At 42.4% G+C, this 112,190-nt stretch carries 102 protein-coding genes and 1 other annotated feature (1 of these 103 only partly in view); of the genes, 56 read left to right on the plus strand and 46 right to left on the minus strand.

The genetic code is table 11. The features are described from left to right. Together ACGF63_RS02885 and ACGF63_RS02890 are read left to right on the plus strand one after the other, a co-directional pair. Positions 1-53, plus strand: partial view of a nucleotidyl transferase AbiEii/AbiGii toxin family protein gene (locus ACGF63_RS02885; RefSeq protein WP_051477447.1) — the end only. Its footprint begins 667 nt before the window's first position; the window shows 53 of its 720 coding nt (coding positions 668-720); the start codon falls outside the window, past its left edge; its stop codon occupies positions 51-53. Between the two features lie 106 nt (positions 54-159). Further along, positions 160-1,383, plus strand: a complete 1,224-nt coding sequence (locus ACGF63_RS02890; protein WP_036849364.1) for an alpha/beta hydrolase — start codon at positions 160-162, stop codon at positions 1,381-1,383. A 2-nt stretch (positions 1,384-1,385) separates the two neighbouring features. Here the strand turns inward: ACGF63_RS02890 and ACGF63_RS02895 are convergent, their stop codons facing one another. From ACGF63_RS02895 to ACGF63_RS02930, 8 genes are all read right to left on the minus strand, one after another. After that, positions 1,386-1,613: a phosphopantetheine-binding protein gene (locus tag ACGF63_RS02895; RefSeq protein WP_036849366.1), complete on the minus strand. Its 228-nt coding sequence runs from the start codon at positions 1,611-1,613 to the stop codon at positions 1,386-1,388. A gap of 32 nt (positions 1,614-1,645) precedes the next feature. Continuing rightward, positions 1,646-2,878, minus strand: coding sequence for an ABC transporter permease (locus ACGF63_RS02900; protein WP_152961796.1), 1,233 nt, complete (start codon positions 2,876-2,878; stop codon positions 1,646-1,648). Then, positions 2,875-3,546 (minus strand): ABC transporter ATP-binding protein, encoded by a 672-nt coding sequence (locus ACGF63_RS02905; RefSeq protein WP_036849368.1) that lies wholly within the window; start codon positions 3,544-3,546, stop codon positions 2,875-2,877. The genes ACGF63_RS02900 and ACGF63_RS02905 overlap by 4 nt, the downstream gene beginning before the upstream one ends. Then, on the minus strand, positions 3,530-4,684 hold the full coding sequence (locus ACGF63_RS02910) for an efflux RND transporter periplasmic adaptor subunit (RefSeq protein WP_162524067.1): 1,155 nt from the start codon (positions 4,682-4,684) through the stop codon (positions 3,530-3,532). The genes ACGF63_RS02905 and ACGF63_RS02910 overlap by 17 nt, the downstream gene beginning before the upstream one ends. Positions 4,685-4,708: 24 nt before the next feature. Further along, complete coding sequence (locus tag ACGF63_RS02915) at positions 4,709-9,100, minus strand: condensation domain-containing protein (RefSeq protein WP_152961798.1); 4,392 nt, start codon at positions 9,098-9,100, stop codon at positions 4,709-4,711. A 17-nt stretch (positions 9,101-9,117) separates the two neighbouring features. Then, on the minus strand, positions 9,118-9,612 hold the full coding sequence (locus ACGF63_RS02920; RefSeq protein WP_036849372.1) for a hypothetical protein: 495 nt from the start codon (positions 9,610-9,612) through the stop codon (positions 9,118-9,120). Beyond that, complete coding sequence (locus ACGF63_RS02925) at positions 9,609-10,619, minus strand: hypothetical protein (protein ID WP_036849374.1); 1,011 nt, start codon at positions 10,617-10,619, stop codon at positions 9,609-9,611. The genes ACGF63_RS02920 and ACGF63_RS02925 overlap by 4 nt, the downstream gene beginning before the upstream one ends. Before the next feature lie 591 nt (positions 10,620-11,210). Next, positions 11,211-12,275, minus strand: a complete 1,065-nt coding sequence (locus ACGF63_RS02930) for a radical SAM protein (protein WP_387628687.1) — start codon at positions 12,273-12,275, stop codon at positions 11,211-11,213. A gap of 516 nt (positions 12,276-12,791) precedes the next feature. On the opposite strand from ACGF63_RS02930, the gene ACGF63_RS02935 reads away from it, so the two are divergent. Together ACGF63_RS02935 and ACGF63_RS02940 are read left to right on the plus strand one after the other, a co-directional pair. Further along, positions 12,792-13,244 (plus strand): DUF441 domain-containing protein, encoded by a 453-nt coding sequence (locus ACGF63_RS02935; RefSeq protein ID WP_036849376.1) that lies wholly within the window; start codon positions 12,792-12,794, stop codon positions 13,242-13,244. 5 nt (positions 13,245-13,249) lie between these two features. After that, positions 13,250-15,301 carry a tRNA(Met) cytidine acetyltransferase TmcA gene (locus ACGF63_RS02940; protein WP_387628690.1) on the plus strand — a complete coding sequence of 684 codons (2,052 nt, stop codon included), beginning with the start codon at positions 13,250-13,252 and terminating at the stop codon, positions 15,299-15,301. Here ACGF63_RS02940 and ACGF63_RS02945 read toward each other — a convergent pair. From ACGF63_RS02945 to ACGF63_RS02965, 5 genes are all read right to left on the minus strand, one after another. After that, entirely contained in the window at positions 15,252-15,440 is a 189-nt protein-coding gene (locus tag ACGF63_RS02945) for a YpfN family protein (protein ID WP_036849379.1), read from the minus strand. The genes ACGF63_RS02940 and ACGF63_RS02945 overlap by 50 nt on opposite strands. Continuing rightward, on the minus strand, positions 15,428-16,117 hold the full coding sequence (locus ACGF63_RS02950; protein WP_162524068.1) for a M15 family metallopeptidase: 690 nt from the start codon (positions 16,115-16,117) through the stop codon (positions 15,428-15,430). The genes ACGF63_RS02945 and ACGF63_RS02950 overlap by 13 nt, the downstream gene beginning before the upstream one ends. Beyond that, a complete protein-coding gene (gene dapE, locus ACGF63_RS02955) occupies positions 16,117-17,241 on the minus strand; it encodes a succinyl-diaminopimelate desuccinylase (protein ID WP_152961803.1) in 1,125 nt (374 codons plus the stop codon). Before dapE ends, ACGF63_RS02950 begins: the two co-directional genes overlap by 1 nt. 1 nt (position 17,242) lies before the next feature. Beyond that, positions 17,243-17,626, minus strand: coding sequence for an ArsC family reductase (locus ACGF63_RS02960; RefSeq protein ID WP_036849386.1), 384 nt, complete (start codon positions 17,624-17,626; stop codon positions 17,243-17,245). Between the two features lie 194 nt (positions 17,627-17,820). After that, a complete protein-coding gene (locus ACGF63_RS02965) occupies positions 17,821-18,456 on the minus strand; it encodes a response regulator (RefSeq protein ID WP_011146941.1) in 636 nt (211 codons plus the stop codon). 576 nt (positions 18,457-19,032) lie between these two features. On the opposite strand from ACGF63_RS02965, the gene maeB reads away from it, so the two are divergent. The 5 genes from maeB (at position 19,033) to ACGF63_RS02990 (ending at position 27,852) form a co-directional block, all read left to right on the plus strand. Next, the gene (gene maeB, locus ACGF63_RS02970) at positions 19,033-21,312 is read left to right on the plus strand and encodes an NADP-dependent oxaloacetate-decarboxylating malate dehydrogenase (RefSeq protein WP_036849387.1); all 2,280 of its coding nucleotides are present in this window, start codon (positions 19,033-19,035) and stop codon (positions 21,310-21,312) included. Between the two features lie 112 nt (positions 21,313-21,424). Further along, the gene (locus ACGF63_RS02975) at positions 21,425-22,300 is read left to right on the plus strand and encodes a ChaN family lipoprotein (RefSeq protein ID WP_387628696.1); all 876 of its coding nucleotides are present in this window, start codon (positions 21,425-21,427) and stop codon (positions 22,298-22,300) included. Between the two features lie 153 nt (positions 22,301-22,453). Continuing rightward, the gene (locus ACGF63_RS02980) at positions 22,454-23,257 is read left to right on the plus strand and encodes an energy transducer TonB (protein ID WP_152961805.1); all 804 of its coding nucleotides are present in this window, start codon (positions 22,454-22,456) and stop codon (positions 23,255-23,257) included. A 120-nt stretch (positions 23,258-23,377) separates the two neighbouring features. After that, complete coding sequence (locus ACGF63_RS02985) at positions 23,378-25,435, plus strand: S9 family peptidase (protein WP_387628777.1); 2,058 nt, start codon at positions 23,378-23,380, stop codon at positions 25,433-25,435. Between the two features lie 128 nt (positions 25,436-25,563). Continuing rightward, on the plus strand, positions 25,564-27,852 hold the full coding sequence (locus tag ACGF63_RS02990) for a TonB-dependent receptor domain-containing protein (RefSeq protein ID WP_036849604.1): 2,289 nt from the start codon (positions 25,564-25,566) through the stop codon (positions 27,850-27,852). Between the two features lie 26 nt (positions 27,853-27,878). Here the strand turns inward: ACGF63_RS02990 and xseA are convergent, their stop codons facing one another. After that, positions 27,879-29,252, minus strand: coding sequence for an exodeoxyribonuclease VII large subunit (gene xseA, locus ACGF63_RS02995; RefSeq protein ID WP_152961806.1), 1,374 nt, complete (start codon positions 29,250-29,252; stop codon positions 27,879-27,881). A gap of 172 nt (positions 29,253-29,424) precedes the next feature. On the opposite strand from xseA, the gene guaB reads away from it, so the two are divergent. Together guaB and guaA are read left to right on the plus strand one after the other, a co-directional pair. Beyond that, positions 29,425-30,891 carry an IMP dehydrogenase gene (guaB, locus tag ACGF63_RS03000; RefSeq protein ID WP_036849605.1) on the plus strand — a complete coding sequence of 489 codons (1,467 nt, stop codon included), beginning with the start codon at positions 29,425-29,427 and terminating at the stop codon, positions 30,889-30,891. Between the two features lie 78 nt (positions 30,892-30,969). Next, entirely contained in the window at positions 30,970-32,547 is a 1,578-nt protein-coding gene (guaA, locus tag ACGF63_RS03005; RefSeq protein ID WP_152961807.1) for a glutamine-hydrolyzing GMP synthase, read from the plus strand. Positions 32,548-32,694: 147 nt separating this feature from the next. Here the strand turns inward: guaA and ACGF63_RS03010 are convergent, their stop codons facing one another. Next, a complete protein-coding gene (locus tag ACGF63_RS03010; protein ID WP_387628703.1) occupies positions 32,695-32,973 on the minus strand; it encodes a helix-turn-helix domain-containing protein in 279 nt (92 codons plus the stop codon). Positions 32,974-33,171: 198 nt separating this feature from the next. Between ACGF63_RS03010 and ACGF63_RS03015 the strand changes: the two genes are divergently transcribed. The 3 genes from ACGF63_RS03015 to ACGF63_RS03025 all read left to right on the plus strand — a co-directional run bounded on the left by ACGF63_RS03015 (position 33,172) and on the right by ACGF63_RS03025 (position 34,277). Continuing rightward, positions 33,172-33,402 carry an addiction module antidote protein gene (locus ACGF63_RS03015; protein WP_152962268.1) on the plus strand — a complete coding sequence of 77 codons (231 nt, stop codon included), beginning with the start codon at positions 33,172-33,174 and terminating at the stop codon, positions 33,400-33,402. Between the two features lie 303 nt (positions 33,403-33,705). Further along, positions 33,706-33,954, plus strand: coding sequence for a type II toxin-antitoxin system CcdA family antitoxin (locus ACGF63_RS03020; RefSeq protein WP_132351939.1), 249 nt, complete (start codon positions 33,706-33,708; stop codon positions 33,952-33,954). Next, entirely contained in the window at positions 33,954-34,277 is a 324-nt protein-coding gene (locus tag ACGF63_RS03025; RefSeq protein WP_132351750.1) for a CcdB family protein, read from the plus strand. Before ACGF63_RS03020 ends, ACGF63_RS03025 begins: the two co-directional genes overlap by 1 nt. 78 nt (positions 34,278-34,355) lie before the next feature. Here ACGF63_RS03025 and ACGF63_RS03030 read toward each other — a convergent pair whose 3' ends face one another. Both ACGF63_RS03030 and ACGF63_RS03035 read right to left on the minus strand, forming a co-directional pair. Further along, positions 34,356-34,748: a DUF2335 domain-containing protein gene (locus tag ACGF63_RS03030; RefSeq protein ID WP_162524069.1), complete on the minus strand. Its 393-nt coding sequence runs from the start codon at positions 34,746-34,748 to the stop codon at positions 34,356-34,358. Then, positions 34,708-34,959: a hypothetical protein gene (locus ACGF63_RS03035; protein WP_387628707.1), complete on the minus strand. Its 252-nt coding sequence runs from the start codon at positions 34,957-34,959 to the stop codon at positions 34,708-34,710. The genes ACGF63_RS03030 and ACGF63_RS03035 overlap by 41 nt, the downstream gene beginning before the upstream one ends. Before the next feature lie 280 nt (positions 34,960-35,239). Between ACGF63_RS03035 and rlmA the strand changes: the two genes are divergently transcribed. Next, positions 35,240-36,058, plus strand: coding sequence for a 23S rRNA (guanine(745)-N(1))-methyltransferase (gene rlmA, locus ACGF63_RS03040; RefSeq protein WP_387628709.1), 819 nt, complete (start codon positions 35,240-35,242; stop codon positions 36,056-36,058). Between the two features lie 57 nt (positions 36,059-36,115). On the opposite strand, the gene mntP is transcribed toward rlmA, so the two are convergent. The 5 genes from mntP to manX all read right to left on the minus strand — a co-directional run bounded on the left by mntP (position 36,116) and on the right by manX (position 40,298). Continuing rightward, positions 36,116-36,697, minus strand: a complete 582-nt coding sequence (gene mntP, locus ACGF63_RS03045; protein WP_132351744.1) for a manganese efflux pump MntP — start codon at positions 36,695-36,697, stop codon at positions 36,116-36,118. A 354-nt stretch (positions 36,698-37,051) separates the two neighbouring features. Continuing rightward, positions 37,052-37,510 carry a DUF986 family protein gene (locus ACGF63_RS03050; RefSeq protein ID WP_387628711.1) on the minus strand — a complete coding sequence of 153 codons (459 nt, stop codon included), beginning with the start codon at positions 37,508-37,510 and terminating at the stop codon, positions 37,052-37,054. Between the two features lie 68 nt (positions 37,511-37,578). After that, positions 37,579-38,445, minus strand: a complete 867-nt coding sequence (locus ACGF63_RS03055) for a PTS mannose transporter subunit IID (protein WP_036849404.1) — start codon at positions 38,443-38,445, stop codon at positions 37,579-37,581. A 13-nt stretch (positions 38,446-38,458) separates the two neighbouring features. Further along, a complete protein-coding gene (locus ACGF63_RS03060) occupies positions 38,459-39,259 on the minus strand; it encodes a PTS mannose/fructose/sorbose transporter subunit IIC (RefSeq protein WP_152961813.1) in 801 nt (266 codons plus the stop codon). A 58-nt stretch (positions 39,260-39,317) separates the two neighbouring features. Then, positions 39,318-40,298 carry a PTS mannose transporter subunit IIAB gene (manX, locus tag ACGF63_RS03065; RefSeq protein WP_036849407.1) on the minus strand — a complete coding sequence of 327 codons (981 nt, stop codon included), beginning with the start codon at positions 40,296-40,298 and terminating at the stop codon, positions 39,318-39,320. Between the two features lie 806 nt (positions 40,299-41,104). On the opposite strand from manX, the gene ACGF63_RS03070 reads away from it, so the two are divergent. Continuing rightward, positions 41,105-43,390: an amidase gene (locus ACGF63_RS03070; protein WP_203448904.1), complete on the plus strand. Its 2,286-nt coding sequence runs from the start codon at positions 41,105-41,107 to the stop codon at positions 43,388-43,390. 336 nt (positions 43,391-43,726) lie between these two features. On the opposite strand, the gene ACGF63_RS03075 is transcribed toward ACGF63_RS03070, so the two are convergent. The 3 genes from ACGF63_RS03075 to pabB form a co-directional block, all read right to left on the minus strand. Continuing rightward, positions 43,727-45,091, minus strand: coding sequence for an L-serine ammonia-lyase (locus ACGF63_RS03075; protein WP_036849409.1), 1,365 nt, complete (start codon positions 45,089-45,091; stop codon positions 43,727-43,729). Positions 45,092-45,261: 170 nt separating this feature from the next. After that, positions 45,262-45,825 carry a CoA pyrophosphatase gene (locus ACGF63_RS03080; protein ID WP_152961815.1) on the minus strand — a complete coding sequence of 188 codons (564 nt, stop codon included), beginning with the start codon at positions 45,823-45,825 and terminating at the stop codon, positions 45,262-45,264. Beyond that, positions 45,822-47,192: an aminodeoxychorismate synthase component 1 gene (pabB, locus tag ACGF63_RS03085; protein WP_152961817.1), complete on the minus strand. Its 1,371-nt coding sequence runs from the start codon at positions 47,190-47,192 to the stop codon at positions 45,822-45,824. The genes ACGF63_RS03080 and pabB overlap by 4 nt, the downstream gene beginning before the upstream one ends. A 142-nt stretch (positions 47,193-47,334) precedes the next feature. Between pabB and ACGF63_RS03090 the strand changes: the two genes are divergently transcribed. The 3 genes from ACGF63_RS03090 to pip all read left to right on the plus strand — a co-directional run bounded on the left by ACGF63_RS03090 (position 47,335) and on the right by pip (position 49,024). Then, complete coding sequence (locus ACGF63_RS03090) at positions 47,335-47,514, plus strand: YoaH family protein (protein WP_152961818.1); 180 nt, start codon at positions 47,335-47,337, stop codon at positions 47,512-47,514. 107 nt (positions 47,515-47,621) lie between these two features. Then, positions 47,622-47,996 (plus strand): protein YebF, encoded by a 375-nt coding sequence (gene yebF, locus ACGF63_RS03095; RefSeq protein WP_152961820.1) that lies wholly within the window; start codon positions 47,622-47,624, stop codon positions 47,994-47,996. Positions 47,997-48,070: 74 nt separating this feature from the next. After that, positions 48,071-49,024 (plus strand): prolyl aminopeptidase, encoded by a 954-nt coding sequence (gene pip, locus ACGF63_RS03100; protein WP_152961822.1) that lies wholly within the window; start codon positions 48,071-48,073, stop codon positions 49,022-49,024. 49 nt (positions 49,025-49,073) lie between these two features. Here pip and ACGF63_RS03105 read toward each other — a convergent pair whose 3' ends face one another. Next, entirely contained in the window at positions 49,074-49,304 is a 231-nt protein-coding gene (locus ACGF63_RS03105) for a DNA polymerase III subunit theta (RefSeq protein ID WP_036849419.1), read from the minus strand. Positions 49,305-49,632: 328 nt separating this feature from the next. Between ACGF63_RS03105 and ftnA the strand changes: the two genes are divergently transcribed. The 4 genes from ftnA to ACGF63_RS03125 all read left to right on the plus strand — a co-directional run bounded on the left by ftnA (position 49,633) and on the right by ACGF63_RS03125 (position 52,120). Next, complete coding sequence (ftnA, locus tag ACGF63_RS03110; protein ID WP_036849422.1) at positions 49,633-50,136, plus strand: non-heme ferritin; 504 nt, start codon at positions 49,633-49,635, stop codon at positions 50,134-50,136. 195 nt (positions 50,137-50,331) lie between these two features. After that, positions 50,332-50,718 carry a CopC domain-containing protein YobA gene (gene yobA, locus ACGF63_RS03115; protein ID WP_036849423.1) on the plus strand — a complete coding sequence of 129 codons (387 nt, stop codon included), beginning with the start codon at positions 50,332-50,334 and terminating at the stop codon, positions 50,716-50,718. A gap of 2 nt (positions 50,719-50,720) precedes the next feature. Then, complete coding sequence (gene copD / locus ACGF63_RS03120) at positions 50,721-51,614, plus strand: copper homeostasis membrane protein CopD (protein WP_036849425.1); 894 nt, start codon at positions 50,721-50,723, stop codon at positions 51,612-51,614. A gap of 164 nt (positions 51,615-51,778) precedes the next feature. Continuing rightward, on the plus strand, positions 51,779-52,120 hold the full coding sequence (locus ACGF63_RS03125) for a YebY family protein (protein ID WP_036849613.1): 342 nt from the start codon (positions 51,779-51,781) through the stop codon (positions 52,118-52,120). Between the two features lie 202 nt (positions 52,121-52,322). On the opposite strand, the gene ACGF63_RS03130 is transcribed toward ACGF63_RS03125, so the two are convergent. Further along, entirely contained in the window at positions 52,323-52,565 is a 243-nt protein-coding gene (locus tag ACGF63_RS03130) for a DUF1480 family protein (RefSeq protein ID WP_036849427.1), read from the minus strand. Positions 52,566-53,231: 666 nt separating this feature from the next. Here ACGF63_RS03130 and ACGF63_RS03135 point away from each other — a divergent pair. The 4 genes from ACGF63_RS03135 to htpX all read left to right on the plus strand — a co-directional run bounded on the left by ACGF63_RS03135 (position 53,232) and on the right by htpX (position 57,829). Beyond that, positions 53,232-53,729 carry a GAF domain-containing protein gene (locus tag ACGF63_RS03135; RefSeq protein ID WP_036849429.1) on the plus strand — a complete coding sequence of 166 codons (498 nt, stop codon included), beginning with the start codon at positions 53,232-53,234 and terminating at the stop codon, positions 53,727-53,729. 95 nt (positions 53,730-53,824) lie between these two features. Next, on the plus strand, positions 53,825-54,526 hold the full coding sequence (gene proQ / locus ACGF63_RS03140; protein ID WP_132351720.1) for an RNA chaperone ProQ: 702 nt from the start codon (positions 53,825-53,827) through the stop codon (positions 54,524-54,526). Between the two features lie 19 nt (positions 54,527-54,545). Then, positions 54,546-56,597: a carboxy terminal-processing peptidase gene (gene prc / locus ACGF63_RS03145; protein ID WP_036849434.1), complete on the plus strand. Its 2,052-nt coding sequence runs from the start codon at positions 54,546-54,548 to the stop codon at positions 56,595-56,597. A 344-nt stretch (positions 56,598-56,941) separates the two neighbouring features. After that, positions 56,942-57,829 carry a protease HtpX gene (gene htpX, locus ACGF63_RS03150; protein ID WP_036849435.1) on the plus strand — a complete coding sequence of 296 codons (888 nt, stop codon included), beginning with the start codon at positions 56,942-56,944 and terminating at the stop codon, positions 57,827-57,829. Between the two features lie 72 nt (positions 57,830-57,901). Here htpX and ACGF63_RS03155 read toward each other — a convergent pair whose 3' ends face one another. The 3 genes from ACGF63_RS03155 to hxpB form a co-directional block, all read right to left on the minus strand. Beyond that, positions 57,902-59,293 (minus strand): L-cystine transporter, encoded by a 1,392-nt coding sequence (locus ACGF63_RS03155; protein ID WP_036849436.1) that lies wholly within the window; start codon positions 59,291-59,293, stop codon positions 57,902-57,904. Between the two features lie 207 nt (positions 59,294-59,500). Continuing rightward, positions 59,501-60,049, minus strand: coding sequence for a metal-dependent hydrolase (locus tag ACGF63_RS03160; RefSeq protein WP_387628726.1), 549 nt, complete (start codon positions 60,047-60,049; stop codon positions 59,501-59,503). Between the two features lie 223 nt (positions 60,050-60,272). Continuing rightward, positions 60,273-60,938: a hexitol phosphatase HxpB gene (gene hxpB, locus ACGF63_RS03165; protein WP_387628728.1), complete on the minus strand. Its 666-nt coding sequence runs from the start codon at positions 60,936-60,938 to the stop codon at positions 60,273-60,275. A 183-nt stretch (positions 60,939-61,121) separates the two neighbouring features. On the opposite strand from hxpB, the gene ACGF63_RS03170 reads away from it, so the two are divergent. After that, complete coding sequence (locus ACGF63_RS03170; RefSeq protein WP_036849441.1) at positions 61,122-61,664, plus strand: YniB family protein; 543 nt, start codon at positions 61,122-61,124, stop codon at positions 61,662-61,664. A 54-nt stretch (positions 61,665-61,718) separates the two neighbouring features. Here ACGF63_RS03170 and ACGF63_RS03175 read toward each other — a convergent pair whose 3' ends face one another. From ACGF63_RS03175 to ACGF63_RS03195, 5 genes are all read right to left on the minus strand, one after another. Then, positions 61,719-62,576 (minus strand): fructosamine kinase family protein, encoded by an 858-nt coding sequence (locus ACGF63_RS03175; protein ID WP_036849443.1) that lies wholly within the window; start codon positions 62,574-62,576, stop codon positions 61,719-61,721. A gap of 122 nt (positions 62,577-62,698) precedes the next feature. Then, positions 62,699-63,583, minus strand: coding sequence for a metal ABC transporter permease (locus ACGF63_RS03180; RefSeq protein WP_036849445.1), 885 nt, complete (start codon positions 63,581-63,583; stop codon positions 62,699-62,701). Further along, positions 63,580-64,455, minus strand: a complete 876-nt coding sequence (locus ACGF63_RS03185) for a metal ABC transporter permease (RefSeq protein WP_021324215.1) — start codon at positions 64,453-64,455, stop codon at positions 63,580-63,582. The genes ACGF63_RS03180 and ACGF63_RS03185 overlap by 4 nt, the downstream gene beginning before the upstream one ends. Continuing rightward, a complete protein-coding gene (locus ACGF63_RS03190; protein WP_036849447.1) occupies positions 64,452-65,348 on the minus strand; it encodes a manganese/iron ABC transporter ATP-binding protein in 897 nt (298 codons plus the stop codon). Before ACGF63_RS03190 ends, ACGF63_RS03185 begins: the two co-directional genes overlap by 4 nt. After that, positions 65,345-66,259, minus strand: coding sequence for a metal ABC transporter substrate-binding protein (locus ACGF63_RS03195; RefSeq protein ID WP_036849449.1), 915 nt, complete (start codon positions 66,257-66,259; stop codon positions 65,345-65,347). Before ACGF63_RS03195 ends, ACGF63_RS03190 begins: the two co-directional genes overlap by 4 nt. 220 nt (positions 66,260-66,479) lie before the next feature. Here ACGF63_RS03195 and ACGF63_RS03200 point away from each other — a divergent pair, with 220 nt between their 5' ends. From ACGF63_RS03200 to ACGF63_RS03285, 18 genes are all read left to right on the plus strand, one after another. Continuing rightward, a complete protein-coding gene (locus ACGF63_RS03200; protein WP_162524070.1) occupies positions 66,480-67,151 on the plus strand; it encodes a transglycosylase SLT domain-containing protein in 672 nt (223 codons plus the stop codon). Between the two features lie 486 nt (positions 67,152-67,637). Further along, positions 67,638-69,566, plus strand: coding sequence for a threonine--tRNA ligase (gene thrS, locus ACGF63_RS03205; protein WP_387628734.1), 1,929 nt, complete (start codon positions 67,638-67,640; stop codon positions 69,564-69,566). 3 nt (positions 69,567-69,569) lie between these two features. Further along, positions 69,570-70,109, plus strand: a complete 540-nt coding sequence (gene infC / locus ACGF63_RS03210; RefSeq protein ID WP_071993001.1) for a translation initiation factor IF-3 — start codon at positions 69,570-69,572, stop codon at positions 70,107-70,109. Between the two features lie 97 nt (positions 70,110-70,206). Beyond that, the gene (gene rpmI, locus ACGF63_RS03215) at positions 70,207-70,404 is read left to right on the plus strand and encodes a 50S ribosomal protein L35 (protein ID WP_011146889.1); all 198 of its coding nucleotides are present in this window, start codon (positions 70,207-70,209) and stop codon (positions 70,402-70,404) included. 41 nt (positions 70,405-70,445) lie between these two features. Next, positions 70,446-70,802 (plus strand): 50S ribosomal protein L20, encoded by a 357-nt coding sequence (gene rplT / locus ACGF63_RS03220; protein WP_021323015.1) that lies wholly within the window; start codon positions 70,446-70,448, stop codon positions 70,800-70,802. 103 nt (positions 70,803-70,905) lie between these two features. Continuing rightward, positions 70,906-71,030: a sequence feature (Phe leader region), on the plus strand. Positions 71,031-71,115: 85 nt separating this feature from the next. Next, the gene (pheS, locus tag ACGF63_RS03225) at positions 71,116-72,099 is read left to right on the plus strand and encodes a phenylalanine--tRNA ligase subunit alpha (RefSeq protein ID WP_036849454.1); all 984 of its coding nucleotides are present in this window, start codon (positions 71,116-71,118) and stop codon (positions 72,097-72,099) included. A gap of 14 nt (positions 72,100-72,113) precedes the next feature. After that, complete coding sequence (gene pheT, locus ACGF63_RS03230; protein WP_152961831.1) at positions 72,114-74,501, plus strand: phenylalanine--tRNA ligase subunit beta; 2,388 nt, start codon at positions 72,114-72,116, stop codon at positions 74,499-74,501. 4 nt (positions 74,502-74,505) lie between these two features. Further along, the gene (gene ihfA, locus ACGF63_RS03235; RefSeq protein ID WP_011146885.1) at positions 74,506-74,802 is read left to right on the plus strand and encodes an integration host factor subunit alpha; all 297 of its coding nucleotides are present in this window, start codon (positions 74,506-74,508) and stop codon (positions 74,800-74,802) included. A 65-nt stretch (positions 74,803-74,867) separates the two neighbouring features. Further along, entirely contained in the window at positions 74,868-75,875 is a 1,008-nt protein-coding gene (gene btuC / locus ACGF63_RS03240; RefSeq protein ID WP_036849457.1) for a vitamin B12 ABC transporter permease BtuC, read from the plus strand. A 34-nt stretch (positions 75,876-75,909) separates the two neighbouring features. Then, complete coding sequence (gene btuD / locus ACGF63_RS03245) at positions 75,910-76,656, plus strand: vitamin B12 ABC transporter ATP-binding protein BtuD (protein ID WP_152962273.1); 747 nt, start codon at positions 75,910-75,912, stop codon at positions 76,654-76,656. A gap of 129 nt (positions 76,657-76,785) precedes the next feature. After that, positions 76,786-77,931: a UDP-4-amino-4-deoxy-L-arabinose aminotransferase gene (arnB, locus tag ACGF63_RS03250; RefSeq protein WP_036849459.1), complete on the plus strand. Its 1,146-nt coding sequence runs from the start codon at positions 76,786-76,788 to the stop codon at positions 77,929-77,931. Continuing rightward, on the plus strand, positions 77,932-78,918 hold the full coding sequence (gene arnC / locus ACGF63_RS03255; protein ID WP_036849460.1) for an undecaprenyl-phosphate 4-deoxy-4-formamido-L-arabinose transferase: 987 nt from the start codon (positions 77,932-77,934) through the stop codon (positions 78,916-78,918). Then, complete coding sequence (arnA, locus tag ACGF63_RS03260) at positions 78,919-80,904, plus strand: bifunctional UDP-4-amino-4-deoxy-L-arabinose formyltransferase/UDP-glucuronic acid oxidase ArnA (protein ID WP_387628741.1); 1,986 nt, start codon at positions 78,919-78,921, stop codon at positions 80,902-80,904. It begins immediately after the preceding gene. Continuing rightward, positions 80,901-81,794 carry a 4-deoxy-4-formamido-L-arabinose-phosphoundecaprenol deformylase gene (gene arnD / locus ACGF63_RS03265; protein WP_152961835.1) on the plus strand — a complete coding sequence of 298 codons (894 nt, stop codon included), beginning with the start codon at positions 80,901-80,903 and terminating at the stop codon, positions 81,792-81,794. The genes arnA and arnD overlap by 4 nt, the downstream gene beginning before the upstream one ends. Positions 81,795-81,801: 7 nt before the next feature. Beyond that, positions 81,802-83,463 (plus strand): lipid IV(A) 4-amino-4-deoxy-L-arabinosyltransferase, encoded by a 1,662-nt coding sequence (arnT, locus tag ACGF63_RS03270; protein WP_387628744.1) that lies wholly within the window; start codon positions 81,802-81,804, stop codon positions 83,461-83,463. Then, positions 83,460-83,804 (plus strand): 4-amino-4-deoxy-L-arabinose-phosphoundecaprenol flippase subunit ArnE, encoded by a 345-nt coding sequence (arnE, locus tag ACGF63_RS03275; protein ID WP_387628747.1) that lies wholly within the window; start codon positions 83,460-83,462, stop codon positions 83,802-83,804. Before arnT ends, arnE begins: the two co-directional genes overlap by 4 nt. After that, a complete protein-coding gene (arnF, locus tag ACGF63_RS03280) occupies positions 83,801-84,193 on the plus strand; it encodes a 4-amino-4-deoxy-L-arabinose-phosphoundecaprenol flippase subunit ArnF (protein ID WP_036849465.1) in 393 nt (130 codons plus the stop codon). The genes arnE and arnF overlap by 4 nt, the downstream gene beginning before the upstream one ends. Positions 84,194-84,286: 93 nt before the next feature. Then, positions 84,287-84,772 (plus strand): C40 family peptidase, encoded by a 486-nt coding sequence (locus tag ACGF63_RS03285; protein WP_152961839.1) that lies wholly within the window; start codon positions 84,287-84,289, stop codon positions 84,770-84,772. Between the two features lie 1,621 nt (positions 84,773-86,393). Here the strand turns inward: ACGF63_RS03285 and ACGF63_RS03290 are convergent. Next, positions 86,394-86,801 (minus strand): flagellar protein FlhE, encoded by a 408-nt coding sequence (locus ACGF63_RS03290; RefSeq protein ID WP_152961841.1) that lies wholly within the window; start codon positions 86,799-86,801, stop codon positions 86,394-86,396. Positions 86,802-87,174: 373 nt separating this feature from the next. Between ACGF63_RS03290 and ACGF63_RS03295 the strand changes: the two genes are divergently transcribed. The 6 genes from ACGF63_RS03295 to ACGF63_RS03320 all read left to right on the plus strand — a co-directional run bounded on the left by ACGF63_RS03295 (position 87,175) and on the right by ACGF63_RS03320 (position 93,507). After that, positions 87,175-87,861 (plus strand): ABC transporter ATP-binding protein, encoded by a 687-nt coding sequence (locus tag ACGF63_RS03295; RefSeq protein ID WP_239002330.1) that lies wholly within the window; start codon positions 87,175-87,177, stop codon positions 87,859-87,861. After that, positions 87,854-89,068: an ABC transporter permease gene (locus ACGF63_RS03300; protein ID WP_152961843.1), complete on the plus strand. Its 1,215-nt coding sequence runs from the start codon at positions 87,854-87,856 to the stop codon at positions 89,066-89,068. The genes ACGF63_RS03295 and ACGF63_RS03300 overlap by 8 nt, the downstream gene beginning before the upstream one ends. After that, entirely contained in the window at positions 89,061-90,536 is a 1,476-nt protein-coding gene (locus ACGF63_RS03305) for a TolC family protein (RefSeq protein ID WP_152961844.1), read from the plus strand. Before ACGF63_RS03300 ends, ACGF63_RS03305 begins: the two co-directional genes overlap by 8 nt. Further along, positions 90,529-91,806, plus strand: coding sequence for an HlyD family secretion protein (locus ACGF63_RS03310; protein WP_152961846.1), 1,278 nt, complete (start codon positions 90,529-90,531; stop codon positions 91,804-91,806). Before ACGF63_RS03305 ends, ACGF63_RS03310 begins: the two co-directional genes overlap by 8 nt. A gap of 479 nt (positions 91,807-92,285) precedes the next feature. Continuing rightward, positions 92,286-92,741 carry a hypothetical protein gene (locus tag ACGF63_RS03315; protein ID WP_036849472.1) on the plus strand — a complete coding sequence of 152 codons (456 nt, stop codon included), beginning with the start codon at positions 92,286-92,288 and terminating at the stop codon, positions 92,739-92,741. Between the two features lie 424 nt (positions 92,742-93,165). Continuing rightward, positions 93,166-93,507 carry a hypothetical protein gene (locus ACGF63_RS03320; RefSeq protein ID WP_203448905.1) on the plus strand — a complete coding sequence of 114 codons (342 nt, stop codon included), beginning with the start codon at positions 93,166-93,168 and terminating at the stop codon, positions 93,505-93,507. A 715-nt stretch (positions 93,508-94,222) separates the two neighbouring features. Here the strand turns inward: ACGF63_RS03320 and ACGF63_RS03325 are convergent. After that, complete coding sequence (locus tag ACGF63_RS03325; RefSeq protein ID WP_036849473.1) at positions 94,223-94,585, minus strand: helix-turn-helix domain-containing protein; 363 nt, start codon at positions 94,583-94,585, stop codon at positions 94,223-94,225. 263 nt (positions 94,586-94,848) lie between these two features. Here ACGF63_RS03325 and ACGF63_RS03330 point away from each other — a divergent pair, with 263 nt between their 5' ends. Next, positions 94,849-95,463 carry a hypothetical protein gene (locus ACGF63_RS03330; protein ID WP_387628755.1) on the plus strand — a complete coding sequence of 205 codons (615 nt, stop codon included), beginning with the start codon at positions 94,849-94,851 and terminating at the stop codon, positions 95,461-95,463. A 50-nt stretch (positions 95,464-95,513) separates the two neighbouring features. On the opposite strand, the gene ACGF63_RS03335 is transcribed toward ACGF63_RS03330, so the two are convergent. The 8 genes from ACGF63_RS03335 to ACGF63_RS03370 all read right to left on the minus strand — a co-directional run bounded on the left by ACGF63_RS03335 (position 95,514) and on the right by ACGF63_RS03370 (position 103,772). Then, positions 95,514-96,308 (minus strand): heme ABC transporter ATP-binding protein, encoded by a 795-nt coding sequence (locus ACGF63_RS03335; protein ID WP_036849475.1) that lies wholly within the window; start codon positions 96,306-96,308, stop codon positions 95,514-95,516. Then, positions 96,308-97,309 (minus strand): iron ABC transporter permease, encoded by a 1,002-nt coding sequence (locus ACGF63_RS03340; protein ID WP_152961848.1) that lies wholly within the window; start codon positions 97,307-97,309, stop codon positions 96,308-96,310. Before ACGF63_RS03340 ends, ACGF63_RS03335 begins: the two co-directional genes overlap by 1 nt. Further along, the gene (locus ACGF63_RS03345; protein WP_152961850.1) at positions 97,306-98,124 is read right to left on the minus strand and encodes a hemin ABC transporter substrate-binding protein; all 819 of its coding nucleotides are present in this window, start codon (positions 98,122-98,124) and stop codon (positions 97,306-97,308) included. The genes ACGF63_RS03340 and ACGF63_RS03345 overlap by 4 nt, the downstream gene beginning before the upstream one ends. Beyond that, positions 98,121-99,194 (minus strand): hemin-degrading factor, encoded by a 1,074-nt coding sequence (locus ACGF63_RS03350; protein WP_036849478.1) that lies wholly within the window; start codon positions 99,192-99,194, stop codon positions 98,121-98,123. The genes ACGF63_RS03345 and ACGF63_RS03350 overlap by 4 nt, the downstream gene beginning before the upstream one ends. A 32-nt stretch (positions 99,195-99,226) precedes the next feature. Further along, positions 99,227-101,254, minus strand: a complete 2,028-nt coding sequence (locus tag ACGF63_RS03355; RefSeq protein ID WP_387628761.1) for a TonB-dependent hemoglobin/transferrin/lactoferrin family receptor — start codon at positions 101,252-101,254, stop codon at positions 99,227-99,229. An 89-nt stretch (positions 101,255-101,343) separates the two neighbouring features. Then, complete coding sequence (hemP, locus tag ACGF63_RS03360; RefSeq protein WP_152961853.1) at positions 101,344-101,541, minus strand: hemin uptake protein HemP; 198 nt, start codon at positions 101,539-101,541, stop codon at positions 101,344-101,346. A gap of 167 nt (positions 101,542-101,708) precedes the next feature. Next, entirely contained in the window at positions 101,709-102,755 is a 1,047-nt protein-coding gene (locus tag ACGF63_RS03365) for a 3-deoxy-7-phosphoheptulonate synthase (RefSeq protein WP_036849480.1), read from the minus strand. A 141-nt stretch (positions 102,756-102,896) separates the two neighbouring features. Next, positions 102,897-103,772 carry a pyruvate, water dikinase regulatory protein gene (locus ACGF63_RS03370; protein WP_036849481.1) on the minus strand — a complete coding sequence of 292 codons (876 nt, stop codon included), beginning with the start codon at positions 103,770-103,772 and terminating at the stop codon, positions 102,897-102,899. Positions 103,773-103,989: 217 nt separating this feature from the next. Between ACGF63_RS03370 and ppsA the strand changes: the two genes are divergently transcribed. Continuing rightward, a complete protein-coding gene (gene ppsA / locus ACGF63_RS03375; protein ID WP_070974942.1) occupies positions 103,990-106,368 on the plus strand; it encodes a phosphoenolpyruvate synthase in 2,379 nt (792 codons plus the stop codon). Between the two features lie 453 nt (positions 106,369-106,821). Here ppsA and ydiK read toward each other — a convergent pair whose 3' ends face one another. Then, on the minus strand, positions 106,822-107,931 hold the full coding sequence (gene ydiK, locus ACGF63_RS03380; RefSeq protein WP_036849483.1) for an AI-2E family transporter YdiK: 1,110 nt from the start codon (positions 107,929-107,931) through the stop codon (positions 106,822-106,824). Positions 107,932-108,154: 223 nt separating this feature from the next. Here ydiK and ACGF63_RS03385 point away from each other — a divergent pair, with 223 nt between their 5' ends. Together ACGF63_RS03385 and ACGF63_RS03390 are read left to right on the plus strand one after the other, a co-directional pair. Further along, positions 108,155-111,211: an FAD-binding and (Fe-S)-binding domain-containing protein gene (locus tag ACGF63_RS03385; RefSeq protein ID WP_152961855.1), complete on the plus strand. Its 3,057-nt coding sequence runs from the start codon at positions 108,155-108,157 to the stop codon at positions 111,209-111,211. Beyond that, the gene (locus ACGF63_RS03390; protein WP_387628767.1) at positions 111,208-111,624 is read left to right on the plus strand and encodes a hotdog fold thioesterase; all 417 of its coding nucleotides are present in this window, start codon (positions 111,208-111,210) and stop codon (positions 111,622-111,624) included. Before ACGF63_RS03385 ends, ACGF63_RS03390 begins: the two co-directional genes overlap by 4 nt. Positions 111,625-112,190: the final 566 nt, after the last annotated feature.

Consider the following 112,190-nt stretch of genomic DNA (forward strand, 5'->3'; position numbering starts at 1 on the left):
TGAAGTTGGAATTTGTTCCTCCTGAGCTAGATAGTTATTATCACGATTATTAATCTAAGATAGCATTAATATGAAGCGGAGCTAAATGAATTCTAAGTAAATATGGTCAGGTAAAAATTGGTATAGAAAAGCAAACTGCGCTGTTATTTGAGAAAAGACATGCTTGTTAAAAACTTAATTGCCACATTGGATGGGGAAATACAGGTATTAATAACTGCGTTGTTTGACGAGCAGTGGGAAAGGGCCAGGAAATTGATGAGTGAGCCATTGCGTATGACGGCTGATGACCTGACCTTAACTGCGTTGGCAGACAGTTTGTGTCACTCAGATATTGATATTATCTCCCGGCAGGAAGATGCTTGTCATCTGCGACTAAATACCTTGAATGGAAAGTTCAACCTTTATATTGGGCTGAAAGATCAGCTAATTAGCTCGCTTATGCTGGCTCCGTGCCCGCTACCTGATGCGTATGAAAAGTCAGGTATCTTCACCGAAAAAACGCTAAGGGCGTTTGGTCTTGAAGATGTTCCAGACGGTCTGGTGTGCCTGCCATCCTCCCAAAATACTACAGCACTTGTACTATTGGTTGCGGGTTCTGGTCCGCATTCGATGGATTATGATGTTGGGCCTAATCCACTGTTTCGTATGTTGGCACATGAGTTAAGTCAACATGGTATCGCCAGTGTGCGTTTTGACAAACGCTACTATCGCGCCTGTCAGGAGAATACCGACTCTGAGGCTATCGATCTCAACACAGAGGTTATTGATGATGCCTGCAATATTTTAGCTGGTCTGATAGAACATGCTGAATTCTATCATGTGCCCGTATTCCTTGTCGGGCATAGTTTCGGCGGATATGTCAGCCCGCTCATTGCAAAGAATTTGCGGCAAAGATCAGGCAGAAATATTATGGGCATTGCGATGCTGGCTACGCCTTTTCGTAGTTTACTTCAGGTGATTTTATCCCAGTTACAAAATGTCAATTTGTCCCCGGAATGTACCATCAGCCCAGATACCAGCGGGAAAAATACCACATCCCTCGCAGATTTCCTTGCAGTGCCAGATCGCTATCTCAAGCAGCTTAAGGATTACCACGCATTTACCTGCTTAACCCGCTTGCCCGCAATGCCTCTATTCTTCGCTCAAGGCGATCAGGATTTTCAGGTTCCGCATGATATTGACTTCACAATGTGGAAAACCGCATTGAAAGGTAATAAACAGGTGGAGTTCAAGCTCTACACGGGATTAAATCATATTTTATTGCCCACGACAGGATGTGCTGGTGGCGAGGATTATCTGCAACCAGGGCAGATCTCGGCGCAGGTGATTGCAGATCTTGCTGCATGGATCAACCACCATTCATCACTAAACGACAGACTGTGACGTTAATCTTTTGCCATCAGATTGACCCAGTCATTGATTGTCGGCCACCGGACTAAATCCACAAATTTGACTGGATACCCTGCATACTTTAGCCGATCAACCAGCATCAGCATTTTTATCGAGTCGAAACCGATATCAAAAAGATTTTCATCTGCTGGTATTTCCTCCGCTTCTGGGTGAAGATCCATGATTTCCTGGTGTAGAATTTCATACAAAAGCTGATTTTTCATTGTGTCTCCAAAGTTGCATTAAACAAAACAAGCTACAATTCCCTGATCCCTTCGATCGGTGCGGATGCGGCTGCGCGATGTGATGGATAGACACCAAACACTACCGTAATGAAGCATGTCGAGAGGGAAGCCAATAAAAAGGAATAAAAAGAGAAACCAACAGCAATATCAAATAACGATAATATTCTGAAACCGATAAATGAGAATAATAATCCCAATAACGCACCCAATAATGAAATCAAAAATGCTTCGGTAAGAAACTGATAAAAAATATCGGAATAACTTGCGCCTACGGTAAGCCGTATACCAATCTCCCGTCTACGTTCTCTGACACTGATCAGAATGGTATTCATGACACTGACACCGGCAACAAAGAGTGTTACTGATGAGATTGCTAACAGGAAAAGATTAATTTGCGATTGCGTTTCATTCAGTGTTTTTAACAACTCCGTGGTACTACGTATTTCATAACTTTGTTGACGTTTAAATTGTGACAACTGTTCCTCAACGGCGTGTTTAACCGGTTCTACATGGGTGGCATCTTTGGCTTTCAACACAATGCCACTGGGTGGTGTATTGCCGAACAGCCGCACTAGATAACTATTTCTTGGTAAAAACGCAGTATCATCGACCCCGGCATCCATGCCTTCGCCTTTCTGTGCCAAGATACCAATAACCCGCATAGAGATGTCGTTGATCTTGATACTCTGCTCAGATGCCGATTCTTTTTGCGGAATTTGCAGAAATAGTCGCTCGGCCAAGGAAGCACCCAAAACAACTACATTTGCCAGGGCAGCATCTTCTTGCGGTGTATAAAAACGCCCCTGTCCAATGACCAAATTACGGATAACCGCGATATCCGCATTGGCACCGATTAATTGAGCATCGGCAGTGCCTTGTAGAGAAACTATCGTTGCTGTAGCAGTGGAAAAAAGGGTGCTGTGGCTGATATGTGGATTGCCTGAAAGTGACGTTATATCTGCTTGTGTCAGATAATCGTGATGGGAATCGAAAGCGCCGTTTTCCTGTCCTTTGTATTTTACGGAAATAATGTTACTCCCCATTGAGGAGACCATTTTGACAACATGATCCTGAGTTGCCGATCCGATTGCTTGCATGATCACAATCGAGGTTACCCCGACAGCAATACATAACAACGTCAGGAAGACCCGTGTTTTATGTGCGGCAAGGGAACGTGCTGCCATCTTGAGATTAAACAGGATAACAGTAGAATAAACGTTAAACTTTAAGGATATTTTACTCATGCCGATTGAGTCACCAAAGAACCATTATCCAGATATAGCCTGCGTTTTGCATATCCGGCGACAACGTGATCATGCGTCACCAGGATGATGCCACATCCACTATGATGTAATTCAGTAAAAAGCTGCATGAGATTGGTTGCATTGGTGGTATCCAATGCACCGGTAGGTTCATCGGCAATAATAAATTTCGGATTATTAATTAATGCGCGGGCCACAGCAACGCGTTGCTGTTCTCCCCCTGAGAGATGGCGCGGGTATTTAGCTAATAACGGATTAAGATGGAGGCGATCTATTAAGTAATTGAAGCGTTTTCTGTCATATTCGAAGTTTCTTTTTAAATAGTACATGGGCATCAGGATATTTTCATCAATGCGGTAGTTATCGAGCAGGTTATAGTTTTGAAAGATAAAACCAAAATATTTCCGCCGTAAAAGTGCTAATGAGTGAATCTTTTGCTGAGTCACCTTGAGGTCGTTAATAAGATATTCTCCTGCACTGGCGATATCTAAAAGCCCTATGAGATTCAATAAGGTACTTTTCCCTGAGCCGGAGCGCCCAAGAATGGCAACATAGTCATTCTGGCCGATTGTTAAACAAATATTTTTCAGGACAAGATGTTTTTTACTCTCATTACCGTAGGTCTTGCAGATATTATTTAGCGTTATCATTTTTACCCCCGGCATTGTCCTGCTTGGCAAGTACAACGATTTGCTCGTTGTTCTGCAATCCGCTGGTAACGACTGAGCGTACACCGTCGTTATGCCCGACAAGTAATTTTCTTACGACGATATTTCCATCTTTCATCTCACGTAAAAAGTAAGCGGTTAGATTATCATCCAAAGGTTGATGTCGCTTATTATTCAGCACGTCACTGGGGATGGTCACTACTCCGCTGCTTTCGTGCGTCACAATAGTAACATCAGCACTCATGCTGGGTTTTAGCAGGAAATTGTCATTAGGCACATCAAACAGAACGGTATAATAAACTGCATTATTAATTAAGTCTGGCTTATACATAATCTTCTTAACATTACCGTGCCATATATGCTTATTTGCCCCATAGATCCTGAAGGAAGCCTTTTGTCCCAGCGCGATTTGGTTAATATCTGCCTCGGAAACTTTTGCATAAACAGTCATATTCTTGAGATCGGCAATCTGCATGAGAACCGGTGTTTGTTGATTAACATTCAGGGTTTGCCCTGGATCAACATGGATTGCGGTCACTACGCCGGCAATAGGTGAATAGATTTGGGCATAACTGAGGCTGACTTCTTCATTATGCAAAATATGTTCATTTTGCCTGATATCCGCTTTGAGGCTTTCAATTCTTGCCTGACTTTTCTTTACGCCAAAAGTGGCTTCATCCAGCAATTGCTGGCTGGTTGCAGAGCGTAGGTTAAGTTGTCTCTGGCGTTTTTCTGTGATGGACAGAAGTTCATAGGTATATTGTTCTTCCTTCAACATGGCACATAATTTTTCCAGCCGTGCACGGCTTGCTTCAACTTTAGTGCGATAAAAAGTGTCATCAATACTGGCAACCAGCTTACCTGCTTCGACTACATCTCCGACCTCAACATGCAATTGGATTAACTGGCCTGAGATTTGGCTACCCACATTAACCTGGCTGGTCGGTTGTATAACACCGGCAGCGCCTACCATCGTGATAACATTACCCAGTGTTCCGGTGATGATTTGTTCTGTCATCACCACAGGCGTTTCTTGCCGATTGAATTTGTTATAAATCACGGCAAGAAAAACGATCATGACAGTAATGATAACTACCCATTTCTTTTTTTTAACCAGCACAGTCAGCATCCATCTTAGTCGTTGTTATAATTCCGTATTGTCAGGCGTTAAGTTATGCTCAACGCCCATGCAATCCAATAAATCAAGCAAAAACAGCCCCATGTCGCTGATGATATTTTCAGAGAAAATATCATCGTCGTAGAGCCATTCCAGGCCTATCCCAGTTGATGAATTGACCAGTTCGAGCGCAATATCCCCTTTAGGCTTGAGCCCCTTGATTTTCTCTTTTGTGCAATGGGTTTCACCAAGATACAAATCGGTGGAGAATCCTATTTGAGAAGAGAAGTAATAAGTAACTTCTGGCAACTGCATACCGTGGTGATGGTGAAGGTGTTGTTTCAGATACGCCAGCGAGATATTTGAATGGGCATTTGCATCCATCAGGAAATCACGGACATACTTGGATACGTTAATTAATGAGGTTTCCGCAGTAACATAGGGCAGTAGTAACGTTGTAGCAAAGCTGCCGACACCCTCGAATGGCACAGGCGGAACACGGTTGGCACAAGGGATACCCAGAATCAGCTCGTCTTTATTATTGAGTAATGATCTGATAGTCATCAGAAATGCCCCAATCACGATATGTTCCAGAGTCACCATGTGTTTCTTTTGCACGCAGGACAGTATGACAATTAATTGAGGAGGCAACGGCATCGAGTAACGTCGGCCACGAACCCGAAGATTAGCCCCTGATGTAATATCTTGCTGTCCGGCAACAGAAAGTACGTTGAGCAATTTTTCTGTCCAAAAATTTAATGTTTCGTCCGACATGCGCTGATTAATTACGGTAACGCTTGTTTCCGTCGTTGCTGCAATTTTCACTGCATTATCCGTATAAGCTGAAGATAATTGTTGCAATACATGAGCAATCGACATCCCATCACAAAATGCATGATGGAAATTTAACAAAAGGGAATGCTCATGCTCTGCTATTTTCAGCAACTTAAAATATACCGGTGGATTGTCCTGCAATGACATCGGTTTGAATGCCATCTCATTTAAGATCTTGCGCAATGAAATCTCAATATTGATGCCAGTAGCATGAGTCAGATCGATATATTCGAAGGGTAGGTTTTCTTCGGTTGCCGGTGAGAGGGTTACAGAGAGTTGCCCATCCGTCATGGTGACTCTTTGGCAGAGAGCAGGGAAATATTGCATGGTATACAGTAAAGCAGAGCGTAATTTCTTTAAATCGATATCACCGGCCAGATGATAATATAACGGGATATTATGGGCACCTGAATGATTAGAAATAGTATCAATTATCCAATAATATTGGTCGTGTTGTTCTGTCAGGCAGGTGCTATTTTTGTGGGTTAGAACCGGCATTTGCCCCTGTTGAATGACAGATTGCAATAAATAACCCAATCTGGGGGATTGGTAGAAATCTTCCAGGCGGATAGAACAATCAAAGTATTGCTGGATCTTATTAATGAGTAATAATGCTTTAAGCGAAGTACCGCCTGCGTCAAAGAAATTCGTATCTTCATCAATAACTCTATCGCTATCGCCAAAGACTTCGCGCCACAATGTAAAAAATATTTCGCGTTTTTCTCCTTTAAGCCGCGAAACATTATCTTCTTTATTCAACTCTGTTACGGGGACGGAATAATTGGATAATGCTGATTCGACAATAAAAGGCACCTGTAATTTTGGATAACATCCACGCAGGAATGAGACGATTTCGTGACGTGCAATTGAATATGAGCTATTAGGGATAAATATATTGATATACTGATACCCGGTTTCATTCTCTTTTATCGTTAAATGAATTTCATCAATATTCATTGCCGCTGTGAGTATTTTTTGCATTTCGGCCAGATCGACACGTTTTCCATCAATTTTGTGCTTTTTGTCCAGTCGGCCAATGAAATTTAAATTTCCCTGGGCATCGTAAAACCCGCGGTCTCCCGTTAAATAATAGATTCTTCCATCGTTCAGCGGTAAGAATTTACGCGAGGTTGACTGATTGTCGTTAATATATCCGGCACAGATAGAATCCCCACGAATACATATTTCCCCACTGCTGCCGATAATGATATTATCAGTTCCATATTCCCGAATGACGATAGAACTATTTGCTAGTGCTTTACCAATAATATTACCGGGTTGAAACTCATCATCTATTTTGTGACAGCTTGCCACAACACAACATTCTGTTGGGCCATAAGAATTAATCAGAGAAATTCCGCATCCTACTTTTTCCAACCAATGGTGGATGGCTTTATCCATTGCCAGATCGCCACCGATAATTGTTATTCTGATGGTCGGTGACAATTCTTTAATGGCCGCGTGCAGGAAAAAGACAATTTGATGCCAATAATTCGTAGGAAAGTTAACGACGGTTACCGATTGTGCATGGCAAAATGCAAACAGTGAATCAAGCTCAACGATCATCTGATCACTGGCAATTGCCAGTGTAGCTCCCCGATAAAAACAGCCAAATACCTCCTCAATATAGGCATCAAAAACCGGGGTACTGAAATTAAGAATAACGTCATCTTGTTGAATATCATATCGATCTGTCATAGCGGCTAAATAAGCATAAAGCCCCTTGAAAGTTATCGGTACCGCTTTCGGTATTCCGGTGGTGCCTGATGTAAAAAAGATATAGGCTTCGTCCTCTTTGGTCGCGGGGCATTTTATGTCATTTTCCAGAGATATTCCGGAGGGGAGAGTGTTCATATCTTCAATAAAGAAAATATGCGTATTATTAATATCATTCACTTTCTTATGATGGTGACGAGAAGTTATTAATAAAGAGATATCCAGCCCACGCAATATATTGCTAATTTCTTCTCGTCCGAATGTCATGTTGATTGGAATAAAGCATAATCCTGCCGTATGGATTGCTAATATAGACAATAAGGATTCCATTCCTCTGGGCAATAACACTGCTATCCTTCGGTTTTTTAGTGGGCAGGATAATAGCCGTTGGCTGAGAGCTAATAATTTACTGTAAAGTTCATGGTAATTAAGGCAATATGCGGAGTTTATTGTGGTTTGATTCCCGCAAATTACTGCCTTTTTATCCGGCGATACTGTGGCGATTTGCGCGATTCGGGTAATTATATTCTCTCTGATGGGGTAATTAACGACAATATTCTCTGGAGTTCCGCCAGATATCATATTGTCCATTAGTTCAATGATTTTATATTTTTCCCAATATGTTTCGACAGTTTCATTGATATTTTCTGCAATGGCGTTATAAATACGTAAATAATCATCAATCAAAGCATCGGCGGTAAAGGTATTGTACAAGCGGCTTCCTGCATCCAATTCAACTAATGCTGATTTTCCGTCAGAAGAAAACCGGATATTAACGCCATAATCATTTACTGCGCCAGAAGTCATACAGCCGCGAATAGCACGGTTATTTTTCATAAGATCATGTTCAATTTCATGCAGTAAATTGACATAAGGAATAGCGGTTAATTGATCTGCCCGATTTATCGCGCCATCATTCAAATCACTGATATCAATACGGCTATGCCTGCTATGTAGACTCATTTGCGACTGTATTTCCGTGAGGATCTGTTTTATCGTTGTTTCTGGCGATAAAGAAACCATCAGAGGTAAGGTGTTCATCGCCGGGCGATAATAACGGTATTCTGCTTTGTCACGTCGGTTAGAGAAAGGTAAATTAATGATACTTGTTGATAAACGGCCTCGTTTAGTCATTTGCAGGCATAAGGCCAGTATCATCATTAATTTATCATTAAAGGTAAAACCCTCTTTGTTTGCGGTGAGTGGTCGGCTCACTTTAATTGCTTTCGAGGGAAACAGGCGTTTTCCGGCATAATCCTCTAATTTGGGAAGTTGGTTGAGGTAATTAGCCCAATAGTTTTTGTCGTTGGCATAATGCGCGCTTGCTTTATATTTAATATCGTTGAGATAGGACTGGTAGGTAAAAACAGGCTCTGATGTTGGGTGGAATAATTGTTGTTCATAGCAGGACAAAACATCGTGAATTAACTGACCTATTCCCCAATAATCTGTAGCGACATGGTGAGCGATAATTCCCCAAAAGTAGCATCCAACATCATTAAAATAAAGATAATGCCTGATCGTCACACCATTTTCAGGAGCCAGTGGTTCAGTTATTCTTTGGTCGAAATCGGCTTTTGTAGCTTGTTCCACTGCCGGATCTAACAGTTTTATTGATATAACTTCGATCGGCGTGGAACACTTCCCCTGAAAAATATTTTGCTCAGAAATACGATAACGTAAGGAAAAACCATCATTGAAGCGATGAATGGTCATAATGGCCTGTTCCAATCTTTCCAGGCAAATATTGTCATTGAAGCTGACGAATTCGCCGACATTAAAGACAGACTTATCGTCAGCAACAGTATTAGCAATGGCTAACCGGAGCTGTGTATAGTTCAACGGCCAATAATTGTCGCTATATTCCATTATTTTGCTGCTCCCCGTTATATTTTATCTCGTAATTCGCCCTTTATTTTTTCGAAAACAGATTCATCTATGCATAATCCAATATTTCCTTCTGCACTAAAGCATATTAAAGGGCGTTTACTTACTCGTAGAATGAAATATTTGTTTCGTTTCTTTTGGTAATATCCCGACGAATAATGGATGATATGTATACCATTACTGCGATGAAAATCTTCCAGGGAAACGCCTTCTTCCCGGTGCAATGAGGAAATAGCCCATTCATGTGAATATACTCCAGACTTCATCAATAATTTCCCTTCCTTGATCACCGCTTTATTTGACAACAGTTGATAGCCTATAAATAAGGCAATGACCACGAAGAGAGTCGTCGTAATACTTGCCGCCAGTTTATTTGGGTTACTGCTATTAAGCCAGTATGGTACAGGCAGAAAAACCAGTGCGATCAGGACGAACATGGCGACGTTCATTAATATGACTTTGAAGTCTGGATTCAATCCCACGATATTGCTCATGCGGCTGCCATTCCTAAAGATAATTCGGTAAAAAGATGAATCACTTCTTTACGCTCTTCGCGTGTCGCCGGCAGATTGATATAACCACATTTTTGCGCGGCAAACAGGCAAGCGGTGATTTCCCTGCGGATAGCTTCTGTGACCAGGGTGTCCACCATCTTTTGGTTGTTATAGAGCCTGGCAAGATGAAGCGAAGCCGTGCCGGTTGAAAGGTCACTGTGATCGATTTTGGGTAAATAATTTGCCATACATACAGTGACGGCGACTTGCACTGCCAGGCTCAAATAGGCTGCTACATTTACTGCTGCCGCTGCATTCACTGCCGCGACGACTCTGGTGCCGACAGCCACATTAACCGCAGCAACTACGTTTGCCCCTACGACAAGACGGGCAATTTCGATACTGGTATCGTCTTCACTGTTCAAAGGTTCCAGAATTTCCTTCAACCTGATAAGGGGAGGGCTGTTTGTATCTTGAAGTTGGTAGGATTCGATATGTTCTTTAAAATGTGCAACAAGGCTGGCGTCTTGATTGAGATGATGGTTGATCCGGCTCCTCAGGCTTGAACTTCTTTCGTTTAAACCATAGGCCTTTAGTCGGGAAAATAATTCTTCATAGTCATTGGTTTTTACTGCATTCATCAAATCCTTATCATAAGTGATGAATAACAGTAATTCCTCTGCTGAACCGGGGCTAACGATATTTTTGTCTATGCCAAATTCAGCCAGGACTTTCTCCGGTGATTCCCTGTATTCTAATGCTAAGTTGGGCTGTTGTTTTATGGTTTCCCAAAATCGGTTATAGGTGATGATCTCTTCCCAAACTTCAACCGGGAGTTTCGCGTTTGACATTGACAGCCTTAACTTATTTTCTTCAACCTCTCCTGGAGAGAGCAATGAACGAGGTACGCCAAAGAGGCGATTGCTATCAGCACTGGCATTAACGGTTGGGATGACACTGCCAATAGCTGCTCCGGCTGCTACGCCAATAAATGTACGTCTTTTCATGATTCGTTCCTTTCTAAGTTGACGGAATTCTTTTTCTACTGGGTGCTATATAAGATGAGGTCTAACCTTTTCTTATTAAATTTATTCTCTGCTGAAATAATTTCATATAATAATTATCTGACTAATATTTCTTACCAACGATATTTATCGTAAGTGTATATTGTGATTGCTGTAACAATATTTTGATATTATTCCTAATGCTCAGTGTAATGTTCAGTGGTGAAGCATAGAATAATTGTCCTCGGCGCTATTAAAGGGTGGACGATACTAACTATTAGCTGGATGGTTCAATTTTGCAATATGTTAGTTGATTAAATTTGTATTTTGAGTGTTTAGACTAAATATATCTTATTACAAAATCTGCTTATTTAGAGTCTGCTCACAAAACAGCAGGTGAAAATATTCCTAAAGGAGAATAAAGTATTTCTTTTCCTTGATTACCACCTTATTCAATAAAAATTTGATAGCCGGTAAATACTGATCATGGTGATATTGATGAGTATGACGTTCAGGCCTGGATTCAATTCTGTCGTATTATACGGCTAACGGCTGCTCCCACCGTTATGCTAATAAATGTATGTCGCTGCATTATTACTCCTCAGTTAAGTTAATGGCGTTTTTTTCTGCTGAATAGCAGATCAAATCCAGCCTTTCTTTGGCATTAAATTTCTTCATCACCGGAATAATTTCCCTATGATAGTTGTCTAACAAATTCTGGCGTATTCCTTCGTCTTTATGCAGATGGGCACAGGCTTGGCAGGGATGAACGATTTTTTCCAGATTAATGTTGCTATCATGTGGGCGATATTTTTTTAGAATTTTGTACGGCCCTTCTGTTCGCAACCATACTTTCATAAAGTCTTCTTCTTGTCCTTTGAAAAGCTGGGATAAATCGCCTCCCTGCAACCGGCCCAGTTTCATCTCAGGGATATGCTCTAATGTCAGCCCACAGCAGGCGGAGATTTCACCGTGTGGTGTCAGTACGATATTTTCAAAGACCTGATCGCACCCTTTTGTCAGCTGCTCATCCCGGTTTGGAACGTCTTTTCGTTCTTCACTGGTGTCATAGAACGGCATCCATGTGTTGCGTTGTAAGTTAACTTTGTTTTGTTCTTTGAGGCGCTTGATGATCGGATTCTGTGTGATTTGTGTCGCAATGGCAGAATCAGCGGTATCTTGTTCCACGGTAATCAGTGTCGTAATATTTTGCCCGGCTAATGCTTCTGCCGCTGCAACTACGCTGTCGATAGGTATCCATTCACTGTGATCTTTCCCTGTGCTGATATTTATTTCAGTGATACCGGCATCGGTTAAATCTTGGGCGATTTTTTGTGCCTTTTCTCTGTTTTTTCCCCAGTAGCCGTTAGTCACACAGCGAGTTAATAAGCCGTGATCTGAAGCGAAACGAATGGCTTCAATCAGATCTTTACCTAACAGGAAACACTCTCCACCACTGAAGACGACTAACTTTAGCCCCGGGAAATTGGCCTTTGAGTGTGTAATAAATTGCTTAATTTCATCCAGGCTCAGACGCGCTTTCACCGAGGGATTACATTCAAAACAACATTCTTTGCAGGCAGCATTGCAAGTATATGTTGTGATCACGGTGGCAGTATTCGGATATTGTTCCCAATATCCGGTAGGAAAGCATGACATAATTTACACCCTGTTGGATTAAAGGTCAGATGATATTTACTATTATCAGTATTAATTTATTTTGCAATGAATTGGTTAATTGAATTTGTATTTTTGAGTGTTTGGACTAAATATGAGTTGTTAAAAAAACATTTATTTAGAGCTTGCTCACAAAATAGGGGGGTGTTTCTAACGGAGGTAAAGTAAAAATGAGTGACTATCGTTGAAGTATTATATGCTATTTAAGCTGAGAAATTTCTTATAGAAAATCATTTTGGTTATTTTAGTCTCACAAGGTGATTTTATTGATGGCATGCAAGACTATTTCTACAATTTTTTGGCAATAATAGTCCTTTAATCACTAAATTAATTAAAAATATCCATTTATTGAGAGTGTTTATTTTATAAAGAAAAAATATTCCCATTATAAACTTGTTAATTGTCTGAATTAGTAGGAAAATATCGGTTATTTCTGTGACATAAGGAAAAATTGCCCTGGCCTGATGGGATATAGGCTGCTATAGGGTATTGAAGTCTATGAGCCATCTTGATCCGACTTTACTTGTGCTGCTGGTGTTGGCGGCATTGGGTATCATCAGCCACAACATGACCGTCACTCTTGCAATGTTGCTCTTGCTGGTTATCCGTATAACACCGCTAAATCAATTCTTCCCCTGGGTGGAAAAATATGGGTTGACTATCGGTATACTTATTTTGACCGTGGGCGTAATGGCTCCCATCGCCAGCGGGAAAATTACGGTACAAGCGGTTCTTCATTCATTTTTGAATTGGAAATCGTTACTGGCAATAGTAATAGGTGTATTAGTCTCTTGGCTGGGCAGCCGCGGAGTTTCGTTAATGTCTAACCAGCCGTCCACTGTTGCGGGTTTACTGGTGGGAACCGTACTGGGTGTTGCCTTGTTTAAAGGGGTTCCGGTGGGGCCGCTGATTGCTGCCGGGATTTTGTCATTACTGATTGGTAAATCGTAGTCGCTATGTTGCCGAAATTGAGTGCGATACAGGCGGAAATGCAGCGGCAAGGATTGCGTCGCTTATTGGTGTTGAGTGGCAATCATGATTGGTGTTATCAACAGGCTAATGAATTACAGCAGAGATTTGCCGGTGATTGGTTATGGATTTCTTATCGTAAAGAGAAAGCGGTACCACCAGCAAAAGCGGTCAGCTTATTAGGTCAGGAATATCTGCACGGAATATTTGATGCTACCGAAGGTTTTAATGCGGAAGCACTGGCAATATTAGCGGGGACATTGAAGGCCGGCAGTTGGTTGGTAATGATGGTTCCATCGTGGGATCAATGGCGTTATCAACCAGATAAGGATAGCATGCGTTGGAATGAACAATCAGGCGCTATCCCAACTCCGCACTTTATTCAGCATATTCAGCGGCAACTTATTAACGATCCTCAAATTTTGCTATGGCGGCAAAATACTTTTCTTCACCTGCCTGAATTTCCGCAATACAGTGAGTGGCAACTGCCTGATGGCAATCCGACCGTTAGCCAGCATGCCATTTTAGCGCAACTTTTGCGGGCAAATCAGGGGGTATGGGTCATTACGGCACCAAGGGGGCGCGGTAAGTCGACGCTTGCAGGCATGTTAATGCAACAATGGCAAGGGAATAATTGCTGGCTGACAGCACCGGCAAAAGCAACCACTGAAATTATCAGAGGCTATTCCGGTGAAAAAGGGCAATTCTGGGCAGTAGATAATTTGCTGAAATATTGCAGACAAAACCGTGTGTCGGATATTGATTGGTTGCTTATCGACGAAGCCGCAGCTATTCCAACGCCTCAGTTATTTGAGCTGATCAGCTATTTTCCCCGGGTATTATTAACGACAACTGTGCAGGGATATGAAGGTACAGGGCGGGGATTTCTACTTAAATTTTGTGCTGAAATTCCTGATTGTCATATTTTGAATCTGACAGCACCTGTACGTTGGGCTGAGAATGATCCTCTGGAGAACTGGCTGGAAAACGCGTTATTGTTTGAGGATGCTATCCCGGCAAACAATTCTGATAAGGCGATCCGTTATCATATATATCATCAGCAGCAATGGATTAAACAGCCTGAATTGCTGAAACAGTTTTATGGCATATTAACCAGCGCTCATTATAAAACTTCACCTTTGGATTTACGGCGTTTACTTGATGCCAAAGGAATGCAGTTTATCGCAGCGCTTGGGGATAAGACTTTGACAGGGGCTTTGTGGATGGTTGACGAAGGTGGATTGTCGCCTGAGCTGGCCCATGAAGTCTGGGCAGGCAGGCGTCGCCCCAGAGGAAATCTGGTCGCTCAATCGTTAGCGGCCCATAGTGGTTTACCTCAGGCGGCAGTCCTGAAATCTCAACGGATTAGCCGGGTTGCCGTACAGGCTAACAACCGCAGACAGGGTATTGCTCAGGGAATGATCGCGTTTCAGCGGGCAAGGGCAGAAGGACAGGGAATAGATTTTATTTCTGTCAGCTTTGGTTATACCGCTGAACTGTGGGCATTATGGCAAAAATGTGGTTTCCAACTGGTACGTATGGGAACCCATTTGGAAGCCAGTAGTGGTTGTTATACCGCAATGGCGATTTTTCCACTGAGTCAACCGGGGATGGCACTTTGTATTCAGGCACAACAACAATTTGCCCGTGATGCATATTGGCTGGAGTCACAGATTGGGTTCAGCTTGCCTGTTGATGACCAAATTGACCTCCATCTGAATCAGAGTGATTGGCAGGAGCTTGCCGGTTTTGCATTTGCTCACCGGCCATTTTCTGCTTCATTACCGGCTTTGCAACGATTGTTACTGAACAGTGATTTGCCGTTGCCCGCACTGAGAAATCATCTCCAGCATGAGATGAGTATTGAGCAGTGTGTCACCGCGTTGAAGTTAAGCGGATATAAGGCATTAACATTATTCTGGCGGCAAGAAACCGCACTGGCGTTGGCAAGTCTCGACAAGAAACTGGCTAGGCATTGGCAAGAATGGACTACGGCTTTTTCTGCGGCCAGTCGTCCTTATCATCCCACTTGTCATTAAAATCCCGGTGAGGAGGAAGCTCTGGTTTATTATCCAGAAATTTTTTGACGTCCAGGCGGCGTAATTCTTTAATGGCATTGAGAAGAACGCCAACTAATAAAACTAAAATAATCCACCAATAATCAGCTAACCATTGCATTGGGTTATCTCCTGCGCAGTACCGAGGTAGTTCTCAAATAGATAAGGCAAGTTAGCCGATAACCAGTCAATACCTGCGATATCATGCTGTTGCCATGCATCCAGTAATATCTGTTTAGTCAGCAATTTTTCTAATTGCCCGGATAGTGGCCGGTAACTGATATGCCACGGCTCATAAGCGACACCATCACGCTTACCGACAAAAGGGCGATAAAAACCGAAATGGGCCATATTCTCTGTCAACCAATGTGTTAGCGGTTCAAAGTAACCACCATTTTCATATTCCCAGGGTTCCAGCTGTAATTTCTGGTTTTCCGGCAGCATCGTTGGATCATAAATATCCAGTTCAGTTCCCCAATGATGGCGGCTGGCACCGGGCAGGGCAGACCAGCGGAGAATTGCCTGACAAAGTTCTCCTTCTGTTAATTGGGTGATATCTATTGGTTGGCTGTTTTCGTCCAATACCGGGCGTTCGCCGCGGAATTTGCCATTCCAGATAGCCTGTTGACGCTGGAAATCGCGGAATGTGCTGGCAGGTTGCAGATTAATTCCCGCATTTGCTGCTGCTTGCTGCATGGAAAGAAAAGATTTTACTGCTTCTGGTTGTAATCGGTGATTGCCAGAGAGAGAAATCAAGTGCCCGGTAGCCAGGCCAGTTAACATATTTGCGGTTATCACTAGATAAGTTGCTCCATAACGCGCTGATAAATCCGGCTGAGTTGTTGCAGATCTGCGGCACTGACGGATTCATTAACTTTATGAATTGTTGCGTTGAGTGGCCCCAGCTCGATAATCTGAGCGCCCATCTGAGCAATAAACCGCCCATCTGATGTGCCACCACTGGTAGATAATTCAGGCTTATAGCCGCAATAATGGTCTATTGCCTGTACGACGGCATTAACTAACTCGCCTTTGGCAGTCAGAAAAGGCTGGCCTGACAATATCCACTCAATCGTAAAATTCAGATCGTGATTTTTCAGGATTGTCTTAACCTGTTCACGGATTTGGTTATCGGTCAGTTCCGTACTGAAACGGAAATTAAATTGAACCTGCAAATTCCCTGGGATCACGTTATGACTACCGGTTCCCGCATGAATATTGGCAATTTGCATACTGGTTGCCGGGAAAAATTCATTTCCTTTATCCCACTGGGTGTTGACCAGCTCTTGTAAGGCCGGCAGGGCCCGGTGGATTGGGTTATCAGCCAAATGCGGATAGGCAACGTGGCCTTGAATACCCTGTACAGTCAGATTAGCCGTCAGGGAACCGCGCCGGCCATTTTTCACCATATCGCCAAGGTGATGCTGACTGGACGGTTCACCAATCAGACAATAATCCAGCCGTTCATGACGGGATATCAAGGCTTCAACCACTTTAACTGTGCCATGGGTGGCTTTTGCTTCCTCATCTGAGGTAATAAGAAAGGCCAGGCGACCACTGTGGTTGGGGTAATTGGCAACAAATCGTTCAGCCGCGACAATCATGGCAGCCAGCGAGCCTTTCATATCTGCCGCGCCCCGGCCATATAACATGCCATTACGAATAGTCGGCTCAAAAGGGGGTTGTTCCCATTGAGATTCGTCGCCCGCAGGGACAACATCAGTATGTCCGGCAAAAGCTAACGTCGGGCCTGTGCCGCGATAGGCCCAGAAATTGTTTGTGTCGCCGAAAGGCATCCGTTCAATGGTGAAGCCAATGGCTTGCAGACGGGCGATCATAATATCCTGGCAACCTTTATCATCCGGGCTGACAGAGGGGCGTTTTATCAGTTGTTGTGCAAGTTCAATTACAGGACAAGTCATTTCAGAGTGCCTCAGCAAAAAATTGCTGATATTCATCTGCCTTATAACCCAGCAGGCAGTCACCTTTTGCAGAAATTAACAGTGGACGTTTGATAATTGCCGGTTGTTCCAGCATCAACGCTTTTGCTGTTTCAGCATTATTGATTGTCGCGCGTTGTTGATCACTCAATTTACGCCAGGTTGTACCACGGGTGTTAATTAATGGTTCCCAGCCAAGTTTGTCAATAAATGACTGCAAAAGCACGGCATCTAATCCATCAACACGATAATCATGAAACAGGTAAGCGATTTCCTGCTCTTCCAGCCAACGACGGGCTTTCTTCATGGTGTCACAATTCTTGATCCCATAGAGAGTAAAAACAGGCTGAGAAGATTTATCCGACATAACTAAGAGATCCTTAAAAAAGAATTTAAATACCTTAACATAATGCTGGAAAATACCTGTTTTTTCTAGATGATGTCCTGATTTTTATTATCTGGGATATCAAAAGGGGGGAACGTAATTCTTATCGGCCTGTCATCATAGCGATAAGAGCCGACCTCCGGCAATAAACCCAAGAGGGCGGCTCAGGAAAAACATTAAGCTACGCCATTTTTCCTGTGTTGCAGATACATAATTGTTGCAGCCAGGCGGGAACGTACGTTTAGTTTTTTTAACAAGTTTCTGATGTGTACTTTCACCGTTTCTTCGGAAATAAAGAGGACATCAGCAACTTCCTTATTGGTCATGCCACTGGAAACTTCTTTTAAGACATCTAATTCACGCTTGGTCAATTCAGATAAAGGATCAACATGTTTATGGCGGTTAGCCAGATGTTGATATATTTTTTCACTAAAGACAGTTTGCCCTCGGGCTGCGTGACGAATACTGCTTAATAGCGAATCTAAGTCACTGTCTTTCAGTAAATAGCCATTGGCTCCTGCGTCAATGGCTGCGTAAACATCATTCCGGTCATCTGAAACAGATAATACCAGGACATAAGAGTTGATCCCTTTTCTACGAATAGATTTAATCGTATCCACGCCAGAAAGACCATTCATATTGAGATCTATCATAATGACATCAGGTTTCAGTTTGCATGCAATGTTTATTGCTTCTTCACCATTGTCAGCCTCTGCTGTTACGGTAAGCGCTCGATCGAGCTCTACAATCTGTTTCAAGCCATGGCGAATGAGAGGGTGGTCATCAACTATCATCACTGAATGGTTATACATTTTCCTTCTCCCTAAAAGATTAAAGCCACGAAATGCACGATTAAAAGGCAGTAATGAATGGGTCTGCCCTAAATTAAATTACTATGAAAAAATTTACTCAAAACCGATTGATTTACAGAATTGATAGCTCTGTAAGTCCAGAAAGCACATCCTGATATAAAAATATAAATAGCGCAAATTAGTTTGATAAGTAAAAAAAGAAGATGAGTAATTTTCACCAAAAACATATAACATTGATGTGAAAAATAATATTGTAAATCAATTTGTTATAAATATAATTATTAGATTTGTTTTCTTTTATAAAATTTATTTTAATTGAATTTATATTGAGAGTTTTTATTAGTTATAATTATCATGGTTATTATAACTCAAATAATATTATATAAATTATAATGTTTATTTATTGATGTTCCCATACTCAGTCGGTGGTATTGATAGGTAAATTTGGTCGTGTTTTTTGTGAGCAAAAAAGTGCTAATTTATGGGTAAAATGCTGTCAATGTTATGATTTAGCACACAGTACCCATTATACTGGTCCCGCTCTTACTCCAGATAATGTATATAAAGGATCCGACGATGGATGAAAAATTAAAACAGAGTGCATTGGATTTTCACCAGTTTCCACAACCAGGGAAAATCACGATTACTCCAACTAAGCCTCTGACAACTCAGCGGGATTTGGCCTTAGCTTATTCACCAGGTGTTGCCGCGCCTTGTCTGGAAATTGCAGAAGATCCATTAGCGGCTTACAAATATACTGCGCGTGGCAATCTTGTCGCTGTGATTTCTAATGGTACTGCGGTTTTAGGGTTGGGGAATATTGGTGCACTGGCAGGTAAGCCAGTGATGGAAGGAAAAGGCGTACTGTTTAAAAAATTCTCAGGTATTGATGTATTTGATATCGAAGTTGATGAGTCTGATCCTGATAAATTAATTGATATTATTGCGGCACTGGAGCCGACTTTTGGGGGAATTAACCTCGAAGATATCAAAGCACCGGAATGTTTTTATATTGAAAAAAAACTCCGGGAAAAAATGAATATTCCGGTATTCCATGATGACCAGCATGGCACCGCGATTATTTGTACCGCGGCTGTTCTGAATGGCTTGCGAATTATGAAAAAAGAGATTTCAGACGTTCGTCTGGTGGTTTCTGGTGCAGGTGCTGCATCAATTGCCTGTATGAACTTGTTGGTTGCGCTTGGATTGAAACGTGAAAATATCGTGGTATGTGACTCTAAAGGGGTTATTTATCGTGGCCGCGATGAAAATATGGAAGAAACTAAAGCAGCCTATGCGATTGAAGACAATGGCTGCCGTACATTAGGTGATGCTATCCCTGGTGCGGATGTTTTCCTCGGATGTTCCGGGCCGGGCGTATTGACTCAGGACATGGTGAAAACCATGGCGAAAGATCCCCTCATCATGGCGCTGGCAAACCCTGAGCCAGAAATTCTGCCGCCATTGGCTAAACAGGTTCGCCCTGATGCGATCATTTGTACCGGTCGCTCTGATTATCCGAATCAGGTTAATAATGTTCTCTGTTTCCCATTTATTTTCCGTGGTGCACTGGATGTGGGTGCGACAACCATCAATGAAGAGATGAAACTGGCTTGTGTTCACGCTATTGCTGATTTGGCGATGGCAGAACAGAGTGAAGAAGTGGCTTCTGCTTATAATGATCAGGATCTGTTTTTTGGCCCGGAATATATTATTCCCAAGCCATTTGATCCACGTCTGATTGTTAAAATTGCCCCGGCAGTGGCTAAAGCCGCAATGGATTCCGGCGTGGCAACCCGCCCGATTGAAGACTTTAGTGCGTATATAGAGAAACTGAATGAGTTTGTCTATAAAACAAACTTGTTTATGAAACCTATTTTTTCTCAGGCCAAAAAAGCGGAAAAACGGATTGTTTTGGCTGAAGGGGAAGAAGTGCGTGTATTGCATGCGACTCAAGAGCTGATCTCTCTTGGATTGGCTTATCCGATCCTGATTGGCCGCCCCAGTGTTATCGAAAAACGTATCCAGAAACTGGGGCTGCATATTGAAGCGGGTAAAGATTTTGAGGTCGTCAATAATGAGAACGATCCACGCTTCAAAAAATACTGGCAAGAATATCACCAGATTATGAAACGTCGTGGCGTTTCCACGGAACAGGCGCGCCGTGCAGTCATTGGTAATCCAACCTTGATTGGGGCAATTATGGTGCTGCGTGGGGAGGCTGATGGCCTGATTTGTGGCACTGTGGGCAGTTACAGTGAACATTATGATGTGGTGAAAAATGTCTTTGGTTTCCGTGATGGGGTTCATACTGCGGGTGCAATGAACGCATTACTCTTGCCAAGTGGTAATACTTTTATCGCTGATACCTATGTCAATAATGATCCAACACCTGAACAATTGGCTGAGATTACGCTCATGGCCGCAGAAAGTGTTCGCCGTTTTGGTATTGAACCAAAAGTTGCGTTGCTTTCTCATTCAAGTTTTGGTTCTGCGGATTGTCTTTCAGCCCAGAAAATGCGCCGGACGCTGGAATTGGTCAACAAAATGTCACCTTCACTTGAAATTGATGGTGAAATGCATGGTGATGCAGCGTTGGTTGAAAGTATTCGCCGTGACATCATGCCGGATAGCCCACTTAAGGGGGCGGCAAATCTGTTGATTATGCCAAATATGGAATCCGCCCGTATCAGTTATAACCTGCTACGTGTCACCAGTTCTGAAGGGGTTACCGTTGGCCCGGTACTGATGGGCGTTGCAAAACCGGTACATATTCTGACGCCAATTGCTTCTGTACGCCGTATCGTCAATATGGTCGCTTTGGCCGCCGTTGAAGCGCAGACTCATCCGTTGTAATACCAATGGGTTAAACCGGGCCCGGCTCCTTCCAGAGAGCCGGGCCCGGTTATTGTAAATAATTCTTATTATCTATATGATGCGGAAAAATATTATATGGATAACGGACATTATGACATTTCTCACCTTTGTAAAATCCTTTCTGATTATCTGTGGCTTACTTATCTTATCCGGGTGTGCATCTGTACAACAAAAGCCCACTCCCCAAGTGCTTTCACCCGAACTGACTCAGCAAGGGATGGTTGTCGATCTTAAAACAGGCAACGCTCTTACTCCTGATGAATTGATCAACCAATTGGCATCACATCAGCGGATCATTGTGGGTGAAAAACACGATAACCTACACCATCATCAGATTGAGCTTTGGCTGGTTCAGCAACTTCGTCTTAAAAGAGAACATGGTGCGGTTTTGCTAGAAATGATTAACCCTGATCAGCAGGAAAAAGTGAATAAAGTTAAAAGTTGGTTGCAAACTAAACCTAGTGTGCGTGAAAGCCGCATAAAAGAGTTGCTGGCATGGCACGATGGCTGGCCGTGGCAGTTGTATGGCGGGTTGGTCATGGAGCTTATGCAGCAGCCTTATCCGTTACTGTTTGCAAATTTGAATCGCAGTGAAGTTAAAGCTGTTTGCTGCAACCTCCCGGTTCTCCAGGGAGATATTTCCGTCGCCAAAAATGTAAAATCGCGGATTGAAGCGACGATTAAAGAGGCTCATGGTGGTGAAATAACAGCACGCCAATTATCTGTTATGACAACTATTCAGCAAATGCGGGATCGCCGAATGGCAGAGCAGCTACTTAAAGCCCCGACGCCTGCCACATTGATTGCGGGGGCATACCATGCAACGAAAATAATGGGTGTTCCTTTACATGTTAAGGATCTGTCACCACAAGAGGATCTGGTGGTGCTGATTATGGCTGAAAAAGGCAATGTATTGGACAGTCAACATGCAGACTATATCTGGTATACACCAGTAAAAAAACCATAGATATTTTAAGTAAATGATGATTTCTTTCCGGTAGTTAAAGGGCCTTGGCACATGGATGTGCGCAAGTTAACGATATATATAAAAATAATTTTCATTAGCATATGAAATTAATTATCATTACTAAATGATAATTAAAATTATGCGCTGTAATCCATGTTGACGCTGACAAACCCCATCTTTCAAACAAGTCATTTCAAAAAAGGGCTTGTTTTTGCTATTGCTGCTCACCTCATTTGGATTGTGTGGGTTATCTATCAGCCAGAAGAAATCCCTGATGAACTGATGCCACCTCCAGCCGTGATGATGGAATTTTCATTACTGACAGAAGCGACACATCAAGTACAGAAACAACCTATTGGTATTGAACAGCAGATTTCTGTTGCCAGCCGGCAACAGGAAAGTGCGGTTAATGAGATGAAAACACCTGAGCTGATTAAAAATGAGCAGGCTCAAATACGGGTGCATAAGCCTAAAAAACAGAAAAAGAACCCGGAAGAGTTTAAGAAAACACCGCCAGTGAAGCGGCAGCAGGCAGAGGAAGAGAGTGAAAAGTCTCAGAGTAGTGCAGCCAGGGTAAGCAGTACTGCCACGTCGGTTAATTTGACTTCGCGGGTTGCCGCCTCTTATGACAGTGATTCAAATGTTGTCGTTGATGCGGATGCTTTATGGCGGGCTGAGGTTATCGGGCATTTGAACCGTTATAAACGTTATCCTGAGGATGCACAGAGAAGAAACCGCACTGGCCGGCCTACCGTCAGATTTACCATTAATAAGCAAGGTTATGTCACTAACAGCGATTTAGTCCGTCGTTCAGGTACCCATTCTCTGGACAGGGAAGCGAAGCAAGTTCTGGCGAGAGCGCAGCCATTACCGATTCCTCCTGATAGCGTTTTAAAAGGCAGTGAAATTACGATAGAACTGCCGATTGATTTTAATTTAACTAATCGAATCTTTTAGCGATTTAAGGACAGCAGTATGTTAAGGCAGCAAGCGCGGTTTGCCCTGAAAACTAGAGGGCTGTTATTAACGTTTTTATTGAGCGGCTGGTTGAATTCTGCCGCCGCAGAAGGAGAAATTATGCCACCAAAGGCCATGAAACAACCACATCAGATGACGATTCACGGTGATACCCGTACAGATGACTATTACTGGATGCGGGATGATAATCGTCAGGATCAAAAAATCATTGATTATCTGACAGCCGAAAATAAATACACCGAACAGATGCTGAAACCCGGAGAGCCATTGCGGGATACATTATACGAAGAAATGGTCGGCAGGATGAAACAGGATGATCAGTCTGTACCTTATACTTATAACGGGTATATTTATCGTACCGTCTATGAAGCTGGAAAAGATTTCCCGATTTATCAGCGTAAACCTGTTGATGGTTCATCAGATTGGCAGGTTCTGGTTGATGGTAATGAAAGAGCTAAAGGTCACGAATATTATCAACTGGGTCATTTTGCTATCTCTCTGGATAATAAACGTATTGCAATTGCTGAGGATACCCAAGGGCGTCGTAATTATCAGATCTCTTTTAAAAATATTGCTGATAACCAGTGGAATAATGGTGTAATAGAAAATACTTCCGGCAACATTGTTTGGGCAAATGACAGCAATACACTGTTTTATGTGCGCAGGCATTTACAGACTTTATTACCATATCAGGTATTTCGTCACCAATATGGTACAGATACCACCGAAGACCAGAAAATATATCAGGAAGAAGATGAGCGTTTTTATTTAGATATAGAGAAAAGCTCCTCCCGTGATTATATTATGTTGTCGGTAATCAGTAATTCGACTTCTGAATATTTGCTGATTGACGCGAATAAACCACAAGCTGAGCTCCAGGTATTTTCTCCTCGTCAGGAAGGCCGGGAATATTATATTGACCATTTCCGTGGCCATTTTTACATTCGCTCAAATCATGAAAGCGAAACTTATGGGCTTTATCAAACTGATGCCATAAATACGCCGTGGAAAACAGTGATTGCTCCGCAACAGGAGACGGATCTTGAAGATTTTGCACTGTTTAATAACGGGTTGGTCGTTCAGGAGCGAACGAAAGGATTGCCGACAATTCGTCAGATTAATTGGGAAACCGATCAGGAAAAACAGATTAAGTTTGATGATCCAAGTTATATGGCATGGATTGATTACAACCCTGAACCTGATACCGATGTTGTGCGTTATGGTTATTCATCCATGACAACACCAAGCTCAACATTCCAGTGGAATATGAAAACCGGTGAGCGGGAATTACTTAAACAGCAGGAAGTTAAAGGCTTCGATAAACATCATTATGAGAGTCAGCGTATTTGGGTGAAAGCCCGTGATGGCGTGGAAGTTCCTGTTTCTTTAGTTTATCGTAAGTCACTGTTCAAAAAAGGCCAGAACCCGATTCTGATATATGGTTATGGGGCTTATGGTATCAGTATGGACCCTTCATTCAGTTCACCACGATTGAGTTTATTAGATCGGGGTTTTGTTTACGCGCTGGTCCATGTGCGTGGTGGCGGTGAATTGGGTAAAAAATGGTATTTGCAAGGTAAAGTCGAAAATAAAATGAATAGTTTTACTGACTTTATTGATGTGACCAAAGCGCTGATTGCTCAGGAATATGGCGACAGCAAACGGGTTTATGCTATGGGAGGCAGTGCCGGTGGTTTGCTGATGGGGACGGTGATTAATCAGGCTCCGGAATTATATCGTGGTGTGGTTGCTCAGGTGCCATTTGTTGATGCGGTTACCACCATGCTTGATCCTTCTATTCCATTGACAGTAGGAGAATATGAAGAGTGGGGTAACCCGGAAAATAAAGAAGATTATCTTCGGATTAAATCATATAGCCCGTATGACAATATAAAGCATCAGCGCTATCCAAACTTATTAATCACGAGTGGATTTCATGATTCACAGGTTCAATATTGGGAACCGACTAAATGGGTAGCAAAATTACGGGATATGAAAAAAGGCGACTCTATTTTATTATTGGAAACCAATATGAGTGCCGGGCATGGTGGTAAATCAGGCCGCTTTAACCGACTGAAAGATACTGCACTGGATTACAGTTTTATTCTGATGCTGGATGATGCTAACAAGTATTTTCCACAATTAAAAGATAACTGAAATAAATTATAAATATAAGTTTCTATTAAAAGCACTGATAATTATTTATCAGTGCTAAATATTTCTATTGTTTTTTTGAAAACGGGATGTAAGCAAATATTTATTTGTATGCAATTGGGATGATTGAAATGAAAATAATGACAAAAATAGCAGGGGCCAGCGTTGTTTTTATTGGGCTTCAAGGACTTGCGTATGGTGAGGAAAAGCAAGAGGGGAAATCAGATAAGGTGCTGAAATTCAGTAGCCTTAAGGTTTCAGGTTCACAGGATAATGCTGAAGTGCGGGCAATGGAAAAACCCGGTTCTTACAGTTCTAAAGGTGAAGATACTAAACTTCAGTCAATAGATAGTCTATTACGCAGTATGCCAGGAACCTATACTCAAATAGATCCGGGGCAGGGAACGGTGAGTGTGAATATTCGCGGACTAAGTGGCTTTGGGCGAGTGAATATGATGGTTGATGGTGTTAGCCAAAGTTTTTATGGTTCAGCGCCTACCAGCGTAATACATGGTAATAGTAATAATAACCAGTTCGGTACATTAATTGATCCTAACTTTATTGTGGGGATGGATATTAGCCGAGGCCAATCTGATGGCTCTGATAGTGTCAACGCATTAGCGGGCAGTGCTAATTTCCGTACAATTGGTATTGATGATGTGATATTCAGTGGCAATACACTGGGAACTCGTACAAAAATGACCTATGGAGATAATGGCATTGGTCGTAGCGGAATGATAGCCATTGCTGGTAAAACCCAGGCTTTTAGTTCTGAAGGGTCAATCGGTGCTATGTTGGCCGCCAGTGGGCATTCTATTGATGCTAATTATAAAAACGGTGATGGAATATTAAGTGATGAATTTGCTACGGATGAATCTTTTAAACAGAAACCCAATTCGCAATTAATGAAGTTAAATATTAAGCCAAATGATTTTCATGATATGGAACTGAGTAGTCGTTTTTATCACAATAAATTTACCCGTCGCCATATTGATAATGAGGATATTTATTTTAAGTATAATTATAAACCATTCAGTGAATGGGTTGATATGAAATTATTGGTTAGTTCCAGTGAAAGCAATCAGAACTATGAAAGTAACGCACTTCTTATCTTGTCAAATAGTAAAACTAAAAACAAATCAAATGCCGTTAATATCAGTAATACCAGTCGTTTCAATTATGGAGATATAGATTTTGAATTGATATTCGGTAGCAAACTGATGAAAACTGAATATAGTAAGACAACTGATACTAAATACACAGGTAATAAAGGTAATAATGAGGAAGAAGCTAAAGCAAATGAAAAAATAGATCACGATGCAAAAGAGAATAATGTTTTCGCACCAAAAGGTAAACAGGATATTGCCAGTATTTATAGTGGGTTGAAGATTAGTCGGGGTATTTACCAAGCTAATATTAATCTTAACTATATGGATTATAATGTAAAAGGCCATAAACCGGCTTGTGAGTTACGAGTTAACTGTTTTCCTCAAGGCGAAACCGAATTGAATTTGAAAGAGAATGGGTTTAATCCGGGTATTTTGCTGTCAGCGGAGATCATTCCTGAATTCGAGCCTTTTGTCAGTTATACCCGTTCAATGAGAGCGCCAAATGTGCAAGAAGTTTTCTATGGAAATGAAGGCGGTGCATCCATTAACCCATTCCTGAAAGGGGAAAAATCGGACACTTATCAAATCGGTTTTAACAGTTTCCGTCCTGATCTGTTGGTGAAAGGAGATATTTTCCGTCTGAAAGCTGTTTGGTATCACACTAAAATTAAAAATTACATCAATAATGAATCATATACTTTGTGCAAAAACGGTAGGAAATGCAAATATTCAACATTGACAAAAGAAGATTGGAAATATGTTGATGTTAACTTTAATATGTATATCTATAGCAATAGCATAACCCCGGTAATAATGCGTGGCTATGAAGTTTCTGCTGATTATGATGCCGGTATATTTTACAGTAAGCTGTCTTATAGCCAGCAAAAAACACACCAACCAACGTCTATTTCTACCGCGATTTTTGGTGCAGATCCTGTTTCGGAATTACCTAAAAATTTTATGACCTTGGATACAGGGATCCGCTTATTGGACGAAAAACTTAGTATCGGGGCAATAGTTAAATATACGGGGGATTCCTATAAGATGGATAGAGACCCATATAATCAGGATGCTGATGGGCGAACATTGATGCAAAAAGAGCAAAAAATCCCAACTGTGTTCGATCTTTATAGTGATTATCGGATAAATAAAAATGTGTTGCTGAAATTCTCAGTACAAAACTTGACAAACAGAAACTATTCTGAAGCACTTAATCGCTTAAGTTCTGCTCCAGTTATCGATGAGCTAACTTTAGTTGATCAAACCGCCCGAGGCCGGACTTATATTGCAGGAGCAGAAATCCGTTTCTGATATAAAATAAGTGGCAAGGAATGCCACTATTTCTGACTTGCTGATCGTTTTTTACGTTCTTTCTTAATTTTAATCACTTCACTCTCAATCCATCCATCTTGTAACCGGGTTCTCAAAGTATCACCAACATGGACTTGTTTGGTTTGTTTCAGTAATTTTCCATCAGGGGCTTCGCTGATGCTGTAACCACGGGCCAGTGTTGCCAGTGGGCTGACGGCTTCCATTCGTGAACAGGAGACAGCAAATTTTTCTCTGGAACGGCTGATTTGTCGTTCGATTGTTTGTCTTAGCCGAAAATATTGTTGCTGAACCTGTTGGCTATACTGACGGATCTGCTGACTGGGTTCTGAATACCAGAGCCGTTGTTGCAATTTCTCATAAGCCAGATCGCTTTGTCGCAAATGTCGTTGCAAGCTGTCAGTGAGCCGTTGGCGTAAACTGACCAGTAAGTTTTGCTGACGCGCCAACCGTAAATGAGGGTGCTGCTGCTGTAAACGGTGAGATAACAGGCTGAAAACCTGCTGTTTCTGTGCAAAGAAGTAATCCATTGCCATTTCCAATCGCTGTTGTTGTGACTGGATTTGACGTAACAATTCGAGCTGATTACGGCTGACCAATTCAGCGGCTGCTGATGGTGTCGAGGCCCGCAAATCTGCCACGAAATCAGCAATGGTAACATCCGTTTCATGGCCTACTGCACTGACTATCGGAATATCACTGTGAAAAATTGCTCTGGCGACACGTTCATCATTGAAACTCCATAAATCTTCCAACGAACCACCACCGCGCCCGACGATCAATACATCACATTCCTGCCTTTCATTAGCTAATTCGATCGCCCGAATAATCTGTAGTGGTGCTTCGGTTCCTTGAACGGCTGTTGGATAAATGACGATTGGCAATGAGGGATCACGGCGTTGCAAAATATTCAGAATATCATGCAGGGCGGCACCACTGGCGGATGTAATCACCCCAAGCTGTTGAGCCGGAGAGGGAAGGGGTTTCTTATGACTCTGAGCAAATAATCCTTCGTCACTGAGTTTCTGTTTCAATAATTCAAACTGTTGCTGTAACAGGCCATCACCGGCGGGTTGCATACTTTCAACAATAAGCTGATAGTCCCCCCTGGGTTCATAAAGCGTAATTGCCGCGCGAACTAAAACCTGCTGACCATTTTGTGGCTTGAATGTCACCCGTTGATTACTACTGCGAAACATGGCGGCCCGCACCTGAGCACGTTCATCTTTCAGGGTGAAATACCAGTGGCCGGAGGAGGGTTGAGAAAAATTCGATATTTCAGCACTTAGCCAAATTCTGCCCATTTCCATTTCGAGCAGTTGACGGACAGTCTGATTGAGGCGACTGACAGAAAAAATTCCAGTGTTAGAAGGTAGTGACATGTGAGCCAGATCAAATTCCAAAACAAGGGTTTAATTCACCGATACTAACGTTCGTTATGAAGTAAGCAAGAAATTTTTTAATAAAATGCTGGAGGCAACCGATTACGTTCTGTATAATGCCGCGGCAATATTTTATTCCTTAAATTGTCCGCAGCCTGGTGAGATATTGCTTATGTTACGAATTAAAAAAGAAGCTTTAACCTTTGACGATGTTTTGTTAATTCCTGCCCACTCTTCTGTTCTGCCTAACACTGCTGATCTGTCTACTCGACTGACTTCCACTATTCGTCTGAATGTTCCTATGCTGTCTGCGGCGATGGATACCGTAACTGAATCAGGCTTGGCTATTGCGCTGGCTCAGGAAGGCGGAATTGGTTTTATTCATAAAAATATGTCTATTGAGCGCCAGGCAGAAGAAGTTAGCCGGGTGAAAAAACATGAGAGCGGTGTTGTGACAAATCCCGTCACGGTGGCTCCTAAGACAACGCTGCGTGAAGTTCAGGCACTGACAGAGCGTAATGGTTTTGCTGGCTATCCTGTTGTAACCGAAGGAAATGAGTTGGTTGGTATTATTACGGGTCGTGACGTACGTTTCGTTACCGATCTGGATCAGCCGGTTACTGCGGTAATGACACCCAAAGAGCGTCTGGTAACGGTAAAAGAAGGTGAAGCCCGTGATGTTGTGTTGCAGAAAATGCACGAAAAACGAGTTGAGAAAGCGCTGGTGGTTGATGAAGACTTTCACCTGCTTGGCATGATCACGGTTAAGGATTTCCAGAAAGCGGAACGTAAACCTAATGCCTGTAAGGATAAGCATGGACGTTTACGCGTTGGGGCCGCAGTTGGTGCGGGTGCCGGTAATGAAGAGCGCGTTGATGCGTTGGTTGCCGCGGGTATTGATGTTCTGCTGATTGATTCATCACACGGTCATTCTGAAGGTGTATTGCTGCGTATTCGTGAAACCCGCGCTAAATACCCAAATCTACAGATTATTGGCGGTAACGTGGCGACGGGAGAAGGTGCAAAAGCGTTGGTAGCGGCTGGAGTCAATGCGGTTAAAGTCGGAATTGGCCCTGGTTCTATCTGTACTACCCGTATTGTGACGGGTGTCGGTGTGCCGCAAATTACCGCTATTTCTGATGCAGTTGAAGCGCTGGAAGGCACAGGTATTCCGGTTATTGCTGATGGTGGTATTCGTTTCTCCGGTGATATTGCAAAAGCGATTGCCGCAGGGGCCTCCTGTGTCATGGTCGGTTCCATGTTGGCAGGAACGGAAGAATCCCCAGGAGAAATTGAACTGTTCCAGGGGCGTTCATTTAAATCTTATCGTGGGATGGGTTCTCTGGGCGCGATGTCTAAAGGTTCTTCCGATCGCTATTTCCAAACTGATAATGCCGCAGACAAACTGGTACCGGAAGGCATTGAGGGGCGTGTTGCCTATAAGGGGTTGCTGAAAAACATTATCCATCAGCAAATGGGAGGCCTGCGTTCCTGTATGGGGCTGACCGGCTGTGCAACTATTGATGAATTGAGAACCAAAGCCGAATTTGTTCGCATTAGTGGTGCGGGTATTCAGGAAAGCCACGTTCACGATGTTACCATTACCAAAGAGTCGCCAAACTACCGGTTAGGTCTGTAATTCATATTTATTGTGGCTCCTGTAGGAGCCACCTATCTTCTTAGTTCTTATTCACTTGTTTTTTGGAATTCGCCGCACATGACAACAAATATCCATCAGCACCGTATTCTTATCCTTGATTTTGGTTCGCAATATACTCAGTTGATTGCTCGCCGGATCCGTGAAATCGGAGTTTACTGTGAACTTTGGGCATGGGATGTAACGGAAGAACAAATCCGCGAATTTAACCCAAGCGGTATTATTCTTTCTGGTGGCCCGGAAAGTACTACAGAGCAGGGAAGTCCGCGTGCACCTGAATATGTTTTTGATGCCAATATTCCTGTACTGGGTGTCTGCTATGGCATGCAAACTATGTCGATGCAATGCGGTGGTCAGGTAGAAAGTTCTACTGAACGTGAATTTGGTTATGCTCAGGTTGAAATTAAAGCGGAAAGTGCATTGCTTCGTGGTATCCAGGATTCGTTGAATGAGCAGGGTAAACCGTTACTGGATGTATGGATGAGTCATGGTGATAAAGTCACTGCAATCCCGGCGGATTTTATCACTATTGCCAGCACTGATACCTGCCCGTTTGCCATTATCGCGAATGAAGAAAAACGTTTTTATGGTGTACAGTTCCATCCGGAAGTCACCCATACCCATCAAGGGCAACGCATACTGGAACGTTTTGTATTGGATATTTGCCAATGTGAAGCTCTGTGGACTCCAGCTTCTATTATTGAAGATGCGGTTATACGTCTGCGTGAACAGATTGGTGACGATCATGTTATTTTGGGATTGTCCGGTGGTGTTGATTCCTCTGTTACCGCGTTATTACTGCATCGTGCAATTGGTAAACGCTTGACTTGTGTATTTGTCGATAACGGTTTACTGCGTTTGAATGAAGCCGATCAAGTGATGGAAATGTTTGCTGGTAAATTTGGGCTGAATATCGTCCATGTTCCCGCAGAAGATCGCTTCCTTACTGCATTGGCTGGCATCAATGATCCGGAAGAAAAACGCAAAACCATTGGCCGTGTGTTTATTGAAGTGTTTGATCAAGAGGCAAGTAAACAGACTCAGGTTAAATGGTTGGCACAGGGCACTATTTACCCGGATGTGATTGAATCAGCGGCCTCTGCGACAGGTAAAGCACACGTCATCAAATCTCACCATAACGTAGGTGGTTTGCCGGAAGAGATGAAACTGGGTCTGGTGGAACCTCTGAAAGAGTTGTTCAAAGATGAAGTTCGCAAGATTGGCCTGGAGCTAGGATTGCCTTATGACATGCTGAACCGCCATCCATTCCCTGGTCCTGGTCTGGGTGTTCGTGTCCTGGGTGAAGTGAAGAAAGAGTACTGTGATCTGCTGCGTTGTGCGGATGCTATCTTTATTGAAGAATTGCACAAAGCTGATTTGTACAATAAGGTAAGCCAGGCATTTACTGTATTCCTACCCGTTCGATCTGTGGGTGTTATGGGGGATGGCCGTAAATATGACTGGGTTGTCTCTTTACGTGCAGTAGAAACAGTCGATTTCATGACCGCACATTGGGCGCATTTACCTTATGATTTCCTTGGCCGGGTTTCTAACCGGATCATCAATGAAGTCAATGGAATTTCAAGAGTTGTGTATGATGTCAGCGGTAAACCGCCTGCGACGATTGAGTGGGAATAAGCCCACAGAGTCTATAGACATTCGCTGAAGCTTAAAAACACCAATAAAACCAAAGAGTTTTTTGGTGTTTTTATTGATGATATCTACCGAGCTCGAACTGTATCCATCCGCTGGATATAATTTAGATTGGATTGAAAAGGCTTTAGCTCATGAGCAACGTGGTGTCAGAGAGGTCTTACTTTTTAGACTTGGTTTTTTCAGCTTTATTTTGTCTAAAATCTGGACTGGATTTAGTGACAACAAACGGGCCATATATACAAACTCCACGACATCTAGTCTTCTTTCACCGTTTTCAATTTTGGCAATAAATGATTGAGGACGGCCGAATGCTCGCGCCAGTTTTTCCTGCGTAATACCTTTTTCCAAGCGTGTTTCGCGTAATACTCGGATAACGTACTGATATTCCTCTGAGTAAACCGAGCTCATTTGCTTTGCCTTAATAAAAAATTCCAAGATAGAGTATCTCTCATCTGCAAGAATATCCAGAATAGGAAAAAAAGAAACTTCATTAGCTACATTATCAAGAAAATCAGGTTTGGAGTTTTCGTGGTGGCGATAAAAGCAGACAAGGTAAAGATGTTAAACTGGCTTTACAATTAGCTCGTAGTTGGGAGGAACAATATGATGAATGAACAGTTTACCCGTTGGGATTCAGCAGAATACTTGAAAACCGAAGCGGATATGGCCTCGTATTTGAATGCCTGTATTGAAGAAGCGGGTGATGATCCTGCTTTTATTGCGCGTGCGCGTGGTATGACTCAGGTGGCAAAAGATGCTGGTCTGTCTCGTGAGAATTTATACCGGGCGTTATCTGGTGACGGCAACCCTGAGTTTGGTACTATTTGGAGAGCATAAAAAAGTCTGGGGCACTTGGGTTGTTTGCTTGCACAACCGGGGACGTCCATATATGGTCTAATAAAACCGGACTATGACCCATGAATACTTATACCGTTAAGTGGCTTTCCTCCATGTCAACCCTTTGGTTTGGCGACGCTTTAGGTTGCTAGGTGAAACTTCTTTAACTGTTTTGCTGCAATGCAATAAGTACCCCAAGGTTTTTATGCTTTCATCTAATTCTTTCAAGAAGCAGGATGCTTGATTATTTTTCCGTCATCTATCATACTTATGCGCATACCTTTGCGTATAGGAGTAAACACCATGAATACCGTTACCTCTCCCCGTAACAGCACCAAAAGAAGCACCAACGTGTACCTGACGGCCTCACTGGTTGATAAAGCCCGTAGTATGGACATGAATCTCTCAGCAACGCTAGATATCCTTCTGGCGCAGGCTATAGAAGCTAAAAAGGATGAGAGAGAGAAAGAGAAAGAAGATATGCAGGCGATGAACATATTCATGGCGAAAGCTGGAATGCTTACAGACGATGAATTTTTCGGGAGCCTGTAATGCCGCAGCAATTTGATGTGTATCGTAATCCATCGGCCAAAACAAACAGGCTTTGGCCGTTTTACCTTATTATCCAGAATGATTATTTTGATGATTTAACAACAAGGATTATTGTTCCTCTGGTATCTAAAAATGACATTAGCCTCAACCAGAAAAGAATCACCCCTCAGGTGGTTATTAATAATAACACTTATTATATATTTACACCGGCAATAACGTTTCTGGATGCAAAAAAAATCAACAAATCAGATTTTGTATGCAACGTAGCCTCATCTAGAAATGAAATTATCTCAGCCCTTGATGCCATCATAACGAACACCTGAACCCGCAAAGAGAAGAAAGATAACTAGAACCGTCAGACCCCTTCGTGCGGAGAGCATAAAATCTGTGGGGTACTTGATTTATTTTATATACGATTGTGGATTTCTGTTCAAAACATAAATAATTAAAATCGTTGTTACAGTACCGCTTCCGATAATGCTTGCTAACCAATTATGTCCATTTAATCCTAATACTAAAGCAATAAATAGAGAGGTAAAAGTTAGTAATAACCCACAATTTTGCCCTCTTATACCTTGTTTTATTGTTTGTTCTAAGGCAATTTTTTCCATTTCATGCCTATGCTTCTGTTGTTGCTCGATCAAGATTAAGAATCTATCAGTGGCTCCCTTTGTATATCGTTCATAAATAGTTAATATTTCCGAATCAGGAAATTGGTAATATAATGGGTTGATATCACTTGGATAGATTTGTTTATCTATTTTTGGGTGTTTTTTGTTTATTCTTTTGGTCATATATCGTCTCTTTCCCTGTAGATAATATAACTTCATCATTAAACTGCTTCAATACAACAGCAAAATCTGCTCGAACTTTATCCAAATCATCTGCTAAAGTATCAACATCACTCTTTGATGGAATAAGATCAAAATAGTTTGTATTCGGCATAATGTCGAATTTTGGTGAAATAGATCTTAATTTATTAAAATATTGTATGAAAATGTTCATTATATTACCTGTATTATTAGCTGTTTATGTTAGTTAAATCATTTATTAATAACTGGTATTTTCTTGATTTCTGATTGGAAAATAATACCTGATAAATATATTTATTCCACAAAAATATTGCGAGCTGGCTCAAGAATAATGCTGAAAATAATGGAATGTGACTTCATTCAAAATAATGATTAATCGCTTATGTAGAGCTATTAAGTAGTATGATTTACGATGAAAGGTATCAGAATATGCTATAGTATCTGCTGATTTTTACTTATTTTTTGGGAATCATATGTCTTATCAATGCCCCTTATGTCATCAACCTTTATTGCTAACCCGGCAGCAATGGCGCTGTGAAAATAATCATCAGTTTGATTGCGCTAAAGAAGGGTATGTCAATCTGATGCCTGTTCAGTATAAGAGATCCAAAGAACCAGGAGATAGCCCGGAGATGATGCAATCAAGAAGGGCATTTTTGGATTTAGGATGTTATCAACCATTACAACAACGGGTTTTAGAACTGCTGGAAAAGTATCTGCCAGAAAATACAGATAGCTTGCTGGATATCGGATGCGGTGAAGGTTATTACACCGCTGCGGTTGAAGAGCGGCTAAATAAGGGCGGTAATCTTAACATCTATGGGTTAGATGTCGCTAAGATCGCTGTTCGTTATGGCGCTAAGCGCTATCCTTCTGTCAGTTTCTGTGTCGCGTCAAGCCATCGTTTACCTTTTGCCGATAGATCGCTTGCTGGAGTATTACGGATTTATGCGCCTTGCAAAGTAGAAGAATTGGCAAGGGTAATTAAGTCACAAGGAATTGTGTTAACAGTGACTCCTGGCCCTCGACATCTGTATCAGCTCAAGGAGTTAATTTACCAAAATATTCATCTTCATCCATCGAAGACAGAACAATTGGCAGAATTTGAATTGATAACAAATGAGTCATTATCTTATTCAATGAAATTAGATGGAATACAAGCGTGTCATTTATTACAGATGACGCCATTTGCCTGGCGAGCCACTGAAACGGTGAAAAAAGAACTGGCAGATAAGGCGCTGTTTGAATGCGAAACTGATTTTATATTGCGGGTTTATCAACGCATTAGGTAATCAGGATTTCAGCCCAAAATACAATTCTTGAGAGGTTAATATTTTGGGCTGAAGGGGTTATTTCGCGTACATAAATAATTCGAGATGCTCAAATAAGATATTGAAACCAATCGCAATCAGAATAATCCCACCAATAAACTCAGCACGTTTGCCCAGCAGTGGGCCAATATAGCGGCCAATTAACATTCCTAATGTTGCCATAATCATTGTCATCATACCGATAGCTATAGCAGTATGCACAATATTGACTTGAAGAAAAGCGAGCCCGATACCGATTGCCATTGCATCCAGGCTGGTAGCAATGGCTGTTGTTATTAGTACCATTGAGTTGTGGCGACAGGGTGATTCGCATTTTTTTTCCTGATTCACTTTAAAACTCTCTGTCATCATTCTACAGCCCAGAATAAATAATAGAGTAAAAGCAATCCAGTGATCCCACTCCATAATATATTGGCTGGTATAAAGCCCTAAAGACCAGCCAATCAGTGGGGTACAGGCTTCTGCCAAGCCAAATATCAAACCAGTACGGATTGCCTCACGAAAATGTGGTTTATGTAGTGTGGCCCCTTTACAAATTGCAGCAGCAAAGGCATCCATTGAAAGTGCTAAAGCCAAGATAAGGGTTGCGTACATATTCATTGAAATAACCTCGGTTGGGCGTTTCCATATACATATAACCCACCCCCAACCAATGATGTGTTATATGCTATGGTCTTGCCAACCGAAATAAGGCTGCCCGCACCACGTTTTACTTTTAAACGAGCGTGTTGATACGAGCTTTTCAGAAAAATCGACTAAGCTATTTCGCTGAAACAGGCTACTCCCCATGACTCTTTAAAAGATAGCACAATAACTCAAAAAGGGAAAATAATATTATTTTCCCTTTTTGAGGTGTGATGTCGATAATAATTATCATTATCTATTGTGTGGTAAAAATAAAAGTCAGCATTAGGCTGACTGTTTATTGTTTTTTTATATATTATTAATATTTATCTATCTGTTTTCGATGAGAAATTTATAAATCTTTTCCAAATCATCTAGTTGGCTTACTGAAATATATAACTTCTTATTTTCTAAACCAATAACCAAGATACCATCTTCAGATAAATTTATGGTTTTTATCCGATCATAGGAGATAAAGGTGTTTGCATAGAAGAAACCGTTATTTTTAAATAACAATTTAGGTGAGCGTATATAGGCAATATAAATAGTCACCAGGATAGTAAATAACAATAAATATGTGGTTAAACGGCTGCCATAAGCCGTGATGTTATTATAAACAACAATAAGTATCAGGATAATAAAGATGAGAGCATCAATTTTGTGCTTTCTTTTTAGCTTTATTTGTAAGTAAGTTTTCCCTTTTAGCAGATTAACCACAAATTCATCATAGACAGCGAAAGCCAGCATGAATACGATTAAACCAACTAATACCATATCATTAAGGCTCATTCTTTAATCCCTGTATTGCTGTAAAAAAGAAAATGCGGGGAGGAATTGCTCCCTCCCCGAATGATTAATTATAGACCGAGGAAACCAAATCTGGCACCAATAATCCCCAGAATAAAGAAGCCAATAATAATCCACAGGGCATTGACTTTATTCCGTAATAGCCACATACAGGCAAATGTCAGTAAAAGTGGGACCAGGCCCGGCATCAACTGATCGAGGATATTCTGAACTGTGGTTATTGTATTTTCACCTGTTTGCTGGTTAGGAATTTCTGATACAACCAGCGGGATATTGACTTTCGTCCATTTATTCACTAACGCTCCCATGACAAACAGGCCAAGAATTGACGCCCCTTCCGTCATTTTTTGCAGGAAACCACCACCCATATCCTGAACGATATCAATCCCTTTCTTATAGCCATAAGAGATACCTGAATAAAGAACCAACAGGCGTACCAGGTTAAACAAGAAGAAGAACAGCACAGGCCCAAGCCAGCTGCCACTCATGGCGAGACCTGCACCCAGAGCAGCAAACACCGGCCGGACTGTGCCCCAGAAAATCGGGTCACCAACACCAGCCAGTGGCCCCATCAAACCAACTTTGATACCGTTGATGGCACCATCATCAATCGGAGCACCGTTAGCGCGCTGTTCCTCCATTGCCATCGTGACACCCAATACAGGCGCAACGACGTAAGGGTGAGTGTTAAAGAATTCCAGGTGGCGTTTAATTGCTTGTTTACGCTCATCGGTATTTTCCGGATACAGGCGACGAAGAGCCGGAACCATAGAGAAACAGAAACCCAGAGCCTGCATACGTTCAAAGTTCCATGAACCCTGAAATACATTAGAACGGAGAAATACACCGCGGATGTCACTTGGTGTCAGTTTCTTCTGGTCTGCTGTCTGAGCTGTCGTTTTTGTTGTATCTAACATATTGCTCATCCTCTTAGTCTAATTCGTTATCAAGGTGGTTATTGGCTTGTCCAGGGGCAGCTACCACCTGAGGTTTGTTATATTTGGGGCTTAACTGGATGTACAGTACGGCCATAACAATACCAATAACACCTAATGCAACCAGGTTGAAGTTAGTGAATGCCGCTGTAACGAAGCCCAGGTAGAAGAATGGCATCAGGTAGCCGGCACGCATCATATTGATGACCATTGCGTAACCAACAACCACGATCATACCCCCCGCGATGTTCAGGCCATCTGTGACTACTTTAGGGATAGATGCGAGTAATTGCTGGACTTCATTGGTGCCAACAGATAATGCGACAATCAGGGCCGGGATGGCGATACGCATAGCCTGGAGCAGTAATGCGGATAAATGGATAAAGCTGATTGCACGAAGGTTACCACGTTCTGCTGCTTTGTCAGCGGCATGTTGGAAGGCAACAGTGATAGTACGTACAATGATGGTCAGCACTTGTCCTGCGGCTGCCAGAGGAATAGCCAGGGCGATACCTTCACCGATATCACGGCCACCAGCAATGACCAGAATAGTTGAGATGATTGATGCTAAGGCAGCATCCGGGGCAATTGCAGCACCGATATTCATCCAGCCAAGCGCAATCATTTCTAGTGTGCCGCCGATAATGATACCGGTTGTCATATCACCAAGAATGATCCCAATTAAGGTACAGGCCACGAGTGGGCGATGGAATTGAAATTCATCAAGAATGGAATCCATTCCGACTATACAAGCTACGATGAATATCAATGCAATTTGAACAACGGTAATTTCCATTGTTTGTCTCCTATAACCAAATTAAATTTGGTAAGAAATTTTTGTCATTGAGTAATAGTTAAATTGCTCTGGTTTGTTTTTCGTTTTTAACCTTCTGGAGCAGATCCATCATTTGCAGACGGCTGTCACTGGCAACTTTACGGGCTTCGAGCTCAATGCCACGTTCATCCAATTTTTTGAAGGCCGCAATATCGGTTTCATCAACGGATATCGCGTTGTTAATCTGAGTTTTTCCCTGACGGAATGCCATGCCACCGATGTTTATAGATGTGATGTCAACACCATCCTCGACCAGACGTAAAACATCTGTTGGATTTGTAAATAGCAACATAACACGCTCGTTAGCGTATTTGGGGTTGTTATAAACGCGAACACATTTGGCAACGTCAACAACGTGAGCACTGAGTCCCGGTGGAGCAACCTGTTTTAGCAGGGTGGCGCGGACAGTATCGGCAGCAACTTCATCACTGACGACAATGATCCGTTTGACATTGGTTTCTTTTGTCCAACGAGTCGCAACCTGACCATGAATAAGACGGTCATCAATCCGGGCCAGGGCTATTTTCATATGACCACCCGCTGAGGGGGTAGATGAAGGTATAGTAGGCGCTACCGGTTTAGCAGGTTCGGCTTTTTGGGGCTCTTCCGTTTTCAGGGCCCGAATACCTTCTTTTCCTGTTTCCAGAGCAACAGAAACCAGTTCTGTCAGAGATGGGCCGTCATCCCGGCACATAAAGGTTTCAACCAACATCGGAACGTTAACCCCGGTGATGATCTCATAATTTTCTTTATCTACAGCGATACGGTTAGCTGCATTGAATGGACTTCCTCCCCATGTATCAACAAGGAACAGCACACCTTGTTCTGTGTTAAGTGCTGCAAGTTTACTGTTGTATTTTTCAAATAAAGTGTCGGCATTTTCACCAGGAACGAAGTCAATATAAGAAACATTTTCCTGTTCCCCGATTAACATCTCTGCGGTACGAAGCAGTTGTTCTGCCGCAGCGCCATGTGTGCCAATCATAATGGCTATACTCACCTGTTTTCCCCTCTGTTAACAATATAAACGTAGGATTATTACAAAGTTATTCCAATAATTTTGATGAATCATTCCTCCAATAAAAAGCATGTTTGTACGAATAATAACCTTTTATCAATGTGATACCTGAATATTTGACTTGATTTAGACTTTATCTCTTATTGACTGAAAAAATAGGCTGCTAGATTACCATCAGAAATACCTGAGGAAAATTGCTGTCAGTCAGAAAAAATGAAATAGATGAAAATATTAACCACAAAACAATTTAATAAGCTAAATATTGTGAAATTAATTTATAATTATCTTAAATACTAATATTTGTGGTTATTTATTCTGTTTCCGGTGACATCTTATTAATTAAAATTTAAAAATATATTCATCTTTTTCGATCGAAAAGTGATCATTGTGGGTTTTGGCTAAAAAATATCCCTACCTCAAGGTAGGGATATCAGATTATTGACAAAGTGCTGGTTTTTTACCCGGCACTTTGCTTTCATTAAACATATTAATCCCAAGACCGTGGCTAAATGGAAAAAATGGGCATCAGTAAATGGGGTCCGACTGGGTAACCGCAGGTTAAAAATGCCTGTGATGTATTATTTCAAATGCAGTTACATCACAAGCTTTACCTTTCACACTGGGATCTGGCACGCAAATACAGCACATTGTGCCAGCCGAGCTTTCTCAGGTATGTGTCCTTAGCAAAAGAAGCTAACTAATGGTTATATAAATTAAAATAAACATAACTTATTTGTCTATTAAAAAATTAACGGATCCTTACGTTCACCCATTATTGGAGGTTAATTATGGAGTTAGAAAGTATAACTGCCGTTCAATCAGGTCGACCTATTACATGTCATGCATGGTTGTTCTGGTTAAGGAAGTTCACCGGGAGCATATCCAACAGCGTACTAGTAGTGATGGGCTCATTATTCATGAGCGTGGTATTCATGCCAACTGCTGATGCATCCAACACGCGGGTTTTTTCGTTGCAAGAAGCAACCATCAAACAGATGCAGCAAGCGATGGAGGCTGGTGCGTTGTCGAGTGTCGAATTGACGACAATGTACCTGAACCGAGTATATGCCTATGATCTCAATGGTATAAAACTGAACTCCATTCCTGTCTTAAATCCAAGCGTGCTTGAGGAGGCTGCGGAGGCAGACCGTCTGCGGTCTGAGGGCATTATACTCGGACCTCTTCACGGGATCCCTTACACTGTTAAGGATAGCTATATGGTTGCTGGTCTCACCGTAGCTGCGGGATCGCCCGCCTTCAAAAAGCTGATGGCAAAAGATGATGCTTTCATGGTTAAAAAGATTCGGGAGTCTGGTGGAGTACTCATCGGAAAGACAAACATGCCTCCGATGGCAGCCGGTGGCATGCAGCGAGGTGTTTATGGTCGTGCGGAAAGTCCCTACAACGCCGACTATCTTACGGCCGCATGGTCTTCCGGTTCATCGAACGGTTCGGCGACTGCAACGGCTGCAAATTTTGCGGCCTTCGGTATGGGGGAGGAAACTGTGTCGTCTGGTCGTTCACCTGCGTCTAATAATGCTCTGGTGGCCTATACTCCTTCACGTGGATTGATCTCAATCCGAGGCAATTGGCCTCTGTACCCTATACGTGATGTGGTTGTCCCGCATACACGTACTGTTGAGGATATGCTTCAAGTCCTGGATGTGGTAGTGGTTGATGATCCGATCACAGAGGGAGACCTCTGGCGTCATCAGAAGGTTGTCAAACTACCTGCTGTGACTTCAGCACGCCCTAAAACCTATCTTGAACTCAGGGACACAAATTCGCTGAAGGGACGAAGAGTTGGCGTTCCAAAGATGTACATTGGCAAAGATTTTGGTGGAAGTGATCCCGTTCGCGTCAGGCCGTCTATCATTGAACTTTGGGATAAGGCTGCTGTAGACCTTCGTGCGCTTGGTGCTGACGTGATTGAAATCGATTTCCCACTCCAGAATAATTATGAGGGGGACCGTGTAGGTACTAGAACGATGGAAGAGCGCGGACTTATTCCGCTCGACTGGATGGAATTGGAGTTTAACTACATAAATTCCTATGTGGCGGAAGAGTTCCTTAAGAGTGTAGGAGACCCGAATTTCCCTTCTTGGACTAATATCGACCCGGCGACAGTATTTCCGAGCCCGCCAGGATCCGTCGATGCGTGTCGCGGATTTAATCAAAATTCAGATTATAAATTGCTCATCGATACAATCAAAGCTGGGGTCCAGCCCATAGAGAAACTACCGGGTTTTACGACTATGATCCGCGGCCTCGAAGAAACGCGAAAGATAGACCTTGAGAACTGGATGAAGGCGGAGAAGCTTGATCTCATTGTTTTTCCCGCAAACGGCAACATCGGTAAAGCTAACGCAGATGTCAATGATGTCTCGTACGACGAAGCATTGCAGAACGGTAACTTTTACTCGAACACCAACTATGTTCTCCGTCACTTGGGCATCCCAAGTGTTTCAGTGAGCATGGGGACCATGAAGGACACGGGTATTCCTGTTAACTTAACATTCATTGGACCAGCTTACAGCGACAACGATCTTCTTCGGTACGCATACGCTTATGAATTCGCCACCAATAACAGAACCATAGCAACCCGGGTTCCCCCATTGGCCGACGAAATACTGGACTACTCAGACGGAAAAACAGTACCACCGGTGCAACGTACAGATAAGCTGCCCCCGGCGTTAGTATTGAATGCATCTCTTGCTGGTACTACGCTTACAATTTCTGGTACGGCGAAGGACATAAGTAAAATTGCGACAACGCGTGTTTATGTTAATGGGATAAAGATACCATTTGATGGCGATTTGGTTAACTGGCAGGCGAAAGTTGACACCAAAAAATACTACAACATCAAAGCATTAGCTGCAAAAGCACTTTTCGTGGTTGTTATTTCTAAAGACGAATATGGTAATACGGCCGTGGCAACGAAAAGTATCAAGTTGCCGGTAAGCGAGAATAAAGCGGCAGTACAGATCGGCGACTGGACTACGCCATCATCTGTATGTCCGTCAGCAGTCATACCTGCGTGTATACCTGGCGACGCCCCACAACATATTGGTTAAACAGGCGGATAATTGACTTTTGGTTCTTGGACATAAGGGACTTTTTATGGCTTATAGTTATCTGCTAGTGTCGTGGGGGTCCTCGGCCCACTTCTAGCTGCTGGGCACCAACTGCTTCAGGGTGGTCACATTGTTCGCGTAATTGCGGCTGCATCACTCCAAGAGGAAATTAATGCCGTTGAGTATTGTTCCGACAGGTTAGTACCTGTTGCGATGCTTTCTCCTCATATCGCAATCAGGCCGATTCCTGGGATACCGCCTATCATCCCTACCCTAAGGTAGGGATATTTTGATGGCAGAAGGATTTACTGATCAAAAAACAGGTTATTTATTTGATTAATCACACTGAACTTTAATCGCCAGACCACCACGGGATGTTTCACGATATTTAGCGTTCATGTCTTTGCCTGTTTCGTACATAGTTTCAATGACTTTATCGAGAGAAACACGTGGTTCACTGGTACGACGCAAAGCCATGCGGGAAGAGTTGATTGCTTTTACTGAAGCAATGGCATTTCGTTCAATACAAGGCACCTGTACCTGGCCTGCAACCGGGTCACAGGTAAGGCCGAGATTATGTTCCATGCCGATTTCAGCGGCAATACAGACCTGTTCAGCACTACCACCAAGCAGTTCAGCAAGGCCAGCTGCTGCCATTGAACAGGCAACACCCACTTCCCCTTGGCAACCCACTTCAGCTCCAGATATAGAGGCGTTCATTTTATACAGAATGCCGATAGCGCCGGATGCCAGGAAATAGCGGATATACAGCTCTGGTGTTACAGGCTCAATGCAATGGTTGTAATAAGCGAGTACGGCAGGAACAATGCCACAAGCGCCATTGGTTGGTGCGGTAACAACACGCCCACCCGCGGCATTTTCTTCATTGACTGCCAAGGCGAACATGTTCACCAGATCCACGACATTCATTGGATCATTAGACAGGTTGTTTGATGAGGTCAGCATACGATGTAATGCCGCTGCACGGCGTGGTACACGCAATGGGCCAGGCAAAACGCCTTCTGTGTTCAGACCACGCTCAATACAAGCCTGCATGGTATCCCAGACATCAGCAAAATAAGCGTTAATTTCTTCTTTACTGTGGAGATCCAGTTCGTTTTTCATCATCAAACCGGAGATAGATAGCCCGGTTTTATTACAATTCATCAGCAGTTCTTTTGCTGAATTGAATGGATATGAAACAGGTTTGATATCCTGAGAGGGTTTACCAAAATGCTCTTCATCAACAATAAAACCACCACCAATTGAGTAGTAGGTTTTGCTATAAACTTCTTTGTCTCCCGCGAATGCATGAATTTGCATACCGTTTTCATGTAACGATAGGTTATCACTACGGAAAACCATGCCGCTGTCACGTGGGAAATCGACTTCATGTAAGCCATTGGCCAGCTTAATACGCTGAGTTTGCTCTACATCACGAATAAAACCGGGGATTGAATCAATATCAACGGTCGCTGGCAAATTACCTGCCAGGCCCATGATAATGGCTATATCCGTATGATGACCTTTGCCGGTTAATGAGAGTGAGCCGTAAACATCAACGGCTACACGCGTGATAGAAGGCATTAAGCCCTGGTTTACCAGATCGTCGACAAACTGTTTGCCGGCTTTCATCGGGCCAACTGTATGAGAACTAGATGGGCCAATACCGACCTTAAACATGTCGAAAACGCTAATCACGCCAGACTCCTTAAAAAAGATAGAGATATAGTTATATATATTGGGGTACGCTACTTTACTGTGATTTAGTAGTGTTGATAAGTGAGTTTACAGTTTTTTTTGAATTATGATAGCAACTGTGACAAAAATGGATGAAAAAAACACAGGGTGATTATTTCTCATGATTTGGATCAAACCTGAACCTGTTGAGCTAATTGATAAATGATAGCCGCTGTCAGGCCCCAGATAAGTCGCCCCTGATACCAGTGAAAATAGATGCGATATTGCTGACCACGGCGGTTAACATCAAGATAATGATAACTTGAAAGAGAAAGCGCTTCAGATAAAGGGATTTCGAATATACTGGAAACTTCTGTCGGGTTGCTGTGGAAAGACAACTCTGGGGGTAATAACCCAACAATGGGTGTCACCAGATAACCGCTCATGCTGTCTAAGGGCATGAGTTGCCCCAAAACTTTAACTTTCTGATGGGGGATGTTGACTTCTTCTGCTGCTTCCCGCAGTGCTGTAGCAATGATTGATTTGTCTTCGGGATCTGCAACCCCACCGGGAAAGGCTACTTGACCGGCGTGTGATCGTAATGTGGTGGCGCGCTGGGTCAGTAATAGCGTTGGTTTCGGCTTGCAGATGATCGGTAATAACACCGCAGCATGGCGGGTGTTATTTGCAAGCCGTTTAGGGGGTGATGGAATCTGTAACTGAAATCTGTTAATGAAATCAGATAATGGCATCATATCGATTTTATTTTTCCCAGTTGCGGTAAAATATGATTCAACTTATCAAATGTTTCCTGATACTCGTTTTCAGCAATACTGTCGGCAACAATTCCGCCACCTGCCCAGCAATATATTTTTTCTTTCTCGGTCAAGAGGGTACGAATAGTAATATTACTGTCCATCGTGCCACAAAAGCTAATATAGCCAATTGAACCACAATATCCATGCCGGCGATGAGGCTCAAGCTCTTCTATTATTTCCATTGCTCTGATTTTAGGAGCACCGGTAATAGAACCGCCTGGAAAACAGGCGCGCAGTAAGTCCGTGGCATGTTGTTCATTTGGTAGTACTGCGGTAATTGTGCTGACCAGATGGTGAACGGCAGGGAATGGTTCAACGACAAATAATTCAGGAACTTTAACTGATCCCGGTGTGGCTACCCGGCCAATATCATTACGTAATAAGTCGACAATCATCAGGTTTTCGGCCCGGTCTTTTTTTGATGCCGCCAGTTTTTCAGCTTGTAATGTATCCTTTTCTGCGTCGTTTAAGCGCGGTAATGTTCCTTTGATTGGCCGAGTCTGAATTTGCTTATTTTCCAGGAGTAGGAAGCGTTCAGGAGAGACACTAATGACACTGTTTTCTGGTAAACGAATAAAGGCAGAAAAAGGTGCGCGATTGCTCTTATTCAGTTTGATGAATGCTTGCCATTCATCTCCCCGGTAATCAGCGCAAAATCGCTGTGCCAGATTGACTTGATAACAATCGCCGTCTAATAGATAGTCATGAATACAGCTAATCTTTTCATTATATTGCTCTGTACTCATATTTGACTGCCATTCGCTGGTCAGTGTAAAAGCCGTTTTTGGCGAAGCCTGGTGGGATATAAGCCAGTTCAGGCGTGTATCAGCATCACTGTAGCTAAATAGAGTCACCTCTTTTTTATGATGATCAACAATCAGCGCCCAGTCATAAATACCTATTGCCATATCTGGAAATGACAACTCATTTTTGGCTTGTGACGGTAATTTTTCGATACAACGTCCAAGATCATATCCCCAGAGACCCAGTGCACCACCCTGAAATGGCAAATCAGGATCAAACTTTGCTGTAATATTTAACTTTTCCAGTTGTTTTTTTAGCAGATAGAAGGGATCTTCCTCAGTAATATAAGTATCACCACGTTCATTTATTACGGTTGATTTTTCATGACTGAGCAGGGTTATTAATGGTTCTGCAACCAGAATATCAAACCGGTTATGGGGATGGTTTGCAGAACCAGAATGGAGCAGCATTGCCCAAGGCTGGTTTGAAATCGGCGCGAAATAGTTGATGGCTGCGTCTGATTGATAAGGTAATTGTCGTTTTTGCAGTGAAGTACTCATTATGGTGTTGGTTTTAACCGTTGTAATGCAAGAGTTGGCATTGATTTTCATCCCCAGAGATTAACATAGAAATCCACTCCTTACCTGAGATAAAAATCGCTATACTCTTCGGCGTCGATCAGTTTATTTAGAGGTTATTATCATGTTTTCAAGTATGCCAACCTTATCTCATCAGGAACAGCAACTGGCAGTGGAGAAAATTCAGCAATTAATGGCTGAGGGAATGAGCAGTGGAGAAGCCATTGGGTTGGTTGCTCAAGAGCTTCGTGAACAGCATCGCACAAAAGGGCAGGTTAATGTGATGTTTGATGATGAGAAATGAACATAATTAAATTATTTATTTAACAATAATCACACATTTATTTCACCTGGCATGTTAGGTTAGCTCCATATTTAATCTCTTATTTTGAGATATTAACAGGAGGTAGTATGAAAGCATGTCATATCATGAATAGTGTTGGCCTATCAGGCACTGCACTTTTGCTCGCTGTCTCATTTGCAGCATCTGCTGTGTCAGAGAGCAAACGTGTTGATAAATTTGTCTCTTGCGATAATTTAACAAAATCGCAAATTGCCGCTCAGGTAAAACGTGATTTTCTGCAAAATCGTATCAACCGTTGGTCAGAAGATAAAAAGCAGTTGGGGACATCTACACCTGTGGCGTGGGTAAATGAGGAAAATATCACTGGTGATAAAGCTATATTAAAAATTCCCCTTACTGTTCGTGGTTCTAAGCGTGACAAAGATTACCGTGTTGTTGTTGATTGTCAGCAAAATACGATTAGCTATAGTGAATTGAAATAACATTTTCTGATAGTTATTTCCAACCCGTCATTAGATGGACACCAGATTTGGTGTTAGCCAGTAAAGGAAATGTTATGTCAGAATTGAAAAAATTATATCCGGCCTGTGAAGCTTACCGTTCTGGTTATTTGGACACAGGTGATGGTCACCAAATCTATTGGGAATTATGTGGTAATCCTAACGGTAAGCCTGCGGTATTTATTCATGGCGGACCGGGCGGTGGTATTGCCTGTTATCATCGTCGGCTATTTGACCTTAAGAAATATCATGTCATGTTATTTGATCAGCGTGGCTGTGGGCGCTCAAAACCTCATGCCAGTCTGGAAAATAATACCACCTGGCATTTAGTTGAAGACATTGAGTGCTTGCGTCAATTAATGGGGGTGGAAAAATGGCTGGTATTTGGGGGCTCCTGGGGTTCTACTTTATCTTTAGTTTACGCCCAGACTCACCCCCAGCGAGTTTCTGAATTAATTCTTCGGGGAATTTTCTTGCTGAGGCCGCAGGAGTTGCACTGGTATTATCAGGATGGCGCTTCTAATTTTTTCCCCGACAAATGGCAACGCACGATATCTATTTTGTCGGAGGAAGAGCGAAGGGATATTATCGGAGCATATAATAAACGGCTGACCAGTGATGATCGTCAGGTTCAATTAGAAGCAGCTCGCCTCTGGAGTTTATGGGAAGGAGAGACGGTAACATTGCTTCCTTCAGATAGCGTAGAATCTTTTGCAGAAGATGAGTTTGCCTTGGCGTTTGCCCGAATTGAGAACCACTATTTTATCAATGAGGGTTTTATGAATGACGATCAGCAACTGTTGAATAACATTGATGTTATAAGGGATATTCCGGCAGTCATCATTCATGGTCGATATGATATGGCTTGCCGGGTGCAGAATGCCTGGGATCTGGCACAAGCATGGCCGGAAGCAGAGTTACACATCATTGAAGGTGCAGGACACTCATTTGATGAGCCGGGTATTTTACATCATCTGATTAGTGCAACGGATAAATTTGCAGAGCAATAATTTGGTATAACCACCGGTTATCCGGTGGTTGTCAATTCTTAATAGATGATCAGCGGCCTTTCGGCTCATAAGGTAAACGGGAAAATTGTTTGGATAACTGGCGATAATGCACCAAACGTTGTTGAAAATACTCCCTAAGGTGTGTGGGTTGTTCCTGTTCGACTGTGTCAGGAAATATTGGCATATTGTAACGCTCTTTAAAAGCCACCCCCGATGCCGCCAAATCAACATTTACTTTATCCATACTCTCTGTAGAAAGCCCGGCCAGATTATGTCCCATAAGTGTCTCGCTGAATTGAAACTCTAATTCACAAAAAGATAAAGTTAATCCAGACTCGGTTTTCTGGCAAGGGCTGAATTGATTATTTTATAAATATAAATAATATTCATTATCATTAAATATAAAAATTTCTTAGCGAATGTTATTTTGTAAATAAAATTCATTTCCATTTAGATATATTAAATGAGATTCATTTCTGTTTGTGTTTTTTGAAAATATATTTTTATTTCAATGCCATACGCATATTTAATTTATTTTTGCTTATTGGGTTTTATTATTTTAATATAATTGGCATAATACAGGTAAATTAATAACTGGAGTGCCTATTATGTTAAATCAAGAAATGGTTAATAAATTAAATGAGCAGATGAATCTGGAGTTCTATTCTGCGAATTTATATCTGCAAATGAGTGCATGGTGCAGTGATAAAGGGTTAGCAGGTGCCGCCGCGTTTTTTAAATCACACTCTCAGGAAGAAATGCAGCATATGCATCGCTTGTTTGATTATTTGAGTGATACTGGTGCGATGCCACGTTTGGGGCAGATTGATGCGCCTTCGACTGATTATGAATCCATCTCCCATGTACTTAAGAGAACTTATGAGCATGAGAAATTCATTACTGCTGAAATTAATAAACTCGCCCATTTGGCGATAACGGCGCAGGATTATTCTACTTTTAACTTCCTGCAATGGTATGTAGCAGAACAGCACGAAGAAGAGAAATTGTTCAAATCTATCCTTGATAAACTGGATATGGTTGGCGAGGATGGTAAGGCGCTCTTCTTCCTGGATAAGGATCTGAAAGCTCTGGCTGCTGCAAATCCTGTCTGACTAAATGGGATGAATTAACCGCAGTAGTCGACAATAGTTTTAGATATTTAAGGCTAATACTGCGGTTTTCCTTTATTTTTGCGCGATAGTTCACAAGACGAAATTCTCATTGTAAGTTATCGCGGATAAAATAATCCTTTTGATATAAGATGATATCAATTTATAGAAATTCATCTGAAAATTAAGAGGTCATTTATGGCTATCAGCAAAATTCACTCTTTTTGCCGAAAGTTATCTGCTTTAGTTGTCCTTTTTGTCGGCATGTCTTGCCAACAAGCTTTGGCCCATGCGCATTTAACAGAACAAATTCCAGCAGAAGATACGACAGTAGAAAATACACCACAGGTAATTACTTTGAGTTTTTCAGAAGGTATTGAGCTGAATTTCAGTAAAGTAAAAGTGACTGGCCCGGAAAATAAACTTATAAAAACGGGTAAACTGAAGCTTGATCCGGCAACCAATACAAAACTTATTCTTCCTGTCGAAGATAAGCTAGTGGCGGGTAAATATGATGTTGACTGGAGAGTAGTCTCTGTTGATGGGCATAAAACTAAAGGCGTTTATAGCTTTACAGTTAAGTAATTATGTCTCTGGCCGCGCTGTATATCCTTTGTCGCTTCACTCATTTCGTGGCAGTCATGTTGATGTTTGGTCTCAGCATATTTACTGCCATGCTGGTTCCTGATCGTTTATCTGTTCTGATTGATGCCCGTCTCCGTTTGGGGGTAATTATCAGCACGATTGGGGCACTCATAACGGCAATTGGCTGGTTGGCGATGCAAGCGGGGATAATGGGGGATGGCTGGCAAGATACTTATAATCTGGAAATCTGGCTAGCAGTACTGGGAACAACTTTTGGCAGAGTTTGGCAATGGCAAATACTGGTTTCAATAGTTGCTATAGGGTTATTGTTTATCAATAACCAAAAAACCAGAAATGTTACGATGTTAATTATCTCTGCCATTTTACTGTCTTGTCATGCTCTTATCGGCCATTCAGTAATACATGATGGGATGACAGGTGTTTTTCATCAGATTAATCAGGTCATTCACTTATTGAGTGTTGGATATTGGTTTGGTGGATTATGGCCGTTTTTGTTGTGCCTGCAACTTTTGCGTATAAAAAATGAATTGGCTGTAGGGCTGGATAAACAGATTATGATTTCTATGATGCGTTTTTCCACGTATGGTCATATTGCAGTAATTCTTATTATTGTTACAGGCACCATAAGTAGCTTGATTTTGCTCCCTGATTGGCCGGAATATAGTGGCAGTGAATATCAATCAATGCTATGGCTAAAGATAGCGCTGGTGGCGGGTATGGTGGTGCTTGCATTAATGAATCGCTATATTCTGGTTCCTAAATTGAGGCAACCCGGCCGCTATCAATTGTTAGTTATCAATAGTTGGGTTGAAATTATGCTTGGAGCACTGGCTTTATTATGTGTTGCTGTTTTTGCTACTTACCAGCCGGTTTGATTTTCTTAATTCATCCCCCTGTTTCGGTGGGGGCTATTGGTGCAGTCTGTTTCTGACAATAGAATATAGCGAGAATACGGACTGCGTGCAGGAATCGGAGTGTATAGGTAGTGCGTGAGAATGAATCTGCTTTTTTCGTTCTTATATCTACATTGGTAACTATTATGAAACGTTTATTTTTATTGCTTCCCTTGTTTTCTTTCTCTTTTCAAAGTGTTGCTGCGCCTATTGAAACGGTGAGTAAGCTACAGTTTGGTGATAAATGGGCATTTACACGGGAAGAAGTGATGTTGGATTGCAGAGCAAATCGGGCTCTGTTTGTGATTAATCCAAGTACGTTAGTGCAATACCCATTGAATGATATAGCCACAGAGATGATGAGAATAGGGAAGGTGAATGCGAAGTCTTTGGATATTATTCTATTGAATGATAGCAAAAATCCGACTCAAAAAATGAGTATAGAGCTATTCCAGCAAGCAGCTTTAGCATTGTGTGATAAAAAATAATGCCATTGAGTTAAGCGGTAGCATGATGTTTGGCTATTTATTATCCAAAAAATTGGTAAAATGCCATATGTCAGCTACGCTTTAAACTGTAAGTTGTTTACGTCTCAATGACACTTTTAGCGCACGGCTCTTTAAGAGCCATTTTCCCTAGGCCGAGTAGAGGAGTCAACTCGGCCTTTTTTTGTCAAAAGTTTTTTGGACATCAGACCACCCTCATAACCCATGCATGTTTTTGTCTATCGTAATGTTTTCTGTATAGCAGAATGTGCTTATCGTCTAGTAAGGCGGGAATACTGGTATGTTCATCCCACCCATCCAGTTGCATACAAAGCTCGTGGTCAGAATTACAAGGAATGCTAATGGTAGTGTCATCTTCTTCGGTAGATGAAGACAGAATTGCATCATCAATTTCGTAGCTGGAAATTCTTAACTTTGTCTGATTCATGATGGTTCCTTAGCTTTTAGTTAACAGGTACGACCAGTAAGGCCATCATTTGAGAATAGATCAAATGACTGAAATTGCCAGTAATAATATTTTCCGTGCTGTATTATCGGTAGATGATATTGCTGTTATAATTATCTGTTCTAAAACTTAGTCTCGTCATATTGCTTTTTTCATCTTCGCTATTCTTTGACCTTTTCCACATTTAGTAGGAAATATTTATTTGGTGTGGTCGTAGGAGCTGAAAGTGTTAACGATAAAGTGGTAGTGCAATAATTCTACGGATAAATTGTTTGAATGTTTTGTTTTTTACTTCATGAAGCGTTAACTCTAAAATGAAAGAAACTAATGATTGGTACGGTTATCAGATAATTGATCTTTATAATTGCGGAATAATTCAGTCTGATTTTTATTGCGTAAGGGCATTGAGGTGCTTACAGTGAATCATATTCATACTGGCTACACTTTTGATAATGTTTTGGTAAGAGGTGTGATATCTCACTAGCCTTTACCTATGCTCAATAAATATAATAAAGAATATCTTATTAAAGACAGTAAAAAATTTACGTCAGTGTGACAGGCTGTTAACCTTATTGTTATGGGCATTTGATATTTTTTTGATACAAAAAAATAGAGATGCATTTTGTAAATTTCATCGGATAGGTCAATATGAATAAAAATGAGTTCTATCGGGAGCTTGCAGCGGACTTAAAAGCTCTGTTGTCTGGTGAGTTTGACTTAATAGCGACGTTCGCTAATGCCAGCGCATTGTTGTATGAACGCTTGCATGACGTTAACTGGGTCGGTTTTTACCTGATTGATGGTGATACGTTGGTTCTGGGACCATTTCAGGGAAAAGTTGCCTGTGTGAGAATACCTGTTGGCAAGGGGGTATGTGGAACTGCTGTATCAGAAAAGCGTATTCAGCGTGTTGATGATGTTCATGCATTCCCCGGTCATATTGCTTGTGATGCTGCCAGTAACGCTGAAATTGTGTTGCCATTAATCGTAAACGATAGAATCATTGGTGTATTGGATATTGATAGCACGATTCTTAATAGATTCGACGAAAAAGACGAATTTGGCTTACAAACCCTTATTGATGGGCTTTGTGCTCATTTAGAACAGTGCGTTGTGCCGAAATATGTTGAACTGAATGTAACTTAACATATGGATAACGTGGCATTTATCAGCAACGCTATTATAATGACGCCAGTTCATGCCTATGCTGGTTGGCAAAACCGTTGTAATCAGGAAATTTCATGGAAAATCAACCTAAGTTGAATAGTAGTAAAGAAATTATTGTTTTTTTAGCTGAGCGTTTCCCGCTCTGTTTCGTAGCCGAAGGTGAAGCTCGTCCTTTAAAGATCGGTATTTTTCAGGATATCGTTGAACGTATCCAGGACGAAGAGTGTTTAAGTAAAACACAATTGCGCTCTGCCTTGCGTCTGTATACATCAAGTTGGCGTTATCTGTATGGTGTTAAAGAGGGCGCGCAGCGTGTTGACCTTGATGGTAATTCATGCGGTGAACTGGAGGCGGAACACATTGAGCACGCTCTCCAGCAACTGACTGAAGCCAAAGCACGGGTTCAGGCACAGCGTGCTGAGCAAAGAGCTAAAAAACGTGAAGCTGAAAATGCGGCTGCCGGTGAAAAAAATGAACGGCCTGTAGCCAAAAAGCCAGCTCCTCGTCGTCGTGCCAACAATACTGAAGGGGAAAAACGGCAGCCACGCCAACAAAATCGTCCTCAGCAGGCACGTAAACCGGCGGCTAAACCTGCTCAACCTGCACCGACTCAGATCGCCGATGTTTCATCGCTGAAAATTGGACAGGAAATTAAAGTAAGAGTGGGTAAAAGCTCGATGGATGCTTCTGTGCTTGAAATCGCCAAAGACGGTGTACGGGTACAATTGCCTTCCGGTTTAGCGATGATTGTACGCGCAGAACACTTACAGTTCTGATACGGAGGCCAACCTGGGCATGAACACATTCGTCAGACTGGCTTTTGTCTTAGGCGTTTCAATTTTTGGTATTTGTTATGCAAATACAAACAGTCCAGTGGTTGTTCCTGTTCGTATTGAGCAACTGCCTGTATTGAAGCAAGAGCCTCAGCACTCAACAGTGAGCGAGCGGGTAACATCCCGCTTCACTCGCTCTCATTATCGTCAATTTGATTTAAATGGTGATTTTTCAGCAAAAATATTTGACCGCTACCTTAATATACTGGACTACAGTCATAACATATTACTGGCGTCAGATGTAGCTCAGTATGCTGATAGGAAAAAGTTGTTAGGCAAGGAATTGGAAAGCGGGAATCTGGAAATCCCGTATGACCTGTTTAATTTGCTGCAAAAACGCCGCTTTGAGCGATATCAGTATGCTTTATCTCGTCTTGAACAGCCAATGAATTTTGGTGGTAATGACACAATTGATGTTGATCGTTCCAAAGCCCCTTGGCCGCAGAATATCGAAGAGTTAAATAAACTTTGGGATGCTAAAATTAAATATGATTGGCTCAATCTCAAACTCACCGGTAAAGACGATAAAGAAATTAAACAAGTGCTGACCAAGCGCTATCAGTCTGCGTTAAAACGCCTGACACAAAGTCAGAGTGAAGATGTTTTCCAATTGATTATGACGGCGTTTGCCCGTGAAATCGATCCTCATACCAATTATCTTTCACCACGCAATACTGAACAGTTTAACTCAGAGATGAGTCTTTCCCTGGAGGGAATTGGTGCTGTTTTACAGATAGATGATGATTATACCGTCATAAATTCTATGGTTGCCGGTGGACCTGCCGCCAAAAGCAAAGCGTTAAAAGTGGGTGATAAGATTATCGGTGTCGCTCAGTCAGGGAAATCCATGGTGGATATTATTGGCTGGCGTCTGGATGATGTGGTTGCACTGATTAAAGGCCCTAAAGGCAGTAAAGTACGGCTTGAGGTTATTTCTGATACCAAAGGGGCAAAACCACGTACTATCACTTTGACTCGTGAACAGATCCGTCTGGAAGATCGGGCAGTGAAGATGTCAGTCAAGACAATTGGTAAGGAAAAAGTGGGCGTTCTTGATATCCCAGGTTTTTACGTTGGCTTGACTGATAATGTTAAAACTCAATTGCAAAAACTGACTAAACAGCATGTCAGTGCTGTTGTTATTGACCTGCGTAGTAATGGTGGTGGTGCGCTGACAGAAGCGGTTTCTTTGTCTGGCCTGTTTCTCCCAAGTGGCCCGGTTGTGCAAGTCAGGGATAATAACGGGAAAATCCGCCAGGATTCCGATACTGATGAGATGGTGTACTACAAAGGGCCTTTGGTTGTTCTGGTAGACCGGTTTAGTGCTTCTGCTTCTGAGATTTTTGCCGCAGCAATGCAGGATTATGGGCGGGCGCTGATTGTTGGTGAGCCAACGTTTGGTAAAGGTACGGTTCAGCAATATCGTTCTTTGAGTCGTATTTACGATCAAATGATGCGTCCTGATTGGCCATCACTGGGTTCTGTTCAGTATACGATTCAGAAATTCTATCGTGTGAATGGTGGTAGTACCCAGCGTAAAGGTGTTACACCTGATATTGTGATGCCAACGGGGATTGATCCGGCGGAAACAGGAGAAAGTTTTGAAGATAATGCTTTGCCTTGGGATAGCGTTCCTCCTGCCCGTTATACGGGGTCTAAAGTTATTGCAGGGTTAGTTCCGCCGTTGAATGTGGCTCATAGTGCCCGCATCGCGGATGATCCAGAGTTCAAATATATCAATGAGGACATTGCGCACTATAAGGCAATGAAAGAGCATAAGAACATTGTTTCTCTTAACTATGCACAAAGAGAGAAAGAGAACAAAGAAGATGATGCTTTAAAACTGAACCGGATTAATGATCGCTTTAAACGCGAGGGTAAAAAATTGTTAACTTCACTGGATGATTTACCTAAAGATTATCAGGGTCCGGATCCTTATCTTGATGAATCAGTGAAAATTGCACTTGATTTATCCCATCAACCTGCTGAGAAAGTGTTAGCTAAATCTAAGTAGAGTCATTTTTAAATAGCTCGTTAACGATGTCTAATACCGTTCACTTGAGATGTTTTGAGTGAACGGTGTATTGGGTTTTTAGTCTCTGCATAAACGGCGCTTTTTGAAGTGTTCTCCCTTTTTCAGGAAGGATGAACTGTTTCACATTTTCTCTGTGTTACCGGGTATCAGAGTATTTTGCTTAACCAATTGGTGTTAGGCTGATACCGGTTTTTTTATAATTTTGTAAAGTTGTGTTGATTTTATCGCTTGAAGAGTTCAAAGCCTTGAATATAGCAAGAACAGCCTTATTTATAGATTAACTCTGAAAGTGCATTGATTATTAATAAAGGAAGCCGGTTTTTATGATGCGAATTGCTTTGTTCCTCCTCACTAACCTTGCTGTTATGTTGGTGTTCGGGATAATACTTTCTCTGACAGGAATTCAGGGAAGTAGCGTACAAGGTTTAATGATTATGGCTGGTCTGTTCGGTTTCGGTGGGTCGTTTATTTCCCTGCTGATGTCCAAATGGATGGCTTTGCGTTCTGTTGGTGGTCAGGTCATAGAGCAGCCAGCAAATGAAGTTGAACATTGGTTAGTTGAAACTGTTCGCCGTCAGGCGGAGCAGGTCAATATTACGATGCCACAGGTTGCTATTTATGCTGCACCTGACATTAATGCTTTTGCTACCGGAGCTCGTCGTAATGCTTCTCTGGTCGCTGTTAGTACTGGTCTGTTGGATAATATGAGCAGGGCAGAAGCGGAAGCCGTTATTGCCCATGAGATTAGCCATATCGCTAACGGTGATATGGTGACGATGACTTTGCTGCAAGGGATAGTCAATACCTTCGTTATCTTCATCTCCCGTTTGCTGGCTCAGGTTGTATCAGGTTTTCTGTCTGGTAACAATAGTGAAGAAGAGGGTAACTCTTCTGGTAACCCGATCGTTTACATGGTTGTTTCAATGGTGCTGGAAATCGTATTCGGTATTCTGGCAAGTATTATTACGATGTGGTTCTCCCGTTACCGCGAATTCCATGCAGATGCAGGTTCTGCTAAGTTGGTAGGTCGTGAGAAGATGATTGCTGCTTTACAGCGTCTGAAAACCAGTTATGAGCCGCAGGAAGAAGGCAGTATGATGGCATTCTGTATTAATGGTAAATCCAAGACGTTCAGTGAGCTGTTTCTGTCTCACCCACCATTAGACAAACGTATTGAAGCTCTGCGTAGTGGGCAGTACCTGAATAAATAATATTGAGAATAAAATAAAAAAGCCGAAGAATGATGTATTCCTCGGCTTTTTTTATGATTTTTGAAATTCAAATCATAGCTGATTTAATTCAACTTCATCTTCCTGATTGAAGGTGGTTTTATCAGTTTGCCCCATTAACTGGCTGGTAATTGTACCGGCGGTCATTGAACCACTCACATTCAGCGCAGTACGGCCCATATCAATAAGAGGCTCAACAGAAATCAACAGTGCAATTAGCGTTACAGGTAATCCCATTGCAGGTAAGACAATCAGTGCGGCAAATGTAGCACCGCCACCCACACCAGCAACGCCTGCGGAGCTGATAGTCACAATACCAACCAGTGTTGCAATCCATACAGGATCAAATGGGTTTATGCCTACTGTCGGCGCAACCATGACTGCCAGCATGGCAGGATAAATCCCGGCGCAACCATTCTGACCAATTGTTGAGCCGAAAGATGCTGAGAAACTGGCGATAGATTCCGGTACACCGATACGGCGTGTCTGGGTTTCAACATTCAGTGGGATACTGGCTGCACTTGAACGGCTAGTGAATGCAAAGGTCAATACCGGCCAGATTTTTTTGAAAAATTTAAGTGGATTGATACCGGTGAGAGAGAGCAGAAACCCGTGAGCAACAAACACCAGCGCTAGTGCAATGTAGGATGCGATAACAAAGCTGCCCAGTTTCGCAATTTCGTGGATATTAGAGTTGGCGACAACTTTGGTCATCAGAGCCATAACACCGTATGGCGTCAGGCGCATAACCAGGCGAACCAGTTTCATTGCCCATGCTTGCATAATATCGATAGCGGCTAATACACGTTCACCACGTTCGCGGTCATCTTTCAGCATTTGTAGTGCAGCAATCCCCAGGAAGGTCGCAAAAATAACAACACTGATAACAGATGTTGGATTGGCGCCGGCTAAATCAGCAAATGGGTTTTTAGGAATAAAAGATAAAATTAACTGCGGCACAGACAAATCAGAGATTTTGCCTATGTAGTTGTTTTCGATAGCCGACAGGCGTGCTGTTTCTTGAGTTCCTTGCACCAGACCTTCAGCAGTCAGGCCGAATAGGTTAGTAATAATGATACCGATCAGCGCTGCGATCATCGTAGTGAACAGCAGGCTGCCGATGGTTAGAAAACTGATTTTTCCCAGAGAAGATGCTTTATGCAATCTGGCAACAGCGCTTAGAATAGAGGCAAATACCAGCGGCATAATCACCATTTGCAGAAGTTGTACATAGCCGTTACCTACAATATTGAACCATGAGATTGATTCTTTCAGTATGGTATTATCAGCTCCATAAGTCAGTTGTAGCGCCAGACCAAAAATAACGCCAATGGCGAGGCCAAAAAGAACCTTTTTTGACAGACTCCATTGGTGTGAGCTGGCTTTTGACAATAGCAAAAGCAGTGCTGCGAAAACGAGCACATTTAGAATTAATGGTAAGTTCATCCACAAACTCCAGATTTTAATTATTGAGGGAGTTAAGCTGTATTAATCGAGTTAAGTTATAAACTTATACCCTACAGCAAGTAATTGAGAATATGGTACCAGCTAAGGTTATCGGCTCTTATAATTAAATCGAATTTGATATAATCATCATGGCAATTAAGAGTGATTTTTATGCGATTATAACATTGAAAATATTTTCAAAGGTTATTAAAAATACAGTTTTTTGATGTAATCTATAAAAATAAGTATAGAGTATTCAATATGTTCTGGCAGAAAAACGGCAATGACAACCAGCAAGGCAGAAATAAACCTTTCTGCTTTCTTATTTCCTTGTTTGCCAAGTACAGGCAGGCGGAAACGTGTCTTTATTGGCCATAATAACGGTACACCAGCGGGAGTCAGCATATCCGCTACCAGATGACTTAGATAACCAATAATCATGGCATGGAAAAAATCGGTTGGTACAGGCCACTCTTCTGGTATTTTGAGCCAAAGTAAAGCGATACCTAATGCAAGAGCAAGTAAACTGTGAGTGAATCCTCTGTGACCACATAGTTTGGCAATTGGAATTGAGATAAATCTGAATAATCTCCCCAGGGTTGAATTTGGGTGATCTATATCTGGTAACAATGCAGTAAGCAGCACGCCTGGTAGCATATGCAACCAGTCACCATTGGCTATTTCTGGTGTTATTTCAAGTTTGTGCGCCATAATAATACTGGCAACTGAAAATAAAAGATGCCCTTCTGCGGTCATAAATTCCTCTGACTGATAACTGTCTATCCATACAGTTGGCGAAGTATAGTGGGTTTTATGCGGGTAAGATAGGGGGTGAAAAGCAAAAATATCTTATTTATTAATATATAACGTTAATATTTAATTGGATTTTCATTTGACAGAATAAGGAATAAACGCTACGGCGGCTATGTGAGCAATTAGAAACGGCCATTTAAACAGATAATGGCAGCTAAAGTTATGGTCAGATGATATCTGTTACACTTAATTGTTCAAGTGAGCGTAGTTTAATATCTGCTAATATCCAACGTAGATCATCGAAATAATGGGCTGTTGGCACAATGATTGAACACATTCTTGCTGCTTTTGTCGCTATCATTCCATTAAATGAATCTTCCAGAGTCACACAACTTATCGGGGAAACACTCAGTTGTTCAGCAGCGCGCAAATAAACTTCGGGATGGGGTTTACTGTGGGGTAATTTGGCAGCAGAAACGACAGTATTAAAATAATGACTCAAGTTGAACATCTCAAGTACTTGTTCCAGCATATATTGTGGAGAAGCTGAGGCCAGACCGATTTTCAATCCTTGTTCACGGCAAAGGTTTAAAGAATATTCAGCACCTGGGAGCAGGGGATGGTTTTCTTTTACCTGTTTGATTACATAATTTGTAATCCGCTGTTCCACTTCTGATTTTGATGCACCTTGCCACGGAGAAGCTTGGTACCATAGCTCCACAACATGGTCAATACGCAACCCAAGAGTGTCTGGTAGTTTCTTTGCCAAAGATAAATCCAGACCTAATTCACTGAATACTTCTTTTTCTCCTTGGATCCAATATGGTTCAGAGTCAATCAGTAAACCGTCCATATCAAAAATGGCCGCTTTTATTGGTAAATGAAAAGACATGAGTATCTCCCACTGGTCAGACAGTTAGCGAAAGCTGATTGTCGCAATCTCGGCAGATGAAATCTTTTTCTTGTGGGGAACAGGGTAAGAAATGCTTAGTTAATTAAATATAAAGTTAAATTTAATGGTTGATGGGCTATGATTAGCCAAAAATAGAATCTATTTACTGCTATGAGGGGTATCATGACTTACCAAAAAGCCGGATACATCGCTATTATTAAGCGAGTTTTAGGTTGGATGATTTTTATTCCGGCACTCTTATCGACCATCGTTTCTGTGATCAATCTTGCCTGGCTACAGGGTATTAAAGGTGATGGCATTAATGCTGTTTTAGATGATTTTCTGAAAATGATGGCCGAAATGGTGCGCTTTAATACGCCATTTTTGGAATTCTTTTGGAAAAATTCACCAATTCCCGTTCGTTTGTCTGGTTTCACTGGAGAAAATATGAGTTTTCTGATTATTTATTTTCTTATTTTTGTCGGTCTTGCTATGAATGCATCAGGTCAACGTATGTATAGACAAGTGAAATTTGTACGCGAAAATATTGAAGATCAATTGATTATTGAAAAAGTCAAAGATAATGGTGGCCTGACAAGAGAACAGATTGAATCAAGAATCAAACTTCCGCCCCATACATTGTTTAGTCAGATTTATATTTTATATGTTTCACCGGTAATTATCGGTGCAATTTTTTATTTTCTACTGGGAATTTTAGGCTGGTAAATCTTCTGGTTGTGATGGCTGCGGAATGAAGTGTTTCCGCAGCCAGTTGCTTCTTCATTGCATAATATCATCAATAATATCTTGAGCCGTAATAAAATTATCACCACCAAACAGATTACAACGGTTAAGCAAATAATAGAGCTGATATACAGGTTGTCGATCAATAAAATTGGCAGGCAGTGGCCACACACTCTGATAACCATCAAAAATTTGCATTGGTAAATCAGGGTATAACGGCAGCATAGCAAAATCACACTCACGATCTCCCCAATAACAAGCAGGATCGAAAGCAACGGCGTGATCATCCAGAGAAGCGCAATTAGCAGGCCAGAGATCGCCATGTAAGAGAGAGGGCTGTGGTTGGTGATGTTGAAGTTTGTTACTTATGACCCGAACAATATTATCAATATCACCAAATATCATGCCTTTTTCTGCTGCAATCTGTAATTGCCAACCAATTCGTTTCTCTGCATAAAACTGATGCCAGCGTCGTTGCCAACCATTTGGTTGTGGTGTTGTTGCCAGCATATTGTCAAAATCAAAGCCGAATTGGGGTTGCTCACTCCACTGATGAAGTTTTGCCAATTGTTGACCGAAACAATAAGCATTATGTGGGTTAAAAGATTTTAAAGGCAGAAATTCAAGTAACAGAAAACTGTAGTCTCGATCACAGCCAACACCATAAACAGCTGGGACACGAATAGTTTGACTGCGTGCCAGTAGTTCAAGTTGTTCAGATTCTGCTTTGAAGACAGGGAGCATTTCCTTCAGATTTGATTTGACAAAAACTTGCCGCTCGCCATGAATGACTTGCCAGGCTTGATGAATATCGCCTCCAGTTAACGCAGTTTTATCGTGAATCTCGGCAGCACCGAAATATTCATTTAGCAAACGATTTACTGCCTGCCACATGGTTCACCTCTCTAAATCGTCAATCACTTTAATGAACAATTATAGTCAGAGAAAATATATGAGTCGGTAAAAAAGATGATTAGCGGGGTTATATCTTAAAACAGATATAACCCTTTTTGTTATTAATTAGGTTCGTCGGAGACTTGGAGAGTAGCTTGATGGGTTTTATGTTTGAGTTTCATTCTTGCCTGTTTTATCTGGTTGTAACCCAGTGCCAGTGTAAAGAAAATAGCCTGGACAAGAACAATGCATGGCCCTGTTGCTCCATCAATATGGAAACTAATCAATGTACCAAGAACACAGGAACTGACCGACGCAACAGTAGCGACAATTAACATTCGGTCAAAACTACGGCATAACATAAAAGCGATAATCCCGGGCGATATTAACATTGCGATAACCAGAATCATTCCCACGGCTTGCAGGGAAGCGACAATAGTCATTGCCAGCAAACAAAGTAAACCGTAATGCAAAAACTTAACAGGTAACCCTACTACGCGCGCTTGGTTCGGATCAAAGCAATAGAGCATGAAATCTTTACGTTTTAGCAGTACCACAGCCATGGTAATACAGGTAATCCATAATGTTTGATTCAATTCATCTTTAGTGATCCCCAGCATATTACCAAACAGAATATGAGTGAGATGTTGGTCGGTATCTATTCGGGCAAAAAGAACCAAACCAAAAGCAAACATGCCGGAAAAGACGATTCCCATCACAGTATCTTCTTTTATCCGGCTGTGTTCTTTCAGATATCCTGTTGCAAAAGCGCAAAAAATACCAGAAAGAAACGCGCCAATAGCCAGAGGTATCCCGGCAGCGAAAGCCAGTACAATCCCCGGTAATACGGCATGAGAGATAGCATCTCCCATTAACGACCACCCTTTAAGCACCAGGTAACAAGAGAGCATCGCACATACTGCGCCTGTCACAATGGCTGCGAACATTGCCCGTTGCATAAATGGAAACATAAACGGTTCAGTGATCAATTGAATCAACTGATTCATAGCGGTGTCTCCTTAGCCAACGCCACGGATTCTTTTCTGGCACGTATACGGGATGCGACTAATCCGTGTTTTGGTGCAAAGAAGAACGCCAATAGGAAAATAACGGTTTGTAGCGTGACAATAACACCGCCGGTGGCACCATTAAGGAAGAAACTTAAATAAGCACCAAACGCACTGGTCAGGGAACCAATAGCTACTGCAATTATCAATAAGTGTTTAAAACGATCAGTTAGTAAATAGGCGGTTGCTCCTGGAGTTACTACCATTGCAATGACCAGAATAGCGCCGACAGTTTGTAAGGCAGCAACGGTACAGGCACTCAGTAAAGTAAAAAAAATGATTTTCATCCGTAAGGGAGATAAGCCAATAGAACGTGCATGGGTTTCGTCGAAGAACACAACTAGCAAATCTTTCCAAATAAGCATTAACACGATAAATGAAACTGCAATGATAATTTCAACCTGGAGAACATCTTCATCAGCGATACCGAGGATATTACCGAGAATAATGGTTTGCACGTTAACGGATGTGGGGTTGAGAGAAACGATTAATAAGCCGGCAGCAAAGAAAGTAGAAAATATAAACCCGATCACCGCATCTTCACGTAAGCGAGTGATATGGCGAACGAGAGTCATTGATAGTGCTGCCAGCATGCCGGTAAAAAAAGCGCCACCTGCATAAGGAAGACCCAGTGCGTACGCACCGGCGACACCAGGCACAACCGAGTGAGAGAGAGCGTCTCCCATCAGTGACCAGCCTTTTAGCATCAGATAGGCAGAAAGAAAGGCACAAACGGCACCGACAATTGAACTGACCCAGATAGCTTTCACCATGTAGTTATAGTGAAAAGGTTGCAGCAAAAGTTCTATCATGGTTTATGTTTCTCCTTTTGCTGGGTTTGCCTCGGTGGAACATGGTGATCTTGACCGTAAAACACCGCTGCACGTTCATCATCAGTAATAACCGTCAGGGAACGTGGATCATCATCATTATGCAACTCCGGCCCGGATAGATTAATGTGACGAAGTACTCCACCAAAAGTCATCTCCAAATTCTTCTGGGTGAACGTTGTTTCTGTCGGGCCACTTGCCAGAACAGTTCGGTTGATCAGGATAACGTGGTCACAGAATTCGGGAACACTGCCAAGGTTGTGTGTTGAGACTAAAACCAGATGACCCTCATCACGTAAATCACACAGCAGGTCAATGATGGCATTTTCTGTTTTTACATCAACACCGGTAAAAGGTTCATCCAGTAACAGAACTTTTCCTTCCTGAGCCAGCGCTCTTGCAAGAAAAACCCGTTTTTTTTGCCCTCCTGAAAGCTCTCCAATCTGCCGGTTGCGCAGAGCCGTTAAGCCAACACGTTCAAGTGCTTCATCAACAGCTTGGTGATCCTTTTTGCCTGGGATTCTCAAAAATCCCATTTTGCCGTAGCGGCCCATCATAACGACATCAGAAACCAGTACCGGGAAGTTCCAGTCAACTTCTTCTGTTTGAGGTACATACGCGATGATATTTTTCTTTAATGCACTTTTGACAGGCATATCGCTTAGGGTAACTTTCCCTTGAGATGGGTTTACCAGCCCCATAATGGTCTTAAACAGTGTGGACTTACCACTGCCATTAATGCCAACCAATGCACAGATAGTACCGCCGGTGATAGAAAAACTGGCGTCATAAATAGCAGTGTGGCCGTTGTTATAAGTCACAGTGGCGTCATCAACCACTAAATGAGGACGCTCAAACAGCATATTGCTATTCATTGATTAAATCCTTTTGCGATTGTATCTACAGTTTTGTTCAGTAAATCAATATAAGTGGGTACTGGCCCGTCACTGCCGGAGAGTGAATCTACATAAAGAACGCCACCATAACGGGCATCGGTTTCTTTGCTGACTTGTTTGGCTGGTTTATCGGAAATGGTACTTTCGCTAAACACCACCGGGATCTTATTTGCTCTTACTGTATCAATCACATGACGAACTTGTTGTGGTGAACCTTGTTCTTCCGCATTGATTGGCCACAGATAAACTTCCTTAAATTGATAATCTTTAGCCAGATAGCTAAAAGCCCCTTCACTGGTGACTAACCAACGTTGATCCTGTGGAATACGGGCAAGACGCTCTCTCAGTGGAGAATCCAGTTGGGCGATTTTTTCAGCATAGGCTTTGGCATTCCTATTATAATTTTCTGTATTTTCAGGATCATATTTCACAAATGCTTTGCGGATATTTTCAATATAAACCAAAGCATTGGTGGGTGACATCCAGGCGTGAGGGTTAGGGTTTCCGTTGTAAGGCCCTTCACGAATAGGTAATGGTGTAATGCCTTCAGTGATGACAACGGCGGGCACATCTTTGAGGTTTTCAAAGAAACGTTCGAACCAGCGTTCCAGATTCAATCCATTCCAAAGGATCAAATCAGCATGTTGAGATTTTATAATATCTTTGGGAGTAGGCTGATAATCATGGATTTCAGCACCCGGTTTAGTAATTGATTCAACAATTGCAGCATCACCTGCTACATTTTGAGCTATATCCTGAATGATAGTAAAAGTGGTGACGACTTTGAATTTTTTGGCGGCGGATACCTGCTGGCTAAATAAGATTATGGATAAGAGAATCAATACGATTCCTGATATAGGGTAAGGAAGCAGAGAGAGTTTCTTTTTCATGAATTCAAACCTTTACTTGTTATAAATATGTATATGATAACGATTATCAATATCATTTAAGTAAAGTCAAGATTATAAAATTTAGAAACAGAGATTATTACAATAGTCACTTCATATGATATGAACATGAATAGAGTTAAAAGTTAAGTAAAATATTTTTGGGTTGTGAGTGAAATTGTATATGCTGCGCTGTAGTAGATTTGATCCAGAGGATTAAAGGGTGAAATTAAGACTCAGCTTTGTGGCACTGATTGTGCTATTAGTCGGTTGTGCTGGAAGGAATGCCCAGCAAACCAATATCGGAAAACAGTCAGGTCAGCAACGTATGCTCAGTGGTAGCTCTGCTAATGTAGCTGGGTTTTCTGCTTTCCCGCCGACACCTTTTGATACATTTATTCAACAGGCATCCAATCGGTACGGTATTGATGAAACGCTTATCAGGGCGATTATTCAAGTTGAATCAGGTTTCCGCCCCGATGCCGTCAGTAAATCGAATGCAATTGGCCTTATGCAAATTAAAGCATCAACAGCAGGGCGGGATGTGTATCGACAGAAGGGGCGTTCTGGTCAGCCGACAACCCGCGAGTTGAAAGATCCTAAAACCAATATTGATCTTGGTACTGCTTATATTAGTCTTCTAAAAGAGCAGCATTTGGCGGGTATTGATAATCCGGAGACGCTCTACTATGCCACTATCGTTGCTTACGTCAATGGTGCAGGTGCGCTCTTGCGCACTTTTAGTGCTGACCGTCAGTTAGCCGTTAATAAAATAAACCGGATGACACCGGATGAGTTTTATCAGCATGTCAAGGATAATCATCCGGCACCTCAGGCTCCACGCTATTTGTGGAAAGTGAAGAATGCTTATCGTTCATTGACTATGGCAGATTAGATTAAAGAGCTGACAATAATGGCTATTCCATTTCTAATGAGTTTTTCTGAAATATATATTTGATTATGATTATATTCAGTGAGAACTGGGAACCGCCATTACTGTTTACTCATGTTTCCTATAAGATTTTTTCAAGACTTGCATTGATTTCAATATCCAGCTGGCGATATCTATTCCGCTCTGTAATAAGAGCAGAAATCGTGTTTTTTCGTTGTTGCTATGATCGTGTTATTGATGCAGTGGATTATTAAGGCTGTATGTCCTTTGATTTTGTGATTAAACATAGCCGTGACCTGAATGTTTGTTGGTGGTATATTTTCGCGATGTTTCGGTATCAAAGGCAGTCACTTTTTACATCGTGTACCAATCTTAGTACCAAACTTTAATGGATTGACTAGATAATAATTTAAATCGTTATTTTAGTTGAATATCGAACTCCTTCAAGTGACCTTTCGTGCGGGTCACCACTGTAGATAAGGATTTTAAATGCCTGTTATTACTCTTCCTGACGGTAGCCAACGTCAGTTTGATCGTGCCGTTTCTGTAATGGATGTTGCCTGTGATATTGGTCCAGGTTTAGCAAAAGCATGTATTGCTGGCCGCGTAAATGGTGAGTTGGTGGATGTCTGTGAATTAATCGATTCTGATGCAAAGCTGGCTATTATTACCAGTAAAGATGGGGAAGGGCTGGAAATTATCCGCCATTCTTGCGCACATCTGTTGGGCCATGCGATTAAGCAATTATGGCCAGATACTAAAATGGCCATCGGACCGGTTATTGATAATGGTTTCTACTATGATGTCGATCTTGGCCGCGCCCTGATGCAGGAAGATATTGAGCTGCTTGAGAAACGCATGTTGGAGCTTGCCAAAAAAGACTATGACGTCATCAAGAAAAAAGTGAGTTGGCAAGAAGCTCGTGATACGTTCGTCGCCCGTGGTGAGGATTACAAAGTACAGATTTTGGATGACAACATTGGTCGTGATGATCGCCCTGGTCTGTATAATCATGAAGAATATGTTGACATGTGTCGTGGTCCACATGTGCCAAATATGCGTTTTTGTCATCATTTTAAATTGCAGAAAGTTGCAGGGGCATACTGGCGTGGGGACAGCAACAATAAAATGTTGCAACGGATATACGGTACTGCGTGGGCTGATAAGAAACAGCTCAATACTTATCTGCAACGCCTGGAAGAAGCCGCTAAACGTGACCATCGTAAAATTGGTAAACAGCTAGATTTGTACCACATGCAGGAAGAAGCGCCGGGTATGGCATTCTGGCATAACGATGGCTGGACTATTTTCCGTGAACTTGAAACTTTCGTGCGCACTAAACTGAAAGAATATCAATATCAGGAAGTTAAAGGTCCATTTATGATGGACCGTGTGATGTGGGAAAAAACGGGTCACTGGGAAAACTATGGTGAGCATATGTTTACCACTTCTTCAGAAAACCGTGAATATTGCGTTAAACCGATGAACTGTCCAGGGCACATTCAGATTTTTAACCAAGGTTTAAAATCTTATCGTGACTTGCCTTTACGTATGGCTGAGTTCGGTAGCTGCCACCGCAATGAACCGTCGGGTGCATTACATGGCTTGATGCGTGTTCGTGGTTTTACTCAGGATGATGCTCATATCTTCTGTACAGAAGAGCAAATTCATCGGGAAGTGAGCAGCTGCATTAAGATGGTGTATGACGTTTACAGCACTTTTGGTTTTGAAAAAATCGTTGTTAAGCTATCGACCCGTCCGGAAAAACGCATTGGTACTGAAGAACAATGGAGCCAGGCCGAGGAAGCTTTGGCGGCAGCGCTGCAAGAAAACGGTGTTCAGTTTGAGTATCAGCCAGGTGAAGGTGCTTTCTACGGACCAAAAATTGAATTTACTTTGCATGATTGTTTGGATCGTGCGTGGCAATGTGGTACTGTGCAGCTTGACTTTTCACTACCGGGCCGTTTGAGTGCGTCCTACGTAGGTGAAAACAACGAACGTAAGGTTCCTGTAATGATTCACCGTGCGGTTCTGGGTTCACTGGAACGGTTTATCGGCATCCTGACTGAGGAATATGCGGGTTTCTTCCCGACATGGATTGCTCCGCAGCAGGTAGTTGTGATGAATATCACAGATAGCCAGGCTGATTATGTACAGGAATTAGCAAAAAAACTTCAAGATGCAGGCATCCGTGCAAAAGCAGACTTGAGAAACGAGAAGATTGGTTTTAAAATCCGTGAACACACTCTGCGTCGTGTTCCTTATATGCTTGTTTGTGGTGAAAAAGAGGTCGAATCAGGAAAAATTTCTGTTCGAACCCGCCGCGGTAAGGATTTAGGTAGCATTGATGTTAATGAGTTCATCGAAAAACTGCTGATAGAAATACGCAGTCGCAATCTTCATCAATTGGAGGAATAAAGTATTAAAGGCGGAAAAAGAATTCAAACGGCGCGTCCTAATCGCATTAATGGAGAAATTCGCGCTTCTGAAGTTCGTTTAACAGGTTTAGATGGCGAACAGATTGGCATCGTCAATCTGAGAGAAGCTCTTGAAAAAGCTGAGGAAGCGGGTGTTGATTTAGTTGAAATCAGCCCGAATGCCGAGCCGCCGGTTTGCCGTATCATGGATTACGGCAAGTTCCTCTATGAGAAGAGTAAGTCAATCAAAGAACAGAAGAAAAAACAAAAGGTTATTCAGGTTAAGGAAATTAAATTCCGTCCTGGTACTGATGAAGGCGACTATCAGGTCAAACTACGCAACCTGATTCGTTTTCTAGAAGATGGCGATAAAGCCAAAATCACCCTGCGTTTCCGTGGGCGTGAAATGGCGCACCAACAGATTGGTGTCGAAATGCTTAACCGCATTCGCGCCGATCTGGATGAACTGGCAGTGGTCGAATCCTTCCCATCGAAGATTGAAGGCCGTCAGATGATAATGGTGCTCGCTCCTAAGAAGAAATAGTCGGGCAATCAAGTAATAAGCTCCAGCCGGTTCGTCTGGTTGGGGCTTATTCGCCTGACTGATTCGTTATAATTAACAATGCGAAGTGGAAATTAAAATGCCAAAGATTAAAACAGTACGCGGCGCCGCTAAACGCTTTAAAAAAACTGCAAGTGGTGGTTTTAAGCGTAAACGCGCTAACCTTCGTCACATTCTGACTAAGAAATCAACCAAACGTAAACGTCATTTACGTCCAAAAGGCATGGTCTCCAAAGGTGATCTGGGCTTGGTTGTTGCTTGTCTGCCGTACGCATAAGCAATTTTTAGATTAGAATTTAGAGACGATAGGAGAAGTATATGGCTCGCGTAAAACGTGGTGTTGTCGCCCGTGCACGTCACAAGAAAATTTTAAAGCAAGCGAAAGGTTACTATGGTGCCCGTTCGCGCGTTTACCGTGTTGCCTTCCAGGCAGTAATCAAAGCAGGGCAGTACGCTTACCGTGACCGTCGTCAGCGTAAACGTCAGTTCCGTCAACTGTGGATTGCACGTATCAACGCTGCTGCACGTCAGAATGGTCTGTCCTACAGCCGTTTCATTGATGGCCTGAAAAAGGCTTCTGTTGAAATTGACCGTAAGATCTTGGCTGACATCGCTGTGTTTGACAAAGTGGCGTTTGCTGCTTTAGTTGAAAAAGCGAAAAGCGCTCTGGCATAAGTTAGAGTAGTGAGAGGGGGAGCATGCTCCCTCTTTTACCTTGTTTGAAAATGTGGCTTACTAAAGCGTCGTTGTCAGAAAACATATTTTTCCTGAGAGAACCAATATTATGTCTTTAGCTTTTTTTCGCTTCTTTTTTTATTTTAGCGCCTGAATTCAGGGGGCTTTGCGCGTAAGAAAAGAAACGAAAAGTAGCGCCTGAGCCTCCGTTGTGGAGGCTTTTTTGTTTTTATCACATAAAAATAGAAGCAGGTTTATAGAGTCATTAACGATCATTATTAGCAGGCCGTTAGGCCGAAGGAAGAGGAAAACGATGCCACATCTCGCTGAATTGGTTGCAAATGCAAAAGCAGCCATAGAAGATGCCCAGGATGTTGCTGCGTTGGATTTGGTGCGTGTTGAATATTTAGGCAAAAAAGGCCATTTAACTCTCCAAATGTCATCGCTGCGTGATCTGCCGGCCGAAGAACGTCCAGCCGCAGGGGCGGTTATTAATCAGGCGAAGCAGGAAGTCCAGGAAGTTTTGAATGCCTGTAAAGAAAAACTGGAGACTGACCTCCTGAACTTCCGTTTAGCCGCAGAGAAGATTGATGTATCTCTGCCTGGTCGCCGTATGGAAAATGGTGGATTACACCCGGTTAACCGTACAATAGAGCGTATTGAAACTTTCTTTGGTGAATTAGGTTTTTCTGTAGAATCAGGCCCTGAAATTGAAGATGATTATCACAATTTCGATGCATTGAATATTCCTGCCCACCATCCTGCACGCGCTGATCATGATACTTTCTGGTTTGATGCCAAACGTCTGTTGCGTACTCAGACTTCTGGTGTTCAGGTCCGGACTATGCATAACCAACAGCCGCCCATTCGTGTCATTGCACCTGGCCGTGTATATCGTAATGACTACGATCAGACCCATACGCCCATGTTCCATCAGGTGGAAGGTTTGATTATTGATCGTGACATCAGTTTTACCAATCTGAAAGGGACGTTGCACGATTTCCTGACTAACTTCTTTGAAGAAGACTTGCAAGTTCGTTTCCGTCCTTCTTACTTTCCATTTACAGAACCTTCGGCGGAAGTTGACGTAATGGGTAAAAACGGCAAATGGCTGGAAGTGTTGGGCTGCGGTATGGTTCATCCTAATGTGCTGAATAATGTTGGCCTTGATCCTGAAATTTATTCTGGTTTTGCTTTTGGCATGGGGGTGGAGCGCCTGACAATGTTGCGTTACGGTGTAACTGACTTGCGTGCGTTCTTCGAAAATGATTTGCGTTTTCTCAAACAGTTTAAATAAGGCGGGAATATCTCATGAAATTCAGTGAACTCTGGTTGCGCGAGTGGGTAAACCCGGCCATTGACAGTGAAGAATTGTCTGATCAAATCACCATGGTTGGTTTGGAAGTTGATGGCACTGAAGCTGTTGCTGGTCAATTCCATGGTGTGGTTGTCGGTGAAGTTGTTGAATGTGACCAGCATCCAAATGCGGATAAATTACGGGTTACAAAAGTGAATGTCGGTGGTGATCGCCTGTTGGATATCGTTTGTGGCGCACCGAACTGCCGTTTGGGGTTGAAAGTTGCAGTAGCTACAGTGGGTGCTGTGCTGCCAGGTGATTTCAAAATCAAAGCGGCTAAACTGCGTGGAGAGCCTTCTGAAGGAATGCTGTGTTCTTTCTCTGAACTGAGTATTTCTGAAGATCACGACGGTATTATTGAATTACCCATTGATGCGCCTTTAGGTGTTGATTTGCGTGAATATCTGAAGCTGGATGATAGCGTCATCGAGATCAGTATTACACCTAACCGTGCTGATTGCCTGAGTATTATGGGGGTTGCACGTGATGTGGCAGTCGCTAATAAAATGCCATTATCTGCACCGCAAATTGAGGCAGTAAAGCCAACAACAGATACTGTTTTTCCTATTCATGTTGAAGCAACAGAAGCTTGCCCTCGTTACTTGGGGCGGGTAATCGAAAAAATCAAAGTGAAAGCGACAACGCCATTGTGGATGCGTGAAAAACTGCGTCGTGGTGGTATCCGCTCTATCGATCCGATTGTCGATGTGACTAACTATGTGTTGCTTGAATTAGGTCAACCATTGCATGCATTCGATTTAGAACGCTTAAATGGTTCAATCATTGTGCGTATGGCGAAACCGGATGAAAAACTCGTTTTGTTGGATGGCACAGAAGCCAAGCTTTCTGCTGATACTCTGGTTATTTCTGATGAAAAACAAGCCATTGCAATGGCGGGTATTTTTGGTGGTGAACATTCAGGTGTGAATGAAGAAACTCAAAATATTTTACTTGAATGCGCGTTTTTTGCACCTTTGGCGATTGCTGGTCGTGCTCGTCGTTATGGTTTACATACTGACGCATCTCATCGCTATGAGCGCGGTGTTGATCCTCAATTACAGCACCAGGCAATGGAGAGAGCGACCCAACTGCTGATAGATATTTGTGGTGGTGAAGCAGGCCCGATCATTGATATTACTGATGAATCTCAATTACCAAAACCTGCGACAATCACACTGCGCCGTGAAAAATTGGATCGTTTGATTGGTCACTGTGTGCCTGATGAGCAAGTTGGTGATATCTTGACCCGTTTAGGTTGTAAAGTCACTGTTCAGGAAAACTGCTGGCAGTCGATTGCACCAAGCTGGCGTTTTGACATGGAGATTGAAGAAGATTTGGTGGAAGAAGTTGCCCGTATTTACGGTTACAACAATATTCCAGATGTACCAATGCGCGCAGATCTCCTCATGAAAAAACACCGCGAAGCGGATCTTTCCCTGAAACGTGTTAAAACCATGCTGGTTGACAGGGGTTATCAGGAAGCGATCACCTACAGCTTTGTTGATCCCAAAACTCAGGCATTGTTGCATCCACAGCAACAAGCATTGATGCTGCCTAACCCAATTTCAGCGGACATGTCTGCAATGCGTTTATCTTTGCTGACGGGTTTGCTGACAACTGTGGTGTATAACCAGAATCGCCAGCAAAACCGTGTACGTCTGTTTGAAACCGGCTTGCGTTTTGTTCCTGATGAAAATGCGGGGCAGGGTATTCGCCAGGAGCTGATGTTAGGTGGTGTCATTGCCGGCAATCGTTTTGAAGAGCATTGGTCACTGGAAAAACGATCTATCGATTTTTTCGATATGAAAGGCGATTTGGAAGCTATTCTGGAATTAACTGGAAAATTATCTAAGATTTCTTTTAGAGCAGATGTCAATCCGGCGTTGCACCCAGGTCAGAGTGCCGGGATTTATCTGGAAAATGAATACATCGGATACATTGGTGTTATCCATCCAGAATTAGAGCGTAAACTTGACTTAAATGGTCGTACCGTAGTATTTGAAATACTCTGGAACAAGCTGTCAGGCCGCGTGGTTCCTGACGCGAAAGAGATTTCACGCTTTCCGTCAAACCGTCGTGATATCGCAATTGTGGTGCCTGAAAACGTTGCTGTAGAAGATGTTTTGGCAGAATGCAAGAAAGTTGGCGTAAATCATATAGTTGGCATAAACTTGTTTGACGTGTATTGTGGTAAAGGTATAGCTGAGGGTCATAAGAGCCTTGCTATAAGTTTTATCTTGCAGGATACCGCATGTACACTGGAAGAAGAAGAGATTGCTGCAACTGTCAATAGATGTGTTGCAGCACTGAAACAGCGATTCCAAGCATCCTTGAGGGACTGAACCTATGGCGCTTACTAAAGCTGAAATGTCAGAAAATCTGTTTGAGAAACTGGGAATTAGCAAGCGTGATGCTAAAGATCTGGTTGAATTGTTCTTTGAAGAAGTGCGTCGTTCTTTGGAGAATGGTGAGCAGGTAAAATTGTCTGGATTTGGCAACTTTGATTTACGGGATAAAAACCAACGTCCGGGACGTAATCCTAAGACGGGTGAAGATATTCCGATTACAGCTCGCCGAGTAGTGACATTCCGTCCTGGTCAGAAGTTAAAAAGCAGGGTTGAGAAAGCCACACCTAAGGAATAATCAAAAAGGCCGCATTAATAGCGGCCTTTTTCTTATAAAGATCCTCTCTCATGAGCTGATTTCCAATGCAACCCACCTATTCCATTGCTGAGTTAGTGACTCGTCAGAAAAGGCGTGATTACCGCTTTCTGGCAATTCTCGCGTGCCTATTTCTATTTGTTTTTTTTCTCTCACTTTGTGCTGGGGAAAATTGGATATGGCCTGATAAGTGGTTTTCTGAAACGGGTCAATTGTTTGTGTGGCAACTACGTTTTCCCCGTGTTCTGGCTGTCGTTGCGGTAGGCGCAAGCCTGACTGTGGCGGGGGCGGTGATGCAGGCACTGTTTGAAAATCCGCTGGCCGAACCGGGATTATTGGGGATCAGTAATGGCGCCAGTGTGGTGGTTGTGTTTTTGGTGCTAATGTTCCACGGTATTACGCCATTCTGGTTGTTGAGTATTGGCGCTGTGTTGGGCGCGCTCACTGTCACCATGATATTACTGACCTTTTCAAGAAAGCGTCATCTGAATAATGCCCGTTTGTTATTGGTGGGTGTCGCTTTCGGTGTCGTCTCCGGTGCATTGATGACATGGATGGTTTATTTTAGTACCAGTCTGGATTTGCGCCAGCTAATGTATTGGATGATGGGCAGTTTCAGTGGGATAGACTGGCGACAGCAATGGTTGGTTGTTGCTTTGTTTCCTTTAATTATTTGGTTGAGCAGTCAAGGAAAAGTACTTAATTTTCTTTCATTGGGAGAAACAACGTCTCAACAGTTAGGTATTTCACTTTATCGCTGGCGTAATCTGTTTGTATGCGCGATTGGATTGCTGGTGGGGTTAAGTGTTGCACTTGCCGGAACCATCAGCTTTATTGGTCTGGTGATTCCGCATATTTTACGTTTATGTGGTCTGACAGATTATAAAACTTTACTGCCTGCATGTGTTCTGGCAGGCGGCTATGGATTATTGTTGGCTGATTTACTTTCTCGCCTTAGCCTGACGAATGCAGAAGTACCGATTGGTGTTGTGACTGCAACATTAGGAGCGCCGGTATTCATCTGGTTATTATTAAAAGTCAGAGACTGGAGTTAAGCAAGTGAATGATGCGAAAATCACCAGCCAGTTGATGACTCTCCGGCAAGTCTCAGTACAAAACCGATTAATGCCGCTGACCGCCTCAGTACAACAAGGTGAACAAATTCATCTCATTGGGCCGAATGGTTCAGGGAAAAGTACGTTATTGGCCTGTATGGCAGGTATTTTGCCGTGTAGTGGTGAAATTGCTTTGCAACAAAAATGCCTGAGTCAATATAGTCATAGTGAATTAGCACGGCACAGAGCATGGCTCAGTCAGCAAATTTCTTCTATACCCATAATGCCGGTTTTTCAATATCTGCAACTGCACTTGATGCACCACCGGGTTAATTGTGACGATGTGCTGTCAGAACTCTGTTCTTATTTTAAGTTGGGAATGCTGCTGGAGACACCGGTAGGAAATTTATCGGGTGGTGAATGGCAAAGGGTGCGGTTAACCGGGGTTTTTTTACAGGTTTGGCCATCAATTAATTCAAAAGGTAAATTATTACTCCTGGATGAGCCGGCAAATAACCTTGATATCACTCAGGTGGCGGCACTTGATCTGTTGGTAAAGAAATTCTGTGCACTCGGTGGAACCGTCATCATGAGTGGTCACGATCTTAATCACAGTTATGATAAAGCTGATCGGATTTGGTTGCTTGCCAATGGCCTATTGGTTGCGGATGGAAAACCGGATGAGGTAATGAAAGAAAATACGCTCTCCAGCGTTTTTGCGGCTGATATCAAATGTGTGTCAGAGAAAAGGCATAAATATTGGCGAGTTTTTTTGCTTTGATCATAGTTCAGTCACAGTGAACCTATTGTAATTTTCACTTAATTTGCTAAATCATACCTGCGTTGATGATTCGTTAAAATATAGTCATCTAAGATGTCATCATATTATGAATGAATTGGACTGTGTTTTATGGATCGTTTTTTGCCATTTTCCCGTCCTGCCATAGGTGATGAAGAAATTCAGGCAGTAGAGAAAGTTCTTCGTTCGGGCTGGATTACAACAGGCCCGCAAAATCATCAATTGGAACAGGATTTCTGCCGTATGTTTGGTTGTAAACATGCGGTTGCCTTGGCTTCTGCAACGGCAGGTATGCATCTGACATTAATGGCGTTGGGTATTGGCCCCGGTGATGAAGTCATTACTCCATCTCTAACTTGGGTTTCCACAATAAATATGATCTGTCTGCTTGGTGCTGAACCGATCATGATTGATGTCGATCGTAATACTTTAATGGTCGAAGCAGAAACCGTAAAAAAAGCAATTACCCCCAGAACTAAAGCGATTATTCCTGTTCATTATGCTGGGGCTCCCTGTGATTTGGATGCACTGCGTGTCATTGCTCAGGATGCCGGTATTCCGTTAATTGAAGACGCGGCTCATGCAATAGGGGCTCGTTATAAAAATGAGTGGGTTGGTGAGCATGGTACGGCTATTTTCTCTTTTCATGCCATAAAAAATATCACCTGTGCGGAAGGGGGTTTAATTGTTACTGATAATAATGAACTTGCTGAACGGATCCGGTGTCTAAAATTTCATGGATTAGGTGTTGATGCTTTTGATCGTCAAATTCAGGGCAGGAGACCACAGGCGGAAGTTGTAGAACCGGGTTACAAATATAATTTATCTGATATTCATGCTGCCATTGCAGTTGTGCAATTAAGTAAATTGGAATCAATGAATGCTCGCCGTCGGCAAATTGTAGCCCGTTATTCAGCGGCATTAAAAAATTTGCCGTTGCAGATGCTAAGTGTACCCGATTATGAACATTTACATGCACATCATCTGTTTATGGTGCGGGTTAATAAAGATATCTGTGGTATTGACCGCGATACATTAATGGAGCGTCTCAAAGAAAAAAATATCGGCACAGGTTTGCATTTCAGGGCTGCACATACGCAAAAATATTATCGGGCGCGTTACTCGCAGTTGTCGCTGCCTGAATCAGAATGGAATTCAGCAACGCTTTGTTCATTGCCACTTTTCCCTGATATGAGTGATAACGATGTGGATTGTGTCATTGATGCTTTACAAGAAATTATTTCGGAGCGCAGATAAGTGTCATTTGAGCAAATTAAGAAAGTTTCTGTTGTTATTCCAGTTTATAACGAAGAAGAAAGTTTACCTCTTTTACTGGAAAGAACTTTGGCGGCTTGTAAGCAATTGACTCAGGAATACGAGCTTATTCTTATTGATGATGGCAGTAGTGATAAATCTGCGGAAATTCTGATTCAGGCAGCGGAACAACCTGAAAATCATATTATTGCAATTCTGCTTAATCGTAATTACGGTCAGCATTCAGCAATCATGGCGGGTTTTAATCAGGTCAATGGCGATCTGGTTATTACGCTTGATGCAGATTTACAGAATCCGCCAGAAGAGATCCCCCGTCTGGTTAAAACGGCTGAACAGGGTTATGACGTTGTGGGTACCCGCCGGGCTAACCGGCAGGATTCCCTGTTTCGTAAAACAGCTTCAAAAATCATCAACGCTATGATTACTAAGGCAACAGGCCGTTCTATGGGGGATTATGGTTGTATGCTTCGTGCCTATCGCCGTCACATTATTGAAGCCATGTTGCAGTGCCATGAGCGCAGCACCTTCATTCCTATTCTGGCAAACACCTTCGCCCGTAAAACGATAGAGATTGATGTTGCCCATGCAGAGCGTGAATTTGGTGATTCCAAATACAACTTCATGAAGCTGATTAACCTGATGTATGACCTGCTTACCTGCCTGACAACTGCCCCATTGCGTCTGTTGAGCGTAGTCGGGAGTGTCATTGCGGTTTCAGGTTTTTTACTGGCGGTGCTGCTGGTGACTTTACGTCTGATTTTCGGTTCTATTTGGGCAGCGGAAGGGGTGTTTACCCTGTTTGCCATCCTTTTCATGTTTATTGGCGCACAGTTCATTGCAATGGGCTTATTAGGTGAATACATAGGCCGTATTTATAACGATGTCCGTGCGCGCCCACGTTATTTTATTCAAAAAGTGGTCGGAAATAAAAAGACCAACGACAACCCAGAAAACCAGGAAGAGTACTAAATGAAAGCAATTATCTTTGCCTATCATGATATCGGCTGTGTCGGGATCAATGCCTTAACTAAAGCGGGCTTTGATATTCAGGCAGTATTTACCCATACAGATGATCCTACTGAAACCCATTTTTTCTCTTCTGTTGCCCGTTTGAGTGCAGATTTGGCGCTGCCGGTTTTTGCACCAGAGAACGTTAACCATCCACTTTGGATTGAGCGTATCCGGGAAATGAAACCTGATGTGATTTTCTCTTTTTATTACCGGGACATGCTGAGCGAAGATATCTTATCACTGGCGAGCGCCGGGGCATTTAATCTGCATGGTTCTCTGTTGCCAAAATATCGTGGCCGTGCCCCCATTAACTGGGCGATTTTGCATGGTGAAACAGAAACGGGTGTTACCCTGCATAAAATGGTATTGAAACCTGATGCAGGGGATATTGTCGCTCAACATAAAGTCACTATTACAGAAACAGATACTTCGCTGATTTTGCACGGTAAAATTCGTGAAGCGGCGGAAAAATTGCTTGATCAAGTATTACCTCAGATCAAAGCAGGAACTTACACTGCCACACCGCAGGATGAGAAGCAGGCAACTTACTTTGGTCGCCGTATTGCCGCTGATGGAGAAATTGATTGGGGCAAATCAGCCACCGAAATCAACAATTTGATAAGGGCTGTGACGGAACCTTATCCTGGGGCATTTACTTTCCTGGGTGAGCGCAAGATGACTATCTGGCGGGTTTCCGTGCTGAATAAAGCGCATAATAAACAGCCAGGTACGATATTGTCTGTCGCTCCGCTGATCATTGCTTGTGGTCAAGGTGCGCTAGAAATTATGAGTGGGCAGAATGAATCCGGTCTATATGTTCAGGGAACTCGCCTGGCCGCAGATATGAGCATTGTGACTGATATCCGTGTCGGCCCAAAGTCAACCTCTCAAATTAGCCACCGTAAACGTGTATTAATTCTGGGTGTGAATGGTTTTATCGGTAATCATCTGACAGAACGCCTGTTGCGTGATGGCAACTATGATATCTACGGTATGGATATCGGTTCTTCTGCTATTGAACGTTTCATCGGTAATCCACGTTTTCACTTCATTGAAGGTGATGTCAACATCCATACGGAGTGGATTGAGTATCACATCAAGAAGTGTGATGTGGTTCTGCCGCTGGTGGCTATTGCAACCCCGATTGAATATACCCGTAACCCACTGCGCGTATTTGAACTGGATTTCGAAGAGAATCTAAAGATTGTTCGTTATTGTGTTAAATACAATAAACGGATTATTTTCCCGTCCACATCAGAAGTTTACGGAATGTGTGATGATAAAGAGTTTGACGAAGATGATTCTCGTCTGATTGTTGGCCCGATTAATAAACAGCGCTGGATCTATTCTGTCTCCAAACAATTATTGGATCGTGTTATCTGGGCATATGGTGAGAAAGAAGGGCTTAAATTCACGCTGTTTCGTCCATTTAATTGGATGGGGCCACGTTTGGATAACCTGAACTCTGCGCGTATTGGCAGTTCCAGAGCGATCACACAACTGATATTAAACTTAGTTGAAGGCTCACCGATCAAACTGGTGGATGGTGGTGAACAGAAACGCTGTTTTACTGATATTAATGATGGTATTGAAGCGCTATTCCGGATTATTGAAAACCGTGATGGGTTGTGTGACGGTCAAATTGTCAATATTGGTAATCCAACTAACGAAGCCAGTATTCGCCAGTTAGCAGAAATGTTACTTGATAGCTTTGAGAGTCATGAGTTGAGAGGTCATTTTCCTCCGTTTGCTGGATTTAAAAAGATTGAAAGTGGAAGTTACTACGGTAAAGGCTATCAGGATGTTGAACACCGTAAGCCCAGTATTAAAAATGCGGAGCGGCTGCTAGGTTGGAAACCAACCATTGAGATGAAACAGACAATAAATGAAACATTGGATTTCTTCCTGCGTGGTGAAGTGGAAGAATTAGGGAAAAATGCATGAAACAAGTTGGCTTGAGAATTGATGTGGACACCTATCGGGGAACCGTTGAAGGGGTACCGCAGTTGCTTAAAATCTTGGCGAAGCATCAGATTCAAGCCAGTTTTTTCTTTAGTGTCGGGCCGGATAATATGGGACGCCATTTATGGCGTCTTTTACGGCCGAAATTCTTATGGAAAATGTTGAGATCAAATGCGGCATCTTTGTATGGTCTTGATATCTTACTGGCGGGTACGGCATGGCCGGGTAAGAAGATAGCCAGGGATTTAGGCTATCTGATGAAGCAAACGCTGGATGCAGGCCATGAAGTTGGCTTGCATGCCTGGGATCATCAGGGCTGGCAGGCGAAAGTTGGCCGCTGGTCTGAGGCTCAGTTAACCGAGCAGGTTAAACTGGGAGTGGAGGCTTTGGTACAGGCAACCGGCCAACGGGTAACGTGTTCTGCTGTTGCTGGTTGGCGGGCGGATGAACGCGTACTTGCAGTAAAGCAGCGATTTAGTTTTGATTACAACAGTGATTGCCGGGGGACCCATCCATTCAGGCCCATTTTACCTGACGGTACTATTGGCACTGTGCAAATTCCGGTGACGTTGCCGACGTATGATGAAGTGGTAGGAATTCAGGTTAAAGATGAAGATTTTAATCGGTTTATCCTTGATGAAATAAAAAACAACCTGGGAGTCCCGGTATATACCATCCATACGGAAGTGGAAGGGATGTCCAAATCCACAGAATTTGAAGCTCTGCTGGAAATGGTTCATCGGGAAAACATACAATTTTGTGCATTGAGTCATCTGCTGCCTGAAAATACACAGCGAATTCCAGTAGGAAGAATCGTTCGTTCCGAATTTCCCGGCAGAGAAGGGTGGTTAGGATGCCAACAAGAGGTTTAACTTATCTATGTTAAATAACCGGGCGTGTAAAGTAGGGGCCTTTCTGATGGCTCTTTTTTTTGCCCTTACCTATTTATTACCCCTTAATGGCCGTCTGTTATGGCAGCCAGATGAAACCCGTTATGCAGAAATTAGTCGTGAAATGCTGCAACGAGGAGATTGGATTGTTCCTTATTTGCTAGATATTCGTTATTTTGAAAAGCCGGTAGCCGGTTATTGGATTAATAATATCAGCCAATGGATTTTTGGTGAGAATAACTTTGCTGTCCGTTTTGGATCAGTTTTCTGTATTTTCATCAGTGCAATTTTATTATATCGGTTTGCTATGATGATGTGGCAGGACCGGCATATTGCTTTTGCCGCCAGTTTGATTTATATCTCAACGTTTCTGGTTTTGGCGATTGGCACTTATAGCGTGCTTGATCCGATGTTCTCGTTGTGGGTGACAGCGGCCATGGTGTGCAGTTTCTGGGCATTAAAAGCGGATTGTACCCGGCAGCGGGTTATAGCATATCTGGTGCTTGGTTTGTGTTGTGGTATGGGTTTTATGACGAAAGGGTTTCTGGCACTGGCCGTTCCGGTGATTGCTATGTTGCCGGTTGTCATTTATCAGAAACGGGTCCGGCAAATAGTCTACTTTGGCCCGCTTGCTATTATTTCCGCGATAGCAATCAGTTTGCCGTGGGTTATTGCGGTTGCCCTGTGTGAGCCTGATTATTGGCACTATTTCTTCTGGATTGAGCATATTAAGCGTTTCTCAGCCGATGATGCTCAACATATAGCACCATTCTGGTATTACATACCGATTCTGATCCTTGGTGTGATCCCGTGGCTTGGATTATTGCCTGGGGCCGTGATTAAAGGCTGGAAAGAGAGAAAATCTCATCCTGAAATGTTTTTTCTGCTTTGCTGGTTTGCGGTGCCATTATTATTTTTCAGTATTGCAAAAGGGAAACTGCCGACTTACATCTTGCCCTGTATGGCACCATTGGCAATGATGATGGCTAAATTTGGTGTAGATTGCGTAAAAAATGGCAAGATGAAATTACTGAAGATCAATGGAATAGTTAACGTATTCATTGGGTTGCTGGCGGTAATGGCTTTGTTTGCTATGGAAGTAGTGACAAAACATGCGTTATATCAGCCATCAGAATGGCCGAAATGGGTTTTAGCTATTGTTGCCTTTGGGATCTGGGCAATTATTGGCTATCTGTGTTTCATGCTGAATGGGAAATACTGGTTGTGGGCGGCATTTTGCTCTATTGTTGTCAGCCTGACGATTGGTAATGCTTTGCCTGAAAATATCATTAACTCCAAATTGCCTCAGAGTTTTATTAACCTGCATCATCAAGAACTTGCGGACAGTCGGTATATTGTATCGGAAAGTGTTGGCCTTGCGACCAGTGTTGCATGGGAGATGAAACGCAGTGATATTTATATGCTTGAGCGTTTTGGTGAGCTGGAATATGGTTTGAATTATCCGGATAGCCGATACCGACATATTAGCGATAAAGATTTTCCGCAATGGCTGGAAAAAGCCCGTAAAGAAGGCCGGGTATCAGTACTCTTTCATTTGTATAAAAATGAAGAATTACCTGATTTACCAAAAGCAGATCAAGTCAGCCGTAATTACCGCTTCGTTATTATGGTCTATGAGAAACGCCCATGATAAGTTTTGCTTTGTTGTTGCTGGTCAGCATGATGACATGTGCTGGTCAGCTATGTCAGAAACAGGCTGTGATATGTTGGCAGCGTGATGCTGATAATAAGAAAGTATTAGCGCTGAAATGGTTGGTAGGGGCAGTGATTCTGTTAGCTGTTGGGATGTTATTTTGGCTGCGTTTGTTACAGATATTGCCGTTGGGAATAGCTTATCCTATGTTGAGTATCAATTTTATTATGGTTACTTTAGCGGGGAAATTTCTCTATCAGGAAAAAGTAGGCAGGAAGCATTGGAGTGGGGTTGCTTGTATCATGTTGGGAATTTTGTTGATGAGCCTGAATGAATGAAAGGTTATATTTGGGGATTAGCTAGCGTATTATTGGTGACAGTAGCACAGTTATTACTGAAATGGGGCGTTGTAAATTTGCCGGCATTGAACTTTGGCTTGCATTGGTTTGATGTTGAGTGGTTATGGGATAATCGCAATTCTCTCGTGACGATAATGGCTGGTCTGGCTGGGTATCTGTTATCTATGCTATGTTGGTTATTTGCACTGAAATATTTACCATTAAATAAAGCTTATCCGTTAATAAGCCTGAGTTATGTCTTTGTTTATTCAATGGCGGCCTTATTGCCCTGGTTTAATGAAACAGTCACCTTGTTGAAAACAGTAGGTGTCATTTTCATTTTATTTGGTGTCTGGTTGATTAGCCGTCCAGAACGAATAACCAAATAAATATTTAGCTCTTTTGCTTGAAAGACAGCCTTGTTTTTTGGTTGGAGGCTGGATAAAGTTAGCGTATTTTGTGGGTTCTGTGAGGTGAGATTGATGACGATAAGAATAAAAGAGCTGTTGTTGTTACTCAGCTTGTTACTTATTGGTTGTTCCAGTCATACCCCCAGAACCAAGGCTCCTGCGTTAAAAACGGCGCTTTCTGATCCCATCATGGTGATTGCTCAACTTAAAGAGCAGCTTAATCAATGGTACGGCACACCCTATCATTATGGTGGGATGGATCGTAGGGGAGTCGATTGCTCTGGTTTTGTTTACCGTACTTTCAGTGACCGGTTTGATATTCAATTACCTCGTACTACCCGTGGGCAAATAGGGTTAGGAACCCGCATTGATAAAGGTGATTTAATGCCGGGTGATTTAGTTTTTTTCAAAACAGGCAGTGGTGAATATGGGTTACATGTTGGTATTTATGATGCCAACAATGAATTTATTCATGCATCAACCCATAAAGGTGTCATTCGCTCATCTATGAATAATGTTTACTGGAGAAAAGCTTTTTGGCAAGCCCGCAGGATTTAACGTAAAAACAGGTAAAAACTTTAATCAGCAAAGGTAAAACAGTGATTAAGGATTTTTTAAAGCGGGTAAAAAATTTGATGTTATATTAATATATGAGATTATGTTAAAACATTTAATGGGGTTAATCGTTATTTACGCCAGCAGATTCGCCAACATCAGTTTTCAAGTGTGTTTTGATTTTTCAAAGCATAATTTTAAATAAAAGGTTTTTAACTTTTTTAAAAAGAGATTTATTTTATATTTGATATTTTTTTAATGGTTTAATGGTTTAATGGTTTTTGTTTTGTCTTCATTAAAATGGTTATTTTAGCGTAATAAATGGCATGTGCATTTAGTCAAAATTATTTTTAAAAGATTGGGATTATAAAAATAAAATCGTTTATTTATTAAAATAGGCTCGTCATATGATTCTAGATTTTCACTTAATCCCATTGACCCATATCTATTTAAATCATGTTTAAATAACTTGGTCAGTTAATTTAATAACGCCTTATTACATCAATAATGGTGAAAAGTCTGGCAAATTAATCTGCCAGACAGGTTATAATGATTGAATGAGCATTTAAGCGTTAACAGAGCGCTAAAATAGCTTGAAAAATAACGATGTGAATTTATTTTAGCGTTAAATTATATTAAAGGTATAAAAATAGGCATGACTTAAATCAAACCGTAGAAAAGCAATATTATTGGATGGGATAAAATAGTGTAAAACATGTTTAAACGGGCGTATTTAATGTATCACGGTGTTACATAATAAATGCAACATAATAATGCTAAAAGTAATCCAGTTAGTATTCGATTAAATGATTTATTTGAGGGTTTTGTTATTCAGATTTTTTATAAACGATTATTTAACATTTTTTACGGCTATATACATGAATAAAACCAATTATTTTTCTCGTTTTTCACTGATAATTTTATGATGGGCAGGTTTTAAATGGTTAGTAAAAGCCATTTTTTAATCTCTGGTTCTAATCGGTATAATAAAGGATTAACCATTGTTTTCACTATTTTTAATACCTGATTTCTATTAGATTTAATCATCATGGTATATTGTGTTTTACATTTAATCAACATTAATCATACTCGTTTTTTATCTTTTTTAATGCTGTTTCACTGGTAATTTTGAACAGTTATTATAAGTCACCCTCATTTCTTTTATCTTCATAAATCAACCAATAAATAGCTTGATGGTATAAAGATGCCACTTTATATTTTTCTAATAATCAATACTTTTTTCAGAGCTTAAACCCTGCCAAATTAACCATTTCATCTATTTTATGGTTTTTTCATAAAATAATGGTAGAAAAGTACCTTTAATATCAGTCTATTTGGATAATATGCTTTTTCTCGCTGATTTTTTAACTCTCTGTTAATGGTTAATGGATTTCGATTAAACTTAATTAACGTTCTTTTAAAAATTTGCACTTATTATGTGAATCTAACTCCGTCTTTTATATAAAAGCTTTAATATTTCTGTTATTGTGCTTTTAAATGGTCATGGCAGGACAGTTAAATGTAAAATAAGCGGAGGATAACATCGTCGATGCTAATCACCGAAAAAAAGCAGCTTGCCGCCTGTGGTGCTGACGGCAATCTTTGGAGAATAATCGAGAAATTATTACCAAGTGACCGTAATTTCTCCCATTTGTCCTGCCACAGGTACTGTTCCGCCATTTGCAACTCTCAAAGCATAAAAGAACTGCTGTGCCGGGCTTCTAGTATTGAATGCAGCTGTCGACATTCTCCGGGTGCGAGAGATATCAAAGCAATGGTTGGTATCTCCTTGACAAAGATAAACCGACAGTCCTTGAGGCCATCCGACAACATTCCAAGTCCAGGATACATTGCTAATACTGCCGGAAGCTGGTGGAGATCCGACGACAGGGAGATAAGCTGTTTCTGTGTAATTTCTGGAATACACGGTTGGCAGAACAACCGAAGATTGGTAGCTCGCCGATAATGCTGCTTGTGAAAACAGGGTTAACAATAACGCACTACCCATTCCCAAGATTTTTTTTAATTTCATCGCTAATACCCCAATACCTGATAATTTTCTATTGCGAGAGCTTAGATAGACATTTTGATCTCGCGCCCTTTATCTCCTGAATTTTCATAAAAACCTGTACGAAATGCCAAAGCAGGCAGGATTAATTTGGGGGGATTAATCCCAAAATGCAATGGGTAACTTGAATTTATGTTAAGTAAATCTAATCTATTTTTGCTGATCGATGTTTTTGCATCTCACTTAAGTTACAGCCTTTTACAAGAGAATCTTCCCATGATATAAAGCCTGATAAACGATCGAATGGAGCCTGTGACACATTTAATGGATGTCAAAAACGATGAATAAATCAGACATGACAATCACAACTTCCCAGTGTAGAGAAGTTTTGATTTACATGGAAAATATTTGTCGAACCTATCGTATGGGGGAAAAGTATCATCCAGTGCTGGATCAAATATCACTGACCATAATGCGTGGGCAAAGTTGTGCTATTGTCGGCGCTTCCGGTTCGGGTAAAAGCACACTGCTTAATATTCTTGGTTTATTGGATCAACCGACTTCTGGCTGTTTTCAGTTTAGTGGCGTTAATATAACAAATGTTACTCCTGATGAGCGGGCGAGAATAAGAAATCAGGAAATGGGTTTCGTATTTCAGAGTTTCAACTTACTTCCCAGAATGCAGGCATTGGATAATGTGGCGTTGCCATTGCTATATCGTGGATATTCACGTTCTCTGGCCCGGCAGGAGGCGAAATACCAGCTTGAATTAGTTGGTCTGGCTGATCGTATTCACCATCGTCCGGCAGATCTCTCCGGGGGACAACGCCAACGTGTTGCCATCGCCAGAGCCTTGGTCGGCAAGCCTTCTCTCATTCTGGCTGATGAACCGACAGGCAATCTCGACAGTACTACAGCACGCGATATCATGGCGCTTCTTCTGTCACTGAACCGTGAGCAGGGCGTGACACTCGTCATGGTGACACACGATGAAGCAATCGCCAGAAATATGCAGCGCTGTCTGTATGTCAATGATGGGCAGCTTTCCGAAACCGATCTATGGCCGGATATATCCGATGCTTAACGTGAATTCTGGTCGCCACGGATTTTCCTTCTCGCAAGCTCTGCGTGAATCGCTGGATAGCCTGCGTTTACTGGGGCGGCGTTCCCTGTTTGCGTTGCTAGGTATTGCCGTCGGATGTGCTTCAGTCATTGCACTTCTGAACATTGGCTATAACGCTGCCAATGAAGCTATCAGCACTTTCAAGAGTATGGGGAGCAATATGCTGGTCGCCCATTTTGATTTTATGCCGGGCACTGATGTCAAACCCGCCCCATCCACACTGGATACGCAGATGCTTACCCGAATGCTGCCCACGATCATGCATGCTGCGCCCATCACGTTATACTCAACCCGAATACGTTTCCTGGGACAAGGGATTGATACGAATATTACAGGAACATCCTCTGATCTGGCTGCGGTGCTTGATTTACAGATCGAGCAGGGACGTTTTCTATCGGACTATGATCGCCAGACGACTTATGCCGTGATCGGGGCAGATATTGCAAAACAGTCAAAAGTACCAAACCAACCTATCCGGGTAGGTAGTCAACTGCAAATTGAGGGATATATGTTTGAAGTGATAGGCATTCTCGCTGCTCAGGGAATAAATCCTTTACTCCCGGTTTCTGTTGATGGTTCCGTGATATTGCCCATTGAAGGCATGCGGCGGTTGCGGCCTGCTCCAGAGATAGGCAGTGTCATTGCCAGAGCGCGTGACGTAACAACGTTAAACAGTGATGCGGTATCATTGCGTGACTATCTTGTCTCATTATCAAACGGTCGTAATGTCGAAGTTCAAATTCCGCAGCAATTACTTGATGGATTGACGCGACAAGCCAAGACATTCTCCTATTTGCTTGCCGGATTGGGGGGCATTTCATTGCTGGTGGGCGGTGTGGGTGTCATGAATGTCATGCTGATGAATGTTTCGGAGCGCAGGCGTGAAATTGGTGTTCGTATGGCTCTGGGAGCCAGGCCTATTGATATCGGTGTACTTTTTATGCTGGAAGCTGCCACTCTGTCAATTGTCGGCGCAGTAGCGGGATCGTTGTTGGGGGTGACCGCTGGGTACCTGTTTGTAAAATTTTCCGGCTGGGTATTCACATTATCCCCATTCTCTTTGCCGCTGGGGGTTGCCAGTTCATTAGTGATCGGCTTATTTTTCGGCATCAACCCGGCACTAGCTGCTGCCAGGTTACAACCTGTAGAGGCACTTCGTGATGATTAGCCAGATTTTACAACGTGTTATTGTCATCATTGCGCTGATAATCGCCGTATCTGTCAAACAGGTTTTAGCGGAGCCGCTGACGCCGTCACAGGCAACCATGCCTACAACGAACACAATTTCTCTTAATCAGCAGACTATCGATCTGACACTCAGTGATGCGATCTATTTGGGATTACGAAACAATCGCTCGATTCGCAGTGCTTATTTGGATCGGATTGCCCAGAAATTCGATTTGCGGGTTGCGGAAGATCGTTTTACGCCGAAGTTGCTGCTCAATAGCCGTTATATTGCTGCCCGTAATCAAGATGATCGTTACCGTCAGAGCGAGATTACGCCCACGTCTACAATGCTTGGGGAATATGGTACCCGGTTCAGCTTGTCGTGGACGAGCCGGGCGACATGGGCGGAGAATGCTGGCCGTAGCCGTAATGATGGCGTTTCATTTTCAGTGATCCAGCCGCTGTTGCGCGGTGCCGGTAAAGATGTGGCGACGGCGCCGGTACGCCTTGCTCAACTGATGGAGCAAATAAATCGCCTGAATCTGAAAGCAACGGTATCCCAGACTATCAAGCAGATTATTATGGCTTATCGTGAATTGCTGCGCGCTCAAGAGCAATTACAAATCGCGCGTGATGCACTTGAACGTTCACGTCAACTGCTGGAAGTTAACAAAGTCATGATCTCCGCAGGCAGAATGGCCGCTTTCGAGATTGTTCAGACTGAGGCCGATGTTGCCATGCAGGAACTGGCTAATGAGGAAGCCGCTAATCAACTGGATACCAGTCGTTTAGAATTGCTGCGTTTGCTCGCCTTAGACTTGCAAACTCAGGTAAAAGCGACTGACAAATTGGATGCCAAACGCATAGATATTAATCTGCTTCAGGCGCAACATTTGGCACAAGAGCAGCAACCAACCTATCTCACCCAATTGATTACCGCAGAGCAGGCTGGCATTAACCTGACAGTCGCCCGTAATGACCGTTTATGGGATGTCTCTTTGGTCGGTGGGGCCAGCCAGGTACGTGATCGAACAGGTCCAAACAGTTCCCGAAGTTGGGAAAATTACGCGGGTGTCCAGGTGGAGATACCCATTGGTGATTTGAGTCAGCGCCAGGCGGAAGTGCGGGCGCGGGTTGATGTTCAGAATCAGGATATCCGTCTTACTGAGGCAAAACAGTTATTGGAACGTGATGTCGGTAATGCGGTGCGTGATATTGGTACGCGCTGGCGTCAATATGAGATCGCACAACGTGCCAGAGATCTATCCCGACGTAAGCTGGAGATTGAACGTGAAAAACTGACAGTCGGCCGTTCCAGCAACTTTCAGGTATTGAGTTTTGAAACTGATCTGCGTAATGCCGAGAATGTTCGCCTCAATGCGTTAATCGCCTACCTGAATGCACAAGCGGAGCTGGATGAAACATTGGGCACCACTCTGGGGAGTTGGGATATTGCACTTAATGACTAAGCTCAGGGCACTTGCCCATTTCAGGCGTAAGACTCGTTGGCTGGTAGCGCTTGTTGTTACGTTAGTCGCCGGGGTTGCCATTGCTTATGTCTATCTGCCGTCTTCAACTGATACATCATCACAGAAACAGTGGGTGCGTGTTGAACCTCAATTGCTGGAAAACCGTCTTGGGTTAGTTGGCCGCATTCAGGCTGCCACCAGTTTGACGATTGCGGCGCCATTCGAGGGTGTTATCGCTGACGTCGTGGTGACTGAAGGCCAGCGCGTTAAGCGAGGGCAACCCCTGTTGAGCCTTGATACTGCGCAATTGGATATCCAGTTGCGTCAGGCGCTTACGGAACTATTGAAAGCCCAGAGAACCGTACAAGATTTGGTGGAATGGGAGAACAGTCAGGACGTCGCCAGGGTTCGCAGGACCTTGACTAATGCTCAGTTAAGCCTGAGTGATACCGAACGTAAGCTGGTTGATACTCGAGCCTTGTTCGAACGTGGCATTGTTCCGCGTATGGAAGTTGACACACTGGAGCAGCAGGCCAAAGTCCAACGGCTCGATCTTGCCGCCGCTAAGGAAGAGCTAAACGCTACGCTTGATAAAGGCACAGGCGAGAATCGCCAAATCGCCGATATGGAACTCGCCAACGCTCAATCGCGTTATCAGGCACTCCAAGTTCAGCAAGCTCAACGCGAGCTGGTTTCTCCTTTTGACGGAATTGTTGTTCGTCCTCTTGTTCAGGGATCAGACAAAGCGTTATCTATTCAAAAAGGGACACGAGTCACTCAGGGTGCACCGCTTTTTGGGATAATTAATTTAGAACAAATCCAGGCGGTAGCACGCATTGAAGAGGCAGATCTTCACCAATTGTATGAAGGAATGCCAGTTCAGATCACGGGTGATGGTTTTGCGGGGTTATCCTTGCAGGGGCAGATTAAGACGATTGGCGTACAGGGTCGTTCAAGCGAATCGCAGGGAGCTGGTGTAAATTATGATGTGTTGGTAGCGATTGATCCCCTTACACCTGAACAGCGGCAGCGTGTCCGTCTGAATATGAGTGCTAAACTGGCTATTGTCACGTATCGCAATGAACATGGATTGGCGGTGCCTGCCGGGGCATTACGCCAGGGGCCTGACGGGCAGATTTTTGTTACCTATAGACGTGAGTTACGTGATCCTGCACAGCAGATTACGGTAACACCAGGGTATGCTGTTCCTCAAGGGGTAGAAGTTGTCGGGTTAGATGCAGGCTATGTTGAAATTTCTGGGCAGCAATGACCGAGATTTGACCACGTGTATTGGATAACTTGGCTTTGGTACAATTGTTTGCATTGGCAATTTGTATGTTGAGATTCATTCTTAATATCATCTATTGCAACTCATTTACTGTTATATATTTATACTGCTTAAATTCTTGTTAAGATGATATCGAATTTAAAATTTCTGCGGAGTATTGTGACGAATTAATATTAATCTCCATTGGGACGATTTAATTTGACCATGAAACTGTTTCTATATAATTGTACCGATATTTATTCTCTTATTCCCCTAAGATTAAAATATTTTTGGATTTTATCACTAAGAATCTTTTATCTATTTGAATAAATTCTTATGACAATGGTCTATATTATAAATATATAAAGCAGAAATTTGCTTTATGAATTTGGCGTATATATCGTGCGTCAGATAAGTTTATAGAAGAAAAAGTTGTATCAAAATGCAGTCAGCCATTCTAAACAACATAAGGAATATCTAATATGTTACTACGTAAATCGTTGTTGGCCCTGTTTGCAACTGCTTCCTTAACTGCTGTAGGCGTCGCTCATGCAGGTCCGCCCGTAACAGTTACATTTAAGCATCTTGGTGCGCCGGGTAGCGCTGATGCTGTTTATACCATCATTACTAACAATGAAGCCGGAACATACGCAAATGCAACACCTAAACCTGATTCAAGTGTAGGACAAGGAGGGTTCAATAGCTATCAGGTTCAAAGTCCGCTATCACCTGATGCAAATTACGCAATGGTACGATATAAAATAGGGTTTAAGAGCTGTGAATTTATGACCACTTTCGTAAATACATACGTCAATGGCGTTAAAATTCCGAAGTGGAATAAGGGAGCAACACCGAGCGGTGGCGCTGTTTGCAATGCAACCATCACCTTTACTAACTTTGTGACTTACGCATGGTCAGTTGAATTTACTATGAAGTAGTGAATAATGAGTCAGATTATTCTATTAGAGATATCTGGCTCATCTTGTTTTTTTGTTTTCGGTAGATTATATAATTATCAAAGATCATTGGCAGGATTTTCTCTTTACTATAATGTTAGTATAAGTGATATTATATGTGAGATACATTAATACTAAGTTATAATTGGGAAATATACAGTAATTTGGTTTTGTCATTGTCAATTAATGTTGAATGTTTGTTTTTATTTAGTTTAATTCCCTTTGGTATTTTATTGACGGACTATTAGTTCTACACTATTTTTAAAGTTGTAAAGTGTTTTTATAAGTTTATGGATTATGATGATTGAATATAGATGTCAATAAATTAGTTGAGTTTTTTGGTGTAATATGAATTTCTATATTTATAACTTGATGCTAAATCTAATATTATAAGGGTTAATATATTATGACCGATCAAAATAATTTTTCTGAAATAGTTTCTTCTGGTGTATCTATTTCTGATGTCACTGTATCTTCCATTGAAATTGCCCCAGATATAGCCAGAGACAACGTTCATGTAGTCATTACTGAAAGCAAAGATGGCAAAGATGGTACTCCACAAAATTTTCTTCTAGATAATTCTGCTGGTGGTTATCAAGGAAATGGTAGTCTAATAACTTTGATTTTAGCACACCTTAGTGCGAAAAAAATTAATATTAGAACTACCGGATATGTATACAATGGTTATGGATACATCAACGGCGTATTACTTAAGACTGAAAAGCCAAAATCAGAATCAAATACTTAAAAGAATGATAAGTAAGACTATGATATAATGAGAATTCCTATGGAAAATATTATTCGTTATTATTTGCATTAAAATACTAAGAGCACATCCCATTAGGTTATTTTATTTGCCATTTTAAGCCTGGTCAGTGTTCAAACTATTTGCAAGAATAAGGACTGTTTGGATAAGCAGTAAGTTGAAATTAATTTTAAATAAAACCCTGATGTTCAATCTTCAGGGTTTATATTTATTCGTAGTTACATATACACTAAATTTTAGGAGAGAAATCCCTATGGATAATTTTTATTCGCTTTTTTTTGTTAAGTATTATGTGAATCTACCTATTCTATTTATTTTAAAATTATATTAACCTGTTTATTAACGTGAACCAATAAAATAGAGCAGATTTTATTGTCATTTCATGAGGTGGTTATCTGAAATTACGTATGCTGATATATGTGGTAACGGTTAAGGAAAGCTAGAAGATTTATAGAAATCTGTTCTCTATTTCGAAGAAATAAACTGGGATTAGTCAAAGTGAAATGATATTAGGTACTCTTATTTAGGCAAGGGAAATAAATGTTAAATTAATCAGTTAGCTATCTGGGAAATTCTTATCTGGTTTTTGTTCCATTGGCAGCGTTAGTGAACTCAAATAGCATAAAAGAGAGATGGCCAATAAAACTATTGGCCATTGAGGGAGATACTACCAATAAGACAATTAGTAAATTGGTTATTACTCACAACTTAAGAAATACTTTAATTCAGGTAGATTACCGTTCTCCCTGAATCTGGCCGGTGTGGTGTTAAAGTGTTTTTTAAAGATCCGGGTAAATGTTGCTTGAGAACTGAAACCATACTGTAGAGCAATGTCAAGAATCGGCAGATTTTCTTCCCGCAGAGATTTTGCTGCTTCATGCAAACGCCGTTTGCGAACATATTCACCCAGAGTACAACCTTTCACCTCTTTAAATACCCTTTGCAGATGCCACTTCGAATAACCGCTCCTATTAGCAATGGTATCTATTTTTATACCTTCGTTACGTTGAAGCTGGGTTTCAAGCCATCTGACAATATCGTTTACTACAGTTTCGGACATTTTCACCTCCCACTAATGGTGGGCCAGTTGCTAAAATATTAGAATTAGTTAGCTATTCTTGTAATGATAATAACGATGGTTATTATCATTAGTATTTTAAGATAAATTGGAGATATCTATAGGCGAAAAGTGCTACTTGCAATTGATAATTACCACTATTCATGTAAATTTCCTTTGCTTTAACAACAAGTAGCATCAAATGATCCTCACCAATTTATTTAAAGCAGTATCATCGTTCGTCATTTAATTTAATGGAGGTTGTAATGCAATCGGACGTGGTTTTTTTAACTAAAAAACTGGCATTCTTTGTTTTTTATGCTCTGATTTTGTCCATAGTTATCGGCTTACTTTTTATCGATGTTGTCTATTTGCAGAATGCAGTGAAGGAGAGCTCATTAACTGAGATTGCTCAGGAGAGTATACTGTTTGTTATTTCTGCTGTATTTCTTCTGGAAGCAAGGAAGAATAGTCAATTACGTTCCGCATTAGTTTTGGTGTCAGGATTTTTTGCTTGTTTGTTGATAAGAGAGTTGGACTCCATATTTGATCAAATATTTCATGGCGCCTGGGTGTGGATTGCTGTTCCGTTGGCGTTAATTTGTATTTTTTACGCAGTTTACCGAGGTCGGGTTACATTGGTTGGTCTTACTCATTTTGCCCGCCATCAAAGTTACGGCATGATGGTTTCAGGTATCTTGTGCGTGTTGGTTTTTTCCCGTCTGTTTGGTATGGGCGTGTTATGGCAAGGTTTAATGTTGGAAGATTTTGATCGAACTGTAAAAAATGTAGTTGAAGAGGGATGCGAAGCTCTGGGTTATTATTTGTGTCTGATTGCAGCTTTCTGGTATCTGCCTGATGCAATAAAATTTCGTAAGTAAAAAGTAAGACAGGCAAATGGCGAAAATAATTTGCCTGTCAGCTTTTGCTGTTATTGTCTTAAATAAATTTGAGGTTGTTGAGTCTCAGGATGGCGGGTAATACCAAGATCGGCCTGATACCATTTTTTTAGAATTTGATCACTCAATACCTCTTCTGGTGTCCCGGCTGCGACCAGCTTCCCTTTATATAACAGAAAGATTTTATCTGCGTAGAGAGCGGCAAGATTGAGATCATGCAGAACACAGCACATTGCCATCGGTTGTTCCCGCGTCAGCCGGTAAAGCAGACGCAGTGTATGTTGTTGGTGATAAAGATCTAAGGCTGATGTCGGTTCATCAAGAAACAAACAACACTCTGTCGGTGCTGGAGACCAGAGCTGGGCAAGGACACGGGCTAATTGTACTCTTTGTTGTTCACCACCGGATAATTGCCGGTAGTCCCGGTGGCGTAACTCCTGGCAATCCGTTTGTTCAATGACGGTATCAATGGCTGCTTGTTGATGATGAATACCATGAGGAGAGCGCCCCATAGCAATGACCTCTTCCACACTGAAAGGGAAGGAGAGTGAACTGTATTGACGCATGACTGCCCGGGTTCGGGCCAACTGCTGAGCCGGCCATTGCTCAATGGGTGTTCCCTGTAAATAACATTGCCCCTGTTCAGGTTTCATATATCCCGTCAGCAGTCGCAATAATGTGGATTTTCCTGCGCCGTTTGGTCCGATGATGGCGACAACTTCACCTTTATTGACCGAGAGCGAAACATTATCAATAATTTTCCGGTTGCCAATTGAATAACTCAGATTTTGAGCTTGCAGAAAAATATTATTTTTTATGGCTTCCATTATATTCGGCTCCCTGGCTGTTTGAGTATCAGCCATAGAAAGTATGGCCCACCGATTAAACCCGTGATTAAGCCAACGGGCATTTCTGCCGGGGAAACCAATGTCCTTGCCAGTGTATCTGCGGTAAGTAGAAGAGAGGCACCCCCTAATGCGGCACCGGGAAGCAGCCAGCTATGATCGCCACCAAACTGCATCCTGATCAGATGGGGGATAACCAACCCGATAAATCCAATAACACCACTTAATGCAACGGCGCTACCAATCAGCAGGGCGCTGAGGAGTAATAACTGGAATTTGGTGCGCTGGACGTTAATGCCGAGATAGTGGGCTTCTTCATCTCCTAATTGCAACAGATTCAGTTTACGGGCCTGACTGAAAGTCAGGATGGCAGCCGGAATAATTAAGGAAGCGGCAATTGCCAGTGTCGGCCACTCTATTTGGCTGAGTGAACCCATCATCCATAAAGAGAATTGGCGTAGTTGCTGGTCATCGCTGATATAACTTAGGACTCCAATAGCAGATGCGCAGAGCGCATTGATGGCGATCCCGGCCAGTAATAAACGAGCCAAATTTCCTTGGCTATATTTATTCAGTGAAAAAATCAGTAGTGAAATTAACAGGCTGCCAATAAATGCGGCAATAATATGCCCATATACGGCAATGGCAGATGGCAGGCTAACGGGCAAAATAATCGCCATTGCAACCATTAGCGCGGCTCCACTGCTCATACCCAGTAAGCCAGGATCTGCCAGTGGGTTACGAAACAATCCTTGCATCACTGCACCGGAGGCGGCTAAAGCACAGCCAACCAGCATCGCCAATAATACTCTTGGTAATCTGATGTTCAGCCAGATTTGCCACTGGGGATCACTGATCGCAGATTCCCACAATGTCTTAAAAGATAATGTTAATGCGCCCAGATTGGCGGAGCCAATAGCCAACCCAGACAGTAGTAGACAAAGAAATGCTAAACCCAATCCCGGAGACTTCATACGGCTCATTGGGCCTTCTCCGCCGCCTGCCGTAGTTGTTTCATCACTGTAGGGGTTTCGAGGCCAAAACCAAGCAGGCCCATATCGTCGGCAATTAAAATCTGTTGTTTCTGACCTGCCGGGGTATGTTTCAAGCCCGGTAATTGCCAGATTTTATCCAAGCCGCCCATTGATTTAATGCCATCCTCAGTCACTAGTAATAAATCTGGTGCACTGGCAATAACGCCCTCCTGCGAAAGAGGACGATAATTGTTAAAACCTTGCATTGCATTAGTCGCGCCAATAGCACGAATCATTTTGTCGGCTGCGGTTTTTTGCCCGGCAGCCATTGGCATGATACCCCCGTGGCTCATCACAAACAGAATACGGGTTGGTAATGGGGTTGTTGGAATGCCTGCCAGTTTTTTCTGATATTGCTTAATCAGTTGTTCGCCGCGTTCAGCTTGATTGACCGCCTTGGCGACGGTCTTGATTTTCTCAGGAACGGCTTCCAACGATGCTTTTCCGGTTATCTGAATAACGTCTACACCAGAATCCTGGAGTTGCTTCAGTGCCAGTGAAGGTTTTGCCAGCTCACTAGTCAGAACCAGTGTCGGATGCATAGAGAGAATGCCCTCAGGATTGAGCAATCTCATATAGCCGACGTCGGGTAAGGCAAGCAATTCTGCTGGTTTCTGACTGGTGCTGTCTCTGGCAACAACTTTGTTACCTTCACCAAGTGCAAAAACAATTTCAGATACATCGCCACCAATGGTGACGATCCGTTCAGTGGAAAAAGCACTGAACGATACCGCAAGGGCGAATGTCAGAAGCCATTTTTTCATGCTATACGCTCTTCCTGTGCTGGTTGCAGTTTTGGCAGCGCTGCTACTTGCTCACGCCATTGGGTTTGTTCAGGAGTGCCTTCTGTACGCTGACCAAACAGTTGAGCGATCTGATTGCCATTAGCATCAAATAACTCAAGACTGGTGACGAAACCATCAGCCGTTGGTTTACGGGTTACCCAGCTTTCAGCGATAGCACTCTCTATTAAATGTAGTGTGAAATTACGATTAAAGATATTAATCCATTTCTGATCTGAGTTTTCCTCCTGATATGGCATCAGGCGTTCCAGCTTGCCGGTGAAAATTTGTACGCAACCATGGTTGCTGACAAAAATCATGATTTCATTCTGATCGCTATAAGCGGTATTAATAAGCTCATTCAGGGCAGAATTTTCCACTCTGTAAGCCAGATCATCCGGTACCGCGTCGAAAATTTGCTGACGGCTCAGGTTATGACGTTTGAGCATAATAAAGAATTGATGAACGTCAGTCATTGCCCGCCATTCTTTATCAAGCTGTGCTTTCAGTTCATGGGTTATGGTTGAGTGATTGGTTTTTTCTACAGGAGTGATAACCAGTGCTGGGTTTTCTTCTGTCTGATATTTTTCGATCAGTGCTTCCCAGGCTACCATATTGGTATTATCTGTTGCATAAATTTTATGCAATGCATCACCCTGTCGATCAAAAAATTGAATGCTGTGGCGCATACCCTTTTTGGCTGGCTCGACCAGATAGAACACACTGCTCCAGTGATCAAAGAATATCCGCAAATCGAGTTCACGAGGATTCAGGATCAATCCTGCATGGCTGCTGAAACGTGTATTTTCATACCGGCCAATTTGTTCATGGACTGCAAAATCATTGCGGGTAATCGCTTTAGTTTCACCCACAACAGCCAGTTCTTCCAGTAAAGTTGGTGCGTCAATGTCAAGGCGTTTGGCATCTATCCCAACGCGGCTGTGCAGTAACTCACCTTCACTGACATTCAGATAAGCAGCCAGATCGCGGGCATATTTGGCTTTATTATCAGTTTTGGCTTGCAGGTAACGTTCATAAAGTGATGAATTCACAACTTAACTCCTTGAAAATACAGTATATTTAATTACCACTGGTAGCTCACCAATAGTTTGGCATTGCGGCCATCCTGCGGTGTTCCCTGTGGTGAGTAGTATTCTTTATCAAAGGCATTGCCCAAAACTGCGGTAGTGGTCACACCTTTTAACATCCCTTCACCCTGATAGCTAATGTAGAAGTCATTAATGCCATAGCCAGCTTGTTGCTTATATTGCCCTTTAAAATCAGTATGCTTGGTAAATTGACCTATCCAGCCAACAGAAAAACCGGTTTGTGCAACAGGGATATCCAGTGTGCTGGTGATAGTATCTGGGCTGAGGTTGTCGAGAGATTCACCGCTCTTTTCGTCCTTGCCCTCAGTACGGTTATAAGCCAACTCCCAGGAAAACAGATTGGATTCATAGTTCATAGAAACATCCCAACCCCAGATCTTGGCTCTGGGTACATTAACAGATGTTGTATTTTTGTATAATGTACGACCATATTTCTGATAAGGGTTAATGACATCTGACTTAATATAGTCTTTGGCTTTGGTATCAAAATAGCTGGCTTTGAATTTTAGTTCATCATTGTCTGCCAGCAGGTTATCGAAACGTAATCCAAAACCAGATTCCCATGTTTCGTTGCTTTCTGGGCGGAGATTTGGATTAGAAATCCAGAAGTTTCCAGGATAGTGCATAGAATCGTTATACATTTCACCCATCGTCGGTGCACGGAAAGCCTGAGAATAAGAGGTAAACAGCATTGACCAGTCAGTTGGTGTGATGCTGATAGCCCCTTTGGAAGACCATTTATCAGCGCTGACATCCTTATATTTAGAATTTGTTCCTTTATAGTTGTTATAGCGAGTACCGGCGATAATAGATATTGGCAAATCGCGCAGGGTTATTTCATCCTGCACCCAACCGGAAGAAAAGCGGATATCGGCATCGGGGAAGCTATCAGTGTTACCGCCTGGGGTTTGTTTCTGTTGGTAGGTTTCACCACCGTAGGTAAGTTGGTGTGCCAATGGGCTGTCTGTCCACAGGCGGGAGCGGTTTTCCAGTTTTACACCATAGGTTTTCTGCTTGCGGCCTTCGAACCCCTTTTCTTGAGTGCGGGCATCGATAGTCACATCCGAATAATAAAGGTCAGCCCTGGCATTTAACCAATCATATTCTGTCGGATTTAGCTGGTAGCTGAGTTGGGCATCACGCTGAGTTGTCGTCCGATCAGTCCACGAGTTAGATTTTTCATTTTTCCCGATGAGTGTTTGTGGATTCTTAGGTTGATTAGCTTCATTACGGTAATAACGTAACTGACTGCTTAAAGATTGATTCTCATCCACTTTCCAACTGCCTTTTGCTATCAGGTTACTGATAAATTCATCATTATCAGCCGTCAAACCACCACCATGGCGGATATTACCTGCATCACGAGTACTGAAAGCAAACAAACCGTCCAGAGAATCTGTTTTCCCGAAAGTTGCACCACCAAACCCCATACTATGGTCACCGGTTGCACCACGGGCGAAAACGCGAAATCCGTGATTTTGACCTGCTTGCAGCAGATCTGTGGCATCAACAGTCTGATAAGCAACAACACCACCTAAAGCACCACTGCCGTAGAGCAGGGCAGAGGGACCACGCACAACTTCGACTTGTTTAATTAATGCCGGATCCAGAAATGTACCATTAATATGACCGGTATCGGTGCCCTGCCGAATACCGTCAATTAATGTCAAAACACCTTTTGGCCCATAACCCCGCAGACTGATATCTTGCCCATTAGCACGGTTTGTACCAGCTATATTAATACCGGGTATTTTTCTGATGAGATCCCCGGCATTATTTGCTGTTTGACTTTGTGGTGATTTGTTATTTATCACTGTCACCATCATGGGTGCTTCGAAACTATCCCTTGCATTACCTGTTGCATAAACAGTTACCACATCACGGGATGATTTATCACTATCCGAATCGGACGATTTTGTTGCTGCATATGCGGTTGAAAAGCTACTGATAATCGCTAGGCTTAATACTGATAGCTTGAGTGTTGATCTTGCAGATTGAGACATCAGACGAATCTCCATAAGAATATTTTATGATTTATGGATATAGCTGGCTGCCCCGATACGTGATCTGGGTGGCTGGCTGAGTTATTTTTTTATTTAGTTAGTATCAGCTTTCCGGCTTTAGTTTGGCGCAATTGGTAGAATTCCCCTTGGTGGCGAATTCGGGTAATTCCTGACTCACCTAACAGTTGTTTACTGTCAACGTAACCAATTTGCATGATTTCAGCAGGATGAGTGTTGCACCATTCTTTAAGTGCAGTATAGGAATGTTGGTGACATACTTTAGTCATAAATCCACTTAGCAAATGCTAACTATTATTATAGTGAGAATCATTATCGTTATATGGAGAGGTGACTTCAAGCAATATTTTTGATGCTCAGAACAACATATTAACGAGGTTTATTAATCTGCGATAAGTTAGCCTTCCGTGAATAAAAGGCTAACTCAGACAAGGGTTCAGAAGCGGTAATTGACTGCTTCAGCAAGAATTTCAAGAAGTCGTTCTGTATCTTGCCAGCTCAGACAAGGATCTGTAATAGATTGACCGTAATTCAGTGGTTGCCCCCGAATAATTGTCTGGGCACCTTCAAGTAGAAAACTTTCAGCCATCACACCGACAATAGCCGCAGAACCCTCCTTAATCTGTTGGCCTACCTCTTGCGCGATGTCCAGTTGGCGTTTGTGTATTTTCTGACAATTAGCGTGACTGAAATCGATAACTAAGTGCTCTGGTAAATCAAATTCACGTAGCTGATCACAAGCTGCGGCAATATCTCCGGCACTGTAATTAGGCTGTTTACCACCACGCATAATAATGTGGCCGTATGGGTTGCCTTCGGTTTGATAGATGGTCATTTGACCATGCTTATCCGGTGATAGATATGTGTGACAGACACTGGATGCGCGGATAGCGTCTATAGCGATACGGATATTGCCATCAGTGCCGTTTTTAAAGCCAATTGGGCAGGAGAGGGCTGATGCCATTTCCCGGTGAATCTGGCTTTCTGTTGTTCTGGCTCCGATAGCCCCCCAGCTAATGAGATCAGCAATATACTGGCCGGTCACCATATCCAGAAACTCAGTAGCTGTGGGTAAACCCAGCTCATTGACATCAACCAGTAATTTACGCGCCAAAGTAATACCACGATTAACCTGGCAAGAGCCGTCAAGATCCGGATCTGAAATTAAACCTTTCCAGCCTACGACTGTGCGCGGTTTTTCAAAGTAGGTACGCATAACAATTTCCAGTCTGTGCTGGTATTTTTCACGTAATGTGTTCAGTCGCTGAGCATAATCTAAAGCAGCATCAATATCATGAATAGAACAAGGACCGACGATAACCATCAGTCGTGGGTCATTCCCCGATAGAATATCTGCAATACATTTTCGTGACGTTGTCACACTGTTGGCGATTTTTTCAGACACAGGATATTGAATTGCAAGAGCCTGAGGTGTGACCAAACTATCGACGCGGTGAGTCCTTAAACCATCTGTTTTATACATATATTTTCTCAAAGTTCGTTTTGCACTAGCGGGTATACCTGTGGGTAATTGAAATTACAATAAACGAAAATGACTAAATTAAACAAACAATATAGTTAGCTACATCATAAATTTTTTTCAATTATTCATATTGATATATTTCTAAAACATACGGCGGTTCAGCTTCATCGTATCGATTATTTTGGTCGAGATTTCTTCAACAGAATAATTGGTGGTATTAAGATAATTAATCTTATTCTTACGGAATAAAGCTTCAACTTCGGAAATTTCTATTCTGCATTGCCTCAATGATGCATAACGGCTATTTTCTCGGCGTTCTTCTCTAATAGCGGCCAGCCGTTCCGGGCTTATAGTTAAACCGAATAACTTATGCTGAAATTGTTTTAATGTCGCAGGTAATTGTAAATTATCCATATCATCCGCAGTGAAAGGATAATTTGCAGCCTGAATACCAAACTGCATGGCTAAATAGAGACTGGTAGGCGTTTTTCCGCAGCGGGATACGCCCAGTAGAATAACCTGCGCTTGGTCAAGGTTGCGTAAAGAGATACCATCATCGTGCGCCAGGGCATAATCAATCGCTGCTATACGTGCATCATATTGACTGAGGTTCTTTGCAGTCAGACCGTGAGTACGGTTAAGTTCAGGTTTGGGTTCCAGTCCGGTCTCTTTCTGTAATGGGGCTACTAGTGTTTGGACAATGTCCTGACAGAAACCTTCACTGCTGGTGATAATATTTTTCACTCCAGAAGAGATAATGGAATAGAAAACTAAAGGTCTTATACTCGTATCCTGATATATTTGATTTATTTGTTGCTTTATTTCTTTTGCACGGGTTTCATTGGCAACAAAAGGGAGGGTATATGAGGTTACTTTGATGGGAAATTGTGATAATACCGCATGTCCTAATACTTCTGCGGTAATTGCTGTTCCATCAGAAATAAAGAAAACGGTGCGTTCAACACTATTCTCAACACTATTACTTCCTGCTGATATTTCTAATTTGGATTTTGTCATGATATTTATAGCAGCCTTCTATTTTTCCAGTTGTTTAGTTAAATGCGACCGGGCATCAATTTTCTGCAAAGTATACCTGAGAAAAAAATAATGTGTTGGGTTGATCGATTCACCTTTCTATGTGTGCCAAAACATTGTGTTAGTCTATTTATGACTGCTAAAAATGCAGTGCCAATTTTCCGACTTGTACCTCACGAATGTTAAAAGGATTGTTTTAATGCCCAACAATAACCTCCCCCCGTGTAATGTGCTTTGGTATAACCAATTAGGTATGCATGATGTTGACCGGGTTGGTGGTAAAAACGCCTCCCTGGGAGAAATGATCACTAACCTGTCAGAATTGGGAGTTTCTGTCCCGAATGGTTTTGCGACCACCGCACAGGCATTTAATGATTTCCTGGAGCAAAGTGGTGTCAATCAGCGGATTTATAGTTTGCTGGATGAAACTGATGTTGATGATGTGAATCAACTGGCCAAAGCGGGCGCACAAATTCGTCAATGGGTGATTGATACGCCATTGACGCCGCAATTGGAAAAAGATATTCAGGATGCTTATCAACAGTTATCTGAAGGGCAGCCGGAAGCCTCTTTTGCTGTACGTTCTTCAGCAACGGCTGAAGATATGCCGGATGCTTCTTTTGCCGGGCAGCAGGAAACTTTTCTGAACGTACAAGGCATTGATGCGGTGATGATTGCCATTAAACATGTGTTTGCTTCACTGTTTAATGACCGGGCTATTTCTTATCGTGTCCATCAGGGATATGACCATCGGGGGGTTGCGCTGTCAGCGGGTGTACAGCGTATGGTGCGTTCTGATCTCGCCTCTTCCGGTGTGATGTTCACTATTGATACTGAATCAGGATTTGATCAGGTTGTCTTTATTACTTCTGCTTACGGCTTGGGTGAGATGGTTGTTCAGGGGGCTGTGAACCCGGATGAATTCTATGTTCATAAGCCAACGTTGAATAAGGGTAAACCCGCCATTGTTCGCCGCAATCTGGGTTCTAAAAAACTGCATATGATCTACGCTGATAATAAAGAGCATGGTAAGCAGGTACGTATCGAAGATGTGCCGGAAGCACAACGCAATCGTTTTTCTTTAGTTGATGAAGAAGTTGAAGCATTAGCTCGTCAGGCGTTGTTGATTGAAAAACATTATGGCCGGCCGATGGATATTGAGTGGGCCAAAGATGGTCATAATGGCAAGTTATATATTGTTCAGGCACGTCCTGAAACTGTCCGCTCAAACCAACAGGTTATGGAACGCTACCAACTGAATGAACAAGGTCAGGTATTGGTGGAAGGGCGCGCCATTGGTCATCGTATTGGTGCGGGTACAGTAAAAGTTATTCATAACTTAAATGAAATGGATCGTATCCAGCCGGGTGATGTTCTGGTCACTGATATGACTGACCCTGATTGGGAGCCGATTATGAAAAAGGCGGCTGCGATCGTGACTAATCGTGGTGGCCGGACTTGTCATGCAGCGATTATTGCCCGTGAATTGGGCATTCCTGCGGTTGTTGGATGTGGTGATGCAACGGAACGCCTGAAAGAAAATCAACAAGTGACGGTTTCTTGTGCGGAAGGCGATACGGGTTTTGTTTATCAAAATCAACTGGATTTCGTTGTACAAAGTTCTCAGGTCGATCAATTACCCGAGCTTGATGTAAAAATTATGCTCAATGTGGGTAATCCTGACCGCGCATTTGATTTTGCCTGTTTGCCAAACGAAGGTGTTGGTCTTGCCCGTTTAGAATTTATTATTAACCGAATGATTGGTGTACATCCTCGCGCATTACTGGAATTTGATCAACAAACGCCGGAATTGCAGCAAGAGATAAAATCTCTGATGGCGGGTTATGACAATCCGGTTGAATTCTATGTTGGACGCTTGACTGAAGGGATTGCAACGCTGGCGGCTGCATTCTGGCCAAAGCGGGTTATTGTTCGTCTGTCTGACTTTAAATCCAACGAATATGCCAATCTGGTTGGTGGTGACATTTACGAACCTGATGAAGAGAACCCGATGTTGGGTTTCCGTGGTGCGGGGCGTTATGTCTCTGACAGTTTCCGCGGTTGTTTTGCATTGGAGTGTGAAGCGGTTAAGCGTGTACGTAATGATATGGGGCTGACCAACGTCGAAATTATGATCCCGTTTGTGCGTACTGTCGCTCAGGCTGAAGCGGTTATTGCTGAACTGGCGTCGCAAGGGTTGAAGCGTGGTGAGAACGGATTGAAAGTCATTATGATGTGTGAGATTCCGTCCAACGCAATTCTGGCGGAACAGTTCCTTGAACACTTTGATGGCTTCTCTATTGGTTCTAATGATATGACTCAACTTACTCTTGGTTTGGACCGGGATTCCGGCGTGGTGTCTGAGTTATTTGATGAACGCAACGATGCGGTTAAAGCTATGCTTTCATTAGCTATTCAGGCGGCCAAGCGTCAAAACAAATATGTGGGAATTTGTGGGCAGGGGCCTTCAGACCATCAGGATTTTGCTTATTGGTTGATGGAGGAGGGAATTGATAGTCTGTCATTAAACCCAGATACCGTGGTAAAAACTTGGTTAGGATTAGCGAAAGAAAGTTAATTGAGAATAATACGCAATTGAAATTCAACGCCCGTCAGAATAAATGGCGGGTTTTTCTAATGAATAAAGCGGCTGATTACAGCGTCATAGAAAAGTCTAAAAATAGTGAAAAAAAAAGCCTACCATGGGCGTGATAGGCAAGGACTACACACAGCAATATACGTACTTCTAATAAATAGAACTATCAAAAGGAGAAATAAACGTCTCGTTTACAGCCCGCTTATATTAATTTAGTTAAATAGTTTATTCATTAAGAATTGTCCTAATTTCTGAATTATTTATGGTTATAAAAAACCAAATTTAACTAATTTTTAACATAATTTTCACAATAATTAAATCTAGCAAATAAAAGTAAATGAGTATTTCAGATGAATGATTAGTTTTTAAAGCTATGCTTTAGCGAAAGAGTTAATCCTCTTTCGCTATGTGTGGCAGGATTAATGATCATACAAATTATTCTGAAAATTTTTTTTCCAGATATTTTTCAGTTTCTGCTAAATTATTTTCAGGTTCTGGGACTTCGTTCATCCAGGCAATTAATAAACGATAAGCAACGGCTAATACAACCGGCCCGATAAATAAGCCAATCATGCCAAATGAGAGTATTCCGCCAATAACGCCGGTTAATATCAGCGCCATCGGTAAATCTGCGCCTAAACGGATTAAAAATGGACGAAGAAAGCCATCCATTGTTGTCACTATGCAGCTCCAGACCAATAGCACGGTGCCCCAGGTTGTATCACCTGTCCAGTAAAGCCAGGCGACAGCCGGCACTAAAATCAACAATGGACCAAGCTGGGCAACGCAACAGACAAACATAAGTACTGTCAGCAACGTAGCATAATGGATCCCTGAAACAGCCAGGCCAAGCCCACCGATAATGGCTTGAACCAGCGCAGTAACGACGACGCCGAGCGCGACAGCGCGGATGGATTGTGCTGCCAGCAGGATGGCTGCATCTCCGCGTTTATCTGCAAGGCGAACGGCAAAATGGCGAATACTCATCGTCACCTGTTCGCCTTTCAGATATAGGAGCACGCTGAATAGCACCATCAAGCCAAGATGGAAAACGAAGCGTCCGGCATTGGCCGCCTGAGTAAAGAACCAGGTTGCCGCCTCTCCGACATAGGGCTGGACTTTAGCAATCAGCACATTTCCACCATCAGTAATCAGTGAGTTCCAGCCGCTGTAAAGTTTATCGCCAACCAGTGGAATGCTGTCCAGCCAGGTCATTGCCGGCATTTGAAAATTAGCCGGGGATTTAGCCCACTCGATTAATGGCCCGCTGTTTTCCAATAAGCTACTGACCAGTAATGCGATGGGGATCACAAACAACAGAATTAATAATAACGTCATGATGGAAACCGCAATCCAACGTTTACCCCATAAACTGTTTTGTATTTTTTCCAGTAAAGGCCAGGTAGCGATAACCACCATTCCTGCCCAGACAAAACCAAGGATAAATGGTTTCATCACCCAGAAACTGGTCACAATTAAGAGTGAAAGAAAAATTAAAGTAAACAATAGTTTTGGTAGATCATAATACGGTTGAGATTTGTCCATAAGTTAATTTCTCTAAGGAGTTGAGTGGCGCTAAAGATAATAAATAAATAGGATGTTATCTACAGGTTACTCAAAATAGGTGAATATTATGATAAGGTAACCGCTTGCCTTCTCAGACAAGTCAGTTAACGGTGGTTAATGGTTACGGCTGACTAAAGCATTGATTCAAAGATAGTATAAATAAAGCAATGTGGACACTCATTTTAAAAGGGTCAAAAAGATAATGATCCCACGCATATCACAAGCCCCTCACGTTAGTGAGTTGGCACAGGCATTTTTGGATACACTCAAGGAACAAGGATTTACCGGAGATACCGCAAGCAGCTATGCAGATCGCCTGACGATGGCGACAGATAACAGTATCTATCAACTCTTACCACAGGCTGTTGTTTTCCCTCGATCCGGCGCAGATGTGGTTTTACTGGCCCGTGTCGCAGGCGAAAAAAAATATCAGAATTTGACATTCACCCCGCGCGGAGGCGGTACAGGTACAAACGGCCAGGCCCTTAATGAGGGTATCGTGGTGGATATGTCCCGCTATATGAATCGTATCCTTGAGATTAACCCGGAGCAGGGATGGGTCAGCGTTGAAGCGGGCGTCATTAAAGATCAACTGAACCAATATTTGCGTCCATATGGTTATTTCTTTTCACCTGAGCTTTCAACCAGTAACCGTGCAACATTGGGCGGGATGATCAATACCGACGCTTCCGGTCAGGGTTCACTGGTATATGGTAAAACATCCGATCATGTTCTTGGCTTACGGGCAGTTTTATTAGGTGGCGAATTACTTGATACCCGCTCAATGGACATCGCACTGGCGGAATCAATTGCTCAGGAAGATTCTGTTACAGGCCGTATCTATAACACCGTACTTAACCGCTGCCGTGAGCGACGTGAACTTATCGTTGAAAAATTCCCCAAACTCAATCGCTTTCTGACAGGTTATGATTTGCGTCATGTTTTCAGTGACGATATGCAGAAATTTGACTTGGGTCGTATATTGACCGGTTCAGAAGGAACGCTGGCTTTTATTACCGAAGCGGTTCTGGATATTACACCGTTGCCGAAAGTTAGGCGGTTGGTGAACGTAAAATATGATTCATTTGATTCAGCACTGCGTAATGCGCCTTTTATGGTAAATGCAAAGGCTCTATCTGTTGAAACCGTGGATTCAAAAGTTCTGAATTTAGCGCGAGAGGATATTGTCTGGCATTCAGTGAAAGAATTGATTACTGATATTCCCGGCAAGGATATGCAGGGATTGAATATTGTTGAATTCAGTGGTGATGATCAACAATTGATAGACCAGCAGGTGGACATGCTTTGTCAATGCCTTGATGAACTAATCGAAGGTCGTCAGGGCGTTATTGGCTACCAGATTTGCCGGGAGCTGGCTGATATTGAGCGTATTTATGCAATGCGCAAGAAATCGGTTGGATTACTCGGTAACAGTAAAGGTGTGGCGAAACCGATCCCATTTGTGGAAGATACGTGTGTGCCTCCACAGCATCTTGCTGATTATATTGCGGAATTCCGCCAGCTACTGGATAGCCATCAGTTGAATTATGGTATGTTTGGTCATGTAGATGCCGGTGTGTTGCACGTTCGGCCAGCACTGGATATGTGCGATCCGCAGCAAGAGATACTGATGAAACAAATTTCTGATGAAATTGTCAGTCTCACCGCCCGTTATGGCGGTTTGTTGTGGGGAGAACATGGTAAAGGTTTTCGTGCTGAATATAGTCCGGAATTTTTCGGTAGCGTCTTGTATGAGGAATTGCGCTGGATTAAAGCGGCTTTTGATCCGGATAACCGCTTGAATCCGGGAAAAATTTGTCCGCCGATGGGTGTTGATGCACCAATGATGAAAGTTGATGCTGTCAAGCGGGGGACTTATGACCGGACAATTCCAGTCAATGTAAGAAATACATTCCGTGGTGCGATGGAATGTAATGGTAATGGGTTGTGTTTTAACTTCGATGTGAAAAGCCCAATGTGTCCGTCAATGAAAATTAGCCGGCAGCGTATCCATTCACCGAAAGGGCGGGCAACATTAGTACGTGAATGGCTTCGGCTTTTGACCGAACAAGGTATGGATCCGCAACTATTGAAGCAGGGATTGGAACAAAAACGGCCAAGCCTGCGTGGTCTGATTGAAAAAACGCGTAATAGTTGGCAAGCATGGCGTGGAGAGTATGACTTCTCCCATGAAGTAAAAGAGGCGATGTCTGGTTGTCTGGCATGCAAAGCCTGCTCAACACAGTGTCCTATCAAAATTGATGTGCCGTCGTTTCGTGCACGTTTTCTTGAGTTATATCACGGTCGTTATCTCCGTCCTTTACGTGATTATATTGTGGCAGGTGCGGAAAGTAGTACGCCGTTAATGGCTAAGGCGCCACGGGCATTTAATTTCTTCCTGAAACAGCCGTGGGTGCAGGAATTGAGTCGTCGGACAATCGGGATGGTGGATCTCCCCTTGTTATCCAGTCCGACACTGCACCAACAGCTTGCCGGCCATTACGCGCTTTCGACCACACTGGAACAGCTTGAAAAAATGGATCAGGCTCATCGTAACGGGCATGTGCTGATTGTTCAGGATCCGTTCACTAGTTATTACGATGCGAAAGTGGTGGCTGATTTTGCCTGTTTGGTGGAAAAATTAGGATATAAACCGGTATTGCTGCCATTTTCCCCTAACGGTAAGGCCCAGCATATCAAAGGATTTTTATCCCGCTTTGCTAAAACCGCCCAAAAAACGTCAGATTTTCTCAGTCGGGTATTTGAACTAGGAATTCCTATGGTTGGTGTCGATCCTGCATTGGTACTGTGCTATCGGGATGAATACAAAGAAATTCTCGGTGAGCAGCGCGGCAAGTTTGAGGTTCAGCTTGTTCACGAATGGCTGATCAACACTTTGCCGGAGGAAAAGGACAATCAGGCCGTATTCGGTGATAAATGGTATCTGTTCGGACATTGTACGGAAGTGACTATGCTACCAGGCAGTAGTCAACAGTGGGAAAAAATTTTCCAGCGGTTGGGTAGTAAGCTGGATAATATCAGTGTAGGCTGCTGTGGAATGGCTGGAACATATGGTCATGAAAACAAAAACATAAAACACTCTATTGGTATCTATAAATTATCCTGGCAACCTGCCTTGCAGAAATTACCTCTGGAGCGTTGCCTGAGTTCCGGTTATTCCTGCCGCAGTCAGGTTAAGCGGGTAGAAGGGCAAGTACTTAAGCATCCGTTGCAAGCTTTATTGGAGATAATCCCATGATTTGGAAACGTGATATTGGACTGGATAGCCTGAATCAAGTAAATAGCCAATGTATGATGGGCCATCTGGGCATAAAAATCACGCATATCGGTGATGATTTTATTGAAGGTACAATGCCGGTTGACTATCGTACCCGTCAGCCGTTTGGTTTATTACATGGCGGGGCATCTGTTGTACTGGCAGAATCACTCGGTTCTTTGGCTGGGTATCTCTGTTCCGAAGGTGAGAAAAAAGTTGTTGGGCTGGAAATCAATGCCAATCATATTCGGTCTGTTCGCAGTGGCGAAGTTAAAGGGGTGTGTAAGCCTCTGCATATTGGCCGAAATCACCAGGTATGGCGAATCGATATTTTTGATGAATGTCAACACCTGTGTTGCACTTCCCGGTTAACGACTTCAGTGTTGCCTGGATAAAATAATAGTAGGTTATTTTTCTATGGATTAATAACCTACTTATTAAGTGAAAGAGTTATTTTTATAATATCATTGCTTATGTGAACTACTTATATATCTGACTAATTTAAATATCGAGTAAAATATAGATAGTGAATTATATTGAAGGGGTTAATATCGAAATAGATAAAAACTTACTTTTATTCAAATCTATAAACGCCGGGATGTATTAATTAATGCTAAAATTTCAGCGGTTTTAATTTTTGTCATTTTCGCTGGGATTTATACCGAATATCAGCAGTAAATCACAAGCCAAGGATGGCTTACTGTAAATAAACTGAGAAATATAATGTAATATATAGATATCTGTATTTTGCTTTGATATATTCTGGGCGGGCGCTTGAGACTATCTGTCTCTGGCGCGCTGGAGCGGATAGAAGAAAGCCCCGAGTGATCTTTCAATCAACCCGAGGCCTATCCTTATGCCAGACAACATAAGATTAGCCTCTTACACGCCGAAAGGCAAGGAGACGCTAACCATGAAACAGCAAAAAGCGGTACTTATCGCTATTATCGTTATCGTTATC

It is taken from the genome of Photorhabdus sp. RM322S (assembly GCF_042879395.1).
Taxonomy (GTDB): domain Bacteria; phylum Pseudomonadota; class Gammaproteobacteria; order Enterobacterales; family Enterobacteriaceae; genus Photorhabdus; species Photorhabdus khanii.

Excerpts from the sequence above, each read along its gene's own strand:
- guaA (WP_152961807.1), top strand. The coding sequence starts at position 30,970 with ATGACAACAAATATCCATCAGCACCGTATTCTTATCCTTGATTTTGGT.
- ACGF63_RS02930 (WP_387628687.1), bottom strand. The coding sequence starts at position 12,275 with ATGTCATGCTTTCCTACCGGATATTGGGAACAATATCCGAATACTGCC.
- ACGF63_RS02980 (WP_152961805.1), top strand. The coding sequence starts at position 22,454 with ATGTTGACGCTGACAAACCCCATCTTTCAAACAAGTCATTTCAAAAAA.
- ACGF63_RS02895 (WP_036849366.1), bottom strand. The coding sequence starts at position 1,613 with ATGAAAAATCAGCTTTTGTATGAAATTCTACACCAGGAAATCATGGAT.
- arnF (WP_036849465.1), top strand. The coding sequence starts at position 83,801 with ATGAAAGGTTATATTTGGGGATTAGCTAGCGTATTATTGGTGACAGTA.
- arnT (WP_387628744.1), top strand. The coding sequence starts at position 81,802 with ATGTTAAATAACCGGGCGTGTAAAGTAGGGGCCTTTCTGATGGCTCTT.
- yobA (WP_036849423.1), top strand. The coding sequence starts at position 50,332 with ATGGCTATCAGCAAAATTCACTCTTTTTGCCGAAAGTTATCTGCTTTA.
- mntP (WP_132351744.1), bottom strand. The coding sequence starts at position 36,697 with ATGAATATGTACGCAACCCTTATCTTGGCTTTAGCACTTTCAATGGAT.
- ACGF63_RS03105 (WP_036849419.1), bottom strand. The coding sequence starts at position 49,304 with ATGGGACATAATCTGGCCGGGCTTTCTACAGAGAGTATGGATAAAGTA.
- ACGF63_RS03300 (WP_152961843.1), top strand. The coding sequence starts at position 87,854 with ATGCTTAACGTGAATTCTGGTCGCCACGGATTTTCCTTCTCGCAAGCT.
- ACGF63_RS02915 (WP_152961798.1), bottom strand. The coding sequence starts at position 9,100 with ATGGAATATAGCGACAATTATTGGCCGTTGAACTATACACAGCTCCGG.
- ACGF63_RS03315 (WP_036849472.1), top strand. The coding sequence starts at position 92,286 with ATGTTACTACGTAAATCGTTGTTGGCCCTGTTTGCAACTGCTTCCTTA.
- arnD (WP_152961835.1), top strand. The coding sequence starts at position 80,901 with ATGAAACAAGTTGGCTTGAGAATTGATGTGGACACCTATCGGGGAACC.
- ACGF63_RS03180 (WP_036849445.1), bottom strand. The coding sequence starts at position 63,583 with ATGAATCAGTTGATTCAATTGATCACTGAACCGTTTATGTTTCCATTT.
- ACGF63_RS03335 (WP_036849475.1), bottom strand. The coding sequence starts at position 96,308 with ATGGAAGCCATAAAAAATAATATTTTTCTGCAAGCTCAAAATCTGAGT.
- ACGF63_RS03170 (WP_036849441.1), top strand. The coding sequence starts at position 61,122 with ATGACTTACCAAAAAGCCGGATACATCGCTATTATTAAGCGAGTTTTA.
- ACGF63_RS02960 (WP_036849386.1), bottom strand. The coding sequence starts at position 17,626 with ATGTCGGATAAATCTTCTCAGCCTGTTTTTACTCTCTATGGGATCAAG.
- ftnA (WP_036849422.1), top strand. The coding sequence starts at position 49,633 with ATGTTAAATCAAGAAATGGTTAATAAATTAAATGAGCAGATGAATCTG.
- btuC (WP_036849457.1), top strand. The coding sequence starts at position 74,868 with ATGCAACCCACCTATTCCATTGCTGAGTTAGTGACTCGTCAGAAAAGG.
- ACGF63_RS03320 (WP_203448905.1), top strand. The coding sequence starts at position 93,166 with ATGACCGATCAAAATAATTTTTCTGAAATAGTTTCTTCTGGTGTATCT.
- ACGF63_RS03175 (WP_036849443.1), bottom strand. The coding sequence starts at position 62,576 with ATGTGGCAGGCAGTAAATCGTTTGCTAAATGAATATTTCGGTGCTGCC.
- ACGF63_RS03190 (WP_036849447.1), bottom strand. The coding sequence starts at position 65,348 with ATGAATAGCAATATGCTGTTTGAGCGTCCTCATTTAGTGGTTGATGAC.
- ACGF63_RS03310 (WP_152961846.1), top strand. The coding sequence starts at position 90,529 with ATGACTAAGCTCAGGGCACTTGCCCATTTCAGGCGTAAGACTCGTTGG.
- ppsA (WP_070974942.1), top strand. The coding sequence starts at position 103,990 with ATGCCCAACAATAACCTCCCCCCGTGTAATGTGCTTTGGTATAACCAA.
- ACGF63_RS03370 (WP_036849481.1), bottom strand. The coding sequence starts at position 103,772 with ATGACAAAATCCAAATTAGAAATATCAGCAGGAAGTAATAGTGTTGAG.
- ACGF63_RS02990 (WP_036849604.1), top strand. The coding sequence starts at position 25,564 with ATGAAAATAATGACAAAAATAGCAGGGGCCAGCGTTGTTTTTATTGGG.
- thrS (WP_387628734.1), top strand. The coding sequence starts at position 67,638 with ATGCCTGTTATTACTCTTCCTGACGGTAGCCAACGTCAGTTTGATCGT.
- ACGF63_RS03155 (WP_036849436.1), bottom strand. The coding sequence starts at position 59,293 with ATGAACTTACCATTAATTCTAAATGTGCTCGTTTTCGCAGCACTGCTT.
- ACGF63_RS02965 (WP_011146941.1), bottom strand. The coding sequence starts at position 18,456 with ATGTATAACCATTCAGTGATGATAGTTGATGACCACCCTCTCATTCGC.
- dapE (WP_152961803.1), bottom strand. The coding sequence starts at position 17,241 with ATGACTTGTCCTGTAATTGAACTTGCACAACAACTGATAAAACGCCCC.
- ACGF63_RS02985 (WP_387628777.1), top strand. The coding sequence starts at position 23,378 with ATGCCACCAAAGGCCATGAAACAACCACATCAGATGACGATTCACGGT.
- ACGF63_RS03135 (WP_036849429.1), top strand. The coding sequence starts at position 53,232 with ATGAATAAAAATGAGTTCTATCGGGAGCTTGCAGCGGACTTAAAAGCT.
- ACGF63_RS03365 (WP_036849480.1), bottom strand. The coding sequence starts at position 102,755 with ATGTATAAAACAGATGGTTTAAGGACTCACCGCGTCGATAGTTTGGTC.
- ACGF63_RS02925 (WP_036849374.1), bottom strand. The coding sequence starts at position 10,619 with ATGAAAAGACGTACATTTATTGGCGTAGCAGCCGGAGCAGCTATTGGC.
- ACGF63_RS03025 (WP_132351750.1), top strand. The coding sequence starts at position 33,954 with ATGCCGCAGCAATTTGATGTGTATCGTAATCCATCGGCCAAAACAAAC.
- ACGF63_RS02890 (WP_036849364.1), top strand. The coding sequence starts at position 160 with ATGCTTGTTAAAAACTTAATTGCCACATTGGATGGGGAAATACAGGTA.
- ACGF63_RS03295 (WP_239002330.1), top strand. The coding sequence starts at position 87,175 with ATGGAAAATATTTGTCGAACCTATCGTATGGGGGAAAAGTATCATCCA.
- rplT (WP_021323015.1), top strand. The coding sequence starts at position 70,446 with ATGGCTCGCGTAAAACGTGGTGTTGTCGCCCGTGCACGTCACAAGAAA.
- btuD (WP_152962273.1), top strand. The coding sequence starts at position 75,910 with ATGACTCTCCGGCAAGTCTCAGTACAAAACCGATTAATGCCGCTGACC.
- ACGF63_RS03055 (WP_036849404.1), bottom strand. The coding sequence starts at position 38,445 with ATGTTAGATACAACAAAAACGACAGCTCAGACAGCAGACCAGAAGAAA.
- hemP (WP_152961853.1), bottom strand. The coding sequence starts at position 101,541 with ATGACTAAAGTATGTCACCAACATTCCTATACTGCACTTAAAGAATGG.
- ACGF63_RS03195 (WP_036849449.1), bottom strand. The coding sequence starts at position 66,259 with ATGAAAAAGAAACTCTCTCTGCTTCCTTACCCTATATCAGGAATCGTA.
- ACGF63_RS03035 (WP_387628707.1), bottom strand. The coding sequence starts at position 34,959 with ATGAACATTTTCATACAATATTTTAATAAATTAAGATCTATTTCACCA.
- ACGF63_RS03340 (WP_152961848.1), bottom strand. The coding sequence starts at position 97,309 with ATGAGCCGTATGAAGTCTCCGGGATTGGGTTTAGCATTTCTTTGTCTA.
- ACGF63_RS03185 (WP_021324215.1), bottom strand. The coding sequence starts at position 64,455 with ATGATAGAACTTTTGCTGCAACCTTTTCACTATAACTACATGGTGAAA.
- ACGF63_RS03345 (WP_152961850.1), bottom strand. The coding sequence starts at position 98,124 with ATGAAAAAATGGCTTCTGACATTCGCCCTTGCGGTATCGTTCAGTGCT.
- copD (WP_036849425.1), top strand. The coding sequence starts at position 50,721 with ATGTCTCTGGCCGCGCTGTATATCCTTTGTCGCTTCACTCATTTCGTG.
- ACGF63_RS03325 (WP_036849473.1), bottom strand. The coding sequence starts at position 94,585 with ATGTCCGAAACTGTAGTAAACGATATTGTCAGATGGCTTGAAACCCAG.
- ACGF63_RS03015 (WP_152962268.1), top strand. The coding sequence starts at position 33,172 with ATGAATGAACAGTTTACCCGTTGGGATTCAGCAGAATACTTGAAAACC.
- maeB (WP_036849387.1), top strand. The coding sequence starts at position 19,033 with ATGGATGAAAAATTAAAACAGAGTGCATTGGATTTTCACCAGTTTCCA.
- ACGF63_RS02940 (WP_387628690.1), top strand. The coding sequence starts at position 13,250 with ATGTTGCCGAAATTGAGTGCGATACAGGCGGAAATGCAGCGGCAAGGA.
- ACGF63_RS03060 (WP_152961813.1), bottom strand. The coding sequence starts at position 39,259 with ATGGAAATTACCGTTGTTCAAATTGCATTGATATTCATCGTAGCTTGT.
- ACGF63_RS02905 (WP_036849368.1), bottom strand. The coding sequence starts at position 3,546 with ATGATAACGCTAAATAATATCTGCAAGACCTACGGTAATGAGAGTAAA.
- arnA (WP_387628741.1), top strand. The coding sequence starts at position 78,919 with ATGAAAGCAATTATCTTTGCCTATCATGATATCGGCTGTGTCGGGATC.
- ACGF63_RS03330 (WP_387628755.1), top strand. The coding sequence starts at position 94,849 with ATGCAATCGGACGTGGTTTTTTTAACTAAAAAACTGGCATTCTTTGTT.
- htpX (WP_036849435.1), top strand. The coding sequence starts at position 56,942 with ATGATGCGAATTGCTTTGTTCCTCCTCACTAACCTTGCTGTTATGTTG.
- ACGF63_RS03160 (WP_387628726.1), bottom strand. The coding sequence starts at position 60,049 with ATGACCGCAGAAGGGCATCTTTTATTTTCAGTTGCCAGTATTATTATG.
- ACGF63_RS03020 (WP_132351939.1), top strand. The coding sequence starts at position 33,706 with ATGAATACCGTTACCTCTCCCCGTAACAGCACCAAAAGAAGCACCAAC.
- rlmA (WP_387628709.1), top strand. The coding sequence starts at position 35,240 with ATGTCTTATCAATGCCCCTTATGTCATCAACCTTTATTGCTAACCCGG.
- arnB (WP_036849459.1), top strand. The coding sequence starts at position 76,786 with ATGGATCGTTTTTTGCCATTTTCCCGTCCTGCCATAGGTGATGAAGAA.
- pheS (WP_036849454.1), top strand. The coding sequence starts at position 71,116 with ATGCCACATCTCGCTGAATTGGTTGCAAATGCAAAAGCAGCCATAGAA.
- ACGF63_RS03090 (WP_152961818.1), top strand. The coding sequence starts at position 47,335 with ATGTTTTCAAGTATGCCAACCTTATCTCATCAGGAACAGCAACTGGCA.
- ACGF63_RS03285 (WP_152961839.1), top strand. The coding sequence starts at position 84,287 with ATGACGATAAGAATAAAAGAGCTGTTGTTGTTACTCAGCTTGTTACTT.
- ACGF63_RS03030 (WP_162524069.1), bottom strand. The coding sequence starts at position 34,748 with ATGACCAAAAGAATAAACAAAAAACACCCAAAAATAGATAAACAAATC.
- ACGF63_RS02945 (WP_036849379.1), bottom strand. The coding sequence starts at position 15,440 with ATGCAATGGTTAGCTGATTATTGGTGGATTATTTTAGTTTTATTAGTT.
- ACGF63_RS03355 (WP_387628761.1), bottom strand. The coding sequence starts at position 101,254 with ATGTCTCAATCTGCAAGATCAACACTCAAGCTATCAGTATTAAGCCTA.
- ACGF63_RS03390 (WP_387628767.1), top strand. The coding sequence starts at position 111,208 with ATGATTTGGAAACGTGATATTGGACTGGATAGCCTGAATCAAGTAAAT.
- pip (WP_152961822.1), top strand. The coding sequence starts at position 48,071 with ATGTCAGAATTGAAAAAATTATATCCGGCCTGTGAAGCTTACCGTTCT.
- ACGF63_RS02920 (WP_036849372.1), bottom strand. The coding sequence starts at position 9,612 with ATGAGCAATATCGTGGGATTGAATCCAGACTTCAAAGTCATATTAATG.
- ACGF63_RS03290 (WP_152961841.1), bottom strand. The coding sequence starts at position 86,801 with ATGAAATTAAAAAAAATCTTGGGAATGGGTAGTGCGTTATTGTTAACC.
- ACGF63_RS03305 (WP_152961844.1), top strand. The coding sequence starts at position 89,061 with ATGATTAGCCAGATTTTACAACGTGTTATTGTCATCATTGCGCTGATA.
- ihfA (WP_011146885.1), top strand. The coding sequence starts at position 74,506 with ATGGCGCTTACTAAAGCTGAAATGTCAGAAAATCTGTTTGAGAAACTG.
- pheT (WP_152961831.1), top strand. The coding sequence starts at position 72,114 with ATGAAATTCAGTGAACTCTGGTTGCGCGAGTGGGTAAACCCGGCCATT.
- ACGF63_RS03080 (WP_152961815.1), bottom strand. The coding sequence starts at position 45,825 with ATGATGCCATTATCTGATTTCATTAACAGATTTCAGTTACAGATTCCA.
- guaB (WP_036849605.1), top strand. The coding sequence starts at position 29,425 with ATGTTACGAATTAAAAAAGAAGCTTTAACCTTTGACGATGTTTTGTTA.
- ACGF63_RS03385 (WP_152961855.1), top strand. The coding sequence starts at position 108,155 with ATGATCCCACGCATATCACAAGCCCCTCACGTTAGTGAGTTGGCACAG.
- ACGF63_RS03125 (WP_036849613.1), top strand. The coding sequence starts at position 51,779 with ATGAAACGTTTATTTTTATTGCTTCCCTTGTTTTCTTTCTCTTTTCAA.
- xseA (WP_152961806.1), bottom strand. The coding sequence starts at position 29,252 with ATGTCACTACCTTCTAACACTGGAATTTTTTCTGTCAGTCGCCTCAAT.
- ACGF63_RS03070 (WP_203448904.1), top strand. The coding sequence starts at position 41,105 with ATGGAGTTAGAAAGTATAACTGCCGTTCAATCAGGTCGACCTATTACA.
- ACGF63_RS02900 (WP_152961796.1), bottom strand. The coding sequence starts at position 2,878 with ATGAGTAAAATATCCTTAAAGTTTAACGTTTATTCTACTGTTATCCTG.
- arnE (WP_387628747.1), top strand. The coding sequence starts at position 83,460 with ATGATAAGTTTTGCTTTGTTGTTGCTGGTCAGCATGATGACATGTGCT.
- ACGF63_RS02935 (WP_036849376.1), top strand. The coding sequence starts at position 12,792 with ATGAGCCATCTTGATCCGACTTTACTTGTGCTGCTGGTGTTGGCGGCA.
- rpmI (WP_011146889.1), top strand. The coding sequence starts at position 70,207 with ATGCCAAAGATTAAAACAGTACGCGGCGCCGCTAAACGCTTTAAAAAA.
- proQ (WP_132351720.1), top strand. The coding sequence starts at position 53,825 with ATGGAAAATCAACCTAAGTTGAATAGTAGTAAAGAAATTATTGTTTTT.
- ACGF63_RS03050 (WP_387628711.1), bottom strand. The coding sequence starts at position 37,510 with ATGAGCCTTAATGATATGGTATTAGTTGGTTTAATCGTATTCATGCTG.
- ACGF63_RS03130 (WP_036849427.1), bottom strand. The coding sequence starts at position 52,565 with ATGAATCAGACAAAGTTAAGAATTTCCAGCTACGAAATTGATGATGCA.
- ydiK (WP_036849483.1), bottom strand. The coding sequence starts at position 107,931 with ATGGACAAATCTCAACCGTATTATGATCTACCAAAACTATTGTTTACT.
- hxpB (WP_387628728.1), bottom strand. The coding sequence starts at position 60,938 with ATGTCTTTTCATTTACCAATAAAAGCGGCCATTTTTGATATGGACGGT.
- ACGF63_RS03010 (WP_387628703.1), bottom strand. The coding sequence starts at position 32,973 with ATGAGCTCGGTTTACTCAGAGGAATATCAGTACGTTATCCGAGTATTA.
- yebF (WP_152961820.1), top strand. The coding sequence starts at position 47,622 with ATGAAAGCATGTCATATCATGAATAGTGTTGGCCTATCAGGCACTGCA.
- pabB (WP_152961817.1), bottom strand. The coding sequence starts at position 47,192 with ATGAGTACTTCACTGCAAAAACGACAATTACCTTATCAATCAGACGCA.
- ACGF63_RS02975 (WP_387628696.1), top strand. The coding sequence starts at position 21,425 with ATGACATTTCTCACCTTTGTAAAATCCTTTCTGATTATCTGTGGCTTA.
- prc (WP_036849434.1), top strand. The coding sequence starts at position 54,546 with ATGAACACATTCGTCAGACTGGCTTTTGTCTTAGGCGTTTCAATTTTT.